The following is a 110,144-nucleotide window of genomic DNA, read 5'->3' as shown; positions in this document are numbered from 1 at the left end:
CAGCCCGTCGAAAGCACCGGCCGGCCGGCCGAGCGCCGCGAGCACGGCACCTTGATTCTCGATCTTGGCCTTGACCAGGGACTGCCAGCACCGCTTGACCAGCGGCTGGCGCGCGGCGATCTGCGCACGCATACGCCCGGCCTGGATGTGATGGCCGTCAACAGGCCAGAGAATGGCGGCCGGCTGGTGGTTTGCTGCACACAGGACGAAGGGGATGCCCCGCTCGGTCAGGGCCAGCAGAAGGTTGGTCGAGTGGGTGAGGCCATGGGCGTTGGCGACAACCGCGGCGATGTCGTCCAGCGGAACACGACCGACCTCCACCCCGTCCGACCGGACGAGGAGGAAGCCGCGGTGGAGTGACAGATGCCGCCCCTCCCCCGCGATCTCGACCACCCGCCCGACCATTTTTCACGCTCCTGCGCCCGCGCTGTCGGGATGGGGACCCGGGTCCTTGACCCGGCCCGTCGGGCCGACATTGACCTTGCGCCCTCCGCGCCGGCGGAGCTGGTCGAAGGCGATCAGCAGCCAACGGAACCCGTCATCGGGATCGTCGTGCCGCTTCTGGAGCGTGCCGGCCTCGTGCACGGCGGCGAGCCGTACCCGCTGGCCGGCCACCTCAAGCTGGACGACACGGTATACCGTGTCTTCCCCGGCCAGGCGGACGCAGTCGCCCTTGAACAGGCGCATCACCCCATCCGGCCCCAGGGCGGGAAGACCGCCGCCACGGTTGCCGGCGAAAACCGTGATCCCCCGCCCCTCCCAGCGCACACCCCCCTTGCCGTCGGGCACGCGGACGACATCCACGCACAGGTTCTCGCCCGCCACCACCGCCTTGTAGGGCAGGCCGGTGCGGCGGTCGTGGATCGGGATGAAGTCCTTCTCCGGCTTGGTCAGGCGCACATGGCGCAAGCCGGCCCAGGGCCCGCCTGTTTCGGTCTGGGCCAGCGCGAACGCGTCCAGGACCTCCCGCACCGCTTTAGCAGTGGCCTTCTCGGGCAGGTGTGCCAGGGCTGCGAGCACCGCGTCGCGCAGCGCCGGGTCGCGGATGCGCGCGGCTTCATTGCGGTTCAGGTCGGCGAATCCCTTCCGGTAGACAAGCGTGTGTCCCTCCGGGTCACGGTTCCTGTCCGGCGCAGCCGGGTCGCGCCGGTGCGGCGGGATGATGCCGTAGGCCGTCTCCTCATGCAGCCGTCCCGACGTGCGGCCCGTGCCCTTGCGGAGCGGCCCGCCGTCCTTCGGCTGCGACAGCCCGTGCTCGGGCCGATGGGAAACGGCGACCCGGTGGATGCGGGCGGCCACCTGGTCGCGGAAGGTGGGGAAGGGTGGCTCCAGGTCATCGAGCAGGCGCACCTTGTCCTCGAACGCCTCTGCCCGGCCGGCCGCCGTCTGCACCTTCTGCAGGGTCGCCTGGTCGATACAGGCGATGACGGCGGCGTCCACCGCGTGGTGTCGGTGGTCGGTGCGGGTCTTGCGGTTCTCGTCGCCCAGCAGCCCGTTCAGCCCCCACTTGGCCCGCAACAGACCGGTGAGCGTGCCACTGGTTACGCGCACGGGGTTGCGGCGACCTACCGGCTGGGTCTCCGGATCGGGAAAGAGGCTCTGCAGGTAGATCCGAGCAAGGCGGGAGAGCTGGCGGGTCTCGTTCAACTGCCGGCCCAGGAAGCCGCCCTCGGCATCGAAGCGGTGCATCGCCTCCGGCTCGAACCGCCAGCGCTTGCCCTTGTTGCGGTTGCGTTTGGCCCAGGCCTCGATCTCTTCCCACGGGGCGATGCCGGGCGGGCGGGGCTGGCCCGGGCCGAAGGCCTCGAACGGGGTCTTGTTGCGCTTGGCGCGGTTGGCCTCGCGCAGGCAGACGACGCGGTTGTTCAGTGAGTCGTCGAAGGACCGGCTGAAGGGCAGGATATGGTCGATCTCCACCGCGGCGGAGAACAGCTGCTTGATGCCGATCTGTTGGCCGGTATAGGGGCAGGGGCGGTCATGGGGTGGCCCCTGCTCCTCCCACAGCTTCAGGCGGGTGCGCAGCTCGCCCGACGGTTCCAGGCCGTACTCCCGGATGATCTTGTCCCGAGCCTCATTGGCGCGCTGGTTCTCCGCCTGCTTCTTCTGCGCCTCCGCCCGCTCGCGGGCCGACCGCTTCAGATCGCGGGCCAGCTCGACGACGATCTCCGTCGGCTTGCCGTGTTCGGCGATGATGGCGTTCAGGACAACGCGCAGCTGGTTGAGCGCCATGTGGACGGTCGGGTTCGGCACCCGACCGAAGAACGCCGTTTCATCCCCGCGCTCCCGGTCGGCCGGCTCACCCGACCCGAAGGCGACGAAGCGCTCGCACGCCTCCCCGTAATAGGGCAGGACCGACCGGTCCGTCATATGGCCGCGCAGGTCGGAATGGTGCAGGCCCAGGGCGGCGGCGGCCTCCGGGAAGCTCTTTCCCCCTTCCATCAGCGGGACGATGACGGCGAGCGCACGGCGGCCGAGACGGCAATGCCCCTGCGGCAGCGGTGCGGCGACGACCTTGCGCGCAGTCTCCGCATCCAGGCCGAATTCCGCCTGGAGGGCGGCGGTCAGTTTCTCCTCGTCCTGCTCCCTCAGCCACAGCTCCACCAGGGCCGTGCGCCGGTCGGGCGGCATGGCATCCCAGGCGCTCCCCAGCCGCACCCGCTTGCCCTTGCCGCGCAGGATGGCGGCCGTCTCATCCCCGTCCAGCCCGTCACGCTTCTCATCCTCCAGGTTGATCTCCGCCCCCCCCGGCAGGCCGGCGGTCTTACGGATCTTGGCGAAGGTCAGTCCCTCATGGGCCTGAAGCGCCCGGAGAAGCTTCAGCCTCTGGTCCGGGTCCAGGGGACAGGGCGCCTGGCGCGGGTCGGTCTGCCAGCGCAGATTTGAGAGTTCATGCAGGATGCGGAAGGTCTGGGCGATCGGCAGTGCCCAAGGCGCGCGCTCATCCTCCGGATACAGGGTGCAGCGTCCCGGCTTGACCGGCTTCAGATCACGCTGGCGGAACATGGTCCGGCGGATCTCATCCCAGCCTGCGTCGGACACGTCCGGGTGGTGCGGCACCTGGGCCGCGCGGATCGCGTCGAACTCCGCTTCGATCAGGCGACGGGCGGGATAGAAGGGGTAGCTGACCTTTACCCCGGTCCGCATCGGCCGGGCGCGGGCCGGTTGTCCTGCATCCAGCCGGTGGCGCAGATAGGCACCAACCGTCACCGCCTCCGTCGCCGCCATCTCCTCGACCAGCTGGGCGATCCCGGCATCGATGGCCCCCTTCTCGTTGTCCTCTTCGCCCGCCACGCGCATGGATTTGAAGCCGCGGCGCTGGCCCAGATGGAACAGGGCCCGGCCGAGCGCGTGCGGCTCCAGCCGTTCGGACAGGGCGCGGCGGCGCAGATCATAGGGCTCCAGCGCCTCTAAGACCTTGCGCGCCGTCGGGTCGGCGGGCATCAGCCCCTGGGCGACAAGGGCGCGCAGCAGGTCACGCTTGCGCCGCAAGCTGCGGTCGCGCCGCCGCCGCGCCTGACGTGCCAGCCGCCGATCCGCGGCCAGCGACTGCTGCGATTGAGGATCGCGCCCGTCCGGAAAGATCCGGACGCCAAGCCCATGAGGGAGAAGACGCACCGGGTTCCCATCCGCATCCAGGGCGATGCAGCACCACCCCAGCGAGTTCGTGCCCAGATCGATGCCGATGCGGTAGTGCAGGGGTTTTGACATCTTGTCGGCGTCGTCGTCAACGGAACGACGAGCCCCTTGGATCTGGTTCATGTTTTGCTAGCTCCTCGGACCAGGCATCACCAACGGCACCTAACAAGAATAGGAATTTCAATAAAAAAAGTACAAAATGCAAGATCGTCAACTTTCTCGCCAATGCCGCTGCGATGAGGTAAAAAAAATCGGCGACGTGCGGAGGGCTAGTCCACACGTCGCCGGGCTGCGGTTGGGCTTAAGGGCTCAAGGTGGAGGGCGGCCAGTGCATCCATTGCGGCATGCGAGAGCCGGCCACTCACGTTCTTCTGGTTTTGCGCGTGTGGCGCATGACCCGCTCCTTTCCGGTGATTCCCATCGGCTCACCTGTACGGGAGAGTGAGGCTACCGCAGCCGCCCGTCAAGAAAAGTGTTTTACGAGCACATTCGGCTTTGATAGTTATTAACCACAGGCTGTCGGGCAGAACATGAGCTTTTGCATAGGGCCGCCCGATGTGGCATCTAATGCGCCGTCGTCCTTGGAACGCAAAGTCGGATCGTGCTCGTAGTTGCGGCTGCGACCCCTCTTCGCGAACCATAGGCGAAGGTTGACGGCCGTTGCAAATCTGGTTTAGTTTTCCCGTAACGGTGACCAACCCGTTTAGCCGATGGGAACTCGCGGTCCAGCCGTTAACAAGCCTTCCGGCCCCGGTCGGTCATGGCACGAAATCCGGGGCGGCTTCGGCCGCCCCCTTTCGTTTCCCAGCCCCCCGGCCCGAACTGACGGAACTGAACCGCCCCGGGTTTGCCGGAGGCCCCCAACTCCTGAGAGGATGGGGTCATGACGAACCGGACGACGAACAAGTTCTCACCTGAGGTGCGCGCTCGGAGCGCCAGCTGATGGAGCAGCTGGACTACGCTCTGCTGTGCCGCTGGTTTGTCGGGCTCGGGAGCGATGACGAGGTCTGGCACCCAACGGTGTTCTCCAAGAACCGCGACCGCCTGCTGGACGGCGACATCGCCCAGCGGTTCCTGGCGGCGGTCACCGGCCATGCCAAGGTGCGCGGCCTGCTCTCGGACGAGCCTTTCCCGGTCGACGGCACGCTGATCGAGGCCTGGGCCGGCGTGAAGAGCTTCCGGCCCAAGGACGGGGATGACGAACCGCCCGGACCCGGCCGTAATGCCGAGCGCGACTTCCACGGCGAACGGCGCAGCAACGAGACGCATGCCTCCACCACTGACCCGGATGCCACGCTCTACCGCAAGGGTCCCGGCAAGGAGCGAAGCTGGCCCATAGGGGCCTCTGCTGATGGAGAACCACTCCGGCCTGGTCGAGGTGGCCAGGCTGCCTTCGGCGGCGGGTCGGGTCGAGCGTGAGGCGGCCATCGCCATGGTCGAGGCCGTGCCCGGCCACCACCGCATCGCGCTGCGGGCGGACAAGATCCTATGGGGGTGATTGGCGGCGGGAGCGGATGAGTAGAATGCCCGCCGATCCCAACGGAGGAGGCGACGCATGCTTGCACACGGCACCCCGAGCGACCGCACCATCTTCGTGGCCCTGGAACTGAGTCGCTCCAGTTGGCTCGTGGCCGTCAGCGCACCGGGCTGGATCAAGGTCAGCAAGCACCGCGTCGAGGCCGGTGACGGGGCGGGGCTGATCGCGCTGCTGGCCAAGGTGAAGGAGGACGCCGAGCGCCGCGTCGGCACGGGGCTCGCCGTGGTCACGATCCAGGAGGCGGGGCTCGACGGCTTCTGGCTCCATCGGCTGCTGGTCGCGAACGGCGTCGACAGCCACGTCGTCCACGCCGCCTCCTTGCAGGTTGATCGCCGTCAGAGGCGGGCCAAGACCGACGCCATCGACGCCGAGGGACTGCTGCGCGCCCTGATGGCCCATGCCAGGGGCGAGCGGCGGGTGTGCTCGATGGTGCCGCCGCCGACCCCGGAGGACGAGGACCTGCGCCGGGTCGCGCGCGAGCGCGAGAACCTGATGAAGGAGCGCATCCGGCACACAAATCGGGTCAAGGTCCTGCTGGGCGGCCAAGGGATCATCGACTACGAGCCGATGCGCGCCGACCGCAAGGTCAGGCTGGTCGCGCTGTGCACCGGTGACGGGCGCCCGCTGCCGCCCTGGCTGGCGGCCGAGATCGGCCGGGAGCTCGACCGCCTCGAGCTGGTGCTCTCCCAGCTCTCCTCGGTGGAGGCCGAGCGGGACCGCCTCCTCCTGGCCGCCCGCGAGGCGGAGGAGGCGTCGCCCGCCGACCCGGTCCCACTCCTGATGCGCCTGAAGGGCATCGGCCCGGAGTTCGCGACGGCGCTGGGGCTGGAGGCGTTCTTCCGGCACTTCGGCAACCGCCGCGAGGTGGCGGCCTACGCCGGCTTGGCGCCGAGCCCATGGAAGAGCGGCGGCATCGACCGCGAGCAAGGCATCTCGAAGGCGGGCAACCCGCGCCTGCGCCGGACCATGGTCGAGCTGGCCTGGATGTGGCTGCGCCACCAGCCCGACACGGCGGCGAGCCGGTGGTTCCGTGAGCGCGCCGGCCGGGCCGGCGGGCGGGTCCGGCGCATCGCGATCGTGGCGATGGCGCGCAAGCTCCTGGTGGCGCTGTGGCGCTACGTGAGCGAGGGCGTGGTGCCGGAAGGCGCCGTCCTGAAGGCCTGAGCCGAGACGGAACCGCATCCGCCGGGGCGAGCCGATCGCCGCGGCGGGTCCGGGCGGGCAGCGATCGTCCGTAACCCTGGCTGCGAGACGCCGCAGTAAAAGATGGATCCTGCCCTTCCCGAGCCCCGGGACCTCGTGCATGAGGGATCATGGTCCGGACGCCCGATGGGCTCCGACCGGATGTGAGGAGATGCGGGCCTCGGTGCCCGCATGGCGAAGGGGGCTCGCGTCCGGATGCGAAAGTGGTGCGCGCGATGCCGCGGCGGCCCGCCACGAGGAGGAAACGATGATGGCTTGACGACCGGAACCCTCATGTGAGGGCTATGACAGCAACGTCATGCGCCGGAAGATCGAAGCCAAGGGCGCTGCGCCCAACATTCCGCCCAAGGTGAACCGCCGCTGGAAGAGTTGCTTCTCCCCCTACCTCTACCGCAGCCGCAACGCCATCGAGCGCATGGCCAACCGACTGAAGGACTTCCGCCGCATCGCCACCCGATACGACCGGCTGGCCGTCAACTTCCTCGCCGCCGTCCAGATCGCCGCCGTCGTCAGCTACTGGTTATGAGTCCCGGCCCTAGCCAGTTGAAGTTTCATCACAAAACTCGTTCACAAGGTTACGGAGGGCTCCCGCGTAGGCGGATCAGCAGCGTGGACGAGATCTGGTCCGCAGCATGAACCAGGGTCGCGTCCGGCAGATGCGTGTATCGGCTGGTCACGGTCCCCGAACTATGCCCCAGGATCGCCCCAATAACAGGATCGCTATAGCCGAGTTCCGCTGCGACGCTTGCAAAGCCATGGCGCAGCCCGTGCGGGATGAGATGCTCCACCTCCGTGCCGCCGATCATCCGCTGCCAAGCCTTAGGGAAACCTCGATAAGGCGCCTTTCCTCCATCAAGGCTGAAGACATAGCCCCGCCGGCTGAAAGCGCGCTGCTCATCCAGCAGATCAAGCACCGCCGAGCCCAGGGGTCTCACCGAACCGCCGGTCTTTGTCTCTGCCAGCACAAGGCACCGGTTTTCGAAGTCGGCCTCGGACCACCTGAGCTTCTCGATCTCACCCCGGCGGCAGCCACTCAGGGCCAGGACTCGCGCGATCCGGATGGGGATCGGGTTCACACCGGCGGCTTCTGCATCCGCTAACGCCTTGCCCAAGGCTGCATACAGCGCGGGCGTGATCTTCACGTCACGCCGGCGATCAGCCGGCTTTTGGACTCCATGCATTGGGTTGCTATCAATCAGGCCCTTCGAGCGGGCATAGGTCAGGATGGCGCCAAGTAGCCCGACGGTCCTTGCCGCGGTGCCGGGCCCACCGCGGACGACCGCCTTCCCATGCGGCTTGGTCTTGATCACGGAGGCAGTTTTGCCAGCCAAGACATCGCGCTGGAACGCCACGATGTCCGGCGACGTCAGATCCTTGACCAGCCTCTTCCCAACCAAGGGAATGATGTGCCGGTGAATACGTCCGCGATCCGTGGCGAGGGTGGACGCTTTCTTCTGCCGACCCAATCGCGTCAGAAGCAGCCCGCTTTCGATATCCGACAGGTAGTCCTCGCAAAGCTGCCGAAGGGTGATGGCCTTCCGCTCCGCTTGGCGGGCGCCTGCCGGGTCCTCACCCCGATAGACATCGGCCCGCAGGATACGCGCCTGGCGCCTTGCCTCCTCCGGAGTCACCGGCCCGTGACGGCCGATTGCCATCTGACGCAGACGGCTTCCATGGCGGTATTGGAGCACGTAGCTCTTTTTCCCGGACGCGAATACCCGGATCCCGAAGCCGGGCACCTCATCATCCCAGGCAAAGTAATCTTTGGGCTGGGGGTGAGCGCGTCGATGACGCGTTTCGTGAGCTTGGGCATGACCTCTTCCCCGGGCGCTGCGGAATCACTGCGGAATCACCAGGGAGCAAACACGGGAAAACCCTGAGAAAGCCGTACCAACGGGAATGGGCCGAAAACTGCATCAGATCAATGGGTTGGGAAACACGGGCAAATTCGGGAAAATCCGGGGAAACAAAAACGAGCATCCTCCGAAGGCAGAGGTCGTGAGTTCGAATCTCGCCGGGTCCGCCAGCTTCCTTGACACTCTCCGGAATACCTGACCTGCCCGTCGCGGCCGGCCGATTCCTTCGGTCAGGCCGGCGGTTCCGCCTGCCGTTGCGGCAGGACCCGCAGGCCCCGTGTCCGGCAGTATTCGACGATGACCTCCGTCGCGGGTGCCGGTGAGCCCGGCCGCCCATCGGTTTCCTCCGCATCGGAGAGGTCCAGCGCCCGGCCGCGCCAGACGCCGTCGCCCGCCGGCCGCAGCCAGATCACGGGCGCGCGGCCGGCCTTGCGCCGGTCGGCGTCGGCCAGCCCGTCCGTCAGGAGCTGCGGCACCAGGGCGTCCTGGCCGCCGAGCGGTGCCAGCCGCCGGGGGCAGCGGCATTCGGAGGCTTCCACCACGCTGAACGCCCGGTCGTCCCCGGCCCCGAGGAAGCGCGGCGGCCCGTCGCCGTCGGTCGCCAGCAGGACGGTGTGGCTGTCGATCAGGCGGGTCCGCGGATCGTCCTCCGTCGGCTCCGCCTGTTCGGCGGACTGCGCCCACTCCTCCCGCAGCCCCTGGCGGAAGGAGAGGCGCGCCACCCGGCCCCGTTGCCTCCTGGAGAGATCGGCACCTTCCGCCGCGAGGTGCCGGGCCGTCAGGGCATCGGGGACTCCAGCCGGTTCCTCGGCATAGACCGCCTCCATCAGCGGGCGCAGATCGTCGGCCAGGATCAGGGCATCGGGCGGCAGGCCGGGGCGGCGGGCGGGAAGCGCGCCCGGATCGAGAAGGTAGCGCGCGGTCAGCCACAGCCGCGCATCGTCGGCATAGATCCGGGCCGCCCCGCTGAACAGGCTGCGGTACCAGGCCGGGCCGGGCCGGTCGGGCCGCGGCGTCAGCAGGAGGACCGGGCCGTCGGGCCGGCGCTCGACCCCGTCGGGGGCGGGCGCGCCGTCCGGCATCCGCGCATGGCGCCGCCGCCGTCCCAGCCGCTGCACCACCGCGTCCGCCGGGGCGAGGTCGATCACCATCTCGTCCGCATCCAGGTCCAGGCTCTGCTCCGCGGCCTGGGTGGCGATGATCAGGCGGCCGCGCCGCGCCGACGGCCCGCTGGTCTTGCCGATGGCATCCAGCAGCGCCGCCTCGATCCGCGACCGGTCCGCCGGCAGGAAGCGGGCGTGGTAGAGCAGGGGATCGAGGTCCCGCAGCCGCTCCCACGCCGCCACCGCGTCGTCCACCGTGTTGCGGAACCAGAGCACGCAGCGGCCCTGCGCCAGCCAGCCGCGGAGGCGGTCCTCCACCGTGTCCAGGTCGTGCGCCGGCTCGAACCGCACGGGGCGGGTGCCGGGGCCGGAGACGGGGGCCAGCGGGTGCTGGGCGATGCCCTGCCCGCTGACCAGGGTCAGCAGGGGATAGGCGCCCGGCCGGGTCCGCTCCGCCATGGCCGCCACGTCGGCCCAGCCCGCCCCCTCGGCATAGGCGCGGACCAGGTCCTGGCGCAGGCGGGCGGGCAGGGTGGCGGACATCAGCACCACCGGATCGCCCATCCGGCCCTGCCAGCGCAGCAGCGCGTGCAGCAGAGTCTGCATGTAGCTGTCATAGGCGTGGACCTCGTCCACCAGCAGGACCTTGCGCCACAGCCCCGCCAGCCGCACCGTGGCGTAGCGGGCGCGCAGGGCGCCGGCCAGCGCCTGGTCCACCGTGCCCACCCCCAGGTCCGTCAGCAGGGCCCGGCGGGAGGAGCGGTTGAACCAGTCCAGGGCATAGCCCTCCCCCTCCTCCAGTCCCGCGCGGGTCGGGGTGACGGCGTAACCCGGGGTGCGGTGGCGGCGGCTGTGGGCCAGGACCACCTGCGGCACCTCCGTGAACAGGGCGGCCCCGAAATCCAGGCCGCCGGCGCGGTCGAACCTGCGGGCGAAGGCGGCGTCCGCGGTCGCCATCGTGGGCAGGCCGACATAGGCGCCGTCCGCCCGGTCAAGCGCGATCAGCCGGTGCGTGATCAGGTCCCCGGCCTCGGTCTTTCCCGCACCGGGCAGGTCCTCGATGATCGTCAGCAGCGGTCCGTCGGGCAGGGCGTCGGCCGTGAACAGCCGGTCGGCCAGGGCCTGCAACGGCGTCGGCACCGCCGGCGCCCCGTCCCGCCCCAGCCGGGGGAACAGCGCGGCGAAGCCGGCGGGCGGCCGCGGCGTCAGCCGTCCGAAGGGTGTCGGCCTGAGGGCGTCCAGCATCCGCCGCGCCGTCGGCAGGGCCGTGTCCTCATAATAGGCGCGCAGCTCCTGCGGCTGGACCCGACAGGCGAAATGGCCGGAGGACCCCAGCCAGTCGCAGAGCGTGAACAGCCCGTTCAGCAGCGGCGACAGACGCTTCAGCCCCTCCCCGTCCGGAATCCCCTGCCGCCAGCCGAACAGTTCCGCCACCGCCCGGACCAGCGCCGCGGCGATGTCCATGTCGTCGTCGGTCAGCGCCCCCGTCTCCGTCAGCACACGGAACTTCGGCAGGTCCAGGACGGGCCGCCCGTGATGGCCGGTGGAGAGGGTGAACAGCTCCTGCATCACCGGCAGCGCCGCCACGCCCCCGTCGGGCAGGCCCGATCCGGCGCGGTGCCGGGCCAGCAGCCGCGACAGCAGCACCTGACCGACCGCGCTGTGATGCTCCCGCATCCGCTCCTGTCCGGTCAGGTCAAGGCCCAGCGCCAGGGCCGCCTCCCGGTCCGACGCCTGGAACCCGGTCGCCACCTTGCCGATGTCGTGCAGCGCCAGGACGGTCAGCAGCATCGCCCGGGCCGTGTCCCGGTCCAGGCCCAGCCCGTCCGCAAGGCGGGCGAGCAGCGCCGGCCGCCGCTCGAACCCCGCATCCAGAACAGCGGCAACGTCCAGCAGATGAAACACCAGGAGATGCAGACCGCTGCGGGCCTTGCCCCAGCGGGAGAAGATATCCGCCATCACCGACACCTGGGCATTGCGCCGCATATTTCGGCGCCGCATCCTACCACCATAGTACGTACCCTTTTACCACCGCATCCGCCTTTGGTGTGAACAGACGACGAACGGGGGCGATATGTACTGGTTCGACTGTCAAATTCCCGTGGACCGACGCTCCGGCCCCGGCGTCGCCACGCCGCTGGAGCTGACCTCCCGCTACGGGGATGACCCGATCCTGGGCGTGCGCCTGGGGCACCCGCTGGCGGACCGGGGATTCGAGTTCCTGATGCGGGACATCCTGCAAGCGGCCCTGGCGCCGGAGGATGCGACGGCGTGGCGCCGGATGCTGGTCGAGCCGCCGGGACCGGAGGCGCTGGCCGCGGCCCTGGCGCCCTACCGGGAGACGTTCCGGCTGGACCACCCGACCCATCCGGCGTTGCAGGTCCGACCCGCCCCGGAGCGTCTGGCGGAGGCGGCCGCGAAGAAACCGGCCAGAAAGCCCGCGTCCGAGGCGGAAGAGGACGGGGAGGAGGAGGAAGCCGGCGCCCTGCCCATCGCCGCCCTGCTGCCCGATCTGCCGACCGGGGAAGCGGTGAAAAAGGATGCCGACTTCTTCATCCGGCGCGGCAGCGTGACGGCCATCGGGGCCGGCCCCATCCTGCCGGTGCTGTACGCGCACATGGTGCTGTTCCCGCCGGGCGGCGGCGGCTATCTGGGCCTGCCGCACGGGGCCGACAGCATCAAGTTCCAGTTGATCGGCCGTACTCTGTGGGAAACGATCTGGCTGAACGTCCTGACCCGGGGGGCGGAGGGCGGCGGCGATGCCGTCTGGCCGGCCCGGCCGGATGATCCCACGGCCTTTCCCTGGCTGGACCCCGCCCTGCCCGGCATGCCCCTGGGCCGCAAGGAGGACGGGGCCGCCCGGCCGATGAACCGCGCCGCCCTGCACCCCGCCCACATCCCCATGCCCCGCCGGTATCTTCTGGCGCCGCCGGTCCAGGGCCGGTGCGACCTGACGGGAAGGGAGGGGCCGGTCTTCACCGGCTACAGCCGCTGGCCCAAGGGATTGCAGTACCAGCCCGACGGCTGGTGGTTCCCCGCCATGGTCCGGATCGAGGATGCGGCCAAGCCGGACGCCCCGCCGCAGTTCCTCCGCGCCCGCGGCCCCCTGCGCTTCGACGACTGGCTGGAGTCCGCCATGCTGAAAGACGAGGAGCGGGCGCCGGACCGGAAGGACAGGCCGCAGGGCAAGGTGCGCCGGCTGCCGCCGGTGCTGCGACAGTTCAAGGCCGGCGCGGCGGGGGCGGCGGAACTGTCCGACGGGGGCACGCGGGCGACCGCGCTGATGGAGGACGGGTCCGTGCGGGTCCGGGTCTTCGCCCAGTACCCGTTCGGCAAGGCCGTCGGCGGCATGAGCCAGCGGGAACTGCCGCTGTGGCACCTGCCGGCGGAGCGGCAGTCCTGGCTGGGCGAGGTCGTGTCCAAGGATGTCGGCCGGGTGAAGGAGATGGCGGGCGCGCTCCAGATCTCCGTCCGGGCGGCCGTGACCAAGGGGCGACGGGACGGCTCCGCCGCCCTGGCCGACACGCTGGGCGATGCCCTGCTGGCCGCGGTGGACGGGCAGGCGACGGAGCACGCCGCCGCCCTGGCTGCCCTGGCCCGCGACATCGCCGACCGGGCGGCACGGCAGGCCGCGGCGACGGAGTCGCGGACCGACCTGCTGAAGCGGACCGGCCGGCTGGCGCTGGCGCTGTTCGACGAAGCCTTCCCCGTCGACCCGACCGGCGTCACCGACAAGGCGCTGACATCAGACGACCGCTTCTCCATCCCGGCGGAGCGCGACCGGCTGCTGGGACGGCTGGGACACATCCTGAAATCCGACGACTGAACGGGGTCCGACGCATGAGTGAGACCGGAAAGGACCCGGCGGACACCCCGCCGGACGCAACGCCCGAGAAAAGAAAGCGCACCGCGGTCGAACGCTGGTTCGCCGCCTTGCAGAACCCGCTGGCCCGCGGCGATCGCGCCGCCCTGCGCCGGGCGCAGACCGTGACGGAGGCCTGCATGGTGCCCGCCAGTTATGCCCTGCCCGCCGCCCTGATGGCGAACGCCCGGACGGATCGTCACCCCGAGGCCGAGACGGTGGCCCGCATCGCCATGGCGCTCGCCACGGTGGACACGGATACGGACACGCTGAAGGTGCAGACCGGTGCCGCCCTGGACGGCGACGACGACGCCCCCACGCCGAACGTGCGGAGGCAGCGGACCGGGGCCGCTCTGGGTCGCGCCTTCGCCGTGCGCCGGCCGGACACGGGGAAGCCGCGGGTCAGCGGCGACCGGCTGCGCCTGATCTGCACGGCGGACGACCCGGACGAGTTCCTGCGCCTGCTGCGCGGCGCCATCCGCCTGCTGGAGGAAAAGGCGCCCGTCGCCGACATCGCCCGTGTCGTCGAGGCCTGGCACCGGCCGGCCGCCCGGGATGCGGCCCGGCGCCAGATCCTGCTGTCCTATTTCCAGACCAACCATGACGCCTTCGCCGACCTGATGGAGCCCAACGATGCCTGACAGCCTGCTGCCCCCCGTGGCCGTCGCGGACATGATCCAGTTCCATGTGCTGACCGCGTTCCCGCCGCACAATGTCAACCGGGACGAGGACGGGCGGCCCAAGACCTGCCAGTTGGGCGGGGTGATGCGGGGCCGCATCTCCAGCCAGGCGAAGAAGCGGGCCCTGCGCTTCGCCCCCCATTTCCCCACGGCCCAGCGCGCCACCCGCACGCGCGAGGCGGGCATCCACACCTTCCTGAAGCTTACCGCGGCGGGGATCGACACCACCTCCGCCGTCTGGGCGGCGCTGGCGGTGAACCATGCCACCGGCGGCGGCGGCAAGCCCCCCAAGGCGGAGGATGCCCAGGCCATCGCCGCCCCCGATCAGAAGAAGCAGTCGGACGCCTACAAGAAGAAGGAAAAGGCCATTACCGATATGATGGAAAAGCAGGGGCTGGACCGGGCGGCCGCGGAACAGGAGTGGCTGACCGGACAGGTCCGCACGGAACAGGGTCTCGTCATCTCCACGCGGGAGTTCGCGCGGATCGAGGAGGGCATCGCCCACCTGACCGCCGCCTGGGCCGCGGACCGCGACGGCTTCCCCGCCGTGCTGGAGGGCTGGGTCCGGCAGGTGTGCAAGGAAAGCCTGCTGACCCGGGCCGACCACGACCTGGACACCGCCCTGTTCGGGCGCATGGTGGCGGCGGACGCCGATTTCAACGTGGAGGCCGCCTGCGCCGTCGGCCATGCCTTCACCACCCACCGCTTCGCCGTGGAGGGGGACTATTTCTCCGCCGGGGAGGAACTGAAGGTGCTGGGCGGCACGGGGGCTGCCATCACCGGCTATGCCTTCTTCGGCGGCGGCGTCTACTACCAGCATGCGGTGCTGGACCGCGGCCACCTGCGCACCACCCTGTCCCGGGGCCGCAGCGCGGAAGAGGCGGAGCGGCTGACCGTGCAGGCGGTGGACACGTTCCTGACCGGCCTGCTGTTCTCCCAGCCGCGCGGCAAGTGCAACAGCCACGCCAGCGACGTGGCCGCCAGCTATGTCCTGGCGACCCGCGGCGGCGATCCGGCCCTGAATCTGGGGCTGGCCTTCCTGGACCCGGTGAAGGCGACGGAGGACGTCACCGACCTGATGTGCGCGTCCATCCGGCGCCTGACGGACTTCCACCGCGACCTGACCGCCGCCTACAGCCTGGGCAACGCGGTCTGCGTCCTGAACGCCTATCCCCCCGCCCGCGGCAACGACGCTCCCCGGGCGCCGGAGGTCTGGACGGTGGAGGAACTGCGGCGGTTCGTGCAGGGGCGGGGCGCATGACGGAGCCTGTCGCGCATCTGTGCTTCACGCTGGCGGCGCCCTACGGCGCCTGGGGGGCGGCGTCGCAGTCGTCGGCCACCACCGCCTGGAAGGCGACGGAGCTGGCCCCTTCCCGCTCCGCGCTCACCGGTCTGCTGGGGGCGGCGCTGGGGCTGGAGCGGGCGCATCTCGGCCGCCTGTCGGAGGCGCTGCGGTTCGCCGTGCGCACCGGCATCCGCCCCACCCGCGACCCGCAGCCCGACTACCACACCATCAGCCGCGCCCACCGGCCGGAGGGGCGGGAGCACTGGTCCCGGTTCGAGGAACTGCGCCCCGCGCTGGCGGGCGGGCACCAGGAGGGGGCGCTCCTGTCCCGGCGGGAATACTGGTCCCTGGGCCTGTGGACCGTGGCGGTGGCCTCCCTGGACCCGGTTGGCGTGCCGCTGGACCGGCTGGCGCAGGCGCTGCGCACGCCGCGCTGGCCGCTCTATGCCGGGCGCAAGGCCTGCACCCTGGGCCTGCCCCCCGATCCGGAGGTGCGGACCGGCCCCGGCCCCCTGTCCGTCCTGCTGGAGTATGGCTGGCCGTGGCAGCGGAAGCCGGGCCTGGACCGGCCGCTGTTCCTGCTGCGCAGGGCGGTGGAGGCGGCGGAAGCCGTGCAGACCCTGGCCGTCGACGAGGACTATCCCGGCGCGCCCGTGGCGGATGCGGCGACGGGCGCCCTGCGCGCCCTGCGGCGGCGGGACCGGCTCGATCCCCTGCCCCTGCCGGGCGGCCGCATCTATCAGCGCTTCCAGGAGCGGACGGAGCTGGTGGCCACCCTGCCCCGGCCCGCGGCGACGACAGGAGGGGCGGCATGACGGACATCGACCAGGAGGACGCGCTGGAAGACGTACCGGAGAACGCGCCCGGGAGTCAGCCGGACCGGGCGCCGGCGGTGACGGGCCCCGTCTGGGAGAGCCGGGTCGTCCTGGCCCCGCGCAGCCCGGCGGCCCTGCAGTCCATCCTGGGACCCGACATGCGGCGCCAGGACGGGCAGTTCGCGCACCGCATGCTCTGGACCCTGTTCCCCGACCGCCCGGCGGCGCGGCGGGAGGGGCTGTTCCTGTTCCATGTGGAGGGGACACGCCCCTTCTCCGCCATCGTCCGGTCGCGGGTGCCGCCGGAGGACGGGCTGGGCGGTGTCTGGACCATCACCACCCGCCCGTTCGAACCGGCGCTGGCACCGGGCCTGACCCTGCGGTTCCGCCTGCGGGCGGTGGCCAGCCGCTGGCAGCCCCGGCCGGGCGAGCGGCGCGGCCGGCGGCAGGACGTGATCGTCGCCGCCTGGCACGACCTGCCGGAGGAGCAGCGCACGCCGGAGGATCTGGAGAAGGCGGCGGAGCACGCGGCCCTGGACTGGCTGGCCCGGCAGGGCCGGCGGGGCGGTTTCGCCCCCGTCGAGGGGGCGGTGGAGGTGCTGGACTATGACCGTGCCAGCCTGCGCGCCGGCGCGGGACGGGGCGGACGCGACCGCTCCATCCGCTTCGGCGCCGTCATCTATGAGGGCCTGCTGACCGTGACGGACCCGCAGGCCTTCCACGCCACGCTGGTCCAGGGGTTGGGCGCCGGTCGCGCCTATGGCAACGGCCTGATGCAGATCGCCCCCGCCCGCTGAGCCCCGCCCCCTGAGCCCCCTGCCCGCCGGGCGCGGCCCGCCGGCAGGGGACAGGGGCACGGACCGCCGCGCGGGCACCGGGTCCTGGACATCGTGAATACCGACCCTCCGCCGCCCGGCCGACCCCGCCGGGCGGCGGCCCCGCGGGCGGTGCCCGCACAGCAACCGACGGAGCAGCGGAAGCGGGGGCGCCCGGCGACGGTGATCCTGGTTGTCTTCTGGATCAGCGCGGGCCCCCGCGGACGGCGCCTCGGGGGCACGGGGGCACGGGGGCACGGGGGCACGGCCCGTCGCAGCTCGGCATGGAAAGAAACAGCCAGGATCAGACCCCGGCAGAGACTTCCACCCCCCGCCCCCGGACCCGGGATCACCCGCCCGACGGGCACCCATGACTTGCAGGACTTGCAGCCTCCGTGACAAGGGGATAGAACAGGCAAGACTTCCGTCGGAAATCCGTTCCCGACCAACCCGTTGCCACCACAGTCGCCCCTGCCCCCGCAGGGATGAACCCCGTGCCCGGGCCGCCTCAAGGACGTTCAGTCCGTCGCCCCTGCCCCCGCAGGGATGAACCCCTCGGCACGCTGGAGGCCGCGACCGCGACGGCGTCGCCCCTGCCCCCGCAGGGATGAACCCCGAAGCGCCAAGCCCCCAGGCGCTGGTCCAGAGTCGCCCCTGCCCCCGCAGGGATGAACCCCCAATGCACCGACAAGGAGAGGAACAGCGCTTGTCGCCCCTGCCCCCGCAGGGATGAACCCCCGAACAGTCCATCGGCGAAGCCGTTACCCGTGTCGCCCCTGCCCCCGCAGGGATGAACCCCTCACACCTCCCGATGTTGCGCCGCTTCGCCAGTCGCCCCTGCCCCCGCAGGGATGAACCCCTGACGGGCGTTATCATCTCCGTAGCGGCGATGTCGCCCCTGCCCCCGCAGGGATGAACCCTCGCGCTCCAGCGTCGCGATGCGGTCCTGAAGGTCGCCCCTGCCCCCGCAGGGATGAACCCCGCTCGCGGACAGGAAGGGGGTGCGGCATCAGGTCGCCCCTGCCCCCGCAGGGATGAACCCCGCCGTAGCGGGGCCGCGCTGGGTCGACCTGTGTCGCCCCTGCCCCCGCAGGGATGAACCCCGGACGTCGTCCTTCGGCCTGACCAGCAACACGTCGCCCCTGCCCCCGCAGGGATGAACCCACGACCTTCTGCGTGCCGTCGGTGGGATCGACGTCGCCCCTGCCCCCGCAGGGATGAACCCATCGGGGAAGACAAACTCACCGATTTCCTCAAGTCGCCCCTGCCCCCGCAGGGATGAACCCTCCTGTAGCTCATAGGTCGTGGACCGCCGGCCGTCGCCCCTGCCCCCGCAGGGATGAACCCGCCGCGGGGACGGCCGAGCGCTTCCGGGCCTTGTCGCCCCTGCCCCCGCAGGGATGAACCGACGACCGCCTTGTCTGGCGGCTGGAGCTGGCCGTCGCCCCTGCCCCCGCAGGGATGAACCCACGCAGGCGCCGGAGCTGGTCCGGGCCGATGAGTCGCCCCTGCCCCCGCAGGGATGAACCCCGCCTGGGCTCACCGTTCGGCAGCAGGTAGGCGTCGCCCCTGCCCCCGCAGGGATGAACCCCATGCCGACAAAGGCTGAATTGGCAATCGCCAGTCGCCCCTGCCCCCGCAGGGATGAACCCGTCAAGGCGCTGCGGCAGGTCTTCGGGTGGGCGTCGCCCCTGCCCCCGCAGGGATGAACCCCAGGACCAGAAACAGGGGCGGTCCCCCTATAGGTCGCCCCTGCCCCCGCAGGGATGAACCCAGCGCTGACCAGGTGCAGAATGCGCTGAACTAGTCGCCCCTGCCCCCGCAGGGATGAACCCCGGGACCTAACCGGGCAGTCGCAGAACTTCGTGTCGCCCCTGCCCCCGCAGGGATGAACCCACCGATGGTCAGTGGGAGCCGGGGACGCTGGAGTCGCCCCTGCCCCCGCAGGGATGAACCCACCGCATTCGACAGCGGCTTCGTGGTATCAGCGTCGCCCCTGCCCCCGCAGGGATGAACCCACCCCCGGGCAGGTCGGTCGCGACAAGGTGCGGTCGCCCCTGCCCCCGCAGGGATGAACCCCGACCTGCGCTGTCGACGACAGACGTGTGTCGGTCGCCCCTGCCCCCGCAGGGATGAACCCGCATGGACACGCTCCAGGCCAGAGTGCTGGAGTCGCCCCTGCCCCCGCAGGGATGAACCCCTGACGGGCACCCCCTTCACCCAGGGGCCCGTGTCGCCCCTGCCCCCGCAGGGATGAACCCAACCAGCACTCGGCCGCCTTCGGCGCCAAGGCGTCGCCCCTGCCCCCGCAGGGATGAACCCGGCGGCCCCGGGCTCACCTTGGCCGAGGCGTGGTCGCCCCTGCCCCCGCAGGGATGAACCCGTGAGGCCACCATGATCTGCCTGGGCCTGGACGTCGCCCCTGCCCCCGCAGGGATGAACCCTGGTCGGGCCGGCAATGATGGCGCCGACGGTCGTCGCCCCTGCCCCCGCAGGGATGAACCCTTGTCGTCACCGGAATAGCTGGCGGTCGGGAAGTCGCCCCTGCCCCCGCAGGGATGAACCCCGCGCCTGCCGGGCGGCGACGCTCTCCGTATTGTCGCCCCTGCCCCCGCAGGGATGAACCCTGCTGGACGGACTGGCCGAGGGATTTCTGGAGGTCGCCCCTGCCCCCGCAGGGATGAACCCCCCACCGGCTACAACCTGCGGGCCGGCCAGCGGTCGCCCCTGCCCCCGCAGGGATGAACCCCCCATGCCGTCCAGCCCGGCGGCCACGGCCGCGTCGCCCCTGCCCCCGCAGGGATGAACCCGACCAGGAGGTGGCCGCGGCCCGTGCGCTGACGTCGCCCCTGCCCCCGCAGGGATGAACCCATCATCAGGTCGAAGTCGAAGTAGCCGTCGGCGTCGCCCCTGCCCCCGCAGGGATGAGCCCACCGCACGGGGCGGGTCCGCGGCCCGCTCCCCTTTTTCACGGACAGGAGGTTCCTCGACATGCTCAAAGGCCGGCTGGGCCTGGATGCGGCCCGGATTCCCCAGAAATCCCGCAACGGGTTGATCTATGTGGAGCGCTGCCGGCTGTCCATCGACAACGGCAGTCTGGTCATCGCCTTCGACGACAGGGGGGAGGAGCTGGAACTGCCGTACCAGCGGCTGAACGCCGTGCTGCTGGGCCCCGGCAGTTCCATCACCCATGACGCCGTGCGCCACTGTTCCGGGCATGGCACCTGTCTCGCCTTCGTCGGGTCCGACGGGACGCGGCTGTACACCGCCCCGCCGCTGTTCGACCGGGACAGCACGCTGGCCCGGCAGCAGGCCACCTGGTGGGCGGGGGAGAGCACCCGGATCATGGTGGCCAAGCGCATGTACGCGAAGCGGTTCGGGGAGACGCCGCGCGCCACCTCGCTGGACAGCCTGCGGGGGATGGAGGCGGCGCGGATCAGGCACAGCTATGAGCTGATCGCCGCCCAGGCGGGGATCGTCTGGCGCGGCCGCCGGTTCGACCGCAGCGACCCCGACGGCGACGATCTGCCCAACCAGGCCATCAACCATGTGGTGACCGCGGTGGAGGCCTGTGTCGCCATCGCCGTCCAGGCCACCGGCACCCTGCCGCCCCTGGGCTTCCTGCACGAGGACAGCGCGAAGAGCTGGACCCTGGACATCTGCGACCTGTACCGGACGTCGGTCACGGTGCCCCTCGCCTTCCGCTGTGTGAAGCGGATCGACCAGGGCGCGACGGACAGCCTGGACCGGATCTGCCGCCGCGCCGTCTCCGCCCATGTGCGCGATACGGGGTTCATCGACACCGTCATCGACGACATCAAGGAGGTGCTGGCCTGATGATCGTGATCTGCCTGTCCGACACCGCCGACCGGTTCCACGGGTTCCTGCGCTCCGTGATGCTGAACGTGCATCCCGGCGTCTATGTCAGCATGGACCTGGACAAGGGCTCCCGCGAGCGGATCTGGGACATCCTGACCCGCTGGTGGGAGGCGGAACCGCGCGGCATGGTCCTGATGATCCACCGCGATACCACGAAAACCATGGATCTGGATTTGCGCAGCCTGGGCGCCCCGAAACGAACCATCATCGATTACGACGACCACCACGCCCTGCGCAGAAAAGCCGAAGAAAAGACCTAGACTTTTCCCGGAAAGCATCGTTCTTTCAAACCCCTGCGGCCACCCTTTCCCCTGCATGTGCAGGGATGAACCCCCGTCCGGCACGCTGCGCGTCTGCACCGTCTGCTTTCCCCTGCATGTGCAGGGATGAACCGATCCTGCTGTCGAGGGAGGACATGGTGCTACGCTTTCCCCTGCATGTGCAGGGATGAACCCTGGTGGCCTTCGGGGAGGCGGGCCGGGTCACGCTTTCCCCTGCATGTGCAGGGATGAACCCGCGACGACCGATAGGGCGCCGGTGCCGCCGTCCTTTCCCCTGCATGTGCAGGGATGAACCCCTGGACCTGGAAAGTCCGCTGGGCGACTTCAACTTTCCCCTGCATGTGCAGGGATGAACCCGGCCCCGGTGCGGTCACGGGTCGGCTAAACCCCTTTCCCCTGCATGTGCAGGGATGAACCCAACGCGGCGACCAAGGACGCCGCCAAGTTCGCCTTTCCCCTGCATGTGCAGGGATGAACCCACGGACGTGCGGGACGGCGGCGTCGCCTTCACCTTTCCCCTGCATGTGCAGGGATGAACCCCTCACACCTCCCGATGTTGCGCCGCTTCGCCACTTTCCCCTGCATGTGCAGGGATGAACCGCCGGGCGGCGGCCGGGGTTCCGGACGCCCGGGCTTTCCCCTGCATGTGCAGGGATGAACCCTGGGGCAGCAGATTCAGCACCTCGGCCCGCACCTTTCCCCTGCATGTGCAGGGATGAACCCGCCCGGACCAGCCACCCGAGGCGCTTGAAGCCCTTTCCCCTGCATGTGCAGGGATGAACCCCAGCCGGAACAAGTGTGGATGAAGCGCGCCGTCTTTCCCCTGCATGTGCAGGGATGAACCCTTGTCGCCCGCCGCCTTCGCCGCCGCCCAGGCCGACCTGCACTTTCCCCTGCATGTGCAGGGATGAACCCCCGCGCAGAGCGGCCAGCAGCTTCGCCTGGTCCTTTCCCCTGCATGTGCAGGGATGAACCCAGGTGCCGCTCGACATTCCCGCCCTCCAGCAGCTTTCCCCTGCATGTGCAGGGATGAACCCATACGTAGGCCAGCGAGTTTGAATATGTTCCGCTTTCCCCTGCATGTGCAGGGATGAACCCCCGGCTGCCTTGCGCGCCGAACCGCACATCAACTTTCCCCTGCATGTGCAGGGATGAACCCGAAGTTGACCGACGAGAGCTGGTACTATTGCCCTTTCCCCTGCATGTGCAGGGATGAACCCGCCTCCGAGGCGGTCGCGGCCCATCAGGATCTCTTTCCCCTGCATGTGCAGGGATGAACCCGAGCGCGTCGCCGCTGCCAGGGCGGCGCAGGGCTTTCCCCTGCATGTGCAGGGATGAACCCGACGGCGGCCGGTGCTACACGCTGGAGGGGCGCTTTCCCCTGCATGTGCAGGGATGAACCCAAGCCCGAGTGGGACCATATCGGCATGACGGTCCTTCCCCTGCATGTGCAGGGATGAACCCGTTTCGTGACGGCGGACCAGGTGCAGGATCTCCCTTCCCCTGCATGTGCAGGGATGAACCCTCCGCGAGGCCGTCCTCCCGGTCGCGCGGCGGGACCAGCTGGAGGAAGTCCCGCGGCGCCATGGCCACGATGGTCTCCCGGTTCAGGGGCCGGCCGGCGAGCCCGGTCTCCAGGGACCAGACATCCGGCGCGATCAGCCCCGCCACCGGCGCGAGGGCCGCGCGCAGCCGCGCCACGGCTTCGGCGTCGGCTCCGGCGGGCGGGTCCCCGACCGTGATGGAGAACTGGGGCCGATCGCCGGAGCCGACGCCGCGCCCGACGCCGAGGCCGAGGCCGAGCCGGGCCACCTGGCCGGGGGTAGGCAGGCGCGGATCGTCTGGGCCCACGCCCCGCGTGACTTCGTGGATGTAGGCGTCGCGGATCGCCGGCCGGCCAGCCAGCGCGCCGGTACGGCCGCTGCCCAGATCCTCCAGGAGATCCCGGTGGGGGGTCAGTCGCTCAGGGGATAGGTCCTGCGGGCCGACAGCGTGCCCACGATCTCCAACGGGGGCCCATCCGCCGATGAATTCCCCGGCGAGGTGTGCGTAGCGCTCCTCGCCGAGCCGGCGGGGTGGATAGAGACCCTCGTCCAGTCGATACCGTTCGTCGATCCAGCCGGCGTCCTGGCGGAAGAACCGTCCGTATCGTCCGTCATCGACCCGTCCCTCCCGCAGGTTCAGATGGGCGGCCTCGTGCCCCAGGATATTGTAGGGGTTGGGGGCTGAGGCCGCAATGACAAGGAAAGGGCCGCCGCCCCCGCGCAGCGGAAGGGTGAAGCCCTCGTATTCCTCCGCGTGTGACCCGTCCGCCGCCGGCCGGCCTTCCCCTGCATGTGCAGGGATGAACCCGCCAACGTGACTGGGCTTCAGGCGGCCCTCGACCTTCCCCTGCATGTGCAGGGATGAACCCTGGGGCCGCGCCCGGTCGCTCGTGCGACTCCACCTCCCCCTGCACACGCAGGGATGAGCCGTCTTCCCCTGGAGCGGAGGGGTGGATGAGGGCTTGCTCCCGTCGGAGAGTGCGCCTTACTCTCGACAGGCTGCCGCGTCCGGAAGACGGGTCCGGCGCCGGGTCCGAAAGGGCCGGGCGCATGGGGACGTGACGCACCCCCGCGGCAGCCGCCCCTCCCCCGATGACAGACGTCCCAGGGCAAGAGCCGCGGGCAATCGGGGCCGCCGGGTCGGCTCCAGCCGTGTCACCTTCCCCTACCGCGCTTTCCCCTACGCGCACTTTCCCCTACGCGCGCTGGCATGGTCCCTGCCCGGCAGGACCGTCGGGGAGGAGGATCGGAGCAGGGCGCCGCCGCGGAGGTACGCTACTCTCCTCTTTACCGTGACCCGCCGCTGGCGGGCCCCGGCCCCGGATCGCGGTTGCCGGGCGTCGCGGCGGCTTGCCTGCTCTATGCCCGCCTTCATCCCCGGTCAAGCGGCCCCCGGCCGCTGCGGGGGTCCCTTCTTCTTCGCGCCCGGCATCGTCGCGCCCGGCAGCGGGCGTCGCCCCCGCGGGCGGTGCCCGAGGCCGTGACCTGCGGAGCGGAAGCGCGCAGCCCGACAGGCAAGAGCCGACCGGGTGCGGACCGACGGTGTGGTCCGGGGGGCGCTTCCGCCCCCCGGCCGTGGGTCACCAGGAGTAGGCGACGCGGGCGTAGTAGAAGCCGCCGTTGAAGCCGAACGGCGAGAAGTTGCTGTACTGCGCGAAGCCACTGGTGTTGGCGCCGGGGATCACCGTGTCGGGGTACTGGTCGAACAGGTTGTTCGCCCCCACGGCCAGCGTCAGCCCCTCCACCACCTCGTAGGCGGCCTCGGCATCGACCACCCATTCGGGCCCGAAGGTCTGGTCGAGCGCCGGGTTGGCGTTGCGGGCAGTGAATTCGCCGTAGCGCGTGCCCTTCAGCGTCACGTCCAGCCCCTGCCACGACCAGACGGCGGAGAGGTTCACCTTGTCCTGCGGCTGCGCCTCGGTGAAGCGCCCCTCCTCCACCCGCGCGAAGCGGACCAGGTTCAGCCCCACGGCCTGGAGCGTCTCCGGGTTCGGCTTCACGTCCGTGACCTTGGTGTCGTTGAAGTTGGCCCCGGCGGTGAAGAGGATCTGGCCGGCCTCCGACAGGTCCAGACGGTAGGTGCCGACCACGTCGACGCCCTGGGTGCGGGTGTCGATGGCGTTGGTGAAGAAGCGCCCGCCGGTGACGCCGAAGAAGCCGCGGGCGGCCAGGAAGTTCTGCACGGCCGTGCCGGTCAGGTTCTCCGACAGCACGATGCGGTCGTCGATCTCGATCCGGTAGGCGTCCACGGTCAGGGTGGCGCCCTCGAACGGCCGGCTGGTAAAGCCCAGGCTGTAGTTGACCGACTTCTCCGCCTTCAGATCCTCCGCCCCCAGCGCCTGGGCGATGGGATCGTCCGTGCGGAAGGTGCGGATCTCATAGGGCACGCCGCCGATATAGGTCGTCGAGGTGGAGGTGAAGAAGCTCTGTTGCAGCGACGGCGCGCGGAAGCCGTTGCTGACCGCGCCACGCAGGGCGAAGGCATCGGTGATGTCGTACTTCGCCGCGATCTTGCCCGACTCCGTCCAGCCGAAATCGCTGTAGTGCTCCACCCGCCCGGCGAGGCTGAGCAGCAGGTCGGGCGTCAGGTTCGTCTCCAGGTCGATGTAGGCGCTCTGCGAGGAGCGGCTCTCGTCCACCTCGTCGGCGGGACGGAAGCCGGGGAAGCCCTGCGCCCCCGGCGAGGGCTGCGACCCGATCGGCGAGGCGGCGGCATTGTCCAGCACCTTCACCCCGCCATCGGCCCAGGAGCCGAACTCGCCGCGGCCGATCTGGAAGTTCTCGTGCCGCCACTCCAGCCCGCCAGCGACGCTGACCGGCGCCGGCAGGCCGATGTCGAACTCGCGCGCGGCGTCGGCATTGCTCACCACCTGCTGGTACAGCAGGTCGCCGGCGAAGAACTCGGTCGGGCTGTCCGTGCCGAAGGTGGCGTTGACCGTGTCCTTGATCCGGTAGGGGAAATAGTTGCGCCCGTAGACCGTGCTGATGTCCCAGTTGGTGCGGCCGGCCTCCCCGCGCACGCCGCCGGCGACCGACAGGTCGTCGATCTGCGAGGTGATCAGCGGCAGGAACCCGTCGGGATAGATCGCGCGGACGTTGGAGGCGTCGCGCGGCCGCCGCCAGAACGCCCCCGACTCCCCCTCGCGCCGGCCGTAGTTGCCGAAGGAATAGGCCTCCACACCATCGGCCAGCGGCAGGCCCAGATTGTAGAAGAGGTTGATATCCTCGACCGAGCTGTCGCCGTAGCGGAAATTGTCGGTGCGGTCGATCGTGGCCTCACGCGGGTCCGGCTGGCCGTTCGGCAGGGTGTTGTACTGCTGCCGGGTGTCCGGTCCCTGGCGGTTGGTGCGGCCGCGGTCGCGGTATTCCGCCGTCAGATTGACGAAGCCGCCGGCCCCGCCCAGCGGCAGGCCGACATTGGACTGGGCGTGCCAGAGGGTGCCGTCGCCCTCGTAATGCTGGCCGACGGTGCCGCTGACCAGACCGCCTTCCGCCCCGTCCTTCAGGATGATGTTGACGACGCCGGCAATGGCATCGGAGCCGTACTGGGCGGCGGCACCGTCGCGCAGAATCTCGATCCGCTCGATCGCGGCGGTCGGAATGCTGTTGAGGTCCGCCCCGGTGGAGCCGCGGCCGACGCTGCCGTTCAGGTTCAGCAGCGAGGTCTGGTGCCGGCGCTTGCCGTTCACCAGGACCAGCGTGTGGTCCGGCCCCAGCCCGCGCAGCGTGGCCGGCCGGATATGGTCGGTGCCGTCGGTGACGGTCGGCTGCGGGAAGTTGAAGGAGGGGACGAGGCTGTTCAGGACCTTGTTCAGCTCGCCCAGGCCGGAGCGTTGCAGATCGGCCGTCGGGATCACGTCGATCGGCACCGGCGACTGCGACACCGTGCGGTCCAGCCGGCGCGTGCCGGTGACGATGATCTCTTCCGTCGGTTCAGGGGAGGTCTGCGCCCGGGCGGTTTCCGGCAGCAGGGCGGCGCAGGCCCCCAGGAACAGACCGAGACGGGCAACCGTGGACTTCCGCGTCAACATCATGCCTCCTGTTGTTTTCATTATCGGCGCAGGTGGAACTCCCCTGCGGGGGTCCGTTCGGCCGGACCTCCCTTTCGTGACATCTTCACGACAGGACTGTGCGTTGCACCGCAAAAGGCGGCAACGACATTTTCGAAAAATCCCGGCTTGAGGTAGGGATTGTCACCCGACGGCAACGGTCGCCGCCGGTCTCAGCCCTCGGGTGCGGAGACCTTGGCCGCGGCCTTGACCCGATGGCTCTCCGGCGCGGCCGGGGGCAGCCGCCGCTCCAGCGCCCACATCAGCGGCGGGCCGGCCAGCCCGATGGCGATGGCAAGGCCGGCCACGGTCGGCATGTGCTCCAGCCGGCCGTCGGGCGCGGTGTCCAGGATCGCCGCCCCCAGCACCGCCCCGGCCGCGGCAGAGACCTGGGTGACGGACTGCACCAGGGCCATGAACCCGGCCCGCTCAGCCGCGGCCGGCACCTTGGAGATGGCCGTGTTCTGCGCCACCATGCGGGCGGTGTTGAACAGGATCCAGGCCGGCACCAGGGCCATCACCGGCAGCGCCAGCCAGGACCAGTCCAGGTACAGCAGGTAGATCAGCGTCACCAGCACCAGCGTCGTCACCGTCGTCACCCCGGTGGAGCCGAAGCGGTCCACCGCCTGCCCGGTCCAGCGCATGCCGAAGAAGCTGACCGCCCCGCCCATCATGTAGAGCAGGCCGAGCTGTTCGCGCGGAAAGCCCAGGTTGAACTGGACATAGACGGCAAGGTTCGTCACCACCAGAAAGCCCGGCACGATGGCGACCGCCCCCAGCGCCAGCGCCAGCAGCGCGTTCGGCCGGCCGGCGATGCGCAGGAGCCGCAGCACGGCCGACGTGGCGGCCGCCATGACGCCCGCCCCGACGGGGGCCTCGGCCTCCGCCTCGGCCAGATGCCGGCGCTGCGGCGGCAGCAGGAACAGCGCCGCGGCGACGATCACGAGGCCCAGCGCCGCCACGGTGAAGAAGGTGCTGCGCCAGCCGGCCAGCCGCGCCAGTTCCAGCGACAGCGGCAGCCCGACGACGGAACTGACCGACAGCGCCCCCATCACCGTGCCCATGGCCCGGCCGCGCCGCTCCGGCGGCACGTTGTCGGCGACCACGGCGATGGCCAGCGCCCCGGCCGGGCCGCCGAACAGCCCGGCAACGGCCCGCGCCACCATCAGGCTGACCAGATCCACCGCCAGCCCCGCCGCCACGTTGCACAGCACCAGCCCCGTCATGGCGATGCCCAGCGCCGGGCGGCGGTCGTAGCGGTCGATGAACAGGGCGGAGACGATGCCCGAAAGCGCCGCCGAGAGGGTGTAGCTGGCGGTGATCCAGCCGACATGCGACGGCGGGATGCCGAGCGCCAGGGTGAAGTCCGGCCCCAGCGGCATCACGATCATGAAGGACAGCACGCTGACGAACTGGACCGACCCCATCAGCAGGGTGATGCGCCGTTCGGCGGGGGTGAGCGTCAGGGCGGGCTCCGGCGGCAGCGGGACGGGCGCGACAGGCGGGGCGGAAAATCTACCCGCGGCCCGGGCCTCCCGTAAACCCGCGCCGATGGCGGAGCGGGGCCGCCCGCGCGGTCACGGGAAGGGCAGCAGGACGAAACCGAAGGAGGGGATGACGTGGTGCTGCGTGATGATCTCCGTCTCCTTCCAGGGCACGCCATCCTTCTGGGTCGTTTCCAGAAGCGTGGTGTAGAGCGACTTGTGCCCCTCGTCCGTCATGTATACGGCGAACTGGGCGAACCGGTACTTCTTGGTCAGCCCGTATTCGACGATGGTGTCGTAATCGTCCTTGGCGGTCTTCCCGATGGTCCTGCCATAGCCCATCTGGAAGATCGACTCCGTCTTCAGCTCGATGGCGAAGGGCGGCGGCAGCGGAGTCATGTCACCGTCCGGCAGGCAGGTCACCAGAAGGTCCGCCTTCTGGTTGCCGGTGTAGGGATCGGGGCTCTCGCGCTGGATGTTCGTCGTCTTGCCGAACTGCGTGTTCAGCAGGTTCGCCAGCTCGACCTGGAGCCAGCCCTCCCAGCCGCCCTTCTGGAGATAGGCGTTGGCGATGTCGTCCGCCTTCGCGTTCAGCAGCAGGAACAGGCTCTCGGTGATGTCGTCCAGGGTGATGCGGGGCATCGGCGGCTCCTAGGGGCGTACAGGGCAGGCGTACAGCCCAAGGACGCCCCCCCGGGCGCGCTGTGAAAGCCGCGCCCGGTTCCGCCGGCCCGCTGCTGCCCGCTCAGGCGATCCGCTTCAGCTCCTCCACCCGGCTTTCCGGCAGGCGCAGCCGGTCGGCCAGATAGGCCAGATGGTTGCGCTCGGCCCGGCCGTCGGATTCGACCGCCAGTTCGGAGGCGACATAGACCTGCTCCGCCGTCTCCTGGTCGCGCACCCCGGCCACCACATCCTCCAGCGAGGGCGGGTCGGCCAGTTCCCGCTCCAGCAGAGCGCGTTCCTCCTGGCCAGCGCCGGCGCGCTCCAGGCTGTCCAGGATGCGGCGGCGCTCCTCCGCGTCGATCTCCCCGTCGGCGTTCGCCGCCGCGACCATGGCGCGGATCAGCAGCAGCGCCTTCTCGTCCGCGATCTGCGGTTCCGGCCCGGCCGGGACAGGCCCCCGCGCGAGCAGATCGCCCAGCCGGTCGCCCAGCGACGGGCCGCTGCCGCTGGCACTGCGGCCCTGGAGATGGACGCCGGTCGTCTGCTGGCCGGCGGGGTTCTGCGCCTTGGTCGACTGCCAGGCCTTGTAGGCCAGGTATCCCAGCGAGGCGAGGCCCGCGACCTGCCGGAAGCCGCCCCCGCCGCCGTGCAGCGCCGCCGGCGCGGCGGGCGTGGTGCCCTGGGCGAAGACCGGGCCACGGGCGCTGCGCCCGCCCAGACCCGTCGCCAGCATCGTCCCCAGAAGTCCCGTCAGGTTCGCCATGGCCTGCCTTCCCTGTTGCCGTCATCGCGCCGGCGACCGGCCCGGCGGTCGCCCCGGGGAGAGAACAGCCGGCCCCGGCAGCGGTTGCGTCGAACCGCCACGGGTGGCCGCGGATGGCGGACTTCCTCCCTTTCCCACGACCTACCCCGGGTTCGCGCCACCGACGATGGCGGAAACGCCTTGCAAAGCGGCGACGGAAGGGCCATGTGCCGAGGGTCATTCTGCTACGGACTGCCGGCCTGTTCCGCCCACGGGTGCCCAGACTGCGGCGATTCCTGGATACAGTCTGATGCGTCGCGTCTGTCGCGCGGCGCCCTCCCAATCAAAAAGGAGTGCGCAATGCCTGTCGGAACCGTGAAGTGGTTCAATAGCACCAAGGGTTACGGCTTCATCCAGCCCGAGAACGGCGGTGCGGACGTGTTCGTCCACATCTCCGCTGTCGAGCGCGCCGGTCTGTCCACCCTGTCGGAGGGGCAGCGCGTCTCCTATGAGGAGCAGCGCGATCCCCGGCGGGGCAAGACCTCGGCGGAGAATCTGAAGACCGCCTGACCTTTCCGGTCAGGCTACCGACTTCAGAACGAGAAGGGCACCGGGCAACCGGTGCCCTTTTCCGCATGTGCATCCGGAGAGAAGAATGGCCCGCAGAAAACCGCCGGTGGACACCGGCTCCATGCTCTACGACGTCGTCTACGAGGACGGCTCGCTCAGTTCCAACCGCAAGGTCCCCCGGTCGGAGGTCGATCCGCTGGACGGCGACCGCGCCATCCGCGCCTTCCTGGAGGCGCAGGACCGCAAGATCGCCGAGATGTCGGGCAACCCCCGCGGCCCGATCAAGACCGTCCGCCCGTCGGGCGGCAAGTAGCCTCCGCCCCCTGCCCTGCCGGCCCGCAGCGCCCCAGGACGGCGACCGCCGCCTTTCGGCGCTTGGGGGGGACCGCCATCCGGCGTAGAACCCGCTTCCGGAAGAGGTACGGCGGACGGGGCGGACCATGGCGGGTGGCAGCAGCAACGACAGCAGCGGTGGCGGCAGCAGCGGTGGCGGACGGCACTGGCTGGACGGCGCCGCACTCTATCAAGTCTACCCGCTCTCCTTCCGCGACGGGAACGGGGACGGCCGGGGCGACCTGTCCGGCGTGCTGGACGGCCTGGACCATGTCGCCGCCCTGGGCGTGGACGGCCTCTGGCTGTCGCCCTTCTACGCCTCGCCGCAGGCGGATTTCGGCTACGACGTCTCCGACCATTGCGCCGTCGATCCCCGGTCGGGCGACCTTGCCCTGTTCGACCGGGTGGTGGAGAAGGCGCACCGGCTGGGCCTGAAGGTGCTGCTGGACCTGGTGCTGGGCCACACCAGCGTGCGCCATCCCTGGTTCGAGCAGAGCCGGCGCTCCCGCAACGCCGACACCGCCGACTGGTATGTCTGGGCCGATCCCGCCCCGGACGGCACGGCGCCGAACAACTGGCTTTCCGTCTTCGGCGGCCCGGCATGGACCTGGGAGCCGCGGCGGCGGCAGTTCTATCTGCACCATTTCCTGCCGCAGCAGCCGACCCTGAACTACCGCAGCCCGGCCTGCCTGGACGCCATGATGGAGGTGGCGCGCTTCTGGCTGGCCCGCGGCATCGACGGCTTCCGGGTGGACGCGGTGGACTTCCTGATGCGCGACCCGGCGCTGCGCCCGAACCCGCCCGCCGATCCCGCCCCACGCGCGTTCCCGGCCAAGCTGTTCGGGATGCAGGTGCATGCCCACGACATGATGCATGGCGACATCCGCCCCGTGCTGGAGCGGCTGCGCCGGACGGTGGAGGGGTTTCCCGACCGCGTCCTGCTGGGCGAGCTGAGCAGCCAGCGCGGCGCGGCCGGTCGCATCGCGCTCTACACCCGGCCGGGCGGGCTGCACACGGCCTATACGCTGGACCTGCCGAAGCAGCCCTTCACCCCGGTCGTGTTCCGCCACGCCCTGATGGCGGCGGACGATCACGGCCAGACCTGCTGGAGCTTCTCCAACCACGATGTCGCCCGCGCCGCCAGCCGCTGGCGCCCGGACGGCGCCGACCCGGCCCGGTTCGAGGCGCTGCTGGCGGTGCTGCTGGCCTGCCTGCCGGGGACCGTCTGCGTCTACCAGGGCGACGAGCTGGGCCTGCCGCAGGCCGAACTGGCGTTCGAGGATCTGCGCGATCCCTTCGGCATCACCCACTGGCCGGAGTTCGCCGGACGCGACGGCAGCCGCACGCCCCTGCCCTGGACCGCCGCCGCGCCCAACGGTGGCTTCTGCCCGGACGGGGTGACTCCCTGGCTGCCGCTGCCGGCGGAGCATCTGGAGCGCGCCGTGGCGGTGCAGGAGCGGCGGCCGGGCTCGACCCTGGCGATCTGGCGGGCGGCGCTGGCCCTGCGCCGGGAAAGCCCGGCCCTGCGCACGGGGCGGCCGACCCAGGTGGACGAGGACGGCCCGGTGCTGGCCTTCGCCCGCGAGGGCGGCGGCGAGCATCTGGTCTGCGTCTTCAACTTCGGCACGGCCGAAGCCGCCTACGAACTGTCCGACACGGACCTGGTGCCGCTGCCCGTGCCCCGTCCGCCGGGCGCGCCGGAGCCGCGGCTCCGCGGCGGCACGCTGCACCTGCCGCCGCTGGGCGTCTTCCTGGGCCGCCGCTGAAGGCCCCGCGTCAGGAGCCGAGGCGGGCGAAGGGGGCGGGGCGGCCGAAGAAGCGGGTCGCCAGCCGCGTCACCTTCGCGGCGTCGCCCGTCGTCAGGAAGGTGACGGGGGCGCCCGCGTGGTCGTCGAATTCCGGGTGCCGGGCCAGATAGTGGACCAGGCTGCGGGCGCACAGCGCCGGCTGGTCCAGCACGTCCACCCCGGCCGGCAGGGCGGCGGCGAATTCCCCCGCCACCAGCGGGTAATGGGTGCAGCCCAGCATGACGGCGCTGGGCGTGCCGTGCTCCAGCTTGTCCATCAGCGAGGCGGCGTAGCGGCGGACGGCGCGGCGGATCTCCGCCTCCGGCGCATCCTCCTCGATCAGCCGCGCAAGGTCCGGGCAGGCCTGCTGCACCACCTCCACCTCCGGCGCGCGCTTGCCGATCTCCCGCGGGTAGGCCTGGCTCTGCACCGTGCGGCGGGTGGCGAAGATGGCGACGCTGCGCGGCTCGCCGGCATGGCGGCCGGCGGGGATGTCGGCCATCCAGGGCACGCCGGTGATCGCCTCCACCATCGGCACCAGCACGCCCAGCACGCGGCGGTCGGGATGGTGGTAGGGCAACCAGGTCTGCTGCAACCGCCGCAAGGCCAGGGCCGAGGCCGTGTTGCAGGCCAGCACGACCAGCCGGCAGCCCTGCGCGAACAGCCGCTCCACCGCCGTCACGGTCAGGAGGTAGATCTCCTCCGGCGTGCGGTTGCCGTAAGGCGCGTGGGCATGGTCGCCCAGATAGACGAAGCTGCGCCCCGGCAGCGCGTCAACCAGGGACCGCAGCACCGTCAGTCCCCCATGCCCCGAATCGAAGACGCCGATCATTCCCGGACTCCCGTTCCGGACGCGGTCCGGCCGCGGCCCGGCCCACGGGACCGGCCGCCCGGAACAGCCTTGCGTCCGTCGCGTCCGTTTAGCACGACATTCCGGCAAGGTAAGGGCCTTTGACGTGACCTTGCCTAACGGCGGGGGCTGTGCCTAACTCGGCGCCGTCACCGTCCCCGGGGGGTTCATTACCGTGCGTCCGTCGCTGTCCATCGTCACCGCTGCCGCCGCGCTGCTCGTCGCCGCCACGTCCTTCGATGCCGCCGCCCAGGCCGACACGGGCGGCAATCCCTTGTCGCTGGAGGAGATCGCGCGCCTCGCCGCCGGGCAGCAGGCCCCCGCGGCCGCCGCGCCGACGATCAGCTGCAACCGGCCGAAGGACCCGGCCCGCCCGCCGCTGGGCGCCAAGGCGACCGAGGCGGAGATGCAGGCCGCACAGGCGGCCATCAAGACCTTCGTGACCGAGGCGCAGGGTTTCCAGGCCTGCGTCGCCACCGCCCAGCGGGAGGCCTATCCCCGGCTGACGGTGATGGAATACATGGCGCTGGAGTCGCTGATCGGGCAGATGCAGGCCCGGATCGAGGGCTATGCCGCCGCCTTCAACGAGCAGGTCCGCGTCTACCGCGCCGCCCACCCGGACAAGAAGTAGCCGGACAAAGCGGGGGCGCACGGCCGTCGCGCCCTGTCCCCCACCTCCGCCACAGCGTCGGCCACCACCTGAGGATGCAGGTGGTGCAGCATGTGGCCGTAGCCAGGAAGCCGCCGCAGCCGCGCCGCCGGCAGCCGGCGGACCAGCCAGTGCGCGTGCCGCACGGGGTCGGCGACGGTGTCGGCCCCGCCGGCCAGCACGACCGTCGGCACGCCGAGCCGGCGCAGCCGCAGGGCCGCCGGCAGCATGGACCCGTTGAAGCCGCGCAGCTCCGCCGCCATCGCCTCCATCGCCGCGCCGGAGACGGCATGGCGGACGGGGAAGCCGGCGAAGCCCGGCGGCACCGGGTCCGGCGCGAACAGGGCCGCCAGCCGCGGCCCGGCCAGCCGCCCCGCCAGCCGGGGCAGCAGCCAGCGACGCAGCGGCGGCCCGACGACGGGGGCCACGGCCAGCCGCAGCAGCGGCATGGCGGCGGGGCGCGTCGGCCGGCAGTAGGGATTGACCAGCACCAGCCCGGCGATGCTGTCGGGCCGGTGCAGGGCGAGGCACAGCGCCGTGGCGGCAGCGATGGAATGGGCCACGACCACGGGCCGGGCCGCCCCCAGCCGCCGCAGCAGCCCCGCCAGCCACACCGCCTGACGGTGCGGTGCCATCTCCGCCGCCGGCAGGGGATCGCTGAAGCCGTAGCCGGGCCGGTCCGGGGCCAGGACGCGGTGATGCCGTGCCAGGAGTCCGGACAGCGGCGCTGCCACCTCCTGCGCCAGCCCGCCCAGCCCGTGCAGCAGCAGCACCGGCGGTCCCGCCCCCGCTTCCAGCAGGTGGACGCGCCGCCCGTCGAGATCCAGGACCCGGCCGGTCTCCACCGCGCCGCCGTCCGTCATCGCCACTGCCATCCCCGCTGCCATCCCCGCTGCCATGCCTGCCGTTCCGCTTCCACCGCCGGAGCGGCTGTAACAGGGCGCAGGGTCCCCCGTTGCGCCAGGACCGAACGGCGGCGCTGGACAAGCGCGCCCGGCACCGGGACACTCCCGCCCACCGCGAGGGGGTTCCATGACAGACAGTTCCACCGCCGCCATCCCGGGCCTCGGCCTGGCCCCGTCCTTCCACACGCCGCTGTTCGTGCCGGACTATCCGCCGATGCAGGGCGACGGCTGGGTCGTGCAGCGCGGCGGCATGGTGCTGAGCCGCGGCTACTGGAGCGGCCTCTGGCTGGTGGAAGGGCTGGCCGCCCTGGTCCGGCTGGAGCCGGAGGGGCCGCGCTCCTGGATGTCGATCACGCCGATGGAGCTGGAAAGCCAGGAGATCGGCATCGCCGCCGCCTGCGGCCATACGGTGGTGATGGGGCTGGGCATGGGCTGGGCCGCCGCCAACACCGCCCTGAACCCGCGGGTCGGGCGGGTCACCGTCGTCGAGCGCGACCCGGCGGTGATCGCGCTGGAGCGGGAGATCGGCGTGTTCCGCCAGCTTCCGCCGGACGCCGCGGCGAAGCTGACGGTGGTGGAGGGCGATGCGCTGACGTGGCGCGGCGCGGCCGACTTCCTGATGCCGGACATCTGGCGCCCCCTGAACGGCCCCGGCCGGGAGGAGGAGGTGCGCCGCATGGTCGAGAACACCGGTGCCGCGGGCGTCTATTTCTGGGGTCAGGAGATGGAGCTTGCCCGGCGCGCCCGGACCCTGGGCCAGTCGCTGGAGGAGCCGAAGGCGGCCATCGCCCTGCACGCCATCGCCGCCGACTGGCGCCTGCCGCTGGCCGGCCCCGGGCTGTCCGGTTATGCGGGAAAGGTGGCCGCCGCCGCCCGCCAGTGGCTGCGCGACTGACCGGCGGCGGGCGGGACGGACCGGGACGGGGCATCAGCTCCCGTAGGCGCGGCGGAAGCCCTCCGTCACCTGGGCGATGAAGCCGGGGTCGCGGTCGCGCCAGTAGCGCGGATCGCCGACCATGCGGTGCAGGTCGGCCGCGTCGCCCGCGCCGGTCCCCCCACCGGGCAGGGCCGCAGGCTCCGCCCCCGTCATCATCCGGTGCAGCGCCAGCACGCCGTCCGCCGTGCCGGCCAGGGCAGCGACGACCGGGGCCGGCAGGTTGCGCCCGGCCCAGGCCAGGATCTGCTGCGACACGGCGGCCCAGCCCTCCGGCCCGCCGAAGCGGGCGACCAGCCGGTCCAGCTCGCGTTCGGCCTGGAACTCGGCCGCCATCTCCCCCAGGAGCGGCACCAGCCGCTCCGCCGCCAGATCGTAGAGGAGCTGCGCCTGATCGGGCGTGAAGCCGGCGGCGTGCAGGCGGGCGTTGATCTCCGGGTCCGGGGCGAACAGGCCGTGATCGCAGGCGATGCAGTAGCCCTCCGCCGTCTCCGGCGGGGCCGGCCGCGCCGCCGGCGGCGCGGCGCCCAGGCGCTTCTCCAGCTCCAGGTAGGACTTCAGCAGCGCCTCCAGCCGGACGGCACCGGCGCGGGCGTCCCAGAACTTCTCCGGGACGTGCGGCGGACGGGCGGCGGCGGACGGCGCCTCCGCGGCGGGGACGGACGGGGCGGCGGTCTCGGTCATGGCGGGTCTCCAGCGGGATCGGGTCAGGGGCAGGATCGGTCAGGCCAGAATCGGTCAGGGGTCAGGCCGGGGCCGCGCGGCCGCGGGCGGCCAGGGTCTCCAGGTGCAGCACCAGGGCGCGCTGGCCCTCCAGATGGCGCAGGGCGGCGTCGCCCGCCTCCGGCCCGAGTGCGCGGCCGAGGGTCAGGCGGCGCAGATGCGCCAGCAGGCGCTGGCCGTCGCTCCCGGCGAACAGCCGGGCACAGGCGCGGGCCAGTTCCAGGCTTTCCACCGGCGGGGCGGCGGCGGGGAGCACGGGCCAGGGCCAGCCGGGGGACGGGTCCGGCAAGTCAAGCGTGACGTCGGCGGTCATGGCGGGTCTCCAGGGGGCGGATCTCCGGCGGTCGGGGACAGGGACGGGACGGCGGGCGGGGTCAGCAGGGCGGCCGGCACGCCGGCGGCATCGGCCAGGAAGCGGGCGCAGGCCTCCAGGTCCACGGCCCGCATCGCCGCGTCGCCCAGGCCGGTGACGCTCTCCAGCCAGCGCAGCACGGCTTCGGCGTCGCGCCGCTGCTGCGCCCGCGCCAAGGGCGAGAGGATCTGCACGGCGACCATCCGCCCGTCGGCGGCCAGATCCGGCACCGCCCCGCGCCGGCGCAGCAGCGACAGGCAGCGCCGCACCAGCGGCACCAGCAGTTCCGACTGGAGCCGGCCGTAGGTGGCGCCCAGCATGCGCGCCATCTCGGCCGAGCGTTCCAGCACCTCCGTCGCCGTCATGCGCGGCCCCTGCACGGGCCCCAGCCGGTCGGCCAGCAGCGCGTGCCGGATGCGCGCCCGCAGATCGTCCAGCACGAGCTGGGAGACGTCGAAGCGGCCGGGACTCGCCAGCGGGGTCAGCCCGGCCGAACCCACCGCCTTGGGGATGATGGTGCCCGGCACCAGCCGGATGGTGCCGGGGTTCAGCACCCCGTCATCGTCCGCCTGCCAGATGCCGGTGACGGCGACGGAGGCGTTCTTCAGGACCAGCTCCACCACCTTGTTGGCGGTGCGGATGTCGGGCAGCGCCTTCATCACCGGGCTGCGGCCATAGACCTCGCCCGGCGCCCTCATCCAGCGGAAGGCGATGAAGGGCGGCTCCGCGAAGCGGCCCTCCGCCAGCAGCACGGGCGGGTCGTCCTCCAGCACGACGGCCCAGCGGCAGGCGCCGCCGCCGGGATCGGGCAGCACCGCTTCCACCACCGCGGCGCAGGCGTCGGGGTCGCTGGCGCTGCGGCGGCGCAGCGCCTCGGGCAGGGCATCCGTCCCGAAGCGGGCGGCAAGCTGCGCCAGGGTCGGGGTCAGGCGGCGGAACACCGTGTCCAGCCGCCCCTCCGCCCCCTCCTCCAGCACCAGGTCGGCCAGGGGCACGGCCGTGAAGCGCAGGGCGGAAGGAGCCCCCGGCGGCGCCTCCTCCACCAGCAGGCAGCCGGTGCCGCCGGTCACCACGTCGAGGAAGGCCTGATGCGCCTCCACCGCGAAGTTGGAGCGGTCGAGATGCGCCTGGAGATCGGCCGAGGCACGCTCCAGCAGGGGCGCCACCAGGGCGCGCTCGGCCGCGGTGAGGTCGGGACCGGGAGCGAGGCCGACCCAGCGCGACCAGGGTGGGGTGAGCTGCGCCAGCAGGCTGGCGGCGAGCTGATCGGCGGCGTCCGCGGCGGTGCCGTCGAACAGCAGCTCGCCGCGCCGCTCGCCCGGGCCCGCGTCGCGGGTGAAGCGGGCGTTCTGCGGCAGCACATGGTCGTAGCAGTCCTGCCAGAGCGGTTCCCAGGCGGTGCGGCGGGCGCGGGCGGCGGCATGCCGGCGCAGCACCAGGGCGGCCAGCCCGTCCGGGGGGCGGGGACCGGGACCGGACGCGGGGCCGGAGGCGGAAGTCGGGGCGTCCGGCATGCTCATTCCCCCAGCAGGCGGCGCCGCACGGGCGCATAGGCGCCGGGGGTCAGCACCCCGCGCCAGGAGGTCAGCACCGTGCCCGCCCGGCCGGCGGAGCGGCGCAGCAGGCTGCGCTCCGCCTCGGCGTCGGGGTCGGGGGCGGCGCCGGTGGAGGTCGTCCCCGTGGGGGCGACGGGGGTGGGCGCCGCCGGCGCGGCCGGAACGGGCGGGGCCGGCGGCGGGGTGGCGGGCAGCGCCGCCCTGCGCGGCTTGGGCGAGGAGATCAGGCGGGCCATCGGGCGGTCCTCCGTCAGGGGCGGGGCGGGCAAGGGCTGGGCGGACAGGGGTTGGGCGGACAGGGGTTGGGCGGGCCGGAAAGCCGGCGGTAGAGCTGCCAGGGGGTCAGGACCCAGGGCGCGTGCAGCCCCAGCACCCGCTTCACCGCCTCCACGCAGGTGAAGGGGGCGGGCGGGGCCGGACGGGCGGGCACCGCGGGCGTCGCCTCCAGCACGGTCAGGCCGTGGTCGCGGAACCAGCCGGCAAGGTCGAACGCCGCCGGCACCGGCTGCACCGCCACCTCCGTGCGGGGCGACAACGGGTCCAGCGTGACCCAGTGCGCGCCGTCGCACAGCGCGACGAAGACATGCCGGAAGCCGGGCCGCAGCAGCCGCACCCAGCGCGGCTGCCGCCCGTCGCAGAAGACGACGAGGGCGCGCAGCGGCGCGGGGAAAGGGGGGCCGCCGGGCGCGTCGGCGGGCGGTACCGGCAGCGCGGGCGGCAAGGGCGCGGGCACCGGGGGCGCGGGCACCGGGGGCGCGGGCACCGGGGGCGCGGGCACCGGGAGCGCGGGCGCGGCGGGGGTCATTGCACGATCCCCTTGCCGCGCAGCACCGGGTCCAGCCGCTCCAGCGCCTCGTGCCAGAGCGTGGCGGCCCGCTGTTCGTGCCGCCGCGCCGGGTCCGGCGCCAGCAGGCGGCGGCCGTAATGCACCAGAACGTGCAGATGGTCGCGCACCAGCCGGCGCTGGCGGTACAGCCGGTCCACGACGCGGGCGACGTCCACCGGCTCGCAGGGGCGGGCGACCTCGCCCAGCCCGGCCCGGACACGGGCACCGGACAGCCTGGCCTCGTGCGCCTGGACGAACCAGAACCACGCCTCCTCCACCGTGGCGAAGGGGACCGACGGCAAGGTGGAGACAAAGGGGGGGCATGGCGCGGAATGGTCGCGCGGCATGGCAACCTCGCTGCATATCAGAGGGTTATGGAGGGGGAGCGGAGCGCCGGGGCGGACGATGGGCGCCGATACCTCTGTATCCCAGGACCACATCCCCAAGTCAAGCGATTTATGAATATGATCCTAGGGACGGATCGAACCGGACGTGGGATACTTATCCCATGATCAAGCATGCCGAAATCTGGCGGGCGATCGACCGCCTTGCCGCCCGTCATGGGTTGTCCGCCTCGGGCCTGGCCAAGCGGGGCGGGCTCGATCCGACGACGTTCAACCGCTCCAAGCGGATGACGCATGACGGCAAGCTGCGCTGGCCGTCGACGGAGAGCCTCGCCAAGGTGCTGGAGGCGACGAACAGCACCTTCGCCGATCTGGTGGCGCTGGCCGGCGACGGCCCGGTCGGGCAGGCCGCCCCGGTCCAGATCCAGCGGGTGCCGGTGATCGGCTATGCCCAGGCCGGCAGCAACGGCTTCTTCGACGATGCCGGCTATCCCGTGGGCAATGGCTGGGACGAGCTGGAATTCCCGCACCTGGGCGACCCCAACGCCTATGCGCTGGAGGTGTCCGGCGACAGCATGGAACCGGTCTACCGCGACGGCGACGTCATCATCGTCTCCCCCGGGGCCAGTGTGCGCCGGGGCGACCGGGTGGTCGTCCGCACCCGGGAGGGGGAGGTGATGGCGAAGCAGCTCGCCCGCCTGACCGCCACCCGCCTGGAACTCCAGAGCCTGAACAAGGCGCACCCCGACCGCACCCTGCCGATGGCGGAGGTGGCCTGGATGGCGCGCATCCTGTGGGCCAGCCAATAGGCCGCAGGCCGCAGGCTGGGACGGCACGCAGGACCCGAACCTAGGATATTTTTCTCTGACCGCGATCGGGTGGGCGCCCCCTGCCGGGAAGAGGCGAACGGCCGGATGGCGAGCAGGCGGATGGTGAACGGGCGGATGCCGTGCGGAACGTCACCCGCCCCTCCCCCCCCCCCGGAGGCCCACGCCTCAGGGGGACGATGGGGACGGAGGAAGCCCCGTCAGGGCACCATGGGGGTCAGGGCACCATGTGCCGGGCGCGGGCGCCGCGCTCGATGGCGGCGGCGTTCAGCCGGTCCAGCTCCAGCCCGTGCCGGATCAGCTCCAGCATCCGCAGTTCCTCCTGGCTGGCCTTGCCGTCGGCGGCCACCACCTCGCAGGCCAGGGCATAGGCCGTCTCGCGCATCTTCACCGGCAGGCCGGCCTTGATGGCGTGCAGCGCCTGGTCCAGCCCGTCCTCGTCATTCACGAGCGCGGTACATTCGCGGGCGACGGTGGTCAGCTCCCGCAGTTCGAAACCGCGGAAGGCAGGGAGCAGGCGCACCGTATCGGCGATGGTCTTCAGCTCGGGATCGGTCATGTCGCCGTCCGAAGCGGAGACGAGGACCATGGTGTAGATCAGCGCGCGGTGATGGTCGATCATGGGGGTCCTTGGCATGGAAAGAGCCCCGGCCACCGCCGGGAGGGGGCCCGACAGGCCGGGCCGGATGGGACGGGCCTGCACCGGGCCGCCGGGGAAACAGGCAGCCTGACGCCGCCACGGCCGGGATCGGCGCGCCGGCCACAGCTATGGTGCCCCCACCCCGCCGTCAAGGGGGGCCGGCCAGGGGCGGCAAAGGGAGAACGTGCGGAATGAGGGATCGTTGCCGGCGCCACCGGCAACGGCTCCGTCGGCGAAGGTTCGCTGGCAGAGGTTCGCTGGCAAGGGCCTGGCTGGTGACGGACCCGACGATGAGCAAACGCGGTCAGGGGGGTCAGCGGCCGGAGCGGGCGGTCCTGCGGATCGGCTCATGATCCGGCTTCGCGTCGGTCCGCGCCTCGGGCAGACGCTGCTCGCGGCCCGCCCCTGCGTCCTGGTGGACGCTGATCAGACCGGCCACACGCTCCAGACCATCACGCAGATCACGGCGGAATTCCCGTTCCATCTGCTCAGACATCCCGTACCGACGCGCAACGCTCACCATGCTCCGCTCCTCGATACGCCGGTGCGGCCAGGGGCCCGGAAGGGGTGCCCCGACACCGGCATGATGCCCGCCCGGACCGGTGTAGACCGGTCTGGCGCCAGCGGTCTGGTGCGCACCGGTTCTGCCACGCCCCGGACACCGCCGCCTTCCCGACACCCCCGGACAGCCTGCCGGCAGGGTGCCCGCGGAGGGGCGGCGGACACATGAGGATGGGTACACCCTATCCTCAGTCAAGAGGCGGCCAGACAAGGCCGCCGAGTCTGGCAGAAATACCATGGGCGGCCACAAGACGCCAGCGCCGCGACCGCCCCCTGTCCGCCCGGGTATCCAGGGTCGCCAGTTCCCAAGGCTCCGGACGCAGGGACAACAGCAGGGCCTGCTGCCCCGGCCCGAGGTGCAGTTCCTTCGCCGGTTCCCCTGGTTCCTTCCACAACGCGATCTGCCGCATCGGCGGGGCGCCGGGCTCCTGGGAGCGGCGGATCATGCCGATCGAGGTGAGCGTCAGCACGGAAGAGCCCGGATCCTCGGCCAGCACCGTGGCGTACCGGCCGGGCCACCGCCGCTCAAGCTGCGGCCCGTCCATCAGCAGCGCGATGACAAGGTTGGGGCCGATCGCGTTGACCGCCGGCAGCACCGGATCGACGCGGGCAAGATCCTCGCAGATCAGAACCGACAAGGTGGTGTCCCGCCGCACGACGGTGAAATGGCAGACCCGCCGGCTGACATCGATCTGCTCCCACCAGAGGCAGGTCGGATCGAGAAGGTGACCGAGGTGGTATTGACGCACCTGCGGCTTGTCCAGGCGCCAACGATGGTGCTTCGCCTGACTCCAGGACTGACCGACGGCCTGCTTGAAGAAGCGGAAGGTCATCGCTTCGTTGCGGGGGCGCTCGGCACTGCCGCCGATCGCGCCGGACACGAACAGTTCAAGCCCGGCCATGTCGGGGTCCCGGGCCAGAAGGTCCGCCACCGCCCCGGCCTGCGCCTCCAACAGGGCGGACTCCGGCAGGACGATGCCGTGGATTTCCGCAGCCTCCCGCCGCGCCGCATGAACGAGGGTCCGCAGGAAGTCCACGATGGTATCCGCAGAAACAGGCTCCCCCGCGGCATCGTGCAGCCAGCCGGGCACAAGGCGGAAGAAGCGCGCCTTGTCATCCGCCCAGCGGTCGCACGCCTTGAAGTCCTCGGCACGGATGGCATACGGCAGCGGCACCAGCAGCAGGTTCAGCGGCCGGTCATCCTTCTGGGCCGGGCGGCCGAAGCCCATGCGCCACTGCGTCTCGACGATTCCGCGGCCGGGCAGCAGTGCGATGTGATGCGTCAGCGACCGCAGGGTACAGCCCACGCGGGGCGTGTTCGTCTTGGGCTGGACGCAGGCCACGTCAGGCGGAACAAGACCCGTGCAGAGGCTGACCGGCAGATGCGGCAGCAGTCGGGAGGCGTCGGGAGCCGTATCCTCGACGCCGACATACTGCTGGAGGAAGACCCAGGCGACAGCGTTCTCCTCCTGGTCGGGGACGAAGCCGATGTTCCGGCACGCCTCGTCGGCGGTGGCGAGCAACCGGACGGCGGCAGCCTGCCAGGGCCGCAGCCCGTCCGGGTCGCGGGAAGCGACCCGTTCCTCCGCTCCGTCCACCAGGACCCGCCAGAGGTCACTGACACCCCTCGGCGTCCGCCAGTCCCGGCGCCAGGCACGGCCCAGTTCGACGACCTGGTTCACATAGTCGTTGGAAAACAGATAGTCCCTCGACCATCCGGCCATGCAGGCGGGATGGGCGTAGGTCCCGTTCATCTCCACCAGCATGGCCGCCACGGCGAAGACGTCCGGCGGCCACCAGGGGCAGGTGCCGAAGCGGGACCGGGTGCCGCCGCTGCCCCTGGGCAGGACCAGATTCAGGACGTCCTTCACACGCATCGGGGGAATTTCCGGCCCAGGCCACGCCCCGAAGATCATGCAGCAGGAACCCGCCACCGTCCAGGTCAGGCTTCCCCGTCCGGAATCGCGCCGGCCTGTCCGTCCGGGTGGACCAGGAAGGCGCGGGTGGCGCGGACGGCCTCGGCAAGGCCGACGCGGTGCAGCTCCACCCCCTCCGGGAAGGCGCCCCGCAGGCGGGAGGGCATCATCGGGTCCAGCAGCACGAAGACGCCGGTGTCGTCGGCGCGGCGGACCAGCCGGCCGAAGGCCTGGCGCAGGCGCAGCCGGGTGATCATGTCGTCGTAGCGGCGGGCGCGGGCCTTGCGGTCGAAATATTCCCGCCGCGCCCGGTGCAGGATGTCCGGCCGCGGCCACGGCACCCGGTCGAAGACGATCAGCCGCAGCGAACGGCCGGGCACGTCCACCCCGTCGCGCACGGCGTCCGTGCCCAGCAGGCAGGCATCGTGCTCGCCGCGGAAGATGTCCACCAGGGTCGGCACGTCCATGCCGTCCAGGTGCTGCGCCAGGAGCGGGATGCCCGCCTGCTCCAGCGGCAGGGCGATCTTCTCATGCACCGCCTTCAGCCGCGAGATGGCGGTGAACAGCCCCAGCCCGCCGCCGCCGGCGGCCAGGAACAGCTCCCGGTAGGCGGCGGCGACCTGGGCCAGATCGTCCTTGCGCACGTCGGTGACGACCAGCACCCGTGTCTGCCGTGCGTAGTCGAAGGGCGACGGCACGGTGGCGCGCAGCGCCGGCTTGCCCAGGTGGACGGCGCCGGTGCGCTGCTGCGCCGCCTGCCAGTCCTGCTCCACGTCGCCGGTGCCGTCCGTCAGGGTGGCGGAGGTGACGACCATGCCGTGCGCCTGGGCGCCGACGCTGGCGGCGAAGGGCACGGTGGGATCGACCCAGTGGCGGTACATGCCGACATCCACGTCGCGGCCGTCGATGCGTTCGATCCCGAACCAGTCCACGAAGGCGGGCGGCGTCTCCCCGCCCAGTTCCTGGAGCATCTGGCGCCAGCCGGCCACCTCCATGGCGGCGCGGCGCTTCAGGCTGCGCGAGACGGCGTCGAGGCGCCGCCGCGTCTCCGCCTCCAGCTCGTCCGCCCCCTCGTCCAGCATCTCCGCCAGCCGGGCGGACAGCGCCTCCAGCGGGCGGATCAGCTTCTGAAGGGCGGAATCCAGCTCGGCCGCCGCCTCCAGCAGCCCCTCCACCGGTGGCCGCGCCTCCGTCTCCAGGCTGTAGGGGCCGTCGGCGCCGGCGGCGCGGGCATAGACCTGCTGCCGCACCAGGGCCAGGAACCGTTCCACCGGCCCCTGCGGCTCGCCGCCGTGGACGCGCTGGCCCCAGGCCTCGCCCGGAAGCTGGCGGGCGGCGTGGGCGATGTGGTCGAGGAGCTGCACCGCCTCCTCGTCGCCGCCGATCAGATCCTCGACCCGGCGGCGCAGGCCGCGCGCGCGGGAGCGGCCGGAGACCTCCGCCCCCAGCAGCCAGCGGCGCAGCTCCGCCGTCTCCACCGCCGTCAGATGGCCGGCGAAGGCGTTGTCGGCGGCATCGAAGACATGGTGCCCCTCGTCGAACACGAAGCGGCTGGGCACATAGGCGTCATCGCCCCCGCCCAGCGCCGCCTGCACCATCACCAGGGCGTGGTTGGCGACGACGATGTCGGCCCGCCGGGCCCGGCGCACCGACTTCTCGATGAAGCATTTCTGGTAGTGCGGACAGGCGCTGAAGACGCATTCGCCGCGCCGGTCGGCCAGCCCCAGCGTGCGGCCGCGGCCCAGCAGGTCCACCAGCCAGCCGGGGAAGTCGCCGCCCTGCATGTCGCCGTCCCGGGTCACGGCGACCCAGCGCGCCATCAGCCCCATGGCGACGGCGACCTGCGGCATGGTCCGGGCCGCGGCCGACGCCTCCTCCAGGTTCAGCAGGCAGAGATAGTTCTCCCGCCCCTTGCGGATGACGACCTTGCGGGCCTTCTTCTCCGGGTCGGGGTGCAGCCGGTCCAGTTCCTTGTCAATCTGGTGCTGGAGCTGGCGGGTGTAGGTGGAGATCCAGACCGGCCCCTTGTTCTTCTCCGCCCACAGCGTCGCGGGCGCGAGATAGCCCAGGGTCTTGCCGACGCCGGTCCCGGCCTCCGCCAGGACCAGGTTGGGGGCGCCGGGCAGGTCGCGCGGGGTGAAGGCGTGCGTCACCGCGCTGGCATAGTCGGACTGCTGCGGCCGCGGCTCGGCATTGCTGCCGGCGGCGACCAGCTCGGCCAGCCGGCGCCGCGCCTCGGACGGGTCCACGGCCAGATGGCCGGGCGGCGGCTCCGGCGCCTCCGCCTGCCAGTCCTTGATCCGGGCCCAGACCTGGAAGGCGCGGCGCTCGCGGTCGCCGGCGGGGCCGTGCGGCTCGCCCAGCGCGGCCAGCACGGCGGGCGTCCACGCCCACTCCCCCATCGCCCAGGCGACGGCGGCCGGGTCCAGCCCCGCCTTGCCGGTGCGGTCGGGACGCTCGGGGTCGGTCAGTTCGGCCAGCAGGCGGCGCGCGGCGGCGACCAGGGCCAGCGCCTCCCCCTCGGCGTCGTGCGGCCGGGGCAGCCCCAGCGCCTCGGCCAGCCCGCGCGGGGTCGGCAGGCAGAAGCTCGCCGGCCGCACGAAGGCGAACAGCTCCAGCAGGTCGAAGGCGCGCAAGGAGTCCAGCCCCAGCTTCCGCGCCACCGCGCGGGCATGGCAGAGCAGCAGCCCGCCGGCGCCCAGGCTGCCGCGGCGCAGCCGCTCGGCCGCCGCGTCGCGGCCCAGGCTCTCCACCTCGCCGTCGGGGGTGAGCAGGGTGACGCTGCGGGCGCCGACGACCAGGGCGGGAACGTCCGGCAGCAGCAGCCGGTGCCGGTCGGGGGCGGCAAGGGCGGAAGTGGGGTCCATGCGGTCGAGCGCGTCCGGGGACCGCCGGCGGCGGCCGGGGTCGGGGCCGCAGTATAGGGGCGGGGGCCGGTCACGGCACCAACAAAAGGTGAACGGGGGGCCGGGGTGGCGGACCTCCCCCGAAAGGGCGGCGGCATGGAACCGGCCTCCCGGCTGTTGCGGCGACGTCGGTCCGGAAATGCGTCCGGCGGACCCGTCCGCCGCGGCCTTCCCGGTCCCGGCCAACCCCATGGAAGAGCATGAGAGAGGAACGCATCATGACAGCCTTGCTTCCCGCCGCGGCCCGCCTTGCCGCCGCTCTCGCCGCCGGCACCCTGCTCGCCGGTGCCGCCGTCGCCCAGACCGGCCAGGGCATGGGCACGGACCAGTCCCAGGCGACCGGGTCCATGCAGTCGGGCCAGTCGGGCCAGTCGGGCCAGTCCGGCGCGCCGGCCGGCATGGATCAGGAGAAGGTGCGCAAGCTCCAGCAGGCGCTTCAGGAGAACGGCCAGGAGATCGCGGTGGACGGCGCCTGGGGCCCGAACACCCGCCGCGCCGTGCAGGCCTTCCAGCAGCAGGAAGGCATCGAGGCCAACGGCCAGCTCACCGAGGAGACCCTGACGGCGCTGGATCTGGATGCCGAGGAGTTCATGTCCGGGTCAGAACCCTCGGTCGGGTTGGGCCAGGGCGGGTCAGGATCGTCGGACGCCCTGGGCAACGACACCCTGGGCACCGGCTCGACCGGCAGCGGGTCCACGGGCAGCGGGTCCATGGGCGGCAGCTCGACCGGCAGCGACTCCCCGGCCGGCAGCCCGCTGGGCAGCGGCGCGCCCGGCTCCACGGGTTCGACCGGCAGCAGCACGGGCAGCACCGGGAGCAGCGGCGGCGGCCAGGGGCAGCGTCCGGGGGGCGGCTGAGACCGCACGGCCCCTGACCATGGCGTGACAGCGTCATGACATCGTGATGGGAGGGGGGCGGCCGTGCCTGGATGCGGCCGCCCTTTCCATGACCGCCCTCAGGTACGGGCGCGCCGCACGCCACCGTTCCGCAGCCTCTGGCCGTTCGCGGGCTGATTTACGATTAGACTTACTGCAATTTACATAAAAATGTATATGTTTGCCCGTAGTTCATAAGGGGATATGGCGGGCAGGGCGACGGGGCAATGCAACTTGATGTCGGGACGATCTTCGCCGCGATCAGTCTGGTTTCCGCCGCCCTGGCTCTGGGGCTGGGACTCTTCTGGTTCAGCAACCGCAACCTGGCGGGGGTAGGGCTCTGGGCTCTGGGGGGCGCCACCGTCGGCGCCGGGACCTGGGGACTGGCCCTGCGGGGCATCATTCCCGACGTGCTTTCCATCGCCGTGGCGAACAGCGCCATCCTGGCCGGCCTCCTGCTGATCTGGGCCGGGCTGCGCCGCTTCAACGGCCGCCCGGTGCCCTGGGCCCTGGGGATCGCGGCCACCCTGGCGACGGCTGTCAGCATGTTCTGGCTGAGCGCGGTGCGGGACGACATCGTCGCCCGCGTGGCCGTGAACGCGGCCACCCTGACCGTCGGCTACCTGCTCTGCGCCCGGGAGTTCGTGCCGCCCCGCGGGCAGCGGATCACCCTGACCGACGGCATGGGGGTGGTGGCCCTGCTCGGGTTGTCGGTGCTCTATGCCGTGCGCCTGGGACAGGCGCTGCTGCACCCGGAATCCCTCCCGCTGGACCGGATGACCGCGTCAAGCCCGGAGAGCGTGCTGGCGGCGCTGACGCTCTCGCTGCTCTTCGTCCAGGCCCTGCTGCTGCTGGCGAACCGCCGCCTGCGCGAACAGATGCGCCATCTGGCCGAGCAGGCCGACCGCCAGCGCCTGCGCGCGCTGGAGAGCAGCCGCAGCAAGACCGAATTCCTGGCCATGGTCAGCCATGAGTTCCGCACGCCGCTGAACGCCATCATCGGCCTGTCGGAGCTGGGGCACACCCTGCCGCCGGCCGGCCCCGAGGGCGGCCGGACACGGGAGTACTTCGCGCTGATCCATGAGAGCGGCAATGCCCTGCTGGATCTGGTGAACGACCTGCTGGACCTGTCCAAGGTGGAGGTGGCGAAGCTGCACGTCACCCCCGAGGCGGTGGACCTGGGCGGGGTGATGGCGGCGGCGCTGCGGCTGGTGCGGCAACGGGCGGACGCGCGCGGCCAGATCCTGCGGGTGGACATGCCCGGCCTGCCGCCGGACTGCCGGGCCGATGCCCGGGCGCTGCACCACATGCTGGTCAACCTGCTGACCAACGCGCTGAAGTTCACGCCCGACGGCGGCAGCGTCACCCTGTCGGCGCGGGCCGTGCCCGGCGGCACGACGGTGACGGTGGCGGACACCGGCCAGGGCATCCCCGTCGACCAGATCCCCCGGCTGCTGCTGCCGTTCGAGCAACTGGACAACAGCTATGGCCGGTCCGGGGAGGGAACCGGGCTGGGCCTCGCCCTGGTGGAGGCGCTGGCGCGGCTGCACGGCGGCCATCTGGCCCTGGACAGCCGCCCCGGCCAGGGCACCACCGCCACCATCTTCCTCCCCGCCGCCCAGACGGTCACCCTGCCGGACGCCCGGCCGGAGGAACCGCCGATCGCCGCGGCCTGATCCCCCCGGACGGAAGCGCCGGGAGGGAATCCGGAACGGGGGAAGCCGCCACCCGTGACCCGGACCGTTGCGCGCTGCGTTGTACCCAACACCCCCGCCTGTTGGGTATACCGTCTTCGATGTCGATGATCCCCCGCCTTCTCCGCCGGATCGCCGCCGTGCTGGCGGGCCTTGTCCTGCTGCTGGTCGCCCTGGCCGTTTCCTACCGCTGGGTGCCGCCGCCGGGCTCGCCGCTGATGGCGATCCGTCTGGCCCAGGGCGCCCCCGGCATCGACCGGCGCTGGGTGCCGCTGGAGGCCATCTCCCCGCATCTGGTCGCCGCCATCGTGGCATCGGAGGACAGCCGCTTCTGCGCCCACCACGGCATCGACTGGGACGCGGTCGAGGCCGCCCGTGCCCACAACGAGGCCGGCGGGCGGCTGCGCGGGGCCAGCACGCTGAGCATGCAGACGGCGAAGAACGCCTTCCTCTGGCCCGACCGGACCTGGCTGCGCAAGGGGGCGGAACTGGGATTCACCCTGCTGATCGAGGCGACCTGGCCGAAACGGCGCATCGCCGAGGTCTATCTGAACCTGGCCGAATGGGGCGACGGCATCTTCGGGGCGGAGGCCGCGGCCCGCCGCCATTTCGGCAAGCCCGCGGCCGGTCTCTCGGCATCGGAGGCGGCGCTGCTGGCCGCCGTGCTGCCGAACCCGCGCCGCTGGTCGCCGGAGCGACCGACGGCCTATATCCGCAACCGCGCCGCCACCATCGAACGCCGCATGGCGATCGTCCGCCGCGACGGTCTGGCCGCCTGCATCCTGGACCCGGCCTGACCGCAGCGCCGGCGGGCGGAATCAGCCCAGGAACCAGTCGGAGCCGGGGCCGCCATAGAGGACATGGACGACGCCGCGACCACCCTCCGCGTCCGGGTCGGACAGGGCGATGTCGTCATAGCCGTCGCCGTTCACGTCGCCCAACCCGGCCACCGCCTCGCCCGCCCCTTCGATCACCAGCCCCTGCCCGCGCGGCAGCAGCCAGGGATTGATCACGCCCGAGGCCCCGACCTGCGGCCCGCCGAACAGCAGCACGGTCTCGCGCACGGCCGGCAGGGCGGTGTCGCTGCGCACGCTGCCCAGCAGGATGTCCGCATAGCCGTCGCCGTTGACGTCGCCGGCCGAGGCGGCGTCACGGTTGGCCGTATCCAGGATGGCGAAGCCGGTGCTGCCGTCCAGCCGGGAGGCGCGCAGTACGTCCACCCCCGACAGGGCGCTGCCGCCGAAGACGACATAGGCCTGATCGGTGACGACCAGCAGGTCCTCCACCCCGTCGCCGTTCACATCGCCGGCATTGCGCACGACGGCCGGCGCCCCGCCGCCGCTGAGGAAGCGGAAGCCGTCGTAGGTGGCGGTGTCGCGCAGATCGACCGGGCCGCCGGCGCCCAGCCCGGGGCTGCCGAACACGACGAAGACGTCGGAACTGTCGTAGAAATCCTCGATGCCGGGGTTCGATCCGGCGAAGACCAGATCGTCGATGCCATCGGCGTTGATATCGAGGGCCGCGACGGAAGGTGTGTAGACGCCGGCGGACGTCGGCACGTCGAACCCCCGGAAGACGGCCCCCTGCCCCGGCTCCAGATCGGTGGGCGAGAACGGATCGGCGAAGTCCTGCCCGCCGAACAGCACGGTCAGGGTGGTGAGGCCGGAAGAACCGGAGATGGAGCCGAGGATCAGGTCCGTCCGCCCGTCGCCGTTGACGTCGGCGCCGCGCCCGTCCGGCCGGGCACGGCCGATGTCCACGGCGAAGCCCACCGTGTCCTCGGGCGCGGGCTCCAGCACGGCCCCGCGCGGCGGCGTCCGCAGATCGACCGTCGTGCCGAAGCCGCCGTCGCGGCCGTACAGCACGAAGGCGAGCGGGTTCTCGTCGCCGAAGGCGAAGCGCTGCACGTAGGACGGGGCGGCGACGACCATGTCGCCGATGCCGTCGCCGTCCAGATCGCCGACCCCGGCGATGGTCTCACCCAGCCAGTTGAATGCCTCCAGCCCGCCGGCCGTCAGCTTGGTCGCCCCCTCCCTGGTCAAGAACAGTTGCACCGGGTCCAGCGGCCAGATCGGCGTTCCGTAGACGATATAGGCCTCGCCCACATCCTCCGTCGGCGGATAGTCCGCCTGGACGCGGTCGGCCCCGCGCGCCCCGATCAGCACGTCCGCCAGTCCGTCGCCGGTCACATCGGCGCCGTGCAGCGCCCGCCCGGCCAGGTCGCCGGGCTGCGCCCCGACGATGCGGAAGCCGAGCCCGGCATCGCCGCTCAGATCGGCGACCTGCCGGGTGCGGGTGAGGTCCAGCCCGTGGTCGCGGAAGCGGAGCTGTTCGATCCCGCGCAGACGGTCGGTGCCTTCGTCGGTGAAGCGGCTGGAGGTGTCCACCACGTAGAGCCAGCCCTCGACCCGGTAGAACTCAAACTCCCGGAACTCGCCATCCCAGTAGGCCTTGTCCCAGCCCGCGCCGCCATCGAGCGTGTCGTCGCCGATCCCGCCCAGGAACAGGTCGTAGCCGGCGCCGCCCGCCAGCAGATCCTGCCCCCGCCCGCCATAGAGCCGGTCGTCGCCCGTGCCGCCATAGAGCGTGTCATCGCCGTCCCGGCCCTTCAGGATGTCGTTGCCCCCCAGGCCGCGGATCAGGTCGCGGCCGCTGCCGCCCTCGATGATCTCATTGCGCGCCGTCCCCTGCCGTACCGTCCACCCAGACATGCCGTGCCCCCCTTCCCGGTGTCGTCCGTCGTCCTCAGGAACCCCGGGGCACGGGCGGCGGCCCAGGGTTCGGTGGCGCTAGAACCGGTGGGGTAAGCCGGGCAGGATTGCACACGCAAAGCGTGAAGAACGGACACGCCGGAGACCGGACGCCCGAGGTCGGATGCCGGACGGGCCGGTCACGGCCCCTGCCGCCGCGGCAACAGGCCGCCGATCAGCACCTCGGCCAGCCGGGCGATCAGCCACAGGGTCAGCAGCGGCAGCACGACGATCTTGATGGCGTAGGCGACCGTCAGGTCCACCACCGCGTCCGCCAGCGACGCCGCCCCGGCGATGGCCCGGTTGATCTGGGCGGGGATGTCGTTGGCCTGACGGAGCGTCTCCAGCATGCCGCCCGTCTCCCCGGTCCCCTCCGCGGTCGTTCCGGCGCTGTCGAGGCCCGGAAGCTGGATCGCGCGGAGCCGGGCGTCGCCGGACTCCAGCAGCGGGTCCACCAGCCGTTCGGCCACCGCCTCCGTCGCCATCACCGTGACGGGCAGCCCCAGCTTGGCGATGGCGGCGGCCAGCAGCAGGATCAGCCCCGCCCGCCGCATGGCGGCGCCGGCGCTGCCCGGAAGCCAGAGCGCCGCCGCGGCCAGCACCAGCCCGGCCGGCAGCAGCACGGCGAAGCCGTAGAGGTCCCCCGCCTGCACCAGCAGCACGCTGCCGGTGAGCGCCACCGTCGCCGTCAGCATCACGGAGGAGAAGCGTTCCACCAGATCGTTCAGCGGGTCCAGCGCCTGCCCGGGGGAGACGGTGCCCTGCGCCACCACCACGCCTCCCGTCACCTCCGTGGACTGGAGCACGGAGATGACGGCGTTCAGCGCGCGGGCGGTGCCGAACAGGGCCGCCGCCCGGGTCAGGTTGGCCTCCAGCCGCTCCTGGCCGGCCTGGGCCGGCGTGGTCGGCAGCAGGGCGCGCTCCGCCCGGTCGAACAGGCCGAGCCAGGCGACGACGGCGACCGCGAGAAACAGCAGCGTGGTCCCCGGCCGGGACCGCAGGAACTCCAGCATCGGCGCATTTCCTCCTTCGCCGCGGGGCCCCGCCGCCCCCGCGGTCCGTGCAATCCAGGCGGGACGGCGCAAGGGCCGGCGCCCCGTTGACCGTCGCGGGCGCCGGCCCTAGGGTGCCCGACCTTGGTTTCCCTTGATATGGTGGAAGAAATGTCCGGCGAACACGAACTGGCGATGCAGGCGAAGGCTTGGCCGTTCGAGGAAGCGCGCAAGCTCGTCGCGCGCTACGCCGACAAAAAACCCGCCAAGGGCTATGTGCTGTTCGAGACGGGCTACGGCCCCTCGGGCCTGCCGCACATCGGCACCTTCGGAGAGGTGGTGCGGACCACCATGGTGCGTCAGGCGTTCCAGCGCATGCTGCCGGACGTGCCGACGCGGCTGTTCGCCTTCTCCGACGACATGGACGGGCTGCGCAAGGTCCCCGGCAACATCCCCAACCAGGAGATGGTGGCGCAGCATCTGGGCAAGCCGCTGACGAAGGTGCCCGACCCGTTCGGCAAGTTCGAGAGCTTCGGGCACCACAACAACGCGATGCTGCGCGGCTTTCTCGATTCCTTCGGCTTCGAGTACGAGTTCCAGTCGTCCAGCGACTGGTACCGCTCCGGCCGGTTCGACGCCGCCCTGCTGAAGGTGTTGCAGCACTACGACGAGATCATGGCCGTGATGCTGCCCACCCTGGGGGAGGAGCGGCAGCAGAGCTATTCGCCCTTCCTGCCGATCAGCCCGACCAGCGGCCGCGTGCTCCAGGTGCCGATCCTGGAGCGCAATGCGGACGCCGGCACCATCGTCTTCGCGGACGAGGACGGCCGCAAGGTCGAGCTTCCGGTCACCGGCGGCAACGTGAAGCTCCAGTGGAAGCCCGACTGGGGCATGCGCTGGTCCGCCCTGGGCGTGGACTATGAAATGTCCGGCAAGGACCTGATCCCGTCGGTGGAACTGGCCGGGAAGATCTGCCGCATCCTGGGCGGCCAGCCGCCGGAGGGCTTCAACTACGAGCTGTTCCTGGACGAGAAGGGCCAGAAGATCAGCAAGACCAAGGGCAACGGCCTGTCGGTGGAGGAGTGGCTGCGCTACGCCCCGCCGGAGAGCCTCGCGCTCTACATGTTCCACAAGCCGCGGGCAGCGAAGAAGCTGTACTTCGACGTCATCCCGCGCGCCGTGGACGACTATCTGACCTTCGTGGAGAAGGTCGACGGGATGGAGCCGGCGCAGAAGCTGGAGAATCCCGCCTGGCACATCCACAACGGCCGCATCCCGGACGGTGTGAAGGGAACGGCGGGGCTGTCGTTCGGCCTGCTGCTGAACCTCGCGGGTGCGGCGAACGCCGAGAACGCCGAGGTGATGTGGGGCTTCATCCGCCGCTACGCCCCCGGCGCCAGCCCCCAGACGACGCCCTTCCTGGACCGTCTGGTCGAGCACGCGGTCGCCTACTACCAGGACTTCGTGAAGCCGACGAAGCGTTACCGCGCCCCGTCGGAGCAGGAGCGGGCGGCGCTGGCCGACCTGCGCGGCGTGCTGGCCGGCCTGCCGGCGGGCGCCGCGGCCGAGGCGATCCAGAACGAGGTGTTCGAGGTCGGCAAGCGGCACGGCTTCGCCGAGCTGCGCACCTGGTTCCAGGCGCTGTACGAGGTGCTGCTGGGCCAGACCAGCGGCCCCCGCATGGGCAGCTTCGTCCAGCTCTACGGCGTGGCCGAGACCATCGCCCTGATCGACCGCGCCCTGCACCCGCAGGCGACGGAGGCCGGGCTGGGCTGACGGGCCGGAGGGCGGGACCGGCGCGGGTCAGGTCGGCCTGATCCGCGCCATCAGGGCCTCCAGGAGACTACGGTTGATCCGCCCTCCGTCGCGGAGGGCGGTGAAGGCCAGTTCGGCTTCCTCCGTCGTCAGACGGCCGATCTGCCAAGCCGCAAGGATCAGGCCGACAGGCCCGATCGTGTCGATCCCCAGCGCGCAGGCGATCTCACGTCCTTTCCGTTCTTCGATCAACAGGGGTAGGCCGCGGTTCAGCGCAAGGGCGATGGCAGCGGCTTCCCCGGTGTGCAGCCCGCGTGACACTGCAAGCACGGGGGGAGCAACCATTACCCGGACAAACTCCTCGATCCCCTGTCCGGTGAGGTAGGCACCTTTTCCGCCACGACCCGCCTCCAGTTCCTCCAGGACCTCCAGCGGAACCACAATCCCCCTGGCGATCCGGCGCAACAGGCCGAAACCGTCGGGAATGCGCTCGAAAGAGATCAGCGGCCCCGTGTCGGAAACGAACTCACGCATCGCGGCGGTGGGCAAGCCGAGATGCGGCGGCCGCTTCATGCGCCAGGTCGGTTTCGTCCGCGGCGGGGAAGCCCAGGGCGGCCAGCCGGTCCTCGAACTCCCGGCGGCTCACGCCCATCAGGCGCCGCGCCTGATCGGGGGACAGACGGCCCTGGCGGAACAGGCCGGCGGCCAGCGTATCGCGGAGCGCCCCTTGATCGTTGCGGACATCGACGGGCAGATCGGCGGCGGCGGGGAGGTCGATGATGAGCTTCTCTGTCATGGCGGCTCTGCCCCTGCGCTTCGCCCCGGCGGCTTTCCGCTGGCAGCGGTCGGACGCGACGATGCTAGCACGGCAGGCGCCCCCACGACAGCGGGGGCAGACGCGGAACCCGCCAGCGACGACAGCACGATATCGGCGCGGGCCGGGGTCGCCAGCTTCGGCAATGGCAGCACCTCATACCCCAGGGCGGGGTAGGTCCGCAGAAGGCGCTCATGCTCCGCGACGGCGGCATCGAACCCGTGCCGGCGGTCGGGCTCGGTCACATGGATTTCCGGCCAGGGCGGCGCCATGAACATCCGCGGATGGTAGCGGTGCGCCGTGCAGAGCGGGCGCAGCACGGGATCGCCGGTCAGGGCCTCCAGCGCCGATGCGGCATCGACCAGGCCGCGGTCGAAGAAGACCCAGCCCTCCTGTGCCGCCGCCGCGACCGCCGCATGATCGGACAGCGCCATGTCGATCGCCCGGCGCAGGAAGGCGGCGAGATCGACCCAGGGCAGGGCGCTCCCGCCCCGGGCCGTCTCCTCGGCGATGATGCGGCGGCCGGGTTCCTCGACAACCGGATAGCCTCGCGCCTTCAGTTCGGCGAGCAGGGTGGACTTGCCGCCCCCCGAACAGCCGGAGATCACGACACGTCCATTCCTCACCGGACGCTCCTTTCCTGTACCGACGGGCGCGCGGCGCCGACCGCCGGCGCACGATGGACCCGGCCATGCCGGAACGGCAGGCGACCCCCGCGACGGCAGGGGGAGCGACAGGCCGGAAATCGCTGGACCCGTGTTCCGAATTGAGACAAGAGCATCCGTCCTGTCGCGGCGGAACCGTCCATGGAACCCTGGTCCGAATATTCACGCTTCATCGTTGCCCTGTTCGCCATGCTGACGCCGTTCGCGGCGATCCCGATCTTCCTGGGGCTGACGGAGGGGCGCACGGATGCGGAACGCAACCGCACCGCCGCCTCGGCCGCGCTGACGGTGTTCAGCGTGCTGGCCGGGTCCGCCTTCCTGGGCAACGCGGTGCTGGCCATCGTCGGCACCAGCCTGGACAGCTTCCGGGTCGGCGGCGGCATCGTGCTGCTGCTGATCGCGCTCAGCATGCTGAACGCCACCGTGTCGGCCGTGAAGCAGACCCCGACCGAAGCGGACGAGGCGGCCAGCCGCCACGCCATCGGCGTCGTGCCGCTGGGCCTGCCGCTGCTGGCGGGGCCGGGCAGCATCTCCGCCGTCATCATCGAGACGCAGCGCGGCAGCGGCTGGGAGCACACGGCGATCATCGTCGGGTCCATCTTGCTGGTCTGCCTCTTCATCTGGCTGGCGCTGCGTCTGGCCGTGCCGATCGGCCGGATGATGGGCCGGACCGGGCTGAACATCATGAACCGCCTGTTCGGCCTGCTGCTGGCCGCGGTGGCGGTGGAGATCATCTCCACCGGCCTGCGCAACCTGTTCCCCGGCTGGCTGGCCTGAGGCCGCGTCGCCCGGGCGGTCCCGGGTCCCCCTATCCCAGCGCGGCGAAGGCCCAGGTCAGGAGCCCGCCCAGCAGGGCATAGACGGCGCAGGGCAGCAGCGTCCGGCGCAGCACCTCGCCCTCCCGGCCGGCGATCCCGACCAGGGCGCAGGCGGCGATGATGTTGTGCGGGCAGATGATGTTGCCCACGGCGGCGCCGAAGTTCTGGCTGCCCAGCAGCGGCAGCACCGGCAGGCCCAGCGTCTGGGCCGTGGCCTGCTGGAAGTCGGTGAACAGGATGTTCGACGCCGTGGCCGAGCCGGTGACGAAGGCGCCCAGGATGCCGACCAGCGGCGCCAGCAGCGGCCAGACCGGCCCCAGCCCGGCGGCGGCCGCATCGGCCAGGGTGGTGATCATGCCCGAATGCACCATCAGCCGGGCCAGCGCCAGCATGGCCAGCAGCGCCAGCGCCACCGTCGGCAGCCGCGCCGCGGCCCGGCGCATGGCCCCGGCCAGGGTGCCGGCCCCCACCCCCTGGGCCAGCCCGCCCAGCAGGAAGCCGGCCAGCAGCATGGTGCCGGGATGGTACAGCGGCTCGACCCGGCCGCCGAAACCGCCGCTCATCGTCCAGTCCACGACGACCGCGCGCAGCGCCTCCTGCACCGGCGGCACCAGCCGCGTCGCCAGGATCAGCGCCAGCACCGCCAGATAGGGCAGCCCGGCCCAGAGCAGGCCCCGCCCGGACACCGCCCCCGCCGCGGCAGGCATGGCCGGGACCGGGGCGCCTGCCCTGCCCCCGTTCCCGCTGCGGCGCAGGATCAGCACGAACAGCAGCCCGCCGACCAGCGCGCCGCCCAGGGTCGGCAGTTCCGGCCCCACGGCGAAGGCCAGCGCCAGATAGGGCACGACGAACAGCAGCGCCGCCAGCGCCGCCCAGGGCAGCACCGTCCGCCCGGTCATGCCGGCGGCCAGCGGCCCCTCCGTCACGCGGGCGTAGCGGACCAGGAACAGCAGCATCACCCAGCCGCTCATGCCATGCAGCACGGCCACGGCCTGCGCCAGTTCCGGCCCGGTGAAGGGGGTCACGGCGATCTGCGGCAGCACCGGGGTGCCGACGGCGCCGAAGCTGACCCCGATGGCATGCCCCACCAGCGCCAGCGTCACCGCCTGCACCGGGGCGAAGCCGACCGCCACCAGCATGGGGGCCGTCAGCGCCGCCGGCGTGCCGAAGCCGGCCGCCCCCTCGATGAACAGGGCGAAGAACCAGGCCAGCAGGATCGCCAGCAGCCGCGGGTCGCCCGACAGGCCGGTCAGGCTGGCCCGGATGCGGTCCACCGCCCCCGTCGCCGTCTGGAGTTCGTGCAGGCAGAGAGCCGGGAAGATGATCCAGAGGATGGTGGCGGCAAGGAACGCCGCCTCCAGCGCGACGCCGCCGAGCCCGGCCGCCACCGAGGTGGACAGGGCCGCGGCACCGTCGCCGGCATCGGGCAGGGGAACCGCGACCTCGAACAGGGCGAGCGCCACGACGACGCCGAGGGCGAGGCCGACCCCCGCCGCGGTCGCGGCGGGGCGGCGGAACACCACCATCAGCACCAGGATGAGCAGGATCGGCGAGAGGGCGAGCAGCGGAAGCATGGCACCTCACGGGGAAGCTGCGGGAACGGAAAATCCTGCGCCGGAGGCCGCGTGGAAAGACCTGCGGCGGAGGCCGCGTGGGATTCCTGCGGCGGAGGCCGCGCCCGGTATCCTGGCGCGCGACGGGTGGGCCTGTGCACGGGCGGGCCGTCAGTCCGGCTGGACCAGCATCGGCCCCAGCGGCCTGCCGCCCAGGATGTGCAGGTGGAAGTGCGGCACTTCCTGATGGCTGTCGGGTCCGTGGTTGGCGATCAGCCGGTAGCCGGAATCCTCCACCCCCGCCTGCCGGGCGATCAGGCCGGCGGCACGGATGAAGTCCAGGATCTCCTCCGGCGTCGCCTGCTCGCTGAAATCGGCGAAGCTGGTATAGGGGCCCTTGGGGATGACCAGGACATGCGTCGGGGCCTGCGGCCGGATGTCGTGGAAGGCGAGGACGTGCCTGTCCTCGTACACCTTCTTGCAGGGGATCTCCCCGCGCAGAATCCGGGCGAAGATGTTGGTCGGATCGTAGGCCATGGGCTCCCTTTCACGGTCGGTTGGCTGCCGGTCGGTTGGCTGCCGGTCGGCTGGCGGCGCGGGCTCTCAGGCGTCGGCCTCCCCGGCCTTGCCCTTCAGCTTGCGGTTCTTCTTCTCCACGATGCCGCTGGTGCCGCGGCGGCCGTCCAGGATGGCGTAGACACGGGCCGGATCCAGGCCGGCATCGGCCCAGAGCACGAGCAGGTGGTAGAGCAGGTCCGCCGACTCCTCGGCCAGCTTGTCGGTGTCGCCGCGGATGCCCTCGATCACCGTCTCCACCGCCTCCTCGCCCACCTTCTGGGCGATCTTGGCGCGACCGCGGGCGAACAGCCGCGCCGTGTGCGACTGGTCGGGATCGGCGCCGCGGCGGGACAGGATCACCTGATGCAGCGCGTCCAGCACCCCGGCCCCGGCCGCGGGGTCCGGCACCCCGGCGGGCGGCACCCCGGCGGGCGGCACCGGGGCAGGCGGCGGCACCGCGGCCGGCACGGCGGCGGCGCGGTCGGCGCGGGGGCTGCCCGGTTTGCAGGGGTTGCGCGGTTTCTTCTGTCCGGCCATGGCCGCCCTCACGCAAGTCGCATCGGGATGCCCGCCGCCGCCAGGTGGCGCTTGGCCTGCCCGACGGAGAAGGTCCCGAAATGGAAGATGCTGGCGGCCAGCACGGCGGAGGCGTGGCCGTCGCGGATGCCCGCCACGAGATGGTCGAGCGTGCCGACCCCGCCGGAGGCGATCACCGGCACGGGCACGGCGTCGGCCACGGCGCGGGTCAGGCCGATGTCGAAGCCGGCCTTGGTGCCGTCGCGGTCCATGGAGGTCAGCAGGATCTCCCCCGCCCCGAGCGTCGCCATGCGCCGGGCCCAGTCCACGGCGTCCAGCCCGGTCGGGGTGCGCCCGCCATGGGTGAACACCTCCCAGCGCGGGGCGCCGTCGGGGCCGGGCGCCACCGCCTTGGCGTCGATGGCGACGACGATGCACTGGCTGCCGAACTTCTCCGCGCCCTCGCGCACGAAGTCGGGGCGGTGGACGGCCGCGGTGTTGATCGACACCTTGTCGGCGCCGGCCAGCAGCAGGCGGCGGATGTCCTCCACCGTGCGCACGCCGCCGCCGACGGTCAGCGGCATGAAGACCTGTTCCGCCGTGCGGCGGACCACGTCGTAGATCGTCTCGCGGTTGTCGGAACTGGCGGTGATGTCCAGGAAGGTCAGCTCGTCCGCCCCGGCCGCGTCGTAGAGTCGGGCCTGCTCCACCGGATCGCCCGCATCCACCAGATCGACGAAGTTCACGCCCTTGACGACGCGCCCGTCCTTCACGTCCAGGCAGGGGATGACGCGGGCCTTCAGCACCGGGCATCCTCCGGGTCGGCGGTCAGCGCCAGCGCCTGCCGCGGGTCGATGCGGCCGTCATAGAGCGCGCGGCCGACGATCACCCCCTCGATGCCGGTCTCGGCCTCCGCCTTCAGCGCCAGAAGGTCGGAGAGCGCATGCACCCCGCCCGAGGCGATCACCGGCGTCGTCAGATGCACGGCGAGGTCGGCCGTCGCCTCGACATTCACGCCGCCCATGGCGCCGTCGCGGTTGATGTCGGTGTAGACGATGGCGGCCACCCCGGCATCCTCGAAGCGCAGCGCCAGATCCAGCGCCCGCACGTCGGAGGTGGTGGCCCAGCCCTCCACCGCGACATGGCCGTCGCGGGCGTCGATGCCGACGCAGATGCGGCCGGGGAAGGCGCGGCAGGCCTCCTTCACCAGATCGGGGTCGCGCAGCGCCACGGTGCCCAGGATGACGCGGTGGATGCCGCGGCCCAGCCATTCCTCGATCGTGGCGATGTCGCGGATGCCGCCGCCGAGCTGGACGGGGATGCTGACGCGCTCCAGGATGCGGGAGACGGCATCGGCATTGACCGGGCGGCCGGCGAAGGCGCCGTTCAGATCCACCAGATGCAGCCAGCGGAAGCCCTGCTCCTGGAAGGCGGCCGCCTGGGCCGCGGGGTCCGGGTTGAAGACGGTGGCCTGATCCATGTCGCCGCGCAGCAGCCGCACGGCCTGCCCGTCCTTGAGGTCGATCGCCGGATAGATGTTCATCGGTTCCGCCCGCTGTCGCCGGCGGAGCCCTCGGGGCCGTCCGCCGGACCGTCGTCCAAGTCCTTCGTGTAGAAGTATCCGGCGAACACCCGGCCATGGGCCATGGCGTAACGGGGGTGGACACCCCAGCGCCGGTATCCGAGGGATTCATAGAGCGCGATGGCCGCCTTCTGGCTGTCGCGCACGTCCAGGTTCAGCACCCGGAAGCCGCCGCGGCGCGCCTCTTCCTCCACCGCCAGCGTCAGCATCCGGGCCAGCCCGTGGCCGCGCGCCCACGGCGCGACGAAGCTGGTCGTCAGCGTGGCGGCGAAGTGCTGCGATTCATTGTTGCGGGTCGGCCGCACGAGCTGGGCCGAGGCGCAGACCACCCCGTCCAGCCGGCCGACGAACAGGACCCGCTCCGGCACCGCCATGACGCCGCGCCAGTAGCGTTCCTGGGCCTCGCGCTCCGGCGGAGCGACCCAGCCGAAGCCGCCGCCGTCCAGGATGGCGGCGTCGGCCGCATCGCACAGGTCATGCAGGTCGCCGCGCCGCAGCTCCTCCACGATCTCGACGGTGGACCGGGCCTTGAGACCGCTCACCATGGGCGTCCTCCGGGGGGATCGGCGGGCCTAGGGCCGCCAGGACAGGAAGTTGGCGATCAGGCGCAGGCCGGCGGCCTGGCTCTTCTCGGGGTGGAACTGGGTGCCGACCAGATTATCGCGGCCGACGACGGCGGCGACCGGGCCGCCATAGTCGCACGTCGCCAGCACCTGCGCCGGGTCGGCGGGGACCATGTGGTAGGAATGCACGAAATAGGCGTGCTGGCCGTGCTCCAGCCCGGCCAGGACGGGATGGTCGGGCCGGGCGAGGCGCAGCTCGTTCCAGCCCATGTGCGGGATCTTCAGCGCCGGGTCGGCCGGGGCCAGCGGCACCACCTCGGCATCCAGCCAGCCCAGCCCCTCGTGCCGGCCGTGCTCCAGCCCGGTCCGGGCCATGAGCTGCATGCCGATGCAGATGCCCAGGAACGGCCGGCCGCGGCGCAGCACCGTCTCCTCCAGGGCGGCGACCATGCCGGGCACGGCGGCAAGGCCGCGGCGGCAGTCGCCGAAGGCGCCGACGCCGGGCAGCACGACGCGGTCGGCCCGGCGCACGACTTCCGGGTCGGCGGTGACGGCGATCTCGGCCGCGATACCGCTGTCGGCGGCGGCGCGCTCCAGCGCCTTGGCGGCCGAGCGCAGGTTGCCCGAGCCGTAGTCGATCAACGCGATGGTGCTCATGCCCGGCCCCCCGGCCCTGCGGACACGTCCCGCGCCGCGGCGGCGGGCCTGTTCATGCTCTTGCGGTGCGGTCCGGTCACAGCGATCCGCCCAGCACACCCTTGGTCGATGGCACGGCGTCCGCCTTGCGCGGGTCGATCTCCACCGCGGCGCGCAGGGCGCGCGCCAGCGCCTTGTAGCAGCTCTCCACGATATGGTGGTTGTTCTCGCCGTACAGGGTCTCGACATGCAGGGTGGCGCCGGCGGCCTGGGCGAAGGCCTGGAACCACTCCTTGAACAGCTCGGTGTCCATCTGGCCCAGCTTGTCGCGGCTGAAGGCCACCTTCCAGATCAGGTAGGGCCGGTTGGACAGGTCGATGGCGGCGCGGGTCAGCGTCTCGTCCATCGGGACATAGGCGTGGCCGTAGCGCTGGATGCCGCGGCGTTCCCCCAGCGCCTTCGCCACCGCCTCGCCGATGGCGATGCCGGTATCCTCGGTCGTGTGGTGGAAGTCGATGTGCAGGTCGCCCTCCGCCGCCACCTCCAGGTCGATCAGGGAGTGGCGGGAGAGCTGCTCCAGCATGTGGTCCAGGAAACCGATGCCGGTGGCGACGGCATAGCGGCCGGTGCCGTCCAGGTCGACGGCGACCCGGATGCGGGTCTCCCGGGTCGTGCGCTCCACCGTGGCGCGCCGGGCGGGGATCGGGGCGGGGGTGCTGCTGTCCATGGCCCTAGGTAACAGCGCCCGGCGGCGTCTGTCCAGCAGGCCCGGCCCGCCCTGCGGGCATCGCAGCGGTGCCGGCCGCGGGAGGCGCCGCCCGGCGGGCGCCGGCTTGCCGGGACCGGGGGCGCGGGATAGGCTTTATACCCGCAGAACGGGAGAAGCCGCATGACGGGGACCGCATGACGGGAGGGAGCCGGGGCAGGAACGCCCTCCGGCGCGGGCCGGTTCTGCTGCTGCTTCCCTGGCTGGCCGGCTGCGGCGGCGGGGCGGTGCTGCCGCCGCTGCCCGGCGCGGCCCCCGGCGCGCCGGAACCGCCTTCCATCACCTGGGATGAGCCGGGCTCCGGCCCCGCACCGGAGAGCCGGCCGGTGCCGCTGGGCATCCAGGGGCTGGCGTTCGACATCCCGCGCGGGTCGGACGCGGGCAGCCACCGCTTCGGGTTGCTCTGCGGGCCGCCCTACACGACGGTGACCTGGGTGCCGCCGCGCTTCGGCCGTGGCGACCTGGAGGATCTGGTCCACGGAACGCTGACGGCGCAGGGCTTCGACGTGGCGGGCGATCCCGACGATCCCTTCGCGGCGGAGGACCGGCGGCGGGCGGAGATCCTGCTGGCCGGGCGGCTGGTGGCGGCGCGCTACGATCTCTGCAACGCCGTCAACCTGTGGACCGCCTGGTCGGAGGGGCAGAGCGGCGAGGCCGCCGTGCGGGTGGAGTGGACGCTGTACGCCCGCGCCGACCGCGCCGTCCTCTTCCGTGCCGTCACGGATGGCCGCGCCCGGCTGGCGGAGGCCAGCCCCGACGGCCGCTTCCTGCTGCTGCGCGGCGCGCTGGGCGACGCCGTGGCGGCGCTGGGCCGGCTGCCGGACTTCCATGCCGCCCTGGGCCGTGCCGCCCTGGGCCGCGGCATCCCGGCGGCGGCTTCCCCGCCCGCCGCCCCGGACCTGCCCTGGATCGCGCTGCCGGCGGTGGACGGGACCGCGCCCGCCGGCACCCCGCTGCGCGTCGGGGACGGCCATGGCGTGGTGCTGACGGCGGACGGGCTGGCCCTGGCGGCGGCCCCGCCCGCTCTCCTGGCCGCTCCGGTGCCTGTCGTGCTGGCGGACGGGCGCAGCGTCAGCGCGACGGTGGAGCGGGCGGACCCCGACGCCGGCGTCGCCCTGCTGCGCCTGCCGCCGGGGCAGCACACGGCCCGGCCGCTGCGCCTGTCACGCCCGCGGGTCAGCGAGCCGGTGCGGGTGGAGACGGGCGGCCGGGTCCTGGAGGGGATCGTCGCCACGGCACCGCCCGGCGGGCCCGTGCTGGCGGAGCTGCCGGGGCTGTCCGGCCGGACCGGGCTTCCCCTGCTGGACACGGCCGGCCGCGTCGTCGCCCTGGGCGTCGCGGCGCCGCCCGGAGCGGACCCGCCGGAGCCCGGAACCGGCTGGTTCCTGCCCGTGGCCGAGGCGCTGCGGGCGCTGCGCCTGCGCCCGGAAGCGTTGCCGCATCCGGGGGAGTGACCGCACGGGCCGCTTGACCCCCGGGGCCGTCTGCCCACCTATCAGGAGCCGACCGACGGGCCGCTGCGCCCGCGCCCTTCCGGTCCCGTCCCGGAGCCTTTTCGAGACCGTTCATGCGCTACACGTCCGCCTCGTCGCCCGAACCCGTCCAGTGGCATGGCACCACCATCCTGTCGGTCCGTAAGGACGGACAGGTGGTCATCGCCGGCGACGGTCAGGTCTCCATGGGCCAGACCATCATCAAGTCCAACGCCCGCAAGGTGCGCCGGCTGGCCGGCGGCGGCGTGATGGCCGGGTTCGCCGGCGCCACCGCCGACGCCATGGCCCTGTTCGAGCGGCTGGAGGCGAAGCTGGAGCAGCATCCCGGCCAGCTTGCCCGCGCCTGCGTGGAGATGGCGAAGGACTGGCGGACGGACCGCTATCTGCGCCGGCTGGAGGCGATGATGGCCGTGGCCGACCGCGACGTCAGCCTGGTCATCACCGGCACCGGCGACGTGCTGGAGCCGGAGGACGGGCTGATCGGCATCGGCTCCGGCGGCGCCTTCGCCCTGTCCGCGGCGCGCGCGCTGGTGGACATCCCCGGCATGGACGCCGAGGCCATCGCCCGCAAGGCGATGCGCATCGCCGGCGAAATCTGCGTCTACACCAACGCTTCCATCACGCTCGAGAAGATCTGAGCCATGACCTCCTTCTCCCCGCGCGAGATCGTCTCCGAACTGGACCGCTACATCGTCGGCCAGCATGAGGCCAAGCGGGCCGTCGCCATCGCGCTGCGCAACCGCTGGCGCCGCCAGCAGCTTCCCGAGGGGCTGCGGGAGGAGGTGCTGCCGAAGAACATCCTGATGATCGGCCCGACCGGCGTCGGCAAGACCGAGATCGCCCGCCGGCTGGCCCGGCTGGCCCAGGCGCCCTTCCTGAAGGTGGAGGCGACGAAGTTCACCGAGGTCGGCTATGTCGGCCGCGACGTGGAGCAGATCATCCGCGATCTGGTGGAGATCGCCATCGGCCTGACCCGCGAGCGGCTGCGCAAGGAGGTCGCCAGCAAGGCCGAGCTGCGCGCCGAGGACCGCGTGCTGGAGGCCCTGGTCGGCGCCAACGCCGGCGGCGAGACGCGGCAGAAGTTCCGCAAGATGCTGCGGGAGGGCCAGCTCAACGACCGCGAGATCGAGATCCAGGTGCAGGACACCTCGGTCCAGGGCCTGCCCACCTTCGACGTGCCGGGCATGCCCGGCGCCCAGATGGGCATGATCAACCTGGGCGACATCTTCGGCAAGGCGCTGGGCGGCCGGACCAAGGTGCGCCGCATGAGCGTGTCGGAAAGCTACGACGTGCTGATGGCCGAGGAGTCCGACAAGCTGCTGGACCAGGAGAAGGTCGTCGCCGAGGCCATCCAGGCGGTGGAGCAGAACGGCATCGTCTTCCTGGACGAGATCGACAAGATCACCGCCCGGTCGGAGGTGCGCGGCGGCGCCGACGTCAGCCGCGAGGGCGTGCAGCGCGACCTGCTGCCGCTGATCGAAGGCACCACCGTCGCCACCAAGCACGGGCCGGTGAAGACCGACCATGTGCTGTTCATCGCCTCGGGCGCGTTCCATCTGGCGAAGCCGTCGGACCTGCTGCCCGAGCTACAGGGCCGGCTGCCCATCCGGGTCGAGCTGAAGGCCCTGTCGCAGGAGGATTTCCGCCGCATCCTGACCGAGCCGGAGGCCAGCCTGATCAAGCAGTACAAGGCGCTGCTGGCGACGGAGGGGATGACGCTGGACTTCACCGACGACGGCATCGACGAGCTGGCCCGGCTGGCGGCGGAGATCAACCGCTCGGTGGAGAACATCGGCGCCCGCCGCCTGCACACGGTGCTGGAGCGGCTGCTGGAGGAGATCAGCTTCACCGCGTCCGACCGCAGCGGCGAGAGCGTCACCATCGACGCCGCCTATGTCCGCGGCCAGCTCCAGGGCCTCGCCCAGAACACCGACCTGTCCAAGTTCATCCTCTGACGGCGGGGCCGGGCACGGACAGGGCGGGCCAGCCGTCGCCCCGCCGTGTTCATCCGTGCCGCTCCGTGCCGGTCGGCGCTGCCGCCGGATCGGGGGCCGCCCCGTCATCCCCCGCGGGCGGGTAGCGCAGTTCGACCATGGGGCCGTGGCGGCCGCACTCGCGCCAGCCCAGGCGCGCGGTGATGCGGCGGACGGGGTTGTCCTGGTGGTGGTGGATATGGACCGGGCGGCCCAGCAGGTCGGCGGTCCGGCGCAGGGCGCGCAGCACGCCGACGGCGACGCCGCCGCCGCGCCGGTCGGGCAGCAGCGCGATCTCCACCCCCTGGATGCGCGACGCGCGGCTGAGCACGTCCAGCACCTGATAGCCCACCGGCTCGCCGTGCAGCAGCAGCAGGTCGATCCAGGCTCCGGGGAACACCGTCTCCCAGCCGGTGCGCTGCACCCGCCACTGCATGTCCAGGATCTGCCCCAGCACCGGTTGCGGGATGCCGGTCAGTTCCGCCCCGCGGAAGGTGTCGAAGACGCGGCGCACGAAGGGCCAGTCCGCCTCCCCCACCGGCCGGAAGTCGAGCCCCGGCACGAGGCCGCGGGCCAGCGCGAAATAGGGGTGGTCTGCGCGCGCCGGGTGGTCGGGGACGGGATCGTCATGCGGATCGGGCGACAAGGGATTTACCTTACACGTTGCGGTGGGCATAGTCGCGCAGGCCGCGAACCAAGGAAAGCCTGCCCATGATCGTCCACGGCGTCGACCTCTCGAAACTCCCCCTGCTGACCGTCGAGCAGTTCGAGCACGCGGTCGGCCGCACCTTCACGCTGGAGACGGTGCCCGAACCGGTGGATGTCCGCCTCGACTCGGTGCGGCGCTTCCCGAAGCTGAGCGTCAGCCTGCGCGAGCCCTTCACGGCCTTCTTCTCCAGCGCGCCGGACGTGCAACTCCTTGAGGGGCTCTACAAGGCGACGCTGGACGGCGACACGACGCTGGAACTGTACCTGATCCCGGTGGTCGCCCCGCCCGGCCGGCGCTGCTACCAGGCCGTCTACAACTGACGGCGGCCCCGGCACCGCCGGACCCGGCCGGAACGGGAAAGGGCCCGACGGAAGGGACCTGACCGCCGGAAGGGTCCTGACAGAAAGGGGCGGAACCGTGCGGTCCCGCCCCTCCCGTCGTCTTCGACCCGTCCGGGGTACGGCGCCCCGGCGCCCGCGTCAGTCCCGCGGCGGCCAGAGCCCCTGGAGGCAGAAGCAGAAATTGATGCACTGCCAGGGCTGCATCAGCCCGACCGGGGAATTGCCCCCGGCATTGCCGATGGTGACGATCGGCGGCGCCAGCGTGCCCGACGCGACCGGCACGGCGGTCCCGCTGGCGGGGCCGTAGACCTTCACGGTGACCGCATCGCCGCCGAAGTCGCCGCTTGCCGCCGTCAGGTACTTGCCCACGGCGGGCGCGCTCGAATCGGCGGGGCCGGTATAGGCGTTGAGCGTCACCGTCCCACCGCCGCCGGTGGAGGTGGCGGAATGGGTATGGACCGGCATCTGGGCCTGGGTCAGGGTCACCGACTCGCCGCCGCCATACTGGCCGATGATCCGGTTGCTGGTCGGCGGCACGCCGCCGCTCCCGGGGAACTGGCCGGCGCCGACGGGAACACGGCCGCGCAGGTCGGGCACGGCGAAGCTCGTCGTGCCGTTGCCGCCGTAGGTGGAGCCGATCAGGGCGAAGACCGCCTGATAATTGTTCGTCGGAAGGACCTGGCCCTGACACAGGGTCCAGTTCGCCGGCGCCCAGGGCACGGCCCAGGGCATGATCGTACCGATGAAGGGATCAGACATTAAGAGACCTCCCCTTTCTGTAGGCCCGCCGGCGGCTGCCGCGGCGGCACCGAGCTGTGGACGGCACCGCACGCCCGCCGGGCTGGCGGCCCATGGTGGTACAATCCGGGGTAAGCCTAACCCCGTACCCAGAAAGGCGAAACAGAAATCTCCGTGACTCCTGTTCCGCGAAACAGGAGTAGCGCCAGGATGTCACAGACACACCATTGCCGCCCCCCAGCCCATTGCTTGCAAGTGTATGGAGGCATGATGCCGGCACGCCGCGGCCGCCCCGCCGGGACCCGACGCCCGGACGCCTCATCCACAGGCCGGTCACCCGGCTTTTCCCCCGGCGTAGGTTCTGGCGAGCAAGCCGGGGAACGGTTAAGGTCCCGGGGACGAACAAGAACAGCCCACGGGAGGAGGCAGAATGCTGCGTGGACTCATGATGGACCGGCCCCTGATGATCTCGTCGATCCTCAGGCACGCCGCCCTCTATCACGGCACCGCCACCATCGCCTCGCGCTTCGGCACCGAGAAGCCGCACAAGTACACCTACCGCGACGCCTGGGCGCGCACCCGGCAGCTTGCCAACGTGCTGGTCGAGCTGGGGATCAAGCCCGGCGACCGGGTGGCGACGCTGGCCTGGAACGACCACCGGCATGTCGAGCTGTACTATGCCATCGCGGGCATCGGCGCCGTCGTCCACACGGTCAATCCGCGCCTCTTCCCCGAACAGCTCATCTACATCTTCAATCACGCCGCGGACGAGGTGCTGTTCGTCGATCCGATGTTCCTGCCGCTGGTGGAGAAGCTGAAGCCCCACCTGAAGACGCTGCGCACCATCGTGGTGATGACCCGGCCCGAACTGATGCCGCAGCAGAGCAGCCTGCCCAGCCTGCTCTGCTACGAGACGCTGATGGAGGGCGCGAAGCCCGACTTCGACTTCCCCGAGTTCGATGAGAACACGGCGGCCGGGCTCTGCTACACCTCCGGCACGACCGGCAACCCCAAGGGTGTGCTCTACAGCCACCGTTCCACCGTGCTGCACGCCTACGGCTTCCTGGCCATTCCAGGCATGGAGGTGCGCTCGCACGACACCGCCCTGGTGGTGGTGCCGCTGTTCCACGCCAACGCCTGGGGCTACCCCTACTCCGCCCCCATCATCGGGGCCAGCATGGTGCTGCCGGGACCGAAGCTGGACGGCCGCTCCGTCCATGAGCTGATGGAGGAGGAGAAGGTCACCGTCTCCTCCGGCGTGCCGACGGTCTGGCTGGGGCTGCTCGCGCATCTGCGCCAGTCCGGTGCCCGCTTCAGCACCCTGAAGGCGGTCACGGTCGGCGGCTCGGCCCTGCCCAAGGCGATGATCGAGGAGTTCGAGCAGGGCCACGGCGTCACCTGCATCCAGGGCTGGGGCATGACGGAGATGAGCCCGCTGGGCACTGTCGGCACCCTGGCGCCCGACCAGTTGCAGGAGCCGCTGGACGTCCAGCACGAGTTGAAGATGAAGGCCGGCCGCGCCGTCTACGGGGTGGAGATGAAGATCGTCGGCCCCGACGGGTCGGAACGGCCGCGCGACGGCGTCGCCTATGGCGAGCTGGTGGTGCGCGGCCCCTGGATCACCGCCGGCTACTACAACGACGAACAGGCGAACGCCGGCGCCTTCACCGCGGACGGCTGGTTCCGCACGGGCGACGTGGCCACCATCGACGACCGCGGCTTCATGGCCATCGTGGACCGGGCGAAGGACGTCATCAAGTCGGGCGGCGAGTGGATCAGCTCCATCGACCTGGAGAACGCCGCCATCGGCCATCCCGCCGTGCAGGAGGCCGCCGTCGTCGGCGTGCCGCATCCGAAATGGCAGGAGCGGCCGCTGCTGGTCGTCGTCCCGCGCGAGGGAAAAACGGTGGAGAAGGAGGAGCTGCTGGCCTGGCTGTCCGACAAGGTCGCCAAGTGGTGGCTGCCCGACGACATCGTCGTGATGGAGCAGCTTCCGCACACGGCCACGGGCAAGATCCTGAAGACGGCCCTGCGCAAGCAGTTCGCCGACTACCGCCTGCCGGGGGCCGAAGCCGCCGAATAGGCGGCCGGACGCCCGAGGAGAGAAACAGAGAGAGAGAAAGGGCCTTTCCGGCGGTGCCGGGAAGGCCCTATCGCTGTCCGAAGGCGGCGACCAGGGGGACGCGGGTGGCGCGGATGGCGGGGAACAGGCCGCCGATGAAGCCGACGACCAGCGCCAGCGTCACCCCCTGCATCACCAGCCCCGGCGTCAGCTTGAAGCTGAACACCACCTGGGTGAAGCTGCCGCCGAAGGTGCTGGCCGTCAGCCCGTCGAAGAAGATCCAGGTCAGCAGCGCACCGACGGCCCCGCCCAGGCTGGCCAGCGCCAGACTCTCCACCAGCGTGCCGACGAAGGCGGGGATGCCGCCGAAGCCCAGCGCCCGCAGGGTGGCGATCTCCGTCGTGCGGGCGGCGACCGAGCTGTACATGGTGTTCAGCGCACCGGCGAGCGCGCCCAGCGCCATGGCGATGGCGAGCGGCCAGCCCAGCGTCTGGATCAGCCCGCCGGTGCCCGCCGCCTGATCGGCGAAGTAGGCCTGCTCCGTCTTCGCGTCCAGCTTCAGCCGCGGGTCGGCATCGACATAGGTCTTCAGCGCCGCCAGCGCGTCCGGCCCGTCCAGCCGGACCCGGATGCTCTGGTAGAAGTTGCTGCGGTTGAACAGGCTCTGCACCGTGCCGACATCGGCCCAGAGTTCGGATTCGAAGACGCTGCCGCCCATCTCGAAGACGCCGACGACGGTCCAGGTGCCGGTGCCCAGCCGCACCGTGCTGCCGGGCTCGAAACCGGCGAACTCGCTCAGCAGCGAGCGGCCGACGATGATCTCCGCCGCACCGGGCTCGAACATCCGGCCCTCCACGATGCGGAAGCCCTGGCGGATCGCCTCCCCTTCCGGCCCCAGCCCGCGCAGAGCGATGTTGGCCTTGGTGCCGCTGGCCCGCTTGAGCCCGTCCACGATGAGGTACAGCTCGCCCGAGACCAGCGGCTTGCCCTCGGCGGTGCGGGCGATGCCCGGCGCCTCCTCCACCAGACGGAGCTGGTCGCGGCCGACGGAGCTGTTGATCTCCACGCTGGCGCCGCCGCGCAGCAGCACCGCCACGTCCGGCGAGCCGGTGCCGCGCAGGGTCTGCCGGAAACCGTTCGCCATCGCCAGGAAGGACAGCAGCACCGTCACCACGAGCGCGATCGCCACCACCGTGGACAGCGACACCCAGAAGCGGCGCGGGATGCTCTTCAGGTTGATCGCCGTGACGGCGACGATCTGGTTCAGCAGGCGCACGGGCTCAGTCCCTCCCCAGGGCGGTGACGATGCTCATGCGCAGCGCGTTCAGCGCCGGCACGACGCCGGTGACCAGACCCAGCAGCAGCATCAGCCCCACCCCCAGGAAGGCCGTCTGCGGCACCAGCCGGAGGCCCGGCGCGAAGGCCCCGGCCATCGGCGCCAGCACGGCGCAGGCCGCCGCCGCCGCGATCAGTCCCGGAATGCCGCCCAGCAGGGCCAGCAGCACGCTCTCCCCCAGCACCATGCGGAAGATCCGGCCGCTAGGGAAGCCCAGCGTCTTCAGCACCCCGATCTCCCGCGTGCGCTCCCGGATCGCCATCACCATGGTGTTGCCGACGATCATCAGGATGGTGAGGAAGGCGGCCGCCACCACCAGCGTGACGATCAGGGCGATGTTGCCGAGCTGGGCGGCGAACTGCTTGTTGAAGGCCCCCTCGGTCGTCGTCGATGTCTCGAAGGGCGAATTGGCGAACATGCCGTCCACGGCGGCGACGACCCTGTCGTTCACCTCCGGCCCCGTCGTCTCGACCAGGACGGAACCGATGAAGTTCCTCCCGAAGCTGCGCGTCTCGTTGAAATAGTCGTAGTGGAAGGCCACGAGGTTGGTGTCCACCCGGTCGCGCGCCGGCCGGAAGATGGCGGCGATGGTGAAGTCCCAGGTGCGGGTGCCGGTCGTCCGGTTGGTGAAGATGGTGCTGGACAGCGGCACCCGGTCGCCGACCTGCCAGCCGTATTTCCGTGCCACCGCCTCGCCCACCGCAAGGCTGCCGCGGTCGCGCAGAAACGCCTCCCGCTCCGCCGGATCGAAGGCGAAGTCCTCGCGGAAGATCTCCAGATAGGTCTCCGGCTCCACCGCGAAGGTGACGATGAAGTTGCGCGGTTCCTGGAAATAGCCGCCGAACCAGTTCCAGTGGCTGGCCACCCGCACGCCCTCCACCCCCCGCACCCGGTCCAGGTAGGCCAGCGGCAGCGGCTGGGTGAAGTTGATCCGGTTGACGACGACCAGCCGGTTGTCGGCCGCCGCCGCCTCGGCCGAGTTGAAGGCCCGCTCGAAGCTGGCCAGCACGCCGAAGATCAGGAAGGCGACGAAGATGCTGACCACCATGAGGAAGGCCCGCAGCTTGCGCCGGAACAGGTTTCTGCGGACCAGGTAGAAATCGTCCATCCCCGCCCCCGTCAGGCCGCGTCCAGGTCGTGCTCGACGAACTGCCCCTTGTCCAGATGCAGGACGCGACGGGCGTAGCGGGCGGCCTCCGGGTCGTGGGTGACCATGACGATGGTCTTGCCCATCTCCCGGTTCAGCAGTTGCAGCATGCGCAGGATCTCGTCCGCCGTGCTGCGGTCGAGATCGCCCGTCGGTTCGTCGCAGAGCAGCATCTTGGGGTCGGAGACGACGGCGCGGGCGATGGCGACGCGCTGCATCTGGCCGCCCGACATCTCCCGCGGGTAGTGGCCCATGCGGTCGCCCAGATCCACCAGCCGCAGCGCGATCTCCACCCGCCGCCGCCGGTCGGCCGCGTCCAGACGGGTCAGCAGCAGCGGCAGCTCCACGTTCCGGGCCGCCGTCAGCATCGGCATCAGGTTGTAGAACTGGAAGATGAAGCCGACATTGGCGGCGCGCCAGTCGGCCAGCGCGCCTTCCGACAGGCTGTCGATGCGCGCGCCGTCGAACTGGATCGTGCCGGAGGTCGGCCGGTCGATGCCGCCCAGCAGGTTCAGCAGCGTCGTCTTGCCCGACCCGCTGGGTCCCATGATGGCGACGAAGTCACCGCGCGGGATCGTCATGTCCAGGCGGTCGAAGATGGTGATCGTCTCCTTCGCCTTGGTGAAGCGCTTGGAGACTTCCGTCAGCCGGATCAGTGCGTCGCCCATGGTCTTTCCCGCTGTCGGCCGGCGCTGCCGCCGGCCGGTCCGTACCGTTTCCGTCCGCCCCGCCCGGCCGCGTCAGACGCGGTCCTCCAGGAAGGTCACCTTCGCCGCCATGTCGGGCAGGATGCGCGGATCGCGCCCGTCGAACCCGATGCGGACCCGGATGGTCGCCTTGTCGCGGTTGGCCGTCGGCACCACCGCCACCACCCGCGCGGGGATGCGCCAGTCCGGATAGGCGTCCAGCACCGCTTCCACCCGCTGGCCGGCGGCGACGCGGCCGATATAGGCCTCATTCACGTCCACCTCCACCTCCAGGCTGTCCATGTCCACGATGGTGCAGATGCCGGTGCGGGTGAAGCCGCCGCCCGCCGACACCGGAGAGATGATCTCCCCCGGCTGGGCGTTCTTGTCGATCACGACTCCGGAGAAGGGGGCCGCGATCGTGTACTTGGAAAGCTGCTCCGCCCGGCGGGAGACATCGAGCTTCGCCGTCTCGATCTGCGCCTCGGCCGCCCGGATCTGGGCGCGCAGGGAGTCCACGCGGGCCTGCGCCTTGATCAGGTCCGCCTCGCTGGCGTTGGCGTTGCGCGACAGGCTGCGGACCCGCTTCAGCGTGCTCTCGGCGTCGCGCAGGTCGGCCTGGTGGCCGGCGACGGTCGCCTGCGCCTGGTCCACGGCGGCGCGGGCCAGCGACAGGTCGATCTCCGCCAGCGCGGCGTCGAGCCGGGCCAGGACCTGCCCCTCCTCGACCCGCATCCCCTCCTCCACCAGCACGTCCACGATGCGGCCGGTGATCTCCGCCGCCACCGTGGCCTTGCGGCGGGCGACGATGTAGCCCGAGGCGACCAGCGAGCCCGCCCGCGCCGGGGCAGCAGCGGGAGCCGCCGCAGGCGCGGAGACGGTCGCCGGCGGCGGGGTGGCGGGCCGCGCCTGGGCCGTGGTGGTGGCCGGTTCGGACCGGACAGGCTCGGGGCGGGCCGGTTCGGAACGGGGGGCCGCGGCGGGCGGTGCCTTGGCCGGGGCGCGCTCGGCGGTGCGGGCCGGCGGCTGTCCGTCGATCACGTACCAGTAGGCGCCGGCCGCGACGATGCAGCCGGTCGCCAGCCCGGCGGCCACGGTCTTCCAGGGCACGCCCCGCCGGGCGGGGGGCCGGGTCCGGTCGATCGTGAGCGCGCGCAAGAGCGCCGCCTTGTCTTCCTGCATCATCCTACCTCGTCGGCCGGCCGGTCGGCCGGCGGTCCGTCACGCGCCATGACTATGGTATTAGGTCCATGGGATGAAAAGCGCGCGGCGGCAAGATTGCACCGCGATGGCACGCCCGCCACCGCGGTGCGGACCGGCCCCGGCCCCCTCGCACCCGGGCCCCTCGCACCCGGCCCCCTCGGTGCCCGCCCCGTCAGCGCCACCCCGTCAGCGCTCGACCAGCACGTCCTCCAGCGGGCGGCGGGCCGCGGCAGGCACGCTCTGCTGCGGATAGCCGATCCGCATCAGGAGCTGCGGCACGCCGTCGCCGGTGCAGTTGAAGCGCGGCAGGAGCCCGCGCAGCCGCGGCCGCAGCTCCGGCACCTCGATCGGTTCGTTCAGGAAGGCGGCGGCCAGCCCGGCCCGTGTCAGGGTCAGCAGCACCCGCGACAGTGCCCGCCCCGCCGCCAGCCAGTCGGCCGGGGTGTCGGCCGGCGTCGTCAGCACGGCCAGCGCCGGCGCGTCCTGGGCCAGCCGGCGGTCCTTCGCGGCCACGCTGTCGCCCTGGTCGGTGAAGCGGATGACCAGCGCCCCCACGGCCGAGAGCGCGTCGGGCAGGCCGAACGTCCGGGCCGACAGGCCGTCCTGGTCGGCGCCGTGGCGGGACTTCACCCAGTGCGCCAGCTCGCGCCGGAAGGCGGGGTCGTGCATCTGCGCCAGATCGCCCTCAGCGATCAGGGCGGCCACGGCGTCGCGCTCGCCCGGCTCGGTCAGGACGTGCAGCAGCGCCCCTTCCGCCTCCGCCGCGGCGACGCAGGCCATCAGGTCGCCCGGCTCGGCCGGACGGTCCTCATAGGCGGAGCGGTTGCTGTGCCGCCGCGGGATCGCGTCGAGCAGCGCCCGCGCCTCCGCATCGGGCAGCAGCTTCTCTCCGGTCAGCAGGACCCGGGCCAGCAGGTCCGGGTCGCCGGGGTCGGGGAAGGTCTCCACGATATGCGCGCGGTGGAAGGCGCGCAGGGCGACGGTCAGGTGCCCCAGCGCCGCCCCGCAGGAGATCAGCAGCGCGCGGCCGGCCGGATCGACCACCGGCAGGGCGCGCTCGCGGTCGGCCCGCAGCTCGACACAGGAGTCGGAGAGGACCAGCGTCCAGGGCTGGGTGTTGTGCCCGCTGGGGGCCAGGACGGCGTAGCGCAGCGCGAAACGGAGCTGCTCGCGCTGCGGCCCGTCCTCCGGGAAGTCGTCGGCGTCCAGGGTCCAGGGTTCGTCGTAGGCCATGGCGGCTCTCCTCCGGGGGCGGACGGATCTGGGGGCGGAAGAAACTGGGACGGGCGGGGACCCTAGCGCGGGGCGGGCCGCCCGGCCTTGACGGGGGTCAATCCCGGCGCGGCCCGGGGGATGCCGGTCAGACCAGCCTGACCGTGTAGCGGACGAAGGCGTCGCAGCCCCCCGTGACCCCGTCATAGAGCCGCCGGGCGGTGGCGTTGTCCTCCTGCGTGTGCCAGTAGACGCGGCGCCAGCCGGCCTGCCGCCCGATCTCCACCAGCCGCCCGATCAGGGCCCGGCCGACGCCGCGGCCCCGCGCCGCGGGATCGGTGTAGAGGTCCTCCAGGTAGCAGTCCGTGCGGACGCTCCAGGTGTTGTCGTGCAGCACATAGTTGCACAGCCCCACCACCCCACCGCCCTCAATGCCGCCCGCCCCGCCGTCTGCGGCCCGGGCGAGCAGGCCCTTGACCGGGGAGGCGGGGTCCAGGATGCGGCGCCAGACATCGGCGGCGACGCCGTCGGGCAGGGCCTCCCCGTAGAAGGTGCAGTAGTCGGCGAACAGCCGGTGCCAGTCCGCCGCGTCCCCGGCCGTGGCCGGGGTGACCGTGATGCCCGTTCCCATCCGCGTGCTCCTCAGCTTTCCGCCCGCGCCTGTGAGCCGGTCAGCGTTCCGCCCGGCCGGCGATGTGCGGGGCGACGATCGGGTATGGCATCCGGAACGGTTCGATGTCCACGCGGGCGAAGCCGGCGGCGCGGATGCGCCCGGCGGTGTCGCGGTCGGGCTCGCAGCCGTCGCCCAGCCGGCGCCAGACCGGCTTCACCCGCCGCTGCCAGCGCCGTTCGCCGCTGCCGGGCTCGGCCCCGACATGCTCGATGAAGACGAAGCGGCCCCCTGGCCGCAGCACCCGCCGGACCTCGGCCAGCACCCGGTCGGGATCGGCCACGCTGCACAGCACCAGGGTGGAGACGACGGCGTCCTGGCTGGCATCGGGAACCGGCAGCCGCTCCGCCGTGCCCGTGAGCAGCGTGGCGTCCAGCCCGGCGGCGTCCGCCTTGCGGAGCAGATAGGGGTGCGCCATCGGGTTGGGCTCCACCCCCGTCCAGCGGATGCCCGGCGCGAAATAACCGATATTGGCGCCGGAGCCGGGGCCGATCTCCAGCACGGCACCGCGCAGATCCCCGATCAGGTGACGCTTCCGGGCATCCACCTTCGCGTTGTAGCCGTCGGCATAGACGTGCAGGAACCAGGCGTGCAGCCGCCGCAGCCAGCCGCCGCCCGCGGGCTGCGGGGTATCGGCACAGCCGCCGCGGCAGGGCGTCGCGTCCTTCTCCGGATGGTCGTGTCGTACCATGGCTCGGTTCCTTCTGTTGCGATGCACCCCTTTGCGACCGCCGCCGTCACTCGGGAAGCCTTGTCAGCCCGCGTGCCGCTGTGGCACACGATCCGGGCGGCGGGCCCCGGCCGGGTCCGTCGAGAGGCCGCGACCCCGAGGAACCGGCGGGCTGTGGACAGGAATGTCCCGCGCCGGCGGTCCGGGAACGGCGGCCGCCCCGGTCTCATGGACCACCGATGCGCACCTTGTATCATCATCCGCTCTCCGCCTCTTCCCGCAAGGTGCGTGTCGCGCTGGGGGAGAAGCGTGTCGAGTTCGATCTGGCGCTGGAGAAGCCCTGGGACCGCCGGGAGGATTTCCTGGTGCTGAACCCGGCCGGGGAGGTCCCCGTGCTGGTGGAGGATGACGGCGTCGTCGTCGTCGGCCATGGCCCGATCTGCGAGTATCTGGAGGAAGGCTTCCCCATCACCCTGCTGGGTCCCGACCAGGTCACCCGGGCGGAGACGCGGCGGCTGGCCGCCTGGTTCGACGAGAAGTTCTCCCGCGAGGTGACGGAACTGCTGGTCGGGGAGAAGATGCTGAAACGCCTTGCCGGCCAGGGCACCCCGCACGCCCAGGCGATCCGCGCCGGGCTGGCCAACATCCACTACCATCTGGACTACATCGCCTGGCTGGCGGAGCGCCGGACCTGGCTGGCCGGTGACGACCTGACGCTGGCCGACATCTCGGCCGCGGCGCACCTGTCCTGCCTGGACTATCTGGGCGACGTGCCCTGGGACGACCATCCCGAGGCGAAGAACTGGTACGCCCGGATCAAGAGCCGGCCCAGCTTCCGCCCCCTGCTGGGCGACCACATCCCCGGCGCCTCGCCGCCGGCGCACTACGCCAACCTGGACTTCTGAGCCCGGCGGGATCGCGGGCGGTCCGCCGGGCGGATGCCGCACGGACGCTCCGCCGCGGTCGCAATTCCGCCCCCTTCCTGGGGCTGGATGGGGGTGGGTCCGGCCGGCGCCGCGGCGCCGGATTTCCGCTTTGCCCGGACCCGAAGCTACGGGAGACTCTCCATGCACCGACGCCTGTTGCCCGCGCTGGCCCTGACGGCCGGCCTCATGGCCGCCGCCCCGGCCGGCGCCCAGATCGTCCAGCCGCCCGTCTTCATCGACACCGTGTCGCTGTCGCTGGAGGCCGAGGACTGGGTGAAGACGGAGACCGCCCGCGTCAGCCTGATCGTGGACGCCGCCGGCAGCGGCGCCGAGGCCAGCCAGCTCCGGCCGGAGCTGCTGAAGGCCGCCGCCTCCGTGGCGGACAAGGCCGAGTGGCGCATCCTGCGGCTGGACCGCCGCCAGGACGAGGCCGGGCTGGACCGCTGGCAGGCCGAGCTGGAGGCGCGGCTGCCGGAGGCGCAGCTTGCCGGCCTTGCCGACCGCGCCAAGAAGGTCAGCCGCCCCGGCCTCCAGGTCCGCATCGGCGGCGTCGCCTTCGACCCCACCCTGACCGAGACGGAAGCCGTCCGCTCCCGCCTGCGGGAGGAGCTGTACGGCAAGGTGACGGCCGAGCTGGGCCGCCTTGCCAAGGTCTTCCCCGACCGGCAGTTCCGCGTCACCGGCATCGACTTCAGCGAGGAGCCGATGCCCAAGCTGATGAGCAGCCGCATGGCCATGGCCCCGGCCCGCGGCATGGAGGTGGAGGACATCGTGGAAGAGGGCGTGCAGGAGAAGCTGCACCTGACCGCGCGGGTCACCCTGGGCGCCTTCGCCGTGCCGCCCGACGCCCCCCCGCCCGCCCCCGTCCCGCCGAAGCAGCCCTGACGGGGGGCCGGAACCGCAGCGCCTCAGCCGGCGCTGCGGACCAGGGCCTGCATGCCCTCCCGGTAGGTCGGATAGGAGAGCCGGACGCCGAGGTCCGTCCGGATGCGGTCGTTCCGCACCCGCCGCGTCTCCGAATAGAAGCTGCGCTGCATGGGCGATGCCGTCGCCGGGTCGTAGGGTTCCGCCGGCGGCGGCTCCATCCCCAGCAGCCCCGCCGCATAGGCCATCACCTCGTCGGCGGGGGTGGGCTCGTCGTCGCAGACATTGTAGGCGGTGCCGGGGCGCGGCCGCTCCATGGAGGCGCGCAGCACCGCCGCGATGTCCTCCACATGGATGCGGCTGAACACCTGCCCCGGCTTCACGATGCGCCGCGCCGTGCCGGCCCGGAGCTGGTCCACCGGGCTGCGGCCGGGGCCGTAGATGCCGGCCAGCCGGAACAGGTGGACCGGCACGCCATGCTCCCGCCAGAGGGCGAGCCAGCCCGCTTCCGCCTCCACCCGCTCCCGCCCGCGGGCGTTGCCGGGGCGGAGCGGCGAGTCCTCGTCCACCCAGGCGCCGCCGGTGTCGCCATAGACCCCGGTGGTGGAGAGATAGCCGGCCCAGGTCAGCGGCAGGGCCGCGATGGCATCGGCATGGTGCGCCAGCACCGGGTCGTGGCCGCTGCCGTCCCGCGTCCCGTCCGGCCCCGGCTCGGGCGGGGCGGAGTCCAGCAGGTGGCTGGTGCCGGCCAGCGCCGCCGCCGGATCGTCCAGCGGCCGGCCGGGGCCGAACAGGTGCGCCTCGATGCCGGCCTCCCGCAGGGCCGCAGCCTTGGCCGGGTCGCGGGTGGTGCCGGCGACGCGCCAGCCCTCCGCCATCAGCGAGCGGGCGAGGGTCAGGGCGCTGTAGCCGAGACCGAAGACGAAGAGTTTCCGGGTCATGCGCGAAAGCCCCTGGACAGAACGGACCGGATCATCAAGCTAGGCGCCATGATGCGATGCTGCAACCTTCCGCCCGCCGGCCGTCGGTCCGCCGGGTCCCTGCTGCTGGCCTGCGGGCTGGCGCTGCTCTCCACGCCGGCCTTGGCCGATCCGGTGCGCGACCGCGCCTCCTGCCTCGCCCGGGCCGAGGCGACGCCGGACTTCGCCCTTGAGGAGGCGCGACTCTGGCAGCGCCAGGGCGGTGGCAACGATGCCCTGCTGTGCCAGGCGGTGGCGCTGCTGCTGCGGGCGGACTGGCGCCCGGCGGCGGAGCTGTTCGAGCGGGTGATCCCGGCCCTGACGGGCGACAGCGCGAGCGTGCGGGCGAATCTCTGGGGCCGGACGGCGCTGGCCTGGCAGAACGCCAAGGAGCCGGAGCGGGCGACCCGGGCGCTGGACCGCGCCCTGGACCTCGCGCCCGGGGACGTGGAACTGCGCCTGGACCGGGCCGTGCTGGCGGCCGGGCAGGAACGCTTCTGGGACGCGCTGGCCGATCTGGACGCGGTGCTGGCCGCCGCCCCCCGCCGGGTCGATGCCCATGTCCTGCGGGCGCAGGTGAACCGGGCCCTGGGTCAGGACAGCGATGCCGCCCGCGACGTGGACCGTGCGCTGGCGCTCGATCCCAGCGCGCCCCAGGCGCTGCTGCTGCGCGGCAGCCTGCGGGCGGAACGGGGCGACCGGGACGGCGCCCGCGCCGACTGGGTGCAGGTCGGCCGCATCGCCGGCCAGGGCTCGCTGTCCCAGGCCGCGGCGGCGAACCTGGAGGCGCTGGACGCCCTGGAGGCGCAGGAGCGGCAGAGCACCAGGCGCTGAGCGGCAGGATACGGCCGGCAGGCGCTGCGGGCCGGCCCCGTCCCGACGTCGCCCCCGCCTTTCCACGATCCTGCCACGATTGCTCCCCGCCGCCGCCGCGGACGGCATGCCAACTGGACCCGGGTCCGCCGCCGGGCGGGCCAGCGACACGACAGTCCGGCCCCTGGCGGCCGGAGACGCGCAGGGGACAGACCATGGCCGCCGCTTCTTCCATCCGCAGCCCGATCGCCGTCTTCGTCCTGGCCAGCTTCGCCATCGTCGGGGGCGCCAGCGCGCTCGCCGCCGCCACGCGCCCGGCCGTGAAGGCCCCCGCGACGCTGGCGGCCGCCCCCCTGGTGACCGCCGGCCTGAACGCGGCCGACATCAGGGCGGAGGCGGACGCCAAGGCGCTGACGCAGCCGGAAGGGCGGCTGGCCGCCCGCTGACGGCCGCGGGTCAGCCGCGCGGCGGCTCCCGCACCGTCAGCAGCAGCGCCATCCCGATCAGGAACAGTACCAGCACGGTGGACATGCCGGCCCGCTGGCTCTGGAAGGCGTCGGTGGCGAGGCCGTAGGCGAGCGGCCCGATGAAGCCGATGGCGCGGCCCGTCAGGCCGTAGAGGCCGAAGAACTCCGTCTGCATGTCCGGCGGCGACAGCCGCGCCATCATGGAGCGCGCCGCCGCCTGCGCCGGGCCGAAGAAGACACCCAGCAGCAGGCCGAAGACCAGCAGCCACTGCTGGTCCGGGGTGAAATCCAGCGGCAGCGACAGGTCCGGCGCCCAGGCCCACCAGGGCGTGCCCACCAGCAGCATCGCCAGCCCCGACAGCAGCAGCCCGCCCAGGCTGACGAGCAGCGTCGGCTTCGCCCCGGCCCGGTCGTCCAGCCAGGCGAAGCCGATCGCCCCGGCCCCGGCCGAGACGTTCAGCAGGATGGCGAAGACGATGATCTGCGCCGTCGTCATGCCGAACAGCGCCCCGGCGAAGATGCCGCCGAAGGCGGTGATGGTGCTGATGCCGTCGCGCCAGAGCGCGCTGGCGATCAGGAAGCGCACCGTGTTGGCGCGGCGCCCGGCGTGCCGGATCGTCCCGGCCAGGGTGGCGAGGCCGCGGCGCACCGCCTCCGACGCCGACAGGCCGGAGGGGGCGCGGTCCGGCACCAGCAGGAACAGGGGCAGGCTGAACAGCGCGTACCAGACAGCGACCAGGACGGAGGTGGCGCGCACCGGCGCCGCGTCCTCCGTCCCCAGCAGGCCGAACAGCGGCCGGTCGGTCTGGATCAGCAGGACGAGGCAGAGCACGAGCGCGCCCAGCCCGCCGAGATAGCCCACGCCCCAGCCCCAGCCGGAGACGCGGCCGATCATCCCTGGCGGCGCCACCGACTGCAACAGGGCGTTGTAGAAGACATTCGCCAGTTCGAAGGCGGTGGCGGCGACGCCGAAGGCGACCAGCGCCAGCAGGATGTAGGACGGGTCCGGCCGCACCAGGAAGAGGCAGGCCGAGCCCGCCACCGTCAGCGCCGTGAACACCGCCAGCCACGGCCTAGCCCGGCCGCCCTGGTCGGCGATGGCGCCCAGCACCGGCGACAGCACGGCCACCGCCAGCCCCGACAGGGCCAGCGCGAAACCCCAGTCGCGCGCCCCCGACTCGGGATCGGCGGCGACGGCGTCAGTGAAGTAGCGGCTGAAGACGAAGGTGCCGACCACCGTGTTGAAGGCCGACATCGCCCAGTCGTAGAGGCACCAGCCGGCGACCGCGGCCCTTCTGCCCTGCAAGCCTTCCGCCATCCGCCCTGTTCCTTCGATCACCGCACCGGCCGATCACCACACCGGCCGAGCCTGCAACGGTGGGCGAAAGTGGCAGACGGCCCCGGTCACGGCAAGCGCCGCCCGGACGCTGCCGGAACGACCATTCGGGCATGCGGACACGCCGCGCCCCGCCCCGTCGCCCGAAGGCGGCGGAACGGGGGCGGGCCAGGAGGAACTCGGGTGCAAGGAACTCGGCTGACAGGGAGCCCGGGCCGCGGCCGGTACTGTCCGCGGCCAGTCCTACGCGCGGCCGGTCCTATCCTCGGACGGTGAGGACGAGGCAGCCGCCGACACCGGCGGGCTTCACGCTGGGCCGCAGGCCGGCATCCCTGAGCAGGCCCTGGACCCCTTCGACCACGGCAGTCGGGCGGGTCAGGGTCACGCTGGGATCATGGTGGCCGAGGCGTCGGCAGCGGTCGAGCGCCGTCATGATCTGGCGCGCCAGGGCGTCGGGGCCGTAGGGCGGGAACGCGCGGGCAAGCGACGGGGTCTCTTCGGTGACGGACATCGCGGCAGCCGTCATGCCGGGTTCCGGATTGCGGGCTCCGGTCGCCACTGCGGGAAACATGCAAGGTCCCTGGGTTGGGCATGGCCGGAAGCGACCCGCTCCCGACAGCAATAACATAGGACCGGGCTATGGCTTTTCCGCGGCGAGAATCCTTCGGCTTTTCCGATGGCTGCCCCGCATCCTTTGCACGCGGGCATTCACCTTTTGCTTACCCGTCGGCGGGTCCCCGCTTCCCGGGGCCGGCGCTTCCGGCCGGCCGCGGGCCGATCTACACTGTCCGCAGAACCAGGGGCGGACGACGGGCCGCCCCGCCCTTCGCGTGCGGGAGGAGACGATGGCGGACCAGGACGATCCGGGGAAGGCGCTGGCGGCCGCGCGGGACGTGGCCCGGCGCCTGAACGACTCGCTGGACGAGCTGCGGGCGGTGCTGCCCGTCACGGGCACGGGGCTGGCCTACATGCCCGAGAAGTTCCGCACCGAAGCGGACGCCCTGCTGCACCGCTTCCGCACCCTGCACGGCCTGCTGGCCGGCCGGGTGCTGCCGGCCGCCATGGGCCGGGCCGGGCTGGAGGCGCGGGGCAAGACCGCGCGCGAGCTGGCCGGGCTCCTGGCCGGGATGCGGCTGGTGCCGGACGCGGAGGCGTTCGACCATCTGACCCGGCTGCGCGACCGGCTGCGCGACGCCTTCCCCGTCGATCCGGCGGAGGAGGCGGAGCTGCTGAACGCCACCGCCCGGGCCGTGCCCCACCTGGTCGCCCTGCTCGCCGGGCTGGAGGCGGCGGCCGGGGCGGCGGGCACGGATGACGGGGGCACGGACGCAGGCCGGGCGCCCTGAGCGGCGCGTTCCCTGAGCGGCGCGCCCCTTGAGCGGCGTGCCCCTTGAGCCGCGCGTCCATGCAGCGCCGGGGCGGCCGGAACGGCCCGGTTCCCGCCGGGCGGAAGACCCTCTATGCTGGTCCCATGCGGCTGAAGGCGGACGAGATCAGGATCATCAAGCATCTGGTGGCCGAGCATCTCGGCGCCGCGGCGGAGGTGCGCCTGTTCGGCAGCCGCGTGGATGACGGCCGCCGCGGCGGCGACATCGACCTGATCGTCACCGTGGACGCCCGGCCCGACTCCGGCCGCGAGGCCCGCCTGCACTGGGCCCTGGAGCAGGCCCTGGACGACCAGCGGGTGGACCTGCTGCTGCATGTGCGCGGCGAGCCGCCGCTGCCGATCCAGCGCATCGCCTATCGGACGGGCGCGGTGCTGTGAGGGAGGGAAGGCCCGGGGGGGCCTTCGCTCAGCCGAACAGCAGGATCAGGACCAGCAGGACGATGACCGCCCAGACGGGGCGGAGCTGCTGGGCCGTGCGGGCGCGCTGGCGGGTGTCGAGCTCCCGCAGGCTGGCAGGATGGATGCGCAGGCCACCCTCGGCCACCTGCGAAGCCAGGGCCTCGGCGTCGCGCACCAGCCGGGGCAGCCCGCCGGCGATCTGGGCCAGCGCCCCCGCCGTCTGGGCGATGCGCGCCTCCGGCCCGCGGTTCTCCCGCATCCACTCCTCGATCAGCGGCCGCGCCATCTCCCACATGTTGATGCGGGAGTTGAGCGCCCGGCCGACGCCCTCGGCCGTCAGCATGGATTTCTGGAGCAGCAGGAGCTGCGGCTGCGTCTCCATCTGGAACCGCTCGGTCACGGCGAAGAGCTGGGCCAGCAGCCGGCCGATGGAGATCTCGCTCATCGGCTTGTTGTGGACCGGTTCGCCGATGGCGCGGCAGGCCTGCCGGAACATCTCCAGCGACTGGGTGCGCGGCACGAAACCGGCGTCGAAATGCACCCGCGCCACCAGATCGTAGTCGCGGTTCAGGAACCCCAGCAGCATGTCGGCCAGATAGAGCCGCGTCTGCCGGTCGATGCGGCCGACGATGCCGAAATCGACCGTCATCAGGTTGCCCTGCATGTCCACGAACAGGTTGCCGGGATGCAGGTCGGCGTGGAAGAAGCCGTCGCGGAAGACCTGGTTGAAGAAACCGTTGGCGGCGTACAGCAGCACCCGGTCGGGGTCCAGGCCGGCGGCGCGGATCTGGTCCACCCGGTCGACCGGAATACCCTCCACCCAGTCCAGGGTCAGCACGCGGGTGCTGGTGCGGTCCCAGTCGATGGCGGGCACGTTGAAGCTGGGATCGTCGCGGAAATTGTCGCCCATCTCGGAGGCGGCGGCCGCCTCCATCCGCAGGTCCATCTCCATCGCCACCGTCTCGGCGAAGGTGTCCACCACCTCCACCGGCTTCAGGCGCTTCAGCCGCGGTTGCAGCCAGAGCGCCAGATCGGCGAGCCAGTACATCAGGTCGATGTCCTGGCGGAAGGCCTGGGCGATGCCCGGCCGCAGCACCTTCACGGCCAGCCGGCGGCCGTCCGGCGCTTCGGCATAGTGGACCTGGGCGATCGAGGCCGCGGCCACCGGCTTCGGATCGAAGCGGGAGAACAGCACACCGATCGGCCGTTCCAGCTCCGACTCGATGATGGCGACAGCCTCGTCGGCCGGGAACGGGTCCAGCCGGTCGCGGAGCTGCGCCAGATCGGCCGCTACCGCGTCGCCCACCAGATCGGCGCGGGTGGACAGGGCCTGACCCAGCTTGACGAAGCTGGGGCCCAGCTCGGTCAGGGCGCGGGCCAGCCGCACCCCCGGCCGCCCGATGGCGTGCGGGTTGTTCAGCCGCCGGAGCACCCAGGCAACGCCGGGCGTGACATCGCTGTATTCATCCACCGCCAGCGCGCCGTGCTTGCCGAGCGTGCGGACGATCACGACGAGGCGCAGGAGATTGCGGGCGATGGTGATCATGGGCGCGCCTCCGCCGGGCGCACGCCCGGCCGGCCGGCGCGGAGAACCGCGGTCTGACTGGTCATCGTCCCTCGGGCGCCATGGCGCGGCGCCGGTTCCGTTCGTGCGTCTTCTCTGCCGGCGGCGGTCCCGCCGGCGCAGCACCGCCGGTCGCGCGGCAGTGCCAGGACAGGCGGTGCCAGGGCAGCCGTCACCGGGGCAGCCGTCACCGGGGCAGGCAGCGCCGGGGCAGCCCGACGGGCCGGGCGCCCTGGTCGTCCGTCATGCCGCAGCACCGGCCGCATCGGCTCAGACCCGCCAGGCGGAATGCACGGCGGCGATGCCGCCGGTCAGGTTCCGGTAGCGGACGCGGGCCAGGCCCGCCGCCTCGATCCGGCGGCACAGGGCCTCCTGCCGGGGGAAGCGCCGGATGCTTTCCACCAGATACTGGTAGCTCTCGCGGTCGCCGGCCACCATCTCGCCCAGCCGCGGCAGCACCCCGAAGGAGAAGCCGTCGTAGATCTCGCGGAAGATCGGCAGGGTGACGTGGCTGAACTCCAGGATGAACAGCCGGCCGCCCGGCCGCAGCACGCGCCGCGCCTCGGCCAGCGCCACGTCGATGTGGGTGACGTTCCGCAGGCCGAAGGCGATGGTGTAGGCATCCACCGAGCGGCTGGCGATGGGCAGCGCCTCGGCATTGCCGACCATCCAGTCGATGCCGGTGCCGTCGGAGCGCTGCGGCAGGCCGCGGTCGATGGCGCGGTCGCGGCCGACCCGGACCATGGCCTCGGTCAGGTCGCAGACCAGCACGCGGGAGCCCGGCGCCCGATTGGACAGGCGGAAGGCGATGTCGCCGGTGCCGCCGGCCACGTCCAGCAGGGTCTCGCCCGGCCGGGGATCGACCATGGAGACGAAGCTGTCCTTCCAGAGTCGGTGGATGCCCCCCGACATCAGGTCGTTCATCAGGTCGTAGCGCGTGGCGACGGAGGAGAAGACCCCCCGTACAAGCGGCGTCTTCTCCCGCGGGTCCACCTCGCGGAAGCCGAAGAAGCGGGACTCCTGTCCCGGCGGGGGCGTGGTCTCAGTCATGCGCGGCACCCTAGCGCAGCGCGCGCGGGCACGGAAGCGGGCGCGGCAAATAGCTACGCTTTTTCAAAAGGAGTTGACCCGGAAGCGGCCGCCGCCCGGCCGGCGCTCAGAGCGTGTTCTGGTCGAGCGCGTAGCCGGCGGAGCGGACGGTGCGGATCAGGTCCTGGTCGTCGGTCTCGTTCAGCGCCTTGCGCAGACGCCGGATGTGGACGTCCACGGTGCGCGGCTCGACATAGACGTCGTGGCCCCAGACCACGTCCAGGAGCTGCTCGCGGCTGAAGACGCGGCCGGGATGCTGCATGAAGTGGCGCAGCAGGCGGAACTCCGTCGGCCCCAGATGCACGTCGCGGCCGTTGCGGCGGACCCGGTGCGCGGCCAGATCCATCACCACGTCGGCGAAGCGCAGCAGCTCCTCCGCCAGCCCTGGTGCGGCGCGGCGCAGCACGGCGCGCATGCGGGCGACCAGCTCGGTCGGGCTGAACGGCTTGGCGATGTAGTCGTCCGCCCCGCTGTTCAGGCCGCGGACCTTGTCCGCCTCCTCGCCGCGGGCGGTCAGCATGATGACGGGCGTGTCGCGGGTCTTCGGGTTGCGCCGGAGCTGGCGGCAGACCTCCAGCCCGCTCATCAGCGGCAGCATCCAGTCCAGCAGCACCAGATGCGGCGCCTGCTCGTTGGCCAGCAGCAGCGCCTCCTCCCCGTCGCTGGCGGAGATGACGCGGAAGCCCTCCTTCTCCAGATTGTACTTCAGCAGGGTGACGAGATCCGCCTCATCCTCGACGATCAGGATCAGGGGCTTCAGGGCTGAGTTCATGGCGGGTCCGGCTAACGTCAGTCGATCACTCGGGCAGGCAGTAACTTGGTGAGCAGTCCCTCGGTGAGCGGTCACCGCGCCCCCCGGGCCGGTCAGGGCGCCGCCGGGGTCTCGGGCGAGACGACGGCGAAGCTCGACTCGTCGCCCTTGGGCCGGTCGGTGGCGAGCGGCTGGCCGACGATCAGGAAATGGATCGTCTCCGCGATGTTGGTCGCGTGGTCGCCCGCCCGCTCCAGGTTCTTGGCGATGAACAGCAGATGCGTGCAGGGGGTGATGTTGCGCGGGTCCTCCATCATGTAGGTCAGGACCTCGCGGAACAGGCTGGTGTAGAGATCGTCCAGCTCCTCGTCGCGGTGCCAGGCGGCGATGGCCTTCTCCAGGTCGCGGTCGACATAGGCGTCGAGCACTTCCTTCAGCATCTCCTGCACCAGCTTGCCCATGCGCGGGATGGCCGAGGCCGGGCGGACGGCGGGCAACTGGGCGAGCGCGATCGAGCGCTTGGCGATGTTGGCGGCGTAGTCGCCGGTGCGCTCCAGATCGGCGGAGATCTTGAGCGCCGCCAGGATCTCGCGCAGGTCGCTGCCCATCGGCTGGCGCAGGGCCAGCATGCGGATGGTCTCCTGCTCGATCTGGCGCTCGTAATCGTCCAGCCGGTTGTCGGACTGCATGACGCGGCCGGCCAGATCGACATCGCGGCGGGTCACCGCCTGCACGGCCGCGTCCACCTGCGCCTCGGCCACGCCGCCCATCTGGGTGATCAGGCCGGAGAGCCGCCGCAGTTCCTGTTCGAAAGACTTGACGGTGTGTTCGGTGGCCATGCTGACCCCTTGTCCTGCTGGCGGCCCGCGCGGGGCCGGGCGCCGTGCCGGCTCAGCCGAAGCGGCCGGTGATGTAGCCCTGGGTGCGCTCGTCGCGCGGGTTGGTGAAGATCTCCTCGGTCTCGCCGACCTCGACCATGTCGCCCAGGTGGAAGAAGGCCGTGCGCTGCGAGACGCGGGCGGCCTGCTGCATGTTGTGGGTGACGATGATGATGGTGAAAGCCTGGCGCAGCTCGTCGATCAGCTCCTCGATGTGCGCCGTGGCGATGGGGTCGAGCGCCGAGCAGGGCTCGTCCATCAGGATCACCTCGGGGCTGACCGCGATGGCGCGGGCGATGCACAGGCGCTGCTGCTGGCCGCCGGACAGGCCGGTGCCCGGCTCCAGCAGGCGGTCCTTCACCTCGTTCCAGAGGCCGGCGCGGCGCAGCGAGGTCTCGACGATCTGGTCGAACTCGTCCTTGCGGGTGGCAAGGCCGTGCAGCCGCGGCCCGTAGACGATGTTGTCGTAGATCGACTTGGGGAACGGGTTCGGCTTCTGGAACACCATGCCGACGCGGGCACGGAGCTGCACCACGTCCAGTTCCGGGTCGTGGATGTCCTGCCCGTCCAGCGTGATCAGCCCTTCCACCCGGCAGATGTCGATGGTGTCGTTCATCCGGTTCAGGCAGCGCAGGAAGGTGGACTTGCCGCAGCCCGAGGGGCCGATCAGGGCCAGCACCTCGTTCTCGTAGATGTCCACGTCGATGCCGTGCAGCGCCCGCTTCTCGCCGTAGAAGACCTTGACGCCACGCGCCGCCATCTTCACCGGCTTGCTGGGGACGGTCGCCGCGGCGGCCGTCGTGTTCAGGGTCGCGTTGTCCATGGTCCTCACCAGCGGCGTTCGAATTTCTTGCGGAGATAGATGGCGGCGCCGTTCATCATGATCAGGAAGGCCAGCAGCACCATGATCGCGGCCGAGGTCAGCTCGACGAAGCCGCGCTCCGTCGCATCGGCCCAGATGTAGACCTGCACCGGCAGCACCGAGGAGCTGGAGAGCAGGCCCGAGGGCGGCTCGGTGACGAAGGCGTTCATGCCCACCATCAGCAGCGGCGCCGTCTCGCCCAAGGCCTGCGCCAGGGCGATGATGGTGCCGGTCAGGATGCCCGGCATCGCCAGCGGCAGCACATGGTGCATCACCGTCTGAAGACGCGACGCCCCCATGCCCAGGGCCGCCTCGCGGATCGAGGGCGGCACCGCCTTCAGCGCGGCGCGGGCGGCGATGATGATGGTCGGCAGGCTCATCAGCGCGATCACCATGCCGCCGACCAACGGGGCGGAGCGGGGCAGGCCGAGGAAACCCAGGAAGACGGCGAGGCCGAGCAGGCCGAAGACGATCGAAGGCACCGCCGCGAGATTGTTGATGTTCACCTCGATCAGGTCGGTGAAGTGGTTCTTCGGCGCGAACTCCTCCAGATAGACCGCGGTGGCGACACCGATCGGCAGCGCCAGGATCACGGTCACGAACAGCAGGTAGACGGAGCCGACCACCGCCCCCCGGATGCCCGCCAGCTCCGGATAGTTGCTGTCCGACGCGGTGAAGAAGGTGGTGTTGAAGATCGAGGTGGCCTTGCCCTGCTCCACCAGCCGGTCCAGCCAGGCGAGCTGTTCGTCGCTGACCGGGCGACTCGATTCCGGCAGGTCGCGGTCGATGCGGCCCTTGCGGATCTGGTTGATGTCGTCGGAGGCGGGCAGCCAGAACTGCCGCGTCTGACCGACCAGGGAGGGATCCTCCAGCACCTCGCGGTACAGGAAGACGCCGGCCACCGGGCTGATCAGGCCGCGCAGCGCGCGCTTGGGCACCCGGCCCGAGACATCGGGGAATTCCCGGTAGAGCGCGTCCTGGACCAGATCCTGGAAGGCGGCGCGGTCCCAGTCGGCCGGGTTGCCCGTGCCCTTGGGATCGATCGTCTTCGCGTCCAGCGTCACCTCCAGCCGGATCGCCGTCTGGGTGAAGGCGCCCACCCCGTTGTGCAGGATGGTGTAGAGCAGCACGACCAGCATCGTGCAGGCCACGGCGATCGCCACGATGCCGTAGGCCTTGAACCGCCGCTCGGCCGCGTACCGCCGGCGCAGCCGCTTCTCCGCTGCCTCCGACGTGTGGAACGACCCAGGGGCCGCCATCGGTTCCGCCAGCTCAGTCATACTTTTCCCGATATTTCTGGACGACGCGCAGGGCGACGACGTTGAGGACCAGGGTGACGAAGAACAGCACGAGGCCGAGGGCGAAGGCCGAGAGCGTCTTGGCGCTCTCGAACTCCTGGTCGCCGGTCAGCAGCGCGGCGATCTGCACGGTCACCGTGGTCACCGCGGCCAGCGGATTGAAGGTCAGGTTGGCGGCCATGCCGGCGGCCATGACGACGATCATCGTCTCGCCGATGGCGCGGCTGATGGCCAGCAGGAAGGCGCCGACGATGCCCGGCAGGGCCGCCGGCAGGATCACCTGCCGGATCGTCTCCGACCGGGTGGCGCCCAGCCCGTAGGACCCGTCGCGCAGGCTCTGCGGCACGGCGTTGATGACGTCGTCCGAGAGGGAGGAGATGAAGGGCACGATCATGATGCCCATGACCACCCCCGCCGCCAGCGCGCTGTTGGAGGAGACGTCCAGCCCCAGATCGAGGCCCAGAGTACGCACCACCGGCGCCACCGTCAGGATGGCGAAGAAGCCGTAGACCACGGTGGGGATGCCGGCCAGGATCTCCAGCACCGGCTTCACCGTGCTGCGCACCCGGCGCGGCGCGTACTCGGCCAGATAGATGGCCGAGAGCAGCCCCACCGGCAGCGCCACCGCCATGGCGACGGCGGAGATCAGCAGCGTGCCCGTGAACAGGGGGATGGCGCCGAACGCGCCGGAGGAGCCCACCTGATCGGCGCGGATCGCCGTCTGCGGGCTCCAGTGCAGGCCGAACAGGAACTCCGTCACCGGCACATAGGCGAAGAAGCGCACGCTCTCATAGAGCAGCGAGAGCACGATGCCGATGGTGGTCAGGATGGCGATGATCGAGCAGACCACCAGCGCCCAGATGACCACACGCTCCACATTGTTGCGGGCGCGGAAGCGCGGGGCGATCAGGCGCCGCGTCAGCAGCAGCCCGCCGACGGCGAGCGCCATGCAGACGGCGAACACCGACCAGCCGGCGATGCGCTCAAGCTCGGCATAGTGCGCCGCGGCGGGGCGCAGCGCCTCAACCACCGCGGGATTGACATAGGCCTCCTGGCCGGCGGCCATGTTGCGGATGTTGATCAGCAGGAGCTGCCGCTGCGTCTCGCCCAGGGCGTCGGCCGCCTGGGAGGCGACCAGACCGGAGACCCGCTCCAGCTCGGTCGGGGCCAGAGCCGCCTGGGCCCAGGTCAGCACCGACTCCGGGGACATGCCGTTCAGCACCAGCATCTCGATGACCGGCGCCTGGAGCACCAGCCAGAACAGCACCAGCAGCAGCGCGGGCAGGCCGGCCCAGATGGCCGTGAAGGACCCGTAGTAGCCGGGCACCGAATGCAGGCTGGCGATCCGCCCGCCCGACACGGCCACCGCCCGGCTCCGCCCCATCCAGAAGCCGATGGCGGACAGCAGCAGCAGGATGGCGACGGTCAACTGGATGGACATCGGCGTCCCCGAACGCGGGAGTGCCCCGCACCATGGAAATACAGAAATCCCGGCCACCGAAAGGGCTACCGGCGGCGATCACCGCCGGTAGCACCGTTCAGGCGGTCGGGCAACCGGATCAGGAGGCCGGCTTGGCCATCGGGGTCAGGGACTTCACGGTCTCCTGCACCTTGGCCAGACGCTCGGCCGGCATCGCCACCAGACCCTTGTCGGCCAGGTAGCCGTCCTCACCGGCGGCGCGCTCACCGACATACTCGGTGACGAACTCCTTCAGGCCGGGGATGACGCCGACATGGGCGTTCTTCAGGTAGATGAAGAGCGGGCGGGAGATCGGGTACTCGCCGGAGGCGATGGTCTCGAAGCTCGGGGTCACGCCGGCGATCGTCGCGCCCTTCAGCTTGTCCAGGTTCTCCTCCAGGTAGGAGAAGCCGAAGATGCCGTAGGCGTCCTTGTTCTGCTCCAGACGCTGGACGATCAGGTTGTCGTTCTCACCGGCCTCGATGAAGGCGCCGTCCTCACGCATCGTCTGGCAGACGGCCTTCTTGCGGGCGGCGGCCAGCGACTTCACCGCCGGATACTCCTCGCAGCCGGTGTCCATCACCAGCTCGACCCAGGCGTCGCGGGTGCCGGAGGTCGGGGGCGGGCCGAGCACCTCGATCGGGGCGTTCGGCAGCGACGGATCGACGTCGGACCAGCGCTTGTGCGGGTTCGGGACGATCTGGCCGTTGACCTCGACCTCCTTGGCCAGCGCCTGCCAGAGCTGGGCCTTGGTCAGGTTGATCTCCGGGCCGGCCTTGGAGTGGGCGAAGGCGATGCCGTCGAAGCCGATCTGGATCTCGGTGACTTCTTCGACGCCGTTCTTCTGGCACTGATCGAACTCGGACGCCTTCATGGCGCGCGAGGCGCCGGTGATGTCCGGGTGATCGGCGCCGACGCCGGCGCAGAACAGGCGCATGCCGCCGCCGGTGCCGGTCGACTCCAGGATCGGCGCGGGGAAGCTGGTGGTCTGGCCGAAGCGCTCCACCACCGTGGCGGTGAAGGGGAAGACCGTGGAGGAACCGACGATGCGGATCTGCTGGCGGGCCTCGGCGACGCCGGTCAGGCCGACGACGGAAACCGCAGCGACCGCGGCGGCAAGGGCAAGCTTCTTCGTGGTCACGACATTGCCTCCGATTTCTTGGCAACTGGTCCGGGGATGCAAGCCCGCTCTCCCCGGCAACTGGGTCCCGGCGGGGTAGCCGGACCTTAGTCCCCGAGCGCGAACCAAATACTACGGTCGCATGACGGTTTGATGACAGCCGGCGCCGGCGGGACCCGCCGCGGCGCAGGGCTGACCGGACCGGAACGCACCCCGCATCCCCTGCCCCGCGCGATCCGGACGGATCAGGCGACGGCGCCGGGCAGCGGCTGCGCCGGGGCCGGTTCCTGCGTCGCCGCCGGCAGCAGCACGGTGAAGGTGCTGCCCTTGCCGACCTCGCTGTCGATGGCGAGGCGGCCGCGGTGGCGGTTGACGATGTGCTTGACGATGGCCAGCCCCAGCCCCGTCCCCCCCAGCGCACGGGAGCGGGCCGGGTCCACCCGGTAGAACCGCTCGGTCAGGCGCGGCAGGTGGGTGCGCGGGATGCCGTCGCCGCGGTCGATCACGGCGACCGCGACCAGATGCGTCGGACGCCGCCGTCCGGGCAGGACCGGAACCGCCGACAGAGCCCCCGGCATGCCGCCGCCCCCACCGCTGGCGGGCTGGTCGGCGACGGAGAGCGCGACCGTCACCTCGGTCTGCTCGCGCCCGTACTTGAGGGCGTTGTCGATCAGGTTCTGGAAGACCTGGGCCAACTGGTCCTCGTCCCCCACCACGGGGGGCAGCCGCTCCGGCCCCTCCACCCGCAGCCGGATCTTCCGGGCCGCGGCGCGCAGCTCCAGCATGGCGACGACCTTGCGCACGATCTCCGCCACGTCGGCCGTGCCGGACGGCGGGGTGTGCTCGTCCAGCTCGATCCGCGACAAGGACATCAGGTCGTTGACCAGCCGGGACATGCGCCCGGCCTGGTCGTGCATGATGCCGAGGAAGCGGTCGCGCGCCTCGGCATCGTCACGGGCCGGGCCGCGCAGCGTCTCGATGAAGCCCAGCAGGGTGGCGAGCGGGGTGCGCAGCTCGTGGCTGGCATTGGCGACGAAGTCGGCCCGCATCTGCTCCGACCGCTTCAGCACGGTGATGTCGTGCAGCGTCAGCAGCACCGCCGCCTCGGTCCCCGCCCCGGCCCCGACCGGAAGGGCCGGGTCGGCCGCGGCGGGCCGGCGGAACGGCTTGACCCGCGCCTCCAGCACCCGCTCCACCGGCAGCGACAGGGTGAACTCCACGCTGCGCGAGGTGCCGCCCCGCAGCACCTGCCCCACGGCCTCCAGCACGGCCGGGTTGCGCAGGCTGACGGCAAGGTCGCGCCCGGACAGTCGGTCCCCGAACAGGGCGCGGGCGGCGGCGTTCGCCTGCGCCACCCGGCGGTCGGGGTCGATCAGGATCAGCGGCTCGTGCATCGCCTCGACCACCGCCTCGCCCACGGCGACGCGGCGCTCGGCCTTGTCCAGCCGCTCCAGCCAGCGGCGCTGCGCCTGCGCCGTGGCGGACAGCAGGGTCTGCGCCACGGCGGAGTTGGGCAGCGGCGCCGGCACCGGATCGTCGGCCTGGGCCGTGTGGTCCAGGAACTCCGCGATCAGCCGGGAATCGTGATAGAGCATGCGCAGGACCAGCCCGGTCAGCCCGGCGGCCAGCGTGATCGCCGCCAGGGCGAGGCCGAAACCCAGCTTCCCCGCCAGCACCAGGGACAGCAGAATCCCCGCGGTCGGCGCCAGCAGCAGGACGCCGATCAGGATGAAGCGGTCGGGACGGATCTCTTGCCTGCTCATCGGACGCGGTCTGCCGGTGCTCTCCCAGTCCGGGCCCCGGGCGGGACCCGCCCGCCCCCGCCGCGGCCGGCGCGGGGCGAACGATCCTGATAGCATCTGTCCCGCCGGCCCGCAGCGGCGTCATCGAAATTTCATTCCCGGCCCGGCCCGGCCCGGCCCGCCCCGCCCCGGCCCGCGCCGCCCCGGCCCGCCCACCGGGGCCGGGCAGGCGCCTACCAGGCCAGGGCGTCGTGCGCGGCCAGCACCGCGGCGGTGACCATGTCGTTCGCCGTGGCCCCCATCTGGACGATCTGCACCGGCCGGTCCAGCCCGATCAGCAGCGGCCCGACCAGCGTGCCGCCGCCCATCTTCTGCAACATCTTGGCGCCGATGTTGGCGGCGTGCAGGCCCGGCATGATCAGCACGTTGGCCGGGCCGGAGAGGCGGCAGAACGGGTAGAGCCGGCTCATCAGCTCGAAATCCAGCGCCACGTCGGCCGACATCTCGCCATCGTACTCGAAATCCACCGACCGGCCGTCCAGCAGGGCCACGGCATCGCGCACATGCTGCGCCCGCTGGTGCATCGGCTGGCCGAAGTTGGAGAAGGAGAGGAAGGCCACGCGCGGTTCGTGCCCCATCTGCCGCGCCGTGCGGGCGGACTGGATGGCGATGTCGGCCAGTTCCTCGGCGCTGGGCTGCTCATGCACGGTGGTGTCGGCGATGAAGACGGTGCGCGCCCGGCTGGCCAGCACCGACAGGCCGAAGACGACATGGTCGGGCTGCGGGTCCACGACGCGGGCGATGTCCTCGAAGGAGACGGCGAAGCTGCGGGTCAGCCCGGTGACCAGGGCGTCGGCGTCGCCCAGCGCCACCATGCAGGCGCCGAAGACGTTGCGGTTCTGGTTCACCAGCCGCTGGCAGTCCCGGTACAGCATGCCGCGCCGTTGCAGCCGGCCGTAGAGGAAGTCGGAGAAGCCGTCGTTGAGCCGGGAGACGCGGGCGTTGTGGATCTCCAGCGGCTCGATGGCGCCCAGGCCCAGGCTGGCGATCTGCTCGACGATCACCTCCTCGCGCCCGATCAGCACCGGCGTGCCGTAGCCGGCGGTGCGGAAGGCCAGGGCGGCGCGGATCGTCCGCTCCTCCTCGCCCTCGGCGAAGACGACCCGCTTGGGGTTGGCCTTCACCTTCTCGAAGATGAGCTGGAGGCTGTCCGAGGTGGGGTCGAGGCGCAGGCGCAGGGAGCGGCCGTACTCCTCCATGTCCACGATGGGCTTGCGGGCGACGCCCGACTCCATGGCCGCCCGCGCCACCGCGGCCGGGATCTTGACGATCAGGCGCGGGTCGAACGGGACGGGGATGATGTACTCCGGACCGTAGCGCAGCCGCCGGCCGGCATAGGCGGCGTCCACCTCGTCCGGCACGTCCTCGCGCGCCAGTTCGGCCAGGGCGCGGGCGGCGGCGATCTTCATCGCCTCGTTGATGGTGCTGGCCCGCACGTCCAGGGCGCCGCGGAAGATGTAGGGGAAGCCCAGGACGTTATTGACCTGGTTGGGATAGTCGCTGCGGCCGGTGGCGACGATGGCGTCCTTGCGGACGGCGCGCACCTCCTCCGGCGTGATCTCCGGGTCGGGGTTCGCCATGGCGAAGATGATCGGCTTCGGCGCCATGCCGCGGACCATCTCCCGCGTCACCGCCCCCTTCACCGAGAGACCCATGAAGACGTCGGCCCCCTCCAGCGCCTCGGCCAGGGTGCGGGCGTCGGTCCGGATGGCGTGGGCCGACTTCCACTGGTTCATGCCCTCGGTGCGGCCCTGGTAGACCACCCCCTTGGTGTCGCACAGGGTCACGTTCCCGTGCGGCATGCCCATGGCCTTGATCAGCTCGACGCAGGCGATGGCCGCGGCGCCGGCGCCGTTCACCACCATCCGCGTGTCCGCCATGCTGCGGCCGGTCAGCTCCAGGGCGTTGATCATGCCGGCCGCGGCGATGATGGCGGTGCCGTGCTGGTCGTCGTGGAAGACCGGGATGTCCATCAGCTCGCGCAGGCGCTGCTCGATGATGAAGCAGTCCGGCGCCTTGATGTCCTCCAGGTTGATGCCGCCGAAGCTGGGGCCCAGGAAGCGCACGCAGTTGACGAAGTCGTCCACGTCGCGGGTATCGACGCAGAGGTCGATGCCGTCCACGTCGGCGAAGCGCTTGAACAGGACGGCCTTGCCCTCCATCACCGGCTTGGAGGCAAGCGCGCCCAGGTCGCCCAGGCCGAGCACGGCCGTGCCGTTGGAGATCACGGCCACGAGGTTGCCCTTGGCCGTGTAGTCGTAGGCGGTGGAGGGATCGGCATGGATGCGCAGGCAGGGCTGGGCCACGCCGGGCGAGTAGGCCAGGGACAGATCGCGCTGTGTCGTCAGGGGCTTGGTGGGGGTGACCTCCAGCTTTCCGGGGCGGCCGCCGCTGTGCAGCAGAAGGGCCTCCTCAGTCGTGATCCGGTTGTCGCTGTCGGCCATATACGCTCGCTCCTGAGGCTCATCGCCTAATTTTCTTCTCCGCCGGACCATCCGGCGTTGTCGTTCCGAATAACAGACTACAGGGCCGCGCCACACCCTGCCAGAGCGGGATGCGGAAGCGAGGGTTGCGAAACCGCTTGTCGCTTTAACCCTGAGCGAAGAAACTGACCCCATGGTCAGACCGAGCCGCCGGCCCCCTGTCGCAGCCGCACCGCCCCGGATCGAGGGGGCGGACCCCGACGCGCGCCTGCGGGCGCTGGCGGAGGCGGAGGACGATGTCCGCCAGGGCCGAACCGTCGGGCACGATACGGTGCGCGACTGGCTGGCGCGCGCCGCCGCCGCCGCCCGGACCGGAACGCCGCTGCCGCCTCCGCCGGTGGCCCGAGGCGGCAATTCCATGGACAAGCGGTGCGGATAGTCCGGACCCGGAGCGCGTAGCAATCCGGCGGACGAGGTGCGCGTCCTGCGTGTCTGGCACGGGGCGCAGCGGCGCTGACCGGCCCGCCTTACGGACAGGCGGGCCGCGGGCCCTTGTGATCCGGCCGGCAGGCCGGAACAATCCGCCGCCGCAATCGACGGCCGCAAGAAGAACGCCCGGGAGGACCCATGCCGATCCCCAGCCTGTTCCAGGGCAAGCTCGCCCTCCCCGTGATCGGGGCGCCGATGTTCATATGCAGCTACCCTGCGCTGGTCGCGGCGCAGTGCAAGGCGGGCGTCGTCGGCACCTTCCCCAGCCTGAACGCCCGGCCGCTGGCCCAGCTCGACGCGTGGCTGGGCGACCTGACCGCCGAGCTGGACGCCTTCCGCGCCGCCCATCCGGGCCGGCCGGTGGCGCCGTTCGGCGTCAACCTGATCGTCCACCGCTCCAACACCCGGCTGGCCGAGGATGTGGAGCTGGTGGTGCGGCACAGGGTGCCGTTCGTCATCACCTCCGTCGGCGCGCCGACGGAGATCGTGCCGCGCATCCATTCCTACGGCGGCATCGTCTTCCACGACGTCACCAACGTGAAGCACGCGCGCAAGGCGCTGGCGGCGGGCGTGGACGGGCTGATCCTGGTCTGCGCCGGGGCCGGCGGCCATGCCGGCACGCTGTCGCCCTTCGCCCTGCTGCCGGAGGTGCGGGAGTTCTTCGACGGGCCGATCGCGCTGTCGGGCTCGATGTCCTCGGGCCGGGCGGTGCGCGCGGCGGAGGTGCTGGGCGCCGACTTCGGCTACATGGGGACCCGCTTCATCGCCACGGCCGAGGCCAACGCCAAGCCCGGCTACAAGCAGATGATCGTCGAGTCGAGCGCGACCGACATCGTCTACACCCCGGCCTTCAGCGGCATCCCCGGCAACTATCTGGCCCCCAGCATCGCCGCCAACGGGATCGACCCGGCCAACATCACGGGCGGGCTGGAGCGGCCGGACATGGATCTGGCCAACCGCGACGAGTCCCGGGAGGCGAAGGCCTGGAAGGACATCTGGTCCGCCGGCCAGGGCATCGGCACCATCCATGACGTGCCCACGGTGGCCGAACTGGTCGCCCGCCTGACCGCCGAATACGAGGAGGCGTGCCGCCTGCCCGCCTCCCCCGCCCGGCCGCAGGCGCTGGCGGCGGAGTAGCGGCGGCCCCCCACGACCGGCCCAACACGACCGGCCCAACACGACCGGCCCATACGACTGGCCCCCCACGACTGGCCCCACCCGCGGGAAGGACCCCCATGCGCGCCAAGCCCCTGGCCGGACTCACCGTGCTCGACCTGACCCGGCTGCTGCCGGGGCCGATGTGTACCCAGCATCTGGCCGACCTCGGCGCCGACGTGCTGAAGGTGGAGGACCCGGCGGGCGGCGACTATGCCCGCTGGATGGGCCAGCGGCAGAAGGTCAACTCGACCAGCTTCCTGCTGTTCAACCGCAACAAGCGGTCGCTGACCCTGGACCTGAAGAAGCCGGAGGCGCAGCAGATCCTGCTGAAGCTGGCCGCCGATGCCGATATCGTGGTGGAGGGCTTCCGCCCCGGCGTCGCCGACAGGCTGGGCGTGGGCTATGCCGCCGTGCGGGCGCTGAACCCCAAGGTGGTCTATGCCAGCATCACCGGCTACGGCCAGGACGGTCCCTGGGCGCAGCGGGCCGGGCACGACATGAACTACCTTGCCCATGCCGGGGTGCTGGACCAGACGGGCACGGCCGGCGGGCCGCCGGCCCTGTCCAACTTCCAGATCGCCGATCTGGCCGGCGGCTCGCTCTCCGCCGTCATGGGCATCCTCGCGGCGCTGGTGGATGCGCAGCGGACCGGCCAGGGCCGGCATGTGGACGTGGCGATGACCGACTGCGTGCTGGCGCACACGGTGGTGGCGCTCTCCACCCTGAACGCCGGCCAGGGGGCGGAGCCGCGCGGCCAGGGCCGGCTCAGCGGCGGCCAGCCCAACTACGGCGTCTATGAGACGGCGGACGGCCGCTGGCTGGCGGTAGGGGCGCTGGAACAGAAGTTCTGGAGCGCCTTCTGTGCCGCCATCGGCACGCCGGAACTGGAAGGGCTGGGCTATGCCACCGGAGCGGAGGGCGAGCGCGTCCGCGCGGCCGTGGCGGAGCGGGTGCGCGCCCGCCCGCTGGCCGACTGGGCGGCGGTTTTCGCCGGCGTGGACGCCTGCGTCAGCCCCGTGCTGACCCCGGAGGAGGCGCTGGAGAGCGAGCAGGCCCGTGGCCGCGGCCTAGTGGTGGAGCACGACCATCCGGTGGAGGGGCCGGTGCGGCAGTACGCCTTCCCGATCCGCATGACCGACTTCGCCTTCAGCATCGACCGCCCCGCCCCGATGCAGGGCGAGCACACGGCCGAGGTGCTGGCCGGGCTGGGCTACGGGCCGGAGGAGCTGGCCCGGCTGAAGGCCGAAGGCGTGGTCTGACCCCCGGAACCGGCCGGGGCGGCCCCCGGTCCCGGCTTGACGATTCTCAATTACTTCACCCATTCGAAGGAATAGATATTCGCCCGGTCGCAACGGCGGCCGGCTCCCGCCCCGGGACAGGCCGGCACGCCCTTCCTGGAGGTGAGTGAGATGGTGACGAATGTCGGTTCCCTGGACCGCGCCCTGCGTTTCGTGATCGCGCTGGCCCTGCTGTCGCTGCTGGTGCTGCTGGAGGGCAATGCCCGCTGGCTGGGCCTGATCGGGCTGGTGCCGCTGACCACGGCGACGCTGCGCTGGTGCCCGCTCTACACGATCTTCGGGATCAACACCGGCGCCCGCTGAGCCCCGCCGGTTCCCCGGGCGGCCCGCACAGGGCCGCCCCCCGGCTCCCCCGTAGGTCGGCCCGTAGGTCGGAGCGAGCGCGCAGCGCGAGGGCCGACACCAGAGACGGCCGACACCCGAGACGCACCCGGAACCGACGTCGGCCCGCGCTCCGCGCGCGCCGACCTATGCCCTGTCTCCGCCCCCTCAGGGCACCGGCGGCGCTTCCAGGGGGGAGGAGGGTTCGTCGTCGGTCGCCGTCGGGTCCGCCGCCGCGCCGTCGGGGGCGGGGTCCAGCAGGGTGAGCACGCGGGGATTGCGGTCGGCCCCGCTGGGCAGGGCCGCGTGCGGATCGGCGATCCAGGCCAGCACGTCGCGCCACACCGTCTCGGCGTTCAGGTCGCGCAGCAGCAGGTGCCAGCCGTGCGGATAGAGGGCCAGCCGCGGCCCGTGCCGCGGCGGTTCGGCCAGCGGCAGCCGGCGCATGGCGCGGCTGCGCGGCTCCACCGGGATGACCTGCTCGTTCTCCCCGTACAGCACCAGGGCCGGCACGGCCAGCTGCTCGGCCCCCGCCATCGCCTGGTCCATCAGGTCGGTCAGGCCGCGCACGGCGTCCACCCGGGTCTCCTTCAGCACCAGCGGGTCGCGGCCCAGGGCGCGCAGCACCTCGATATTGTCGGAGGCCTGGATGTCCAGCCCGCGCGGCGGGCTGAGCTTCAGCCAGGGCACCGTCCAGCCCGCCACCGAGAGCGCCCAGCGCTGGTAGAAGGGCATGGTGTCCCGGCTCCACACCGCCGGCGCGGACAGCAGCAGCCCGGCGATCCCCGGCGGCAGGTCGCGGCCGGCGAAGGCGGCCAGCAGCACGGCCCCGCCCATGCTCTCCCCCAGCAGATAGAGCGGCACGCCGGGATAGGCGGCGTTCAGCGCCGCGGCGGCGTCCAGCACGTCCTGGGTGAGGGTGTCGCTGCCCGGCCAGATGCCCGGCCGGCCGCTGCCGCCGAAGCCGCGCTGGTCGTAGGCATAGGTGGCGACGCCGTGCGCCGCCCAGAAGCGGGCGGGACTGTCGAAGGCGTTGGAATAGTCGTTGAAGCCGTGCAGCGCCAGGATCACCGCCCTGGGCTTGCCGGCCGGCAGCCAGTGGCGCAGCGGCAGGGCCTCCCCGTCGGCGGTGCGGAAGGTCTCCGCCTCCAGTGTCGGGGCGGCCACCCGCGGCCCCATCGGTTGCAGGGTCGGGGCGCAGCCCGCCAGCACGAGCGCCAGCAGCAGCGCCGGGAGGAGGACCCACGCCCGGCGGCGCGGGAGGGAACCGCGCTCAGCGGTACTCATCGTCGTGGGCGGTGGCCGCGGCGGCGGCCTGGGGCGCCCGGGTCAGTTGCAGGAACAGGTCCTCCAGGTCGGACTCGACCGTCGTCAGGTCCACGATGGACAGGCCGGCGGCGGAGACGGCCCCCAGAATGTCGCCCACCCGCGCCCGGCTGGGCCGGTAGCGGATGACGATGCGGCGGGAGCCCTGGAGTTCGGCGTCGCAGGCGGCCAGCGCCTCGGGCAGCGCGTCCACGTCCTGGCCGAGATGCACGACCAGTTCCTTCTGGTCCAGCCGCTTCAGGAGCTGCTGCTTGCTGTCACAGGCGACGACCTGGCCATGGTTGACGATGGCAATGGTGTCGCACAGCTGCTCCGCTTCCTCCAGGTAGTGCGTCGTCAGCACCACCGTGGTGCCGGCCCGGTTCAGTTCGCGCACATGCGCCCAGAGGGACTGGCGCAGCTCCACGTCCACGCCGGCGGTGGGCTCGTCCAGCACCAGCACGGGCGGGGCGTGGACCATGGCCTTCGCCACCATCAGCCGCCGGCGCATGCCACCGGAGAGGGTGCGGGCATAGGCGTCGGCCTTGTCCTGCAAGCCGACCGCCTCCAGCAGCCGGTCGGTCTGGCGCTCCCGCTTCGGCACGCCGTAGAGGCCGGCCTGGAGATCCAGGATCTCCCGCGGGGTGAAGAACGGGTCCAGGTTCAGCTCCTGCGGCACCACGCCGATGGCGGCGCGGGCGCTGCGCGGGTCCTGGTCGATGTCGATGCCCCAGATCCGGGCCGTGCCGCTGGTCTTGTTCACCAGCCCGGCCAGGATGTTGATGAAGGTGCTCTTGCCCGCCCCGTTCGGCCCCAGCAGGCCGTAGAGGGAACCGCGCGGGATGCTGAGGGAGATGCCCTTCAGCGCCTCCTTCGCGGGGGCGCGGCCGGTGCCCTTGTAGATCTTGCGCAGGTCATGGACCTCGACCGCCTGGTCGGGCGGCAGCACCGCGCCGGCGGGGGCCCCGGAACCGGCGGCGGGGGGCAGGGTCATGTCGGGCATGGGCGGCCTGGCTTCCTGAACGGTCGGGTGATGTCCGCGGCTGACGGGTTCGGACCGGCGGGGCATCGGTCCGGTCCGGCAGGCATGGCCGGGACCGCCCCCCCGAGAGGCGCGACATCCGGGGATGGCGTAACATCGCTTCCGCCGGCCGGTCAATCGCCCGCGTCCCGGCCGGCGGCTCCGGCCCCGGGATTGTCCCTCTCCCCGCCCCGCCCGCTGCCCTGGCAGCCACCCCGCCCGCTGCCCTGGCCGCCACCCTGACCGGAAGCGCCGGCCGCGGGCGGTTGATCGGAGCGGACGCTCGGGTATGATGCCGGCCGCAGCGCCGGAGGCCAGGCTGACGGCCGGGCCGGGGACGGAAACACCGGGCCGGAAGAACCGGGCGCGAAAAAAGGGAGAGAGGCCATGCAACCGCTTGAGATCATCCATGTGGACGATGCGACGGTCGGCTGCGACGGCGGCGGCGGCGCGCTGGGCCACCCGCTCGTCTATCTGCCGCTGGGCGCGAAGGGCGAGGTGGACTGCCCCTATTGCAGCCGCCGCTACGTGCTGAGCGAGGAAGGCCGCCGGCACGCCCACGCCGCGGGGCATTGATCCGGCCCGCCCTTGATCCTGCCGGTTCAGCCGACCCGGACGATCGGGCCGGGGGCGATCTCGTAATGCGCGCCGGACGCCGTGCGCTCGCGCAGGAAGGCGTAGAGGCTGCGGTAGATGCCCGGCGCGGCCGGCGTCCGCGCGTCGGCCAGCGGCACCGTGTCCACGGCGACCGGCCCGTCCGTCGGCGGGCCGAAGCCGACCCGGTCCGGCATCCCCTCCGCGAACTGGCGCGCCACGGGCGGCAGCGGCCGCCCCGCCTCCAGCACGGCCGGCATCGGTCCGGCCAGCAGGGCGGCGCGCTGGGCGAAGAGCTGCACCACCACGAAGCCGTCGCCGTCCGCCACCGCCCCCATGCCGGCATGGGTCCAGCGTCGTTCCAGGATGTTGCGCCGGTGGCCGGGGGACTCCATCAGGCTGTCCACGGCGACGCTGCCGGCAGCCTCCCGCCCGGACGGCGGGAGACGGCTGCTCTGGAACAGGTTCTCGCCCGCCGGCCCGACCAGCCGCCGGTGCAGCAGCCCGATCCGCTGCCCCGGGCCGCGCCCCTGCGGATCGGTGTGCGACAGCCCGGCCCGGGTGATGTGGGCGGCGTAGAAGCGGGCGATCCAGCGCAGCCGTTCGTCCGGCACCAGGGGAGCGACCCCGGCGGCGTCGCGCCTGTCGGCGGTGGCGCGCCGCACCGCCTCCTCGACCTCGGGCAGAAGGTCGGTGGCGGCCTCGCGGTAGGACTGGAAATCGTCGAGGCAGGCGGTCGGGTCCAGGGGGTCCGCGCCGGCCTCCTGCCCCGCGCCCTGCCCTACCCCTTGCCCGGCCGCAGGCCGCAGCCCCTGCCCGGCCGCCGGCCGCAGCCGGCCCGGCAGCGCCAGCAGCCCCGCCCCGCCCAGGGCAGCCGCCAGCAGCGCCCTGCGGGCCACCGGCCTGCCCGCCGCTTCCCGGTCCCGGCCCGTTTCCGCCCCGCATCGCCGCATCGCCCTCTCCCGCTGCCGGCCCGGCCTGGAACGCCGGCCCGGGGACCCGTGTTGACCCCCGCCGGGCGTAGCCCGGCTTGAAACACCCGCCGGGCGGCTCGCCCGGACTTGCCGGTAACGGAGACGAGGCCATGAGGGTCGCCGAGATCATGACCCGGGACGTGCATTTCCTGAGTCCCGACACCAGCGTGCAGCAGGCCGCCCGGCTCATGGCAGAGCTGGACACCGGTGCGCTGCCGGTGGGAGAGGCGGCCGACCTGCGCGGCATCCTGACCGACCGCGACGTGCTCATCCGGGTCGTGGCACAGGGCCGCGATCCCGCCACCACCCCGGTGGACGCGGTGATGTCCTCCGACCTGCTGACCTGTACGGCCGACGAGTCCGTGGAAGCCGTCGTGCGCCGCATGGAGTCCCGTCAGGTGCGGCGTGTGCCGGTGCTGGAGGGGGGCCGCGTCGTCGGCATGCTGGGGGCGCGCGCGATCCTGTCCGCAGCCGGGGCGGCGACCGGAGCGCCGGTCGGGGAGGAACCGGGCGGGCGGGGGCCGCTGCGGTGACGCCGGAGGCTCCCGGCATGCCCACGGGCGACCAGCTCATCGTCTTCGGCATCCTGGCCGGGGCGCTCGCGCTCTTCATCTGGGACCGGCTGCGCTACGATCTGGTGGCGATGCTGGCCCTGGTGGCCGCGGTCGTGCTGGGGGTGGTGCCGGGGGAGAAGGCGTTCTCCGGCTTCTCCGATACCGCCGTCGTCACCGTGGCGGCGGTGCTGGTGCTCAGCACGGCAATCCGCAATTCCGGGCTGGTCGATGCGGCGCTGCGGCCACTGGGTCCGCTGCTGCGCGGGCCGGATGCGCAGGTGCTGATCCTGGCCGGCATGGTCGCCACCCTGTCGGCCTTCATGAACAATGTCGGCGCGCTGGCCGTGTTCCTGCCGGTGGCGCTGCGGGTGGCGCAGCGCAGCGGGCGCTCCCCGGCGGAACTGCTGATGCCGCTGTCCTTCGCCTCGCTGCTGGGCGGACTGATCACGCTGGTGGGCACGCCGCCCAACATCCTGATCTCCGGGGTCCGGCGCGACATGCTGGGCGAGGGCTTCGCCATGTTCGACTTCGCGCCCGTCGGGCTGGGCGTCACCGCAGCGGGGCTGCTGATCGTCGCCGTCGGCTGGCGGCTGCTGCCGCGGCACCGACGGGGTCAGGGCGACCCGCAGGACAAGTTCCGGATCGAGGACTACACGATGGAGGTGCGGCTGCCCGAGGGCTCGCCCTTCGTCGGCCGCACCGTGCGGCAGCTCGAGGACGAGGGCGAGGGCGACGTCACCGTCGCCGCCGTGGTGCGCGAGGGCTTCCGCCGCTACGTGCCGCACGGGCACTGGACGCTGCTGGCCGACGACATCCTGCTGCTGGAGGGCGATCCGACCATCGTGAAGCGGGTGGCGGATGCCGCCGGGCTGGTGCTGGAGGACGACGGCGACGACACCCCGCCGCTGGCCGCCGGCGATGGCTACGGCGTCGTCGAAGCGGTGGTGACGGAGACCTCCCCCGTCGTCGGCTGCTCGCCGGCGGAGCTGCGGCTGCGCCACCGCTACGGCGTGAACCTGCTGGCCATCGGCCGGCACGACCGCACCGCCATCACCCGGCTGAAGCGGGTGAAGCTGCAACCGGGCGACGTCATCGTCCTGCAAGGGCCGCTGGCGGACATGCCGGACACGCTGGCGGCGCTGGGCTGCCTGCCGCTGGCCGAGCGCAATCTCCAGCTCGGCAAGCCCGGCAACCGGGTGCTGCCGGCCGCGGTGATGGCGGCGGCCGTGCTGCTGGCGGCGCTGGGCCTGCTGCCGGTGGCGGTCGCCTTCGTGGCCGCCGTGCTGGTGCTGGTGCTGACCCGGGCGCTGGCCCTGCGCGAGGTCTACGGCAGCATCGAATGGCCCGTGATCGTGCTGCTGGGCGCCCTGATCCCGGTCAGCAACGCGCTGCGCGACACCGGCGGCACCGAGGTGATCGCCGGCTGGCTGTCGCTGGCGGTCAGCGGCGTGCCCCCGGTCGTCGCCCTGGCCCTGATCATGGCGGCGACGATGCTGGTCACGCCGGTGCTGAACAACGCCGCCACGGTGCTGGTGATGGCCCCCATCGGGGTGGGGCTGGCCCAGCATCTGGGCCTGAACCCCGACCCGTTCCTGATGGCCGTGGCGGTCGGGGCCAGCAGCGACTTCCTGACCCCCATCGGGCACCAGTCGAACACGCTGGTGATGGGGCCCGCCGGCTACCGCTTCAGCGACTACTGGCGGCTGGGGCTGCCTTTGTCGCTGACCGTGCTGGCGGTCGGCGTGCCGCTGATCGCCCTGGTCTGGCCGCTGACCGGCTGAGACCCGCCTGCCCGGGCGATGCCCCCGGCAAGACACGCCCCGGAAATGCGGCCATGGCGACGCAGCGGGTACACCGCCGTTGCACCGCCGGGAATCCCGACTCTATAGTCTCAGGCACAAGAGCTTGTCTGATTCTATACTTGTTAACCGCAAGTGAACGCCCGGAAACCGGGGGTGCGAGAGCCGTGAGTCCTTTACCACCGAACCAGACCCTGGCCCCCGGCCAGGGGCGGCCGGTCAGGCTTCCCATCGGCAAGCTGCCCTTCGTGGGCGTGCGCCGCGACGGACAGCTTGGCTTCTGGGTGCTGCCGCCCCAGGCGGAGGATGCCGACCTGCGTCTGGCCGGGCGGACCTATGCGGCCTGGTTCCTGCTGTATGCGGAGGTCAACGGGCAGACGGCGGCGCGCGATCTGCTGGACCGGATCGAGCGCGAGATGCCGTCGCGCTATGGGCGCCTGGACCGCGCCTTCCTGGAGGAGATCGGCCACCGCGGCTATGAGCTGAGCGCGGCCTGAGTCGGACGTCGTCAGGGCCTGAAACGCAACGGCCCGTCCGGGGGGCTCGGACGGGCCGCGCGACGACCGGCAGCCGGCGCGGGAAGCCGGACAGCCGGTCGCGGACCAAGGGGGCCGCCGAGGGGGTCCCGTCGGGTCCGGCAGGCAAACGCCGCCCCCCGGTCCCGGTTCCTCTGTTCCGATCCTGTGTCCCGATAATGTCTCCGCCGGGGACGGTGTCCCGGGGCGGTCGCCGCCGGGCGGCCCCCGCCCCCTACCTCCTTTGTGCCGGAGAGCCGTAAAGCAAGCCTTAATCGGGCCGGCTCCAGAGTCGCGGCCGTTCCTGGTCGGACTTTCGGGGAAGGCGTGCGATGACCTGTATCGTCGGTCTGGTGGAAGGCAGCACGGTCTGGATGGGCGGCGACAGCGCCGGGGTGGCGGGGCTGGACATCAGCCTGCGCGCCGATCCCAAGGTGTTCCGCAACGGCGACTTCCTGGTCGGCTTCACCAGTTCCTTCCGCATGGGCCAGCTTCTGCGCTTCCGCCTGCGCCCGCCGGTGCGGCGGCCGGACCAGGACCTGTTCCACTACATGGTCTGCGAGTTCGTGGAGTCGGTGCGGATCTGCCTGAAGGAAGGCGGCTTCGCCCACCGCTCCAACGATGTGGAGACGGGCGGCTTCTTCCTGGTGGCGACGGAGGGGCGGCTGTTCTCCATCCAGGACGATTATCAGGTCAGCGAGTTCAGCCGCGGCTTCCATGCGATCGGCTGCGGGGCGCACTATGCGCTGGGTTCGCTCTACACCACCCGCGATCTGCCGGCGGAACAGCGGGTGCGGCTGGCGCTGGAGACGGCGGAGCATTTCTCCGGCGGGGTGCGCGCGCCCTTCACCGTGGAGCAGGTGGGGCCGGCCTGCCTGACCCTCGCCGCCTGACCCTCGCCACCTGACGGGCAGGCGATCCCGCTTCTTTGCTGCATTGTAACGGGCCGGGCGACGTTACCGAACGGTAACCACGCGGGAGTGGCATGAGGGGGGCGGCTCGGGGTACGCAAGTGTGCGGTCCGACCCTGGAGACGCACGAGTATTTCACGGACGCAGCCCCCCGCGGCAGTGAAACGCTTGAACAATCCGGGGTTCGGGCCAATTCTGAGCCACCGGCCGCCGGCCCCCGTGTCGGCGGCGCTCATCACCCCAAGCCTCGGAACCGGACCTGACCATGCGCCTTGCCTGGCAGATCGCGACCGTCGCCGCCCTTACCCTTGCCGCCGGCGGCATCTGGTATGCGGCGGCCGGTCGCCAGGACACCGCCCAGCAGAGCGGGCCCCAGATCCGCCCCACCGCCGTGGTCGCCGCCGCCGCGACGACGGGCGACATCCCCGTCACCTTCGATGCCATCGGCACCCTGCGCGCCAACGAAGCGGTCACCGTCACCTCCAAGCTGACGGGCATCGTCTCGAAGATCTCCTTCACCGAAGGGCAACGGGTCAAGACCGGCGACGTGCTCGTGGAGCTGGACGCGACGGAGGCGAAGGCCGAGCTGGCCGTCGCCGAGTCGCAGCGCCGCACCGTGGCGCAGGAGCTGGAACGGGCCATCGCGCTGCTGGGCCGGCAGGCCGTGGCGCAGGCCCGGGTGGATGATCTGCGCGTCGAACTCCAGGGGGCGGAGGCACGGTTCAACGCTGCCCGCGCCCGGCTCCAGGATCTGACGATCCGCGCCCCCTTCGCCGGCGTGGCCGGCCTGCGCCATGTCAGCCCCGGCGCCCTGGTCCGTCCGGGCGACGAGGTGACGACACTGGACGACATCGGCACCGTGAAGCTGGACTTCTCCGTGCCGGAGGCGGCGCTGCGCCGGCTGGCCGTGGGCCAGTCCATCGCCGCGCGCACCACCGTCTTCCCCGACCGCGCCTTCACCGGCGTGATCGGCGCCGTCGATACCCGTGTCGATCCGGTCACCCGGACCCTGACCCTGGTGGCCGAGATCCCCAATGACGACTTCCTGCTGAAGCCGGGCCTGTTCATGAACGTCCGGCTGCTGCTGGACGAGCGCAAGGGCGTGGTCCTGATCCCGGAAGAGTCGCTGGTCCCGGTCGGCGACCGCCAGTACGTCTTCGCCGTGAAGAACGGCCGGGTCGAGCGCCGGCTGGTCGTCATCGGTGCGCGCCAGTCCGGCGTGGTCGAGGCGGTGGAGGGCGTGGCCGAGGGGGAACTGGTCATCACCCGCGGCACCCAGAAGGTGCGCGAGGGCTCGCCCGTGGCGGCCGAGATCGTGCCGATGCGCCTTCCCGGCCCCGCCGGCACCCAGAGCTGACCGGCAGCGGTCGTCCGGCAGGGGGCCGTCCCGGCGGGCCCCCCGCCCGTTCCCGGCCCCCCGGGGTCCGCCGGTCCTGAAGTCCGCCAGGGTCCACGCCCGCAAGGAAACGCCCCATGGTCCTGTCCGACGTCTCGATCCAGCGCCCCGTCCTGGCCTTCGTGCTGAGCGCCGTCCTGGTCGTGTTCGGCCTGCTGGGCTATGACAGCCTGCCGGTGCGGGAACTGCCGCGGATCGACCCGCCCGTCGTCTCCGTGGACACCTCCTACCCCGGCGCCAGCGCCGAGGTGGTGGACAACGAGATCACGGAGCGGATCGAAAGCGTCGTCAACGGCATCGAAGGCATCCGCACGATCCGCTCCCGCTCGCGCGAGGGCAGCTCCAGCGTCTCCATCGAGTTCGAGCTGACGCGCGACATCGACGGGGCCGCCAACGACGTGCGTGACCGCGTCTCCCGCGTCGTGGACAACCTGCCGGAGGAGGCCGATCCGCCGGAGGTGACGAAGGTCGACAGCGACAGCCAGCCGATCATGTGGATCACGCTGACCAGCGACCGCATGA

Annotated in this window: 100 protein-coding genes, 3 pseudogenes and 1 CRISPR repeat array (2 of these 104 cut by a window edge); of the genes and pseudogenes, 43 read left to right on the top strand and 60 right to left on the bottom strand. The window is 71.9% G+C overall.

The window, feature by feature from the left end:
* Both cas1 and cas9 read right to left on the bottom strand, forming a co-directional pair.
* On the bottom strand, positions 1-405 hold the 5' portion of the coding sequence (cas1, locus tag ACFQPS_RS16445; protein ID WP_377360300.1) for a type II CRISPR-associated endonuclease Cas1. Its footprint begins 528 nt before the window's first position; only the first 405 of its 933 coding nucleotides appear in the window; it begins with the start codon at positions 403-405; its stop codon lies off the left edge, out of view.
* A gap of 3 nt (positions 406-408) precedes the next feature.
* Entirely contained in the window at positions 409-3,708 is a 3,300-nt protein-coding gene (gene cas9, locus ACFQPS_RS16440) for a type II CRISPR RNA-guided endonuclease Cas9 (protein WP_377360299.1), read from the bottom strand.
* 852 nt (positions 3,709-4,560) lie between these two features.
* Between cas9 and ACFQPS_RS16435 the strand changes: the two are divergent.
* The 3 genes and pseudogenes from ACFQPS_RS16435 to ACFQPS_RS16425 form a co-directional block, all read left to right on the top strand.
* Positions 4,561-5,119: pseudogene (locus tag ACFQPS_RS16435) on the top strand (transposase); the annotation flags it as partial.
* A 72-nt stretch (positions 5,120-5,191) separates the two neighbouring features.
* The gene (locus tag ACFQPS_RS16430) at positions 5,192-6,337 is read left to right on the top strand and encodes an IS110 family RNA-guided transposase (RefSeq protein WP_377360298.1); all 1,146 of its coding nucleotides are present in this window, start codon (positions 5,192-5,194) and stop codon (positions 6,335-6,337) included.
* A gap of 316 nt (positions 6,338-6,653) precedes the next feature.
* Positions 6,654-6,902: pseudogene (locus tag ACFQPS_RS16425) on the top strand (IS5/IS1182 family transposase); the annotation flags it as partial.
* A gap of 49 nt (positions 6,903-6,951) precedes the next feature.
* On the opposite strand, the gene ACFQPS_RS16420 reads toward ACFQPS_RS16425, so the two are convergent.
* The 3 genes and pseudogenes from ACFQPS_RS16420 to cas3 all read right to left on the bottom strand — a co-directional run bounded on the left by ACFQPS_RS16420 (position 6,952) and on the right by cas3 (position 11,294).
* Positions 6,952-7,773, bottom strand: a complete 822-nt coding sequence (locus tag ACFQPS_RS16420) for a tyrosine-type recombinase/integrase (RefSeq protein WP_377360306.1) — start codon at positions 7,771-7,773, stop codon at positions 6,952-6,954.
* A 156-nt stretch (positions 7,774-7,929) separates the two neighbouring features.
* Positions 7,930-8,133, bottom strand: a pseudogene (locus ACFQPS_RS16415) (Arm DNA-binding domain-containing protein); the annotation flags it as partial.
* 329 nt (positions 8,134-8,462) lie between these two features.
* Entirely contained in the window at positions 8,463-11,294 is a 2,832-nt protein-coding gene (cas3, locus tag ACFQPS_RS16410) for a CRISPR-associated helicase Cas3' (protein WP_377360297.1), read from the bottom strand.
* 142 nt (positions 11,295-11,436) lie between these two features.
* Here cas3 and ACFQPS_RS16405 point away from each other — a divergent pair, with 142 nt between their 5' ends.
* The 7 genes from ACFQPS_RS16405 (at position 11,437) to cas2e (ending at position 20,931) form a co-directional block, all read left to right on the top strand.
* On the top strand, positions 11,437-13,161 hold the full coding sequence (locus tag ACFQPS_RS16405; protein WP_377360296.1) for a type I-E CRISPR-associated protein Cse1/CasA: 1,725 nt from the start codon (positions 11,437-11,439) through the stop codon (positions 13,159-13,161).
* Positions 13,162-13,175: 14 nt separating this feature from the next.
* Entirely contained in the window at positions 13,176-13,838 is a 663-nt protein-coding gene (casB, locus tag ACFQPS_RS16400; protein WP_377360295.1) for a type I-E CRISPR-associated protein Cse2/CasB, read from the top strand.
* A complete protein-coding gene (locus tag ACFQPS_RS16395) occupies positions 13,831-15,138 on the top strand; it encodes a type I-E CRISPR-associated protein Cas7/Cse4/CasC (protein ID WP_377360294.1) in 1,308 nt (435 codons plus the stop codon). The genes casB and ACFQPS_RS16395 overlap by 8 nt, the downstream gene beginning before the upstream one ends.
* Entirely contained in the window at positions 15,135-15,977 is an 843-nt protein-coding gene (gene cas5e / locus ACFQPS_RS16390; protein ID WP_377360293.1) for a type I-E CRISPR-associated protein Cas5/CasD, read from the top strand. The genes ACFQPS_RS16395 and cas5e overlap by 4 nt, the downstream gene beginning before the upstream one ends.
* Entirely contained in the window at positions 15,974-16,774 is an 801-nt protein-coding gene (gene cas6e, locus ACFQPS_RS16385; protein WP_377360292.1) for a type I-E CRISPR-associated protein Cas6/Cse3/CasE, read from the top strand. Before cas5e ends, cas6e begins: the two co-directional genes overlap by 4 nt.
* Before the next feature lie 482 nt (positions 16,775-17,256).
* Positions 17,257-19,724: direct repeats of the CRISPR family, unit length 29 nt; unit sequence GTCGCCCCTGCCCCCGCAGGGATGAACCC.
* 59 nt (positions 19,725-19,783) lie between these two features.
* Positions 19,784-20,629, top strand: a complete 846-nt coding sequence (gene cas1e, locus ACFQPS_RS16380; RefSeq protein ID WP_377360291.1) for a type I-E CRISPR-associated endonuclease Cas1e — start codon at positions 19,784-19,786, stop codon at positions 20,627-20,629.
* Positions 20,629-20,931 (top strand): type I-E CRISPR-associated endoribonuclease Cas2e, encoded by a 303-nt coding sequence (cas2e, locus tag ACFQPS_RS16375; protein ID WP_377360290.1) that lies wholly within the window; start codon positions 20,629-20,631, stop codon positions 20,929-20,931. The genes cas1e and cas2e overlap by 1 nt, the downstream gene beginning before the upstream one ends.
* Before the next feature lie 1,377 nt (positions 20,932-22,308).
* Here cas2e and ACFQPS_RS20430 read toward each other — a convergent pair.
* The 5 genes from ACFQPS_RS20430 to ACFQPS_RS16355 all read right to left on the bottom strand — a co-directional run bounded on the left by ACFQPS_RS20430 (position 22,309) and on the right by ACFQPS_RS16355 (position 29,455).
* On the bottom strand, positions 22,309-23,349 hold the full coding sequence (locus tag ACFQPS_RS20430; protein ID WP_417715211.1) for a hypothetical protein: 1,041 nt from the start codon (positions 23,347-23,349) through the stop codon (positions 22,309-22,311).
* A 727-nt stretch (positions 23,350-24,076) separates the two neighbouring features.
* Positions 24,077-26,530 carry a TonB-dependent receptor plug domain-containing protein gene (locus tag ACFQPS_RS16370; protein ID WP_377360289.1) on the bottom strand — a complete coding sequence of 818 codons (2,454 nt, stop codon included), beginning with the start codon at positions 26,528-26,530 and terminating at the stop codon, positions 24,077-24,079.
* A 188-nt stretch (positions 26,531-26,718) separates the two neighbouring features.
* Positions 26,719-27,972 (bottom strand): MFS transporter, encoded by a 1,254-nt coding sequence (locus ACFQPS_RS16365; RefSeq protein ID WP_377360288.1) that lies wholly within the window; start codon positions 27,970-27,972, stop codon positions 26,719-26,721.
* A gap of 150 nt (positions 27,973-28,122) precedes the next feature.
* Positions 28,123-28,671 carry a hypothetical protein gene (locus ACFQPS_RS16360; protein ID WP_377360287.1) on the bottom strand — a complete coding sequence of 183 codons (549 nt, stop codon included), beginning with the start codon at positions 28,669-28,671 and terminating at the stop codon, positions 28,123-28,125.
* Positions 28,672-28,774: 103 nt separating this feature from the next.
* The gene (locus tag ACFQPS_RS16355) at positions 28,775-29,455 is read right to left on the bottom strand and encodes a tellurite resistance TerB family protein (protein ID WP_377360286.1); all 681 of its coding nucleotides are present in this window, start codon (positions 29,453-29,455) and stop codon (positions 28,775-28,777) included.
* Between the two features lie 339 nt (positions 29,456-29,794).
* On the opposite strand from ACFQPS_RS16355, the gene ACFQPS_RS16350 reads away from it, so the two are divergent.
* The 3 genes from ACFQPS_RS16350 (at position 29,795) to ACFQPS_RS16340 (ending at position 32,103) form a co-directional block, all read left to right on the top strand.
* Complete coding sequence (locus tag ACFQPS_RS16350; RefSeq protein ID WP_012568467.1) at positions 29,795-30,004, top strand: cold-shock protein; 210 nt, start codon at positions 29,795-29,797, stop codon at positions 30,002-30,004.
* Between the two features lie 85 nt (positions 30,005-30,089).
* A complete protein-coding gene (locus ACFQPS_RS16345; protein WP_377360285.1) occupies positions 30,090-30,317 on the top strand; it encodes a hypothetical protein in 228 nt (75 codons plus the stop codon).
* A 127-nt stretch (positions 30,318-30,444) separates the two neighbouring features.
* Positions 30,445-32,103, top strand: coding sequence for an alpha-glucosidase (locus tag ACFQPS_RS16340; protein ID WP_377360284.1), 1,659 nt, complete (start codon positions 30,445-30,447; stop codon positions 32,101-32,103).
* Between the two features lie 10 nt (positions 32,104-32,113).
* On the opposite strand, the gene murI is transcribed toward ACFQPS_RS16340, so the two are convergent.
* Positions 32,114-32,956, bottom strand: a complete 843-nt coding sequence (gene murI, locus ACFQPS_RS16335) for a glutamate racemase (RefSeq protein ID WP_377360283.1) — start codon at positions 32,954-32,956, stop codon at positions 32,114-32,116.
* A 193-nt stretch (positions 32,957-33,149) separates the two neighbouring features.
* Here murI and ACFQPS_RS16330 point away from each other — a divergent pair, with 193 nt between their 5' ends.
* The gene (locus ACFQPS_RS16330) at positions 33,150-33,605 is read left to right on the top strand and encodes a hypothetical protein (protein WP_377360282.1); all 456 of its coding nucleotides are present in this window, start codon (positions 33,150-33,152) and stop codon (positions 33,603-33,605) included.
* Here ACFQPS_RS16330 and ACFQPS_RS16325 read toward each other — a convergent pair.
* The gene (locus ACFQPS_RS16325) at positions 33,575-34,498 is read right to left on the bottom strand and encodes an alpha/beta fold hydrolase (protein ID WP_377360281.1); all 924 of its coding nucleotides are present in this window, start codon (positions 34,496-34,498) and stop codon (positions 33,575-33,577) included. The two genes, ACFQPS_RS16330 and ACFQPS_RS16325, sit on opposite strands and share 31 nt — an antisense overlap.
* A gap of 157 nt (positions 34,499-34,655) precedes the next feature.
* Here ACFQPS_RS16325 and ACFQPS_RS16320 point away from each other — a divergent pair, with 157 nt between their 5' ends.
* The gene (locus tag ACFQPS_RS16320; protein WP_377360280.1) at positions 34,656-35,423 is read left to right on the top strand and encodes a hypothetical protein; all 768 of its coding nucleotides are present in this window, start codon (positions 34,656-34,658) and stop codon (positions 35,421-35,423) included.
* Between the two features lie 33 nt (positions 35,424-35,456).
* Here the strand turns inward: ACFQPS_RS16320 and ACFQPS_RS16315 are convergent, their stop codons facing one another.
* The 6 genes from ACFQPS_RS16315 to ACFQPS_RS16290 form a co-directional block, all read right to left on the bottom strand.
* Positions 35,457-36,146 carry a capsid assembly protein gene (locus ACFQPS_RS16315; RefSeq protein WP_377360279.1) on the bottom strand — a complete coding sequence of 230 codons (690 nt, stop codon included), beginning with the start codon at positions 36,144-36,146 and terminating at the stop codon, positions 35,457-35,459.
* Between the two features lie 61 nt (positions 36,147-36,207).
* Positions 36,208-36,498, bottom strand: coding sequence for a Bbp19 family protein (locus ACFQPS_RS16310; RefSeq protein ID WP_377360278.1), 291 nt, complete (start codon positions 36,496-36,498; stop codon positions 36,208-36,210).
* Positions 36,495-38,051: a portal protein gene (locus ACFQPS_RS16305; protein ID WP_377360277.1), complete on the bottom strand. Its 1,557-nt coding sequence runs from the start codon at positions 38,049-38,051 to the stop codon at positions 36,495-36,497. The genes ACFQPS_RS16310 and ACFQPS_RS16305 overlap by 4 nt, the downstream gene beginning before the upstream one ends.
* A gap of 2 nt (positions 38,052-38,053) precedes the next feature.
* A complete protein-coding gene (locus ACFQPS_RS16300) occupies positions 38,054-38,329 on the bottom strand; it encodes a hypothetical protein (protein WP_377360276.1) in 276 nt (91 codons plus the stop codon).
* A 14-nt stretch (positions 38,330-38,343) separates the two neighbouring features.
* On the bottom strand, positions 38,344-38,814 hold the full coding sequence (locus tag ACFQPS_RS16295) for a hypothetical protein (protein WP_377360275.1): 471 nt from the start codon (positions 38,812-38,814) through the stop codon (positions 38,344-38,346).
* An 80-nt stretch (positions 38,815-38,894) separates the two neighbouring features.
* Complete coding sequence (locus tag ACFQPS_RS16290) at positions 38,895-39,266, bottom strand: hypothetical protein (RefSeq protein ID WP_377360274.1); 372 nt, start codon at positions 39,264-39,266, stop codon at positions 38,895-38,897.
* A gap of 161 nt (positions 39,267-39,427) precedes the next feature.
* On the opposite strand from ACFQPS_RS16290, the gene ACFQPS_RS16285 reads away from it, so the two are divergent.
* Positions 39,428-40,072, top strand: a complete 645-nt coding sequence (locus ACFQPS_RS16285) for a S24 family peptidase (RefSeq protein WP_377360273.1) — start codon at positions 39,428-39,430, stop codon at positions 40,070-40,072.
* A 235-nt stretch (positions 40,073-40,307) separates the two neighbouring features.
* Here the strand turns inward: ACFQPS_RS16285 and ACFQPS_RS16280 are convergent, their stop codons facing one another.
* From ACFQPS_RS16280 to ACFQPS_RS16265, 4 genes are all read right to left on the bottom strand, one after another.
* Complete coding sequence (locus ACFQPS_RS16280; protein ID WP_377360272.1) at positions 40,308-40,712, bottom strand: tellurite resistance TerB family protein; 405 nt, start codon at positions 40,710-40,712, stop codon at positions 40,308-40,310.
* A 331-nt stretch (positions 40,713-41,043) separates the two neighbouring features.
* Positions 41,044-41,253 carry a hypothetical protein gene (locus ACFQPS_RS16275; protein ID WP_377360271.1) on the bottom strand — a complete coding sequence of 70 codons (210 nt, stop codon included), beginning with the start codon at positions 41,251-41,253 and terminating at the stop codon, positions 41,044-41,046.
* A gap of 226 nt (positions 41,254-41,479) precedes the next feature.
* Positions 41,480-43,168 (bottom strand): hypothetical protein, encoded by a 1,689-nt coding sequence (locus ACFQPS_RS16270; protein WP_377360270.1) that lies wholly within the window; start codon positions 43,166-43,168, stop codon positions 41,480-41,482.
* Positions 43,169-43,233: 65 nt separating this feature from the next.
* The gene (locus tag ACFQPS_RS16265; protein ID WP_377360269.1) at positions 43,234-46,074 is read right to left on the bottom strand and encodes an ATP-dependent DNA helicase; all 2,841 of its coding nucleotides are present in this window, start codon (positions 46,072-46,074) and stop codon (positions 43,234-43,236) included.
* Between the two features lie 257 nt (positions 46,075-46,331).
* On the opposite strand from ACFQPS_RS16265, the gene ACFQPS_RS16260 reads away from it, so the two are divergent.
* The 3 genes from ACFQPS_RS16260 to mtgA all read left to right on the top strand — a co-directional run bounded on the left by ACFQPS_RS16260 (position 46,332) and on the right by mtgA (position 49,479).
* A complete protein-coding gene (locus ACFQPS_RS16260) occupies positions 46,332-46,970 on the top strand; it encodes a peptidoglycan-binding domain-containing protein (RefSeq protein ID WP_377360268.1) in 639 nt (212 codons plus the stop codon).
* Positions 46,971-47,215: 245 nt separating this feature from the next.
* Entirely contained in the window at positions 47,216-48,664 is a 1,449-nt protein-coding gene (locus ACFQPS_RS16255; protein ID WP_377360267.1) for a sensor histidine kinase, read from the top strand.
* Between the two features lie 119 nt (positions 48,665-48,783).
* The gene (gene mtgA, locus ACFQPS_RS16250; protein WP_377360266.1) at positions 48,784-49,479 is read left to right on the top strand and encodes a monofunctional biosynthetic peptidoglycan transglycosylase; all 696 of its coding nucleotides are present in this window, start codon (positions 48,784-48,786) and stop codon (positions 49,477-49,479) included.
* A gap of 21 nt (positions 49,480-49,500) precedes the next feature.
* On the opposite strand, the gene ACFQPS_RS16245 is transcribed toward mtgA, so the two are convergent.
* Positions 49,501-51,393 (bottom strand): calcium-binding protein, encoded by a 1,893-nt coding sequence (locus tag ACFQPS_RS16245; protein WP_377360265.1) that lies wholly within the window; start codon positions 51,391-51,393, stop codon positions 49,501-49,503.
* Positions 51,394-51,572: 179 nt separating this feature from the next.
* Positions 51,573-52,445, bottom strand: coding sequence for a hypothetical protein (locus ACFQPS_RS16240; RefSeq protein WP_377360264.1), 873 nt, complete (start codon positions 52,443-52,445; stop codon positions 51,573-51,575).
* Between the two features lie 150 nt (positions 52,446-52,595).
* Between ACFQPS_RS16240 and ACFQPS_RS16235 the strand changes: the two genes are divergently transcribed.
* Positions 52,596-54,200, top strand: a complete 1,605-nt coding sequence (locus tag ACFQPS_RS16235; protein WP_377360263.1) for a lysine--tRNA ligase — start codon at positions 52,596-52,598, stop codon at positions 54,198-54,200.
* A 27-nt stretch (positions 54,201-54,227) separates the two neighbouring features.
* Here ACFQPS_RS16235 and ACFQPS_RS16230 read toward each other — a convergent pair whose 3' ends face one another.
* The 3 genes from ACFQPS_RS16230 to ACFQPS_RS16220 are packed head-to-tail and all read right to left on the bottom strand — an operon-like array spanning position 54,228 to position 55,619.
* Positions 54,228-54,752, bottom strand: a complete 525-nt coding sequence (locus ACFQPS_RS16230) for a PIN domain-containing protein (protein ID WP_377360262.1) — start codon at positions 54,750-54,752, stop codon at positions 54,228-54,230.
* Positions 54,706-54,975 carry a UPF0175 family protein gene (locus ACFQPS_RS16225; protein ID WP_377360261.1) on the bottom strand — a complete coding sequence of 90 codons (270 nt, stop codon included), beginning with the start codon at positions 54,973-54,975 and terminating at the stop codon, positions 54,706-54,708. The genes ACFQPS_RS16230 and ACFQPS_RS16225 overlap by 47 nt, the downstream gene beginning before the upstream one ends.
* Positions 54,972-55,619, bottom strand: a complete 648-nt coding sequence (locus tag ACFQPS_RS16220; RefSeq protein ID WP_377360260.1) for an AAA family ATPase — start codon at positions 55,617-55,619, stop codon at positions 54,972-54,974. Before ACFQPS_RS16220 ends, ACFQPS_RS16225 begins: the two co-directional genes overlap by 4 nt.
* Before the next feature lie 180 nt (positions 55,620-55,799).
* On the opposite strand from ACFQPS_RS16220, the gene ACFQPS_RS16215 reads away from it, so the two are divergent.
* Positions 55,800-56,435 carry a MarC family protein gene (locus tag ACFQPS_RS16215; protein ID WP_377360259.1) on the top strand — a complete coding sequence of 212 codons (636 nt, stop codon included), beginning with the start codon at positions 55,800-55,802 and terminating at the stop codon, positions 56,433-56,435.
* A gap of 31 nt (positions 56,436-56,466) precedes the next feature.
* Here the strand turns inward: ACFQPS_RS16215 and ACFQPS_RS16210 are convergent, their stop codons facing one another.
* From ACFQPS_RS16210 to hisB, 8 genes are all read right to left on the bottom strand, one after another.
* Entirely contained in the window at positions 56,467-58,050 is a 1,584-nt protein-coding gene (locus ACFQPS_RS16210; protein WP_377360258.1) for an L-lactate permease, read from the bottom strand.
* A gap of 150 nt (positions 58,051-58,200) precedes the next feature.
* Complete coding sequence (locus ACFQPS_RS16205) at positions 58,201-58,566, bottom strand: histidine triad nucleotide-binding protein (protein ID WP_377360257.1); 366 nt, start codon at positions 58,564-58,566, stop codon at positions 58,201-58,203.
* A gap of 66 nt (positions 58,567-58,632) precedes the next feature.
* Positions 58,633-58,995, bottom strand: a complete 363-nt coding sequence (locus ACFQPS_RS16200; RefSeq protein ID WP_377360305.1) for a phosphoribosyl-ATP diphosphatase — start codon at positions 58,993-58,995, stop codon at positions 58,633-58,635.
* Between the two features lie 137 nt (positions 58,996-59,132).
* The gene (gene hisF / locus ACFQPS_RS16195) at positions 59,133-59,909 is read right to left on the bottom strand and encodes an imidazole glycerol phosphate synthase subunit HisF (RefSeq protein ID WP_377360256.1); all 777 of its coding nucleotides are present in this window, start codon (positions 59,907-59,909) and stop codon (positions 59,133-59,135) included.
* Positions 59,903-60,646 (bottom strand): 1-(5-phosphoribosyl)-5-[(5-phosphoribosylamino)methylideneamino]imidazole-4-carboxamide isomerase, encoded by a 744-nt coding sequence (gene hisA, locus ACFQPS_RS16190; RefSeq protein ID WP_377360255.1) that lies wholly within the window; start codon positions 60,644-60,646, stop codon positions 59,903-59,905. The genes hisF and hisA overlap by 7 nt, the downstream gene beginning before the upstream one ends.
* Positions 60,643-61,230 (bottom strand): GNAT family N-acetyltransferase, encoded by a 588-nt coding sequence (locus tag ACFQPS_RS16185; protein WP_377360254.1) that lies wholly within the window; start codon positions 61,228-61,230, stop codon positions 60,643-60,645. Before ACFQPS_RS16185 ends, hisA begins: the two co-directional genes overlap by 4 nt.
* A gap of 27 nt (positions 61,231-61,257) precedes the next feature.
* On the bottom strand, positions 61,258-61,905 hold the full coding sequence (hisH, locus tag ACFQPS_RS16180) for an imidazole glycerol phosphate synthase subunit HisH (protein ID WP_377360253.1): 648 nt from the start codon (positions 61,903-61,905) through the stop codon (positions 61,258-61,260).
* A 76-nt stretch (positions 61,906-61,981) separates the two neighbouring features.
* Positions 61,982-62,611 carry an imidazoleglycerol-phosphate dehydratase HisB gene (gene hisB / locus ACFQPS_RS16175; RefSeq protein WP_377360252.1) on the bottom strand — a complete coding sequence of 210 codons (630 nt, stop codon included), beginning with the start codon at positions 62,609-62,611 and terminating at the stop codon, positions 61,982-61,984.
* Between the two features lie 176 nt (positions 62,612-62,787).
* Between hisB and ACFQPS_RS16170 the strand changes: the two genes are divergently transcribed.
* The 3 genes from ACFQPS_RS16170 to hslU all read left to right on the top strand — a co-directional run bounded on the left by ACFQPS_RS16170 (position 62,788) and on the right by hslU (position 66,098).
* Positions 62,788-64,104, top strand: coding sequence for a serine protease family protein (locus ACFQPS_RS16170; protein ID WP_377360251.1), 1,317 nt, complete (start codon positions 62,788-62,790; stop codon positions 64,102-64,104).
* A 113-nt stretch (positions 64,105-64,217) separates the two neighbouring features.
* The gene (gene hslV, locus ACFQPS_RS16165) at positions 64,218-64,781 is read left to right on the top strand and encodes an ATP-dependent protease subunit HslV (protein WP_012568433.1); all 564 of its coding nucleotides are present in this window, start codon (positions 64,218-64,220) and stop codon (positions 64,779-64,781) included.
* A gap of 3 nt (positions 64,782-64,784) precedes the next feature.
* Positions 64,785-66,098, top strand: a complete 1,314-nt coding sequence (hslU, locus tag ACFQPS_RS16160) for an ATP-dependent protease ATPase subunit HslU (protein ID WP_377360250.1) — start codon at positions 64,785-64,787, stop codon at positions 66,096-66,098.
* 49 nt (positions 66,099-66,147) lie between these two features.
* Here hslU and ACFQPS_RS16155 read toward each other — a convergent pair whose 3' ends face one another.
* Positions 66,148-66,762, bottom strand: coding sequence for a hypothetical protein (locus tag ACFQPS_RS16155; protein ID WP_377360249.1), 615 nt, complete (start codon positions 66,760-66,762; stop codon positions 66,148-66,150).
* A 65-nt stretch (positions 66,763-66,827) separates the two neighbouring features.
* Between ACFQPS_RS16155 and ACFQPS_RS16150 the strand changes: the two genes are divergently transcribed.
* Positions 66,828-67,145: a DUF6916 family protein gene (locus ACFQPS_RS16150; protein WP_377360248.1), complete on the top strand. Its 318-nt coding sequence runs from the start codon at positions 66,828-66,830 to the stop codon at positions 67,143-67,145.
* Positions 67,146-67,304: 159 nt separating this feature from the next.
* On the opposite strand, the gene ACFQPS_RS16145 is transcribed toward ACFQPS_RS16150, so the two are convergent.
* Complete coding sequence (locus tag ACFQPS_RS16145; protein WP_377360247.1) at positions 67,305-67,925, bottom strand: phage tail protein; 621 nt, start codon at positions 67,923-67,925, stop codon at positions 67,305-67,307.
* 409 nt (positions 67,926-68,334) lie between these two features.
* On the opposite strand from ACFQPS_RS16145, the gene ACFQPS_RS16140 reads away from it, so the two are divergent.
* The gene (locus ACFQPS_RS16140; protein ID WP_377360246.1) at positions 68,335-69,987 is read left to right on the top strand and encodes a long-chain-fatty-acid--CoA ligase; all 1,653 of its coding nucleotides are present in this window, start codon (positions 68,335-68,337) and stop codon (positions 69,985-69,987) included.
* A gap of 67 nt (positions 69,988-70,054) precedes the next feature.
* Here the strand turns inward: ACFQPS_RS16140 and ACFQPS_RS16135 are convergent, their stop codons facing one another.
* The 7 genes from ACFQPS_RS16135 to ACFQPS_RS16105 form a co-directional block, all read right to left on the bottom strand.
* Entirely contained in the window at positions 70,055-71,242 is a 1,188-nt protein-coding gene (locus ACFQPS_RS16135; RefSeq protein WP_377360245.1) for an ABC transporter permease, read from the bottom strand.
* 4 nt (positions 71,243-71,246) lie between these two features.
* The gene (locus tag ACFQPS_RS16130; protein WP_377360244.1) at positions 71,247-72,410 is read right to left on the bottom strand and encodes an ABC transporter permease; all 1,164 of its coding nucleotides are present in this window, start codon (positions 72,408-72,410) and stop codon (positions 71,247-71,249) included.
* An 11-nt stretch (positions 72,411-72,421) separates the two neighbouring features.
* Positions 72,422-73,117 carry an ABC transporter ATP-binding protein gene (locus ACFQPS_RS16125; RefSeq protein WP_377360243.1) on the bottom strand — a complete coding sequence of 232 codons (696 nt, stop codon included), beginning with the start codon at positions 73,115-73,117 and terminating at the stop codon, positions 72,422-72,424.
* A gap of 72 nt (positions 73,118-73,189) precedes the next feature.
* Positions 73,190-74,320, bottom strand: a complete 1,131-nt coding sequence (locus tag ACFQPS_RS16120) for an efflux RND transporter periplasmic adaptor subunit (RefSeq protein WP_377360242.1) — start codon at positions 74,318-74,320, stop codon at positions 73,190-73,192.
* 204 nt (positions 74,321-74,524) lie between these two features.
* On the bottom strand, positions 74,525-75,571 hold the full coding sequence (locus tag ACFQPS_RS16115) for an Acg family FMN-binding oxidoreductase (RefSeq protein ID WP_377360241.1): 1,047 nt from the start codon (positions 75,569-75,571) through the stop codon (positions 74,525-74,527).
* 127 nt (positions 75,572-75,698) lie between these two features.
* Positions 75,699-76,181: a GNAT family N-acetyltransferase gene (locus tag ACFQPS_RS16110; RefSeq protein WP_377360240.1), complete on the bottom strand. Its 483-nt coding sequence runs from the start codon at positions 76,179-76,181 to the stop codon at positions 75,699-75,701.
* 40 nt (positions 76,182-76,221) lie between these two features.
* A complete protein-coding gene (locus tag ACFQPS_RS16105; protein WP_377360239.1) occupies positions 76,222-76,911 on the bottom strand; it encodes a class I SAM-dependent methyltransferase in 690 nt (229 codons plus the stop codon).
* A 218-nt stretch (positions 76,912-77,129) separates the two neighbouring features.
* Between ACFQPS_RS16105 and ACFQPS_RS16100 the strand changes: the two genes are divergently transcribed.
* Positions 77,130-77,795, top strand: coding sequence for a glutathione S-transferase family protein (locus tag ACFQPS_RS16100; protein ID WP_377360238.1), 666 nt, complete (start codon positions 77,130-77,132; stop codon positions 77,793-77,795).
* Positions 77,796-77,957: 162 nt separating this feature from the next.
* Entirely contained in the window at positions 77,958-78,701 is a 744-nt protein-coding gene (locus ACFQPS_RS16095; RefSeq protein WP_377360237.1) for a hypothetical protein, read from the top strand.
* A gap of 23 nt (positions 78,702-78,724) precedes the next feature.
* On the opposite strand, the gene ACFQPS_RS16090 is transcribed toward ACFQPS_RS16095, so the two are convergent.
* Positions 78,725-79,621, bottom strand: coding sequence for an SDR family oxidoreductase (locus tag ACFQPS_RS16090; RefSeq protein ID WP_377360236.1), 897 nt, complete (start codon positions 79,619-79,621; stop codon positions 78,725-78,727).
* Between the two features lie 48 nt (positions 79,622-79,669).
* Here ACFQPS_RS16090 and ACFQPS_RS16085 point away from each other — a divergent pair, with 48 nt between their 5' ends.
* Together ACFQPS_RS16085 and ACFQPS_RS16080 are read left to right on the top strand one after the other, a co-directional pair.
* Entirely contained in the window at positions 79,670-80,473 is an 804-nt protein-coding gene (locus ACFQPS_RS16085) for a tetratricopeptide repeat protein (protein WP_377360235.1), read from the top strand.
* Between the two features lie 194 nt (positions 80,474-80,667).
* Positions 80,668-80,898 carry a hypothetical protein gene (locus ACFQPS_RS16080; RefSeq protein WP_377360234.1) on the top strand — a complete coding sequence of 77 codons (231 nt, stop codon included), beginning with the start codon at positions 80,668-80,670 and terminating at the stop codon, positions 80,896-80,898.
* A 10-nt stretch (positions 80,899-80,908) separates the two neighbouring features.
* Here ACFQPS_RS16080 and ACFQPS_RS16075 read toward each other — a convergent pair whose 3' ends face one another.
* The gene (locus tag ACFQPS_RS16075) at positions 80,909-82,237 is read right to left on the bottom strand and encodes an MFS transporter (RefSeq protein ID WP_377360233.1); all 1,329 of its coding nucleotides are present in this window, start codon (positions 82,235-82,237) and stop codon (positions 80,909-80,911) included.
* A 277-nt stretch (positions 82,238-82,514) separates the two neighbouring features.
* Complete coding sequence (locus ACFQPS_RS16070) at positions 82,515-82,766, bottom strand: hypothetical protein (protein WP_377360232.1); 252 nt, start codon at positions 82,764-82,766, stop codon at positions 82,515-82,517.
* A gap of 334 nt (positions 82,767-83,100) precedes the next feature.
* Here ACFQPS_RS16070 and ACFQPS_RS16065 point away from each other — a divergent pair, with 334 nt between their 5' ends.
* Together ACFQPS_RS16065 and ACFQPS_RS16060 are read left to right on the top strand one after the other, a co-directional pair.
* Positions 83,101-83,601, top strand: a complete 501-nt coding sequence (locus ACFQPS_RS16065; protein WP_377360231.1) for a hypothetical protein — start codon at positions 83,101-83,103, stop codon at positions 83,599-83,601.
* A gap of 125 nt (positions 83,602-83,726) precedes the next feature.
* The gene (locus tag ACFQPS_RS16060) at positions 83,727-84,020 is read left to right on the top strand and encodes a nucleotidyltransferase domain-containing protein (RefSeq protein WP_377360230.1); all 294 of its coding nucleotides are present in this window, start codon (positions 83,727-83,729) and stop codon (positions 84,018-84,020) included.
* A gap of 28 nt (positions 84,021-84,048) precedes the next feature.
* Here the strand turns inward: ACFQPS_RS16060 and ubiB are convergent, their stop codons facing one another.
* From ubiB to ACFQPS_RS16010, 10 genes are all read right to left on the bottom strand, one after another.
* Positions 84,049-85,587, bottom strand: a complete 1,539-nt coding sequence (gene ubiB, locus ACFQPS_RS16055; RefSeq protein WP_377360229.1) for a 2-polyprenylphenol 6-hydroxylase — start codon at positions 85,585-85,587, stop codon at positions 84,049-84,051.
* Positions 85,588-85,875: 288 nt separating this feature from the next.
* A complete protein-coding gene (locus tag ACFQPS_RS16050) occupies positions 85,876-86,655 on the bottom strand; it encodes a class I SAM-dependent methyltransferase (protein ID WP_377360228.1) in 780 nt (259 codons plus the stop codon).
* A gap of 106 nt (positions 86,656-86,761) precedes the next feature.
* Positions 86,762-87,466: a phosphate regulon transcriptional regulator PhoB gene (gene phoB / locus ACFQPS_RS16045; protein WP_012568407.1), complete on the bottom strand. Its 705-nt coding sequence runs from the start codon at positions 87,464-87,466 to the stop codon at positions 86,762-86,764.
* A gap of 92 nt (positions 87,467-87,558) precedes the next feature.
* Entirely contained in the window at positions 87,559-88,284 is a 726-nt protein-coding gene (gene phoU / locus ACFQPS_RS16040; RefSeq protein ID WP_377360227.1) for a phosphate signaling complex protein PhoU, read from the bottom strand.
* Between the two features lie 52 nt (positions 88,285-88,336).
* Entirely contained in the window at positions 88,337-89,146 is an 810-nt protein-coding gene (pstB, locus tag ACFQPS_RS16035) for a phosphate ABC transporter ATP-binding protein PstB (RefSeq protein WP_377360226.1), read from the bottom strand.
* Between the two features lie 5 nt (positions 89,147-89,151).
* Positions 89,152-90,465, bottom strand: coding sequence for a phosphate ABC transporter permease PstA (gene pstA / locus ACFQPS_RS16030; protein WP_377360225.1), 1,314 nt, complete (start codon positions 90,463-90,465; stop codon positions 89,152-89,154).
* Positions 90,458-91,924 (bottom strand): phosphate ABC transporter permease subunit PstC, encoded by a 1,467-nt coding sequence (gene pstC, locus ACFQPS_RS16025; RefSeq protein WP_377360224.1) that lies wholly within the window; start codon positions 91,922-91,924, stop codon positions 90,458-90,460. The genes pstA and pstC overlap by 8 nt, the downstream gene beginning before the upstream one ends.
* Positions 91,925-92,042: 118 nt before the next feature.
* Positions 92,043-93,083: a PstS family phosphate ABC transporter substrate-binding protein gene (locus ACFQPS_RS16020; RefSeq protein WP_377360223.1), complete on the bottom strand. Its 1,041-nt coding sequence runs from the start codon at positions 93,081-93,083 to the stop codon at positions 92,043-92,045.
* A 224-nt stretch (positions 93,084-93,307) separates the two neighbouring features.
* Positions 93,308-94,825: a sensor histidine kinase gene (locus ACFQPS_RS16015; protein WP_377360222.1), complete on the bottom strand. Its 1,518-nt coding sequence runs from the start codon at positions 94,823-94,825 to the stop codon at positions 93,308-93,310.
* A 212-nt stretch (positions 94,826-95,037) separates the two neighbouring features.
* Positions 95,038-97,308 carry an NADP-dependent malic enzyme gene (locus ACFQPS_RS16010; RefSeq protein WP_377360221.1) on the bottom strand — a complete coding sequence of 757 codons (2,271 nt, stop codon included), beginning with the start codon at positions 97,306-97,308 and terminating at the stop codon, positions 95,038-95,040.
* A gap of 172 nt (positions 97,309-97,480) precedes the next feature.
* Between ACFQPS_RS16010 and ACFQPS_RS16005 the strand changes: the two genes are divergently transcribed.
* The 4 genes from ACFQPS_RS16005 to ACFQPS_RS15990 all read left to right on the top strand — a co-directional run bounded on the left by ACFQPS_RS16005 (position 97,481) and on the right by ACFQPS_RS15990 (position 100,535).
* Positions 97,481-97,726: a hypothetical protein gene (locus ACFQPS_RS16005; RefSeq protein ID WP_377360220.1), complete on the top strand. Its 246-nt coding sequence runs from the start codon at positions 97,481-97,483 to the stop codon at positions 97,724-97,726.
* A 188-nt stretch (positions 97,727-97,914) separates the two neighbouring features.
* Positions 97,915-98,913 (top strand): NAD(P)H-dependent flavin oxidoreductase, encoded by a 999-nt coding sequence (locus ACFQPS_RS16000; protein WP_377360219.1) that lies wholly within the window; start codon positions 97,915-97,917, stop codon positions 98,911-98,913.
* 98 nt (positions 98,914-99,011) lie between these two features.
* Positions 99,012-100,193, top strand: coding sequence for a CaiB/BaiF CoA transferase family protein (locus ACFQPS_RS15995; protein WP_377360218.1), 1,182 nt, complete (start codon positions 99,012-99,014; stop codon positions 100,191-100,193).
* Between the two features lie 150 nt (positions 100,194-100,343).
* Positions 100,344-100,535, top strand: a complete 192-nt coding sequence (locus ACFQPS_RS15990; RefSeq protein ID WP_377360217.1) for a YgaP family membrane protein — start codon at positions 100,344-100,346, stop codon at positions 100,533-100,535.
* A gap of 186 nt (positions 100,536-100,721) precedes the next feature.
* On the opposite strand, the gene ACFQPS_RS15985 is transcribed toward ACFQPS_RS15990, so the two are convergent.
* Together ACFQPS_RS15985 and ACFQPS_RS15980 are read right to left on the bottom strand one after the other, a co-directional pair.
* Entirely contained in the window at positions 100,722-101,840 is a 1,119-nt protein-coding gene (locus ACFQPS_RS15985) for an alpha/beta hydrolase (protein ID WP_377360216.1), read from the bottom strand.
* Positions 101,827-102,861 carry an ABC transporter ATP-binding protein gene (locus ACFQPS_RS15980; protein ID WP_377360215.1) on the bottom strand — a complete coding sequence of 345 codons (1,035 nt, stop codon included), beginning with the start codon at positions 102,859-102,861 and terminating at the stop codon, positions 101,827-101,829. The genes ACFQPS_RS15985 and ACFQPS_RS15980 overlap by 14 nt, the downstream gene beginning before the upstream one ends.
* Before the next feature lie 405 nt (positions 102,862-103,266).
* Between ACFQPS_RS15980 and ACFQPS_RS15975 the strand changes: the two genes are divergently transcribed.
* A complete protein-coding gene (locus ACFQPS_RS15975; protein WP_377360214.1) occupies positions 103,267-103,455 on the top strand; it encodes a zinc-finger domain-containing protein in 189 nt (62 codons plus the stop codon).
* Positions 103,456-103,481: 26 nt separating this feature from the next.
* Here the strand turns inward: ACFQPS_RS15975 and ACFQPS_RS15970 are convergent, their stop codons facing one another.
* Positions 103,482-104,372: a CAP domain-containing protein gene (locus tag ACFQPS_RS15970; RefSeq protein WP_377360213.1), complete on the bottom strand. Its 891-nt coding sequence runs from the start codon at positions 104,370-104,372 to the stop codon at positions 103,482-103,484.
* A gap of 185 nt (positions 104,373-104,557) precedes the next feature.
* Here ACFQPS_RS15970 and ACFQPS_RS15965 point away from each other — a divergent pair, with 185 nt between their 5' ends.
* The 6 genes from ACFQPS_RS15965 to ACFQPS_RS15940 form a co-directional block, all read left to right on the top strand.
* Positions 104,558-104,980, top strand: coding sequence for a CBS domain-containing protein (locus ACFQPS_RS15965; protein ID WP_377360212.1), 423 nt, complete (start codon positions 104,558-104,560; stop codon positions 104,978-104,980).
* A gap of 17 nt (positions 104,981-104,997) precedes the next feature.
* Complete coding sequence (locus tag ACFQPS_RS15960; protein WP_377360211.1) at positions 104,998-106,782, top strand: SLC13 family permease; 1,785 nt, start codon at positions 104,998-105,000, stop codon at positions 106,780-106,782.
* Between the two features lie 185 nt (positions 106,783-106,967).
* Positions 106,968-107,297, top strand: a complete 330-nt coding sequence (locus ACFQPS_RS15955; protein WP_377360210.1) for a hypothetical protein — start codon at positions 106,968-106,970, stop codon at positions 107,295-107,297.
* 350 nt (positions 107,298-107,647) lie between these two features.
* The gene (locus ACFQPS_RS15950) at positions 107,648-108,208 is read left to right on the top strand and encodes a hypothetical protein (protein WP_377360209.1); all 561 of its coding nucleotides are present in this window, start codon (positions 107,648-107,650) and stop codon (positions 108,206-108,208) included.
* A 283-nt stretch (positions 108,209-108,491) separates the two neighbouring features.
* Positions 108,492-109,583 carry an efflux RND transporter periplasmic adaptor subunit gene (locus tag ACFQPS_RS15945; protein WP_377360208.1) on the top strand — a complete coding sequence of 364 codons (1,092 nt, stop codon included), beginning with the start codon at positions 108,492-108,494 and terminating at the stop codon, positions 109,581-109,583.
* A 116-nt stretch (positions 109,584-109,699) separates the two neighbouring features.
* Positions 109,700-110,144: the start of an efflux RND transporter permease subunit gene (locus ACFQPS_RS15940; protein ID WP_377360207.1), read on the top strand. It continues 2,717 nt past the right edge of the window; only the first 445 of its 3,162 coding nucleotides appear in the window; it begins with the start codon at positions 109,700-109,702; the stop codon falls past the right edge of the window.

It is taken from the genome of Rhodocista pekingensis, from assembly GCF_042665545.1.
Taxonomy (GTDB): domain Bacteria; phylum Pseudomonadota; class Alphaproteobacteria; order Azospirillales; family Azospirillaceae; genus Rhodocista; species Rhodocista pekingensis.
The sequence above is the reverse complement of the archived record's forward strand: the minus strand, read 5'-3'. Positions and strand labels throughout refer to the sequence as shown.

What these genes read in the sequence shown, in the direction of transcription:
- cas9 (WP_377360299.1), bottom strand. Translation starts at nt 3,708, where the DNA reads ATGTCAAAACCCCTGCACTACCGCATCGGCATCGATCTGGGCACGAAC.
- ACFQPS_RS16430 (WP_377360298.1), top strand. Translation starts at nt 5,192, where the DNA reads ATGCTTGCACACGGCACCCCGAGCGACCGCACCATCTTCGTGGCCCTG.
- cas3 (WP_377360297.1), bottom strand. Translation starts at nt 11,294, where the DNA reads ATGGCGGATATCTTCTCCCGCTGGGGCAAGGCCCGCAGCGGTCTGCAT.
- casB (WP_377360295.1), top strand. Translation starts at nt 13,176, where the DNA reads ATGAGTGAGACCGGAAAGGACCCGGCGGACACCCCGCCGGACGCAACG.
- ACFQPS_RS16395 (WP_377360294.1), top strand. Translation starts at nt 13,831, where the DNA reads ATGCCTGACAGCCTGCTGCCCCCCGTGGCCGTCGCGGACATGATCCAG.
- cas5e (WP_377360293.1), top strand. Translation starts at nt 15,135, where the DNA reads ATGACGGAGCCTGTCGCGCATCTGTGCTTCACGCTGGCGGCGCCCTAC.
- cas6e (WP_377360292.1), top strand. Translation starts at nt 15,974, where the DNA reads ATGACGGACATCGACCAGGAGGACGCGCTGGAAGACGTACCGGAGAAC.
- cas1e (WP_377360291.1), top strand. Translation starts at nt 19,784, where the DNA reads ATGCTCAAAGGCCGGCTGGGCCTGGATGCGGCCCGGATTCCCCAGAAA.
- cas2e (WP_377360290.1), top strand. Translation starts at nt 20,629, where the DNA reads ATGATCGTGATCTGCCTGTCCGACACCGCCGACCGGTTCCACGGGTTC.
- ACFQPS_RS20430 (WP_417715211.1), bottom strand. Translation starts at nt 23,349, where the DNA reads ATGCAGGGGAAGGTCGAGGGCCGCCTGAAGCCCAGTCACGTTGGCGGG.
- ACFQPS_RS16370 (WP_377360289.1), bottom strand. Translation starts at nt 26,530, where the DNA reads ATGATGTTGACGCGGAAGTCCACGGTTGCCCGTCTCGGTCTGTTCCTG.
- ACFQPS_RS16365 (WP_377360288.1), bottom strand. Translation starts at nt 27,972, where the DNA reads ATGGGGTCGGTCCAGTTCGTCAGCGTGCTGTCCTTCATGATCGTGATG.
- ACFQPS_RS16360 (WP_377360287.1), bottom strand. Translation starts at nt 28,671, where the DNA reads ATGCCCCGCATCACCCTGGACGACATCACCGAGAGCCTGTTCCTGCTG.
- ACFQPS_RS16355 (WP_377360286.1), bottom strand. Translation starts at nt 29,455, where the DNA reads ATGGCGAACCTGACGGGACTTCTGGGGACGATGCTGGCGACGGGTCTG.
- ACFQPS_RS16350 (WP_012568467.1), top strand. Translation starts at nt 29,795, where the DNA reads ATGCCTGTCGGAACCGTGAAGTGGTTCAATAGCACCAAGGGTTACGGC.
- ACFQPS_RS16345 (WP_377360285.1), top strand. Translation starts at nt 30,090, where the DNA reads ATGGCCCGCAGAAAACCGCCGGTGGACACCGGCTCCATGCTCTACGAC.
- ACFQPS_RS16340 (WP_377360284.1), top strand. Translation starts at nt 30,445, where the DNA reads ATGGCGGGTGGCAGCAGCAACGACAGCAGCGGTGGCGGCAGCAGCGGT.
- murI (WP_377360283.1), bottom strand. Translation starts at nt 32,956, where the DNA reads ATGATCGGCGTCTTCGATTCGGGGCATGGGGGACTGACGGTGCTGCGG.
- ACFQPS_RS16325 (WP_377360281.1), bottom strand. Translation starts at nt 34,498, where the DNA reads ATGGCAGTGGCGATGACGGACGGCGGCGCGGTGGAGACCGGCCGGGTC.
- ACFQPS_RS16320 (WP_377360280.1), top strand. Translation starts at nt 34,656, where the DNA reads ATGACAGACAGTTCCACCGCCGCCATCCCGGGCCTCGGCCTGGCCCCG.
- ACFQPS_RS16315 (WP_377360279.1), bottom strand. Translation starts at nt 36,146, where the DNA reads ATGACCGAGACCGCCGCCCCGTCCGTCCCCGCCGCGGAGGCGCCGTCC.
- ACFQPS_RS16310 (WP_377360278.1), bottom strand. Translation starts at nt 36,498, where the DNA reads ATGACCGCCGACGTCACGCTTGACTTGCCGGACCCGTCCCCCGGCTGG.
- ACFQPS_RS16305 (WP_377360277.1), bottom strand. Translation starts at nt 38,051, where the DNA reads ATGCCGGACGCCCCGACTTCCGCCTCCGGCCCCGCGTCCGGTCCCGGT.
- ACFQPS_RS16300 (WP_377360276.1), bottom strand. Translation starts at nt 38,329, where the DNA reads ATGGCCCGCCTGATCTCCTCGCCCAAGCCGCGCAGGGCGGCGCTGCCC.
- ACFQPS_RS16290 (WP_377360274.1), bottom strand. Translation starts at nt 39,266, where the DNA reads ATGCCGCGCGACCATTCCGCGCCATGCCCCCCCTTTGTCTCCACCTTG.
- ACFQPS_RS16285 (WP_377360273.1), top strand. Translation starts at nt 39,428, where the DNA reads ATGATCAAGCATGCCGAAATCTGGCGGGCGATCGACCGCCTTGCCGCC.
- ACFQPS_RS16280 (WP_377360272.1), bottom strand. Translation starts at nt 40,712, where the DNA reads ATGATCGACCATCACCGCGCGCTGATCTACACCATGGTCCTCGTCTCC.
- ACFQPS_RS16275 (WP_377360271.1), bottom strand. Translation starts at nt 41,253, where the DNA reads ATGGTGAGCGTTGCGCGTCGGTACGGGATGTCTGAGCAGATGGAACGG.
- ACFQPS_RS16270 (WP_377360270.1), bottom strand. Translation starts at nt 43,168, where the DNA reads ATGCGTGTGAAGGACGTCCTGAATCTGGTCCTGCCCAGGGGCAGCGGC.
- ACFQPS_RS16265 (WP_377360269.1), bottom strand. Translation starts at nt 46,074, where the DNA reads ATGGACCCCACTTCCGCCCTTGCCGCCCCCGACCGGCACCGGCTGCTG.
- ACFQPS_RS16260 (WP_377360268.1), top strand. Translation starts at nt 46,332, where the DNA reads ATGACAGCCTTGCTTCCCGCCGCGGCCCGCCTTGCCGCCGCTCTCGCC.
- ACFQPS_RS16255 (WP_377360267.1), top strand. Translation starts at nt 47,216, where the DNA reads ATGCAACTTGATGTCGGGACGATCTTCGCCGCGATCAGTCTGGTTTCC.
- mtgA (WP_377360266.1), top strand. Translation starts at nt 48,784, where the DNA reads ATGTCGATGATCCCCCGCCTTCTCCGCCGGATCGCCGCCGTGCTGGCG.
- ACFQPS_RS16245 (WP_377360265.1), bottom strand. Translation starts at nt 51,393, where the DNA reads ATGTCTGGGTGGACGGTACGGCAGGGGACGGCGCGCAATGAGATCATC.
- ACFQPS_RS16240 (WP_377360264.1), bottom strand. Translation starts at nt 52,445, where the DNA reads ATGCTGGAGTTCCTGCGGTCCCGGCCGGGGACCACGCTGCTGTTTCTC.
- ACFQPS_RS16235 (WP_377360263.1), top strand. Translation starts at nt 52,596, where the DNA reads ATGTCCGGCGAACACGAACTGGCGATGCAGGCGAAGGCTTGGCCGTTC.
- ACFQPS_RS16230 (WP_377360262.1), bottom strand. Translation starts at nt 54,752, where the DNA reads ATGAAGCGGCCGCCGCATCTCGGCTTGCCCACCGCCGCGATGCGTGAG.
- ACFQPS_RS16225 (WP_377360261.1), bottom strand. Translation starts at nt 54,975, where the DNA reads ATGACAGAGAAGCTCATCATCGACCTCCCCGCCGCCGCCGATCTGCCC.
- ACFQPS_RS16215 (WP_377360259.1), top strand. Translation starts at nt 55,800, where the DNA reads ATGGAACCCTGGTCCGAATATTCACGCTTCATCGTTGCCCTGTTCGCC.
- ACFQPS_RS16210 (WP_377360258.1), bottom strand. Translation starts at nt 58,050, where the DNA reads ATGCTTCCGCTGCTCGCCCTCTCGCCGATCCTGCTCATCCTGGTGCTG.
- ACFQPS_RS16205 (WP_377360257.1), bottom strand. Translation starts at nt 58,566, where the DNA reads ATGGCCTACGATCCGACCAACATCTTCGCCCGGATTCTGCGCGGGGAG.
- hisA (WP_377360255.1), bottom strand. Translation starts at nt 60,646, where the DNA reads ATGAACATCTATCCGGCGATCGACCTCAAGGACGGGCAGGCCGTGCGG.
- ACFQPS_RS16185 (WP_377360254.1), bottom strand. Translation starts at nt 61,230, where the DNA reads ATGGTGAGCGGTCTCAAGGCCCGGTCCACCGTCGAGATCGTGGAGGAG.
- hisH (WP_377360253.1), bottom strand. Translation starts at nt 61,905, where the DNA reads ATGAGCACCATCGCGTTGATCGACTACGGCTCGGGCAACCTGCGCTCG.
- hisB (WP_377360252.1), bottom strand. Translation starts at nt 62,611, where the DNA reads ATGGACAGCAGCACCCCCGCCCCGATCCCCGCCCGGCGCGCCACGGTG.
- ACFQPS_RS16170 (WP_377360251.1), top strand. Translation starts at nt 62,788, where the DNA reads ATGACGGGAGGGAGCCGGGGCAGGAACGCCCTCCGGCGCGGGCCGGTT.
- hslV (WP_012568433.1), top strand. Translation starts at nt 64,218, where the DNA reads ATGCGCTACACGTCCGCCTCGTCGCCCGAACCCGTCCAGTGGCATGGC.
- hslU (WP_377360250.1), top strand. Translation starts at nt 64,785, where the DNA reads ATGACCTCCTTCTCCCCGCGCGAGATCGTCTCCGAACTGGACCGCTAC.
- ACFQPS_RS16150 (WP_377360248.1), top strand. Translation starts at nt 66,828, where the DNA reads ATGATCGTCCACGGCGTCGACCTCTCGAAACTCCCCCTGCTGACCGTC.
- ACFQPS_RS16145 (WP_377360247.1), bottom strand. Translation starts at nt 67,925, where the DNA reads ATGTCTGATCCCTTCATCGGTACGATCATGCCCTGGGCCGTGCCCTGG.
- ACFQPS_RS16140 (WP_377360246.1), top strand. Translation starts at nt 68,335, where the DNA reads ATGCTGCGTGGACTCATGATGGACCGGCCCCTGATGATCTCGTCGATC.
- ACFQPS_RS16130 (WP_377360244.1), bottom strand. Translation starts at nt 72,410, where the DNA reads ATGGACGATTTCTACCTGGTCCGCAGAAACCTGTTCCGGCGCAAGCTG.
- ACFQPS_RS16125 (WP_377360243.1), bottom strand. Translation starts at nt 73,117, where the DNA reads ATGGGCGACGCACTGATCCGGCTGACGGAAGTCTCCAAGCGCTTCACC.
- ACFQPS_RS16120 (WP_377360242.1), bottom strand. Translation starts at nt 74,320, where the DNA reads ATGATGCAGGAAGACAAGGCGGCGCTCTTGCGCGCGCTCACGATCGAC.
- ACFQPS_RS16115 (WP_377360241.1), bottom strand. Translation starts at nt 75,571, where the DNA reads ATGGCCTACGACGAACCCTGGACCCTGGACGCCGACGACTTCCCGGAG.
- ACFQPS_RS16110 (WP_377360240.1), bottom strand. Translation starts at nt 76,181, where the DNA reads ATGGGAACGGGCATCACGGTCACCCCGGCCACGGCCGGGGACGCGGCG.
- ACFQPS_RS16105 (WP_377360239.1), bottom strand. Translation starts at nt 76,911, where the DNA reads ATGGTACGACACGACCATCCGGAGAAGGACGCGACGCCCTGCCGCGGC.
- ACFQPS_RS16100 (WP_377360238.1), top strand. Translation starts at nt 77,130, where the DNA reads ATGCGCACCTTGTATCATCATCCGCTCTCCGCCTCTTCCCGCAAGGTG.
- ACFQPS_RS16095 (WP_377360237.1), top strand. Translation starts at nt 77,958, where the DNA reads ATGCACCGACGCCTGTTGCCCGCGCTGGCCCTGACGGCCGGCCTCATG.
- ACFQPS_RS16090 (WP_377360236.1), bottom strand. Translation starts at nt 79,621, where the DNA reads ATGACCCGGAAACTCTTCGTCTTCGGTCTCGGCTACAGCGCCCTGACC.
- ACFQPS_RS16085 (WP_377360235.1), top strand. Translation starts at nt 79,670, where the DNA reads ATGATGCGATGCTGCAACCTTCCGCCCGCCGGCCGTCGGTCCGCCGGG.
- ACFQPS_RS16080 (WP_377360234.1), top strand. Translation starts at nt 80,668, where the DNA reads ATGGCCGCCGCTTCTTCCATCCGCAGCCCGATCGCCGTCTTCGTCCTG.
- ACFQPS_RS16075 (WP_377360233.1), bottom strand. Translation starts at nt 82,237, where the DNA reads ATGGCGGAAGGCTTGCAGGGCAGAAGGGCCGCGGTCGCCGGCTGGTGC.
- ACFQPS_RS16070 (WP_377360232.1), bottom strand. Translation starts at nt 82,766, where the DNA reads ATGTCCGTCACCGAAGAGACCCCGTCGCTTGCCCGCGCGTTCCCGCCC.
- ACFQPS_RS16065 (WP_377360231.1), top strand. Translation starts at nt 83,101, where the DNA reads ATGGCGGACCAGGACGATCCGGGGAAGGCGCTGGCGGCCGCGCGGGAC.
- ACFQPS_RS16060 (WP_377360230.1), top strand. Translation starts at nt 83,727, where the DNA reads ATGCGGCTGAAGGCGGACGAGATCAGGATCATCAAGCATCTGGTGGCC.
- ubiB (WP_377360229.1), bottom strand. Translation starts at nt 85,587, where the DNA reads ATGATCACCATCGCCCGCAATCTCCTGCGCCTCGTCGTGATCGTCCGC.
- ACFQPS_RS16050 (WP_377360228.1), bottom strand. Translation starts at nt 86,655, where the DNA reads ATGACTGAGACCACGCCCCCGCCGGGACAGGAGTCCCGCTTCTTCGGC.
- phoB (WP_012568407.1), bottom strand. Translation starts at nt 87,466, where the DNA reads ATGAACTCAGCCCTGAAGCCCCTGATCCTGATCGTCGAGGATGAGGCG.
- phoU (WP_377360227.1), bottom strand. Translation starts at nt 88,284, where the DNA reads ATGGCCACCGAACACACCGTCAAGTCTTTCGAACAGGAACTGCGGCGG.
- pstB (WP_377360226.1), bottom strand. Translation starts at nt 89,146, where the DNA reads ATGGACAACGCGACCCTGAACACGACGGCCGCCGCGGCGACCGTCCCC.
- pstA (WP_377360225.1), bottom strand. Translation starts at nt 90,465, where the DNA reads ATGACTGAGCTGGCGGAACCGATGGCGGCCCCTGGGTCGTTCCACACG.
- pstC (WP_377360224.1), bottom strand. Translation starts at nt 91,924, where the DNA reads ATGTCCATCCAGTTGACCGTCGCCATCCTGCTGCTGCTGTCCGCCATC.
- ACFQPS_RS16015 (WP_377360222.1), bottom strand. Translation starts at nt 94,825, where the DNA reads ATGAGCAGGCAAGAGATCCGTCCCGACCGCTTCATCCTGATCGGCGTC.
- ACFQPS_RS16010 (WP_377360221.1), bottom strand. Translation starts at nt 97,308, where the DNA reads ATGGCCGACAGCGACAACCGGATCACGACTGAGGAGGCCCTTCTGCTG.
- ACFQPS_RS16005 (WP_377360220.1), top strand. Translation starts at nt 97,481, where the DNA reads ATGGTCAGACCGAGCCGCCGGCCCCCTGTCGCAGCCGCACCGCCCCGG.
- ACFQPS_RS16000 (WP_377360219.1), top strand. Translation starts at nt 97,915, where the DNA reads ATGCCGATCCCCAGCCTGTTCCAGGGCAAGCTCGCCCTCCCCGTGATC.
- ACFQPS_RS15995 (WP_377360218.1), top strand. Translation starts at nt 99,012, where the DNA reads ATGCGCGCCAAGCCCCTGGCCGGACTCACCGTGCTCGACCTGACCCGG.
- ACFQPS_RS15990 (WP_377360217.1), top strand. Translation starts at nt 100,344, where the DNA reads ATGGTGACGAATGTCGGTTCCCTGGACCGCGCCCTGCGTTTCGTGATC.
- ACFQPS_RS15985 (WP_377360216.1), bottom strand. Translation starts at nt 101,840, where the DNA reads ATGAGTACCGCTGAGCGCGGTTCCCTCCCGCGCCGCCGGGCGTGGGTC.
- ACFQPS_RS15980 (WP_377360215.1), bottom strand. Translation starts at nt 102,861, where the DNA reads ATGCCCGACATGACCCTGCCCCCCGCCGCCGGTTCCGGGGCCCCCGCC.
- ACFQPS_RS15975 (WP_377360214.1), top strand. Translation starts at nt 103,267, where the DNA reads ATGCAACCGCTTGAGATCATCCATGTGGACGATGCGACGGTCGGCTGC.
- ACFQPS_RS15965 (WP_377360212.1), top strand. Translation starts at nt 104,558, where the DNA reads ATGAGGGTCGCCGAGATCATGACCCGGGACGTGCATTTCCTGAGTCCC.
- ACFQPS_RS15960 (WP_377360211.1), top strand. Translation starts at nt 104,998, where the DNA reads ATGCCCACGGGCGACCAGCTCATCGTCTTCGGCATCCTGGCCGGGGCG.
- ACFQPS_RS15950 (WP_377360209.1), top strand. Translation starts at nt 107,648, where the DNA reads ATGACCTGTATCGTCGGTCTGGTGGAAGGCAGCACGGTCTGGATGGGC.
- ACFQPS_RS15945 (WP_377360208.1), top strand. Translation starts at nt 108,492, where the DNA reads ATGCGCCTTGCCTGGCAGATCGCGACCGTCGCCGCCCTTACCCTTGCC.